Origin of the sequence: Nonomuraea coxensis DSM 45129, from assembly GCF_019397265.1 — a bacterium.
Classification (GTDB): domain Bacteria; phylum Actinomycetota; class Actinomycetes; order Streptosporangiales; family Streptosporangiaceae; genus Nonomuraea; species Nonomuraea coxensis.
The window spans coordinates 7,080,381-7,195,723 of sequence record NZ_CP068985.1 but is presented as its reverse complement, the minus strand read 5'-3'; the positions used below and the strand labels follow the sequence as shown (position 1 = coordinate 7,195,723).

94 protein-coding genes and 1 pseudogene (2 of these 95 cut by a window edge) are annotated in these 115,343 nt (G+C 72.7%); 70 read left to right on the top strand and 25 right to left on the bottom strand.

Annotated elements, in window-relative coordinates; genetic code table 11:
• The 9 genes in view from torT to Nocox_RS33610 are tightly spaced (at most 36 nt apart) and all read left to right on the top strand, a layout consistent with a single transcriptional unit that may run on beyond the window.
• A protein-coding gene (torT, locus tag Nocox_RS33650; protein ID WP_020541213.1) for a TMAO reductase system periplasmic protein TorT crosses the window boundary here: on the top strand, nt 1–1,081 show its 3' portion. Its footprint begins 53 nt before the window's first position; only the last 1,081 of its 1,134 coding nucleotides appear in the window; the start codon falls outside the window, past its left edge; its stop codon occupies nt 1,079–1,081.
• A 36-nt stretch (nt 1,082–1,117) separates the two neighbouring features.
• The gene (locus Nocox_RS33645) at nt 1,118–2,635 is read left to right on the top strand and encodes a sugar ABC transporter ATP-binding protein (RefSeq protein ID WP_033408162.1); all 1,518 of its coding nucleotides are present in this window, start codon (nt 1,118–1,120) and stop codon (nt 2,633–2,635) included.
• On the top strand, nt 2,632–3,669 hold the full coding sequence (locus Nocox_RS33640) for an ABC transporter permease (protein WP_020541211.1): 1,038 nt from the start codon (nt 2,632–2,634) through the stop codon (nt 3,667–3,669). The genes Nocox_RS33645 and Nocox_RS33640 overlap by 4 nt, the downstream gene beginning before the upstream one ends.
• Before the next feature lie 2 nt (nt 3,670–3,671).
• Nucleotides 3,672–4,421 carry a 5-oxoprolinase subunit PxpA gene (gene pxpA / locus Nocox_RS33635; RefSeq protein WP_033408160.1) on the top strand — a complete coding sequence of 250 codons (750 nt, stop codon included), beginning with the start codon at nt 3,672–3,674 and terminating at the stop codon, nt 4,419–4,421.
• Complete coding sequence (locus Nocox_RS33630; protein ID WP_020541209.1) at nt 4,414–4,659, top strand: acetyl-CoA carboxylase; 246 nt, start codon at nt 4,414–4,416, stop codon at nt 4,657–4,659. The genes pxpA and Nocox_RS33630 overlap by 8 nt, the downstream gene beginning before the upstream one ends.
• Before the next feature lie 5 nt (nt 4,660–4,664).
• Entirely contained in the window at nt 4,665–6,017 is a 1,353-nt protein-coding gene (locus Nocox_RS33625) for an acetyl-CoA carboxylase biotin carboxylase subunit (RefSeq protein WP_020541208.1), read from the top strand.
• Nucleotides 6,018–6,028: 11 nt separating this feature from the next.
• On the top strand, nt 6,029–6,919 hold the full coding sequence (locus Nocox_RS33620) for a 5-oxoprolinase subunit B family protein (protein WP_026213931.1): 891 nt from the start codon (nt 6,029–6,031) through the stop codon (nt 6,917–6,919).
• Entirely contained in the window at nt 6,909–7,883 is a 975-nt protein-coding gene (locus Nocox_RS33615; protein WP_020541206.1) for a 5-oxoprolinase subunit C family protein, read from the top strand. The genes Nocox_RS33620 and Nocox_RS33615 overlap by 11 nt, the downstream gene beginning before the upstream one ends.
• Nucleotides 7,883–8,344, top strand: coding sequence for a RidA family protein (locus Nocox_RS33610; protein WP_020541205.1), 462 nt, complete (start codon nt 7,883–7,885; stop codon nt 8,342–8,344). Before Nocox_RS33615 ends, Nocox_RS33610 begins: the two co-directional genes overlap by 1 nt.
• Nucleotides 8,345–8,354: 10 nt before the next feature.
• Here the strand turns inward: Nocox_RS33610 and Nocox_RS43425 are convergent, their stop codons facing one another.
• Nucleotides 8,355–8,540 carry a site-specific integrase gene (locus tag Nocox_RS43425; RefSeq protein ID WP_246649642.1) on the bottom strand — a complete coding sequence of 62 codons (186 nt, stop codon included), beginning with the start codon at nt 8,538–8,540 and terminating at the stop codon, nt 8,355–8,357.
• A 110-nt stretch (nt 8,541–8,650) separates the two neighbouring features.
• Entirely contained in the window at nt 8,651–9,868 is a 1,218-nt protein-coding gene (gene lysA / locus Nocox_RS33600) for a diaminopimelate decarboxylase (protein WP_020541203.1), read from the bottom strand.
• Nucleotides 9,869–9,990: 122 nt separating this feature from the next.
• Between lysA and Nocox_RS33595 the strand changes: the two genes are divergently transcribed.
• From Nocox_RS33595 to Nocox_RS33575, 5 genes are read left to right on the top strand one after another with little or no spacing between them, the layout of a single operon-like run.
• A complete protein-coding gene (locus tag Nocox_RS33595; protein ID WP_051112453.1) occupies nt 9,991–10,860 on the top strand; it encodes an ABC transporter substrate-binding protein in 870 nt (289 codons plus the stop codon).
• Complete coding sequence (locus Nocox_RS33590; RefSeq protein WP_020541201.1) at nt 10,857–11,693, top strand: amino acid ABC transporter permease; 837 nt, start codon at nt 10,857–10,859, stop codon at nt 11,691–11,693. Before Nocox_RS33595 ends, Nocox_RS33590 begins: the two co-directional genes overlap by 4 nt.
• Nucleotides 11,694–11,695: 2 nt before the next feature.
• A complete protein-coding gene (locus Nocox_RS33585) occupies nt 11,696–12,448 on the top strand; it encodes an amino acid ABC transporter ATP-binding protein (protein WP_026213927.1) in 753 nt (250 codons plus the stop codon).
• Nucleotides 12,445–14,022, top strand: coding sequence for an N-acyl-D-amino-acid deacylase family protein (locus tag Nocox_RS33580; RefSeq protein WP_020541199.1), 1,578 nt, complete (start codon nt 12,445–12,447; stop codon nt 14,020–14,022). The genes Nocox_RS33585 and Nocox_RS33580 overlap by 4 nt, the downstream gene beginning before the upstream one ends.
• Nucleotides 14,019–14,777: a serine hydrolase gene (locus Nocox_RS33575; protein WP_020541198.1), complete on the top strand. Its 759-nt coding sequence runs from the start codon at nt 14,019–14,021 to the stop codon at nt 14,775–14,777. The genes Nocox_RS33580 and Nocox_RS33575 overlap by 4 nt, the downstream gene beginning before the upstream one ends.
• A 57-nt stretch (nt 14,778–14,834) precedes the next feature.
• On the opposite strand, the gene Nocox_RS33570 is transcribed toward Nocox_RS33575, so the two are convergent.
• From Nocox_RS33570 to Nocox_RS33550, 5 genes are all read right to left on the bottom strand, one after another.
• Nucleotides 14,835–15,758: a LysR family transcriptional regulator gene (locus tag Nocox_RS33570; protein ID WP_020541197.1), complete on the bottom strand. Its 924-nt coding sequence runs from the start codon at nt 15,756–15,758 to the stop codon at nt 14,835–14,837.
• A gap of 124 nt (nt 15,759–15,882) precedes the next feature.
• The gene (locus tag Nocox_RS33565; RefSeq protein ID WP_169577001.1) at nt 15,883–19,902 is read right to left on the bottom strand and encodes an nSTAND1 domain-containing NTPase; all 4,020 of its coding nucleotides are present in this window, start codon (nt 19,900–19,902) and stop codon (nt 15,883–15,885) included.
• 507 nt (nt 19,903–20,409) lie between these two features.
• Entirely contained in the window at nt 20,410–21,837 is a 1,428-nt protein-coding gene (gene rox / locus Nocox_RS33560) for a rifampin monooxygenase (protein WP_020541195.1), read from the bottom strand.
• A 131-nt stretch (nt 21,838–21,968) separates the two neighbouring features.
• Nucleotides 21,969–23,570 carry a hypothetical protein gene (locus Nocox_RS33555; protein WP_020541194.1) on the bottom strand — a complete coding sequence of 534 codons (1,602 nt, stop codon included), beginning with the start codon at nt 23,568–23,570 and terminating at the stop codon, nt 21,969–21,971.
• A complete protein-coding gene (locus tag Nocox_RS33550; protein WP_020541193.1) occupies nt 23,567–24,322 on the bottom strand; it encodes an ABC transporter ATP-binding protein in 756 nt (251 codons plus the stop codon). Before Nocox_RS33550 ends, Nocox_RS33555 begins: the two co-directional genes overlap by 4 nt.
• Nucleotides 24,323–24,470: 148 nt before the next feature.
• On the opposite strand from Nocox_RS33550, the gene Nocox_RS33545 reads away from it, so the two are divergent.
• Nucleotides 24,471–25,055 carry a TetR/AcrR family transcriptional regulator gene (locus tag Nocox_RS33545; protein WP_051112452.1) on the top strand — a complete coding sequence of 195 codons (585 nt, stop codon included), beginning with the start codon at nt 24,471–24,473 and terminating at the stop codon, nt 25,053–25,055.
• Nucleotides 25,056–25,145: 90 nt separating this feature from the next.
• Here Nocox_RS33545 and Nocox_RS33540 read toward each other — a convergent pair whose 3' ends face one another.
• The 3 genes from Nocox_RS33540 to Nocox_RS33530 all read right to left on the bottom strand — a co-directional run bounded on the left by Nocox_RS33540 (nt 25,146) and on the right by Nocox_RS33530 (nt 30,379).
• Nucleotides 25,146–27,971, bottom strand: coding sequence for a glycosyl hydrolase family 95 catalytic domain-containing protein (locus Nocox_RS33540; RefSeq protein WP_020541191.1), 2,826 nt, complete (start codon nt 27,969–27,971; stop codon nt 25,146–25,148).
• Between the two features lie 56 nt (nt 27,972–28,027).
• Nucleotides 28,028–29,125: a lectin gene (locus Nocox_RS33535; protein ID WP_246649641.1), complete on the bottom strand. Its 1,098-nt coding sequence runs from the start codon at nt 29,123–29,125 to the stop codon at nt 28,028–28,030.
• Nucleotides 29,126–29,689: 564 nt separating this feature from the next.
• Nucleotides 29,690–30,379, bottom strand: a complete 690-nt coding sequence (locus tag Nocox_RS33530) for a FadR/GntR family transcriptional regulator (protein ID WP_211212540.1) — start codon at nt 30,377–30,379, stop codon at nt 29,690–29,692.
• On the opposite strand from Nocox_RS33530, the gene Nocox_RS33525 reads away from it, so the two are divergent.
• The 5 genes from Nocox_RS33525 to Nocox_RS33505 all read left to right on the top strand — a co-directional run bounded on the left by Nocox_RS33525 (nt 30,354) and on the right by Nocox_RS33505 (nt 38,023).
• On the top strand, nt 30,354–30,989 hold the full coding sequence (locus Nocox_RS33525) for a carbohydrate-binding protein (RefSeq protein ID WP_020541188.1): 636 nt from the start codon (nt 30,354–30,356) through the stop codon (nt 30,987–30,989). The two genes, Nocox_RS33530 and Nocox_RS33525, sit on opposite strands and share 26 nt — an antisense overlap.
• A gap of 105 nt (nt 30,990–31,094) precedes the next feature.
• Complete coding sequence (locus tag Nocox_RS33520) at nt 31,095–32,027, top strand: ABC transporter ATP-binding protein (RefSeq protein WP_020541187.1); 933 nt, start codon at nt 31,095–31,097, stop codon at nt 32,025–32,027.
• A 29-nt stretch (nt 32,028–32,056) separates the two neighbouring features.
• Nucleotides 32,057–32,728, top strand: coding sequence for an ABC transporter ATP-binding protein (locus tag Nocox_RS33515; protein ID WP_246649640.1), 672 nt, complete (start codon nt 32,057–32,059; stop codon nt 32,726–32,728).
• Between the two features lie 16 nt (nt 32,729–32,744).
• Nucleotides 32,745–35,915: an FtsX-like permease family protein gene (locus Nocox_RS33510; RefSeq protein ID WP_026213923.1), complete on the top strand. Its 3,171-nt coding sequence runs from the start codon at nt 32,745–32,747 to the stop codon at nt 35,913–35,915.
• Nucleotides 35,912–38,023: an FtsX-like permease family protein gene (locus Nocox_RS33505; protein ID WP_026213922.1), complete on the top strand. Its 2,112-nt coding sequence runs from the start codon at nt 35,912–35,914 to the stop codon at nt 38,021–38,023. Before Nocox_RS33510 ends, Nocox_RS33505 begins: the two co-directional genes overlap by 4 nt.
• A gap of 135 nt (nt 38,024–38,158) precedes the next feature.
• Here the strand turns inward: Nocox_RS33505 and Nocox_RS33500 are convergent, their stop codons facing one another.
• Both Nocox_RS33500 and Nocox_RS33495 read right to left on the bottom strand, forming a co-directional pair.
• Nucleotides 38,159–39,175: a hemolysin family protein gene (locus Nocox_RS33500; RefSeq protein WP_020541184.1), complete on the bottom strand. Its 1,017-nt coding sequence runs from the start codon at nt 39,173–39,175 to the stop codon at nt 38,159–38,161.
• A complete protein-coding gene (locus Nocox_RS33495; RefSeq protein ID WP_020541183.1) occupies nt 39,172–40,539 on the bottom strand; it encodes a hemolysin family protein in 1,368 nt (455 codons plus the stop codon). Before Nocox_RS33495 ends, Nocox_RS33500 begins: the two co-directional genes overlap by 4 nt.
• Before the next feature lie 286 nt (nt 40,540–40,825).
• Between Nocox_RS33495 and Nocox_RS33490 the strand changes: the two genes are divergently transcribed.
• Genes Nocox_RS33490 through Nocox_RS33480 form a run of 3 tightly spaced genes read left to right on the top strand, consistent with a single transcriptional unit; the run spans nt 40,826 to nt 42,952 of the window.
• Complete coding sequence (locus tag Nocox_RS33490; protein WP_033408190.1) at nt 40,826–42,040, top strand: ROK family transcriptional regulator; 1,215 nt, start codon at nt 40,826–40,828, stop codon at nt 42,038–42,040.
• A gap of 34 nt (nt 42,041–42,074) precedes the next feature.
• Nucleotides 42,075–42,473, top strand: a complete 399-nt coding sequence (locus Nocox_RS33485) for a hypothetical protein (RefSeq protein WP_020541181.1) — start codon at nt 42,075–42,077, stop codon at nt 42,471–42,473.
• Nucleotides 42,473–42,952, top strand: a complete 480-nt coding sequence (locus tag Nocox_RS33480) for a hypothetical protein (protein ID WP_020541180.1) — start codon at nt 42,473–42,475, stop codon at nt 42,950–42,952. The genes Nocox_RS33485 and Nocox_RS33480 overlap by 1 nt, the downstream gene beginning before the upstream one ends.
• 293 nt (nt 42,953–43,245) lie before the next feature.
• On the opposite strand, the gene Nocox_RS33475 is transcribed toward Nocox_RS33480, so the two are convergent.
• Entirely contained in the window at nt 43,246–43,923 is a 678-nt protein-coding gene (locus Nocox_RS33475) for a DUF998 domain-containing protein (protein ID WP_026213921.1), read from the bottom strand.
• A gap of 490 nt (nt 43,924–44,413) precedes the next feature.
• Between Nocox_RS33475 and Nocox_RS33470 the strand changes: the two genes are divergently transcribed.
• From Nocox_RS33470 to Nocox_RS33400, 15 genes are read left to right on the top strand one after another with little or no spacing between them, the layout of a single operon-like run.
• The gene (locus Nocox_RS33470; protein WP_020541177.1) at nt 44,414–45,160 is read left to right on the top strand and encodes a hypothetical protein; all 747 of its coding nucleotides are present in this window, start codon (nt 44,414–44,416) and stop codon (nt 45,158–45,160) included.
• Nucleotides 45,153–45,881 (top strand): thioesterase II family protein, encoded by a 729-nt coding sequence (locus Nocox_RS33465; RefSeq protein ID WP_051112451.1) that lies wholly within the window; start codon nt 45,153–45,155, stop codon nt 45,879–45,881. Before Nocox_RS33470 ends, Nocox_RS33465 begins: the two co-directional genes overlap by 8 nt.
• Entirely contained in the window at nt 45,881–47,647 is a 1,767-nt protein-coding gene (locus Nocox_RS33460) for a non-ribosomal peptide synthetase (RefSeq protein WP_020541175.1), read from the top strand. Before Nocox_RS33465 ends, Nocox_RS33460 begins: the two co-directional genes overlap by 1 nt.
• Nucleotides 47,644–50,586 carry a type I polyketide synthase gene (locus Nocox_RS33455; RefSeq protein WP_020541174.1) on the top strand — a complete coding sequence of 981 codons (2,943 nt, stop codon included), beginning with the start codon at nt 47,644–47,646 and terminating at the stop codon, nt 50,584–50,586. Before Nocox_RS33460 ends, Nocox_RS33455 begins: the two co-directional genes overlap by 4 nt.
• A complete protein-coding gene (locus tag Nocox_RS33450; RefSeq protein WP_020541173.1) occupies nt 50,583–51,833 on the top strand; it encodes an ATP-grasp domain-containing protein in 1,251 nt (416 codons plus the stop codon). The genes Nocox_RS33455 and Nocox_RS33450 overlap by 4 nt, the downstream gene beginning before the upstream one ends.
• Nucleotides 51,830–52,777: a Gfo/Idh/MocA family protein gene (locus Nocox_RS33445; protein WP_157382831.1), complete on the top strand. Its 948-nt coding sequence runs from the start codon at nt 51,830–51,832 to the stop codon at nt 52,775–52,777. Before Nocox_RS33450 ends, Nocox_RS33445 begins: the two co-directional genes overlap by 4 nt.
• Nucleotides 52,774–53,439, top strand: coding sequence for a hypothetical protein (locus tag Nocox_RS33440; protein WP_157382830.1), 666 nt, complete (start codon nt 52,774–52,776; stop codon nt 53,437–53,439). Before Nocox_RS33445 ends, Nocox_RS33440 begins: the two co-directional genes overlap by 4 nt.
• The gene (locus tag Nocox_RS33435; protein WP_020541170.1) at nt 53,436–54,299 is read left to right on the top strand and encodes a sugar phosphate isomerase/epimerase family protein; all 864 of its coding nucleotides are present in this window, start codon (nt 53,436–53,438) and stop codon (nt 54,297–54,299) included. The genes Nocox_RS33440 and Nocox_RS33435 overlap by 4 nt, the downstream gene beginning before the upstream one ends.
• Nucleotides 54,296–55,066 (top strand): sulfotransferase, encoded by a 771-nt coding sequence (locus Nocox_RS33430; protein ID WP_020541169.1) that lies wholly within the window; start codon nt 54,296–54,298, stop codon nt 55,064–55,066. Before Nocox_RS33435 ends, Nocox_RS33430 begins: the two co-directional genes overlap by 4 nt.
• A gap of 5 nt (nt 55,067–55,071) precedes the next feature.
• On the top strand, nt 55,072–55,500 hold the full coding sequence (locus Nocox_RS33425; protein WP_026213920.1) for a VOC family protein: 429 nt from the start codon (nt 55,072–55,074) through the stop codon (nt 55,498–55,500).
• Nucleotides 55,497–56,759 (top strand): MFS transporter, encoded by a 1,263-nt coding sequence (locus Nocox_RS33420; RefSeq protein ID WP_020541167.1) that lies wholly within the window; start codon nt 55,497–55,499, stop codon nt 56,757–56,759. The genes Nocox_RS33425 and Nocox_RS33420 overlap by 4 nt, the downstream gene beginning before the upstream one ends.
• A complete protein-coding gene (locus tag Nocox_RS33415; protein WP_020541166.1) occupies nt 56,756–58,285 on the top strand; it encodes a condensation domain-containing protein in 1,530 nt (509 codons plus the stop codon). Before Nocox_RS33420 ends, Nocox_RS33415 begins: the two co-directional genes overlap by 4 nt.
• Entirely contained in the window at nt 58,282–59,760 is a 1,479-nt protein-coding gene (locus Nocox_RS33410) for an Ldh family oxidoreductase (RefSeq protein ID WP_020541165.1), read from the top strand. Before Nocox_RS33415 ends, Nocox_RS33410 begins: the two co-directional genes overlap by 4 nt.
• Nucleotides 59,757–60,506, top strand: coding sequence for a polysaccharide deacetylase family protein (locus Nocox_RS33405; protein ID WP_020541164.1), 750 nt, complete (start codon nt 59,757–59,759; stop codon nt 60,504–60,506). Before Nocox_RS33410 ends, Nocox_RS33405 begins: the two co-directional genes overlap by 4 nt.
• Nucleotides 60,503–61,300 carry a glycosyltransferase family 2 protein gene (locus tag Nocox_RS33400; protein ID WP_157382829.1) on the top strand — a complete coding sequence of 266 codons (798 nt, stop codon included), beginning with the start codon at nt 60,503–60,505 and terminating at the stop codon, nt 61,298–61,300. The genes Nocox_RS33405 and Nocox_RS33400 overlap by 4 nt, the downstream gene beginning before the upstream one ends.
• On the opposite strand, the gene Nocox_RS33395 is transcribed toward Nocox_RS33400, so the two are convergent.
• Together Nocox_RS33395 and Nocox_RS33390 are read right to left on the bottom strand one after the other, a co-directional pair.
• Nucleotides 61,284–63,155: an AfsR/SARP family transcriptional regulator gene (locus Nocox_RS33395; protein WP_020541162.1), complete on the bottom strand. Its 1,872-nt coding sequence runs from the start codon at nt 63,153–63,155 to the stop codon at nt 61,284–61,286. The two genes, Nocox_RS33400 and Nocox_RS33395, sit on opposite strands and share 17 nt — an antisense overlap.
• 123 nt (nt 63,156–63,278) lie before the next feature.
• Entirely contained in the window at nt 63,279–65,315 is a 2,037-nt protein-coding gene (locus Nocox_RS33390) for an RICIN domain-containing protein (protein ID WP_219495534.1), read from the bottom strand.
• Nucleotides 65,316–65,740: 425 nt separating this feature from the next.
• On the opposite strand from Nocox_RS33390, the gene xynC reads away from it, so the two are divergent.
• From xynC to Nocox_RS33360, 5 genes are all read left to right on the top strand, one after another.
• On the top strand, nt 65,741–67,414 hold the full coding sequence (gene xynC, locus Nocox_RS33385; RefSeq protein WP_281426311.1) for a glucuronoarabinoxylan endo-1,4-beta-xylanase XynC: 1,674 nt from the start codon (nt 65,741–65,743) through the stop codon (nt 67,412–67,414).
• A 192-nt stretch (nt 67,415–67,606) separates the two neighbouring features.
• Nucleotides 67,607–68,944: an extracellular catalytic domain type 1 short-chain-length polyhydroxyalkanoate depolymerase gene (locus Nocox_RS33375; RefSeq protein ID WP_020546214.1), complete on the top strand. Its 1,338-nt coding sequence runs from the start codon at nt 67,607–67,609 to the stop codon at nt 68,942–68,944.
• A gap of 36 nt (nt 68,945–68,980) precedes the next feature.
• Nucleotides 68,981–70,816, top strand: coding sequence for a family 43 glycosylhydrolase (locus Nocox_RS33370; RefSeq protein WP_020546213.1), 1,836 nt, complete (start codon nt 68,981–68,983; stop codon nt 70,814–70,816).
• A 14-nt stretch (nt 70,817–70,830) separates the two neighbouring features.
• Nucleotides 70,831–72,402: a lectin gene (locus Nocox_RS33365; protein WP_020546212.1), complete on the top strand. Its 1,572-nt coding sequence runs from the start codon at nt 70,831–70,833 to the stop codon at nt 72,400–72,402.
• Between the two features lie 60 nt (nt 72,403–72,462).
• The gene (locus tag Nocox_RS33360) at nt 72,463–72,912 is read left to right on the top strand and encodes a S26 family signal peptidase (RefSeq protein WP_026214956.1); all 450 of its coding nucleotides are present in this window, start codon (nt 72,463–72,465) and stop codon (nt 72,910–72,912) included.
• Here the strand turns inward: Nocox_RS33360 and Nocox_RS33355 are convergent.
• The 8 genes and pseudogenes from Nocox_RS33355 to Nocox_RS33320 all read right to left on the bottom strand — a co-directional run.
• On the bottom strand, nt 72,855–74,738 hold the full coding sequence (locus Nocox_RS33355) for an ABC transporter ATP-binding protein (RefSeq protein ID WP_020546210.1): 1,884 nt from the start codon (nt 74,736–74,738) through the stop codon (nt 72,855–72,857). The two genes, Nocox_RS33360 and Nocox_RS33355, sit on opposite strands and share 58 nt — an antisense overlap.
• Before the next feature lie 189 nt (nt 74,739–74,927).
• Nucleotides 74,928–75,095, bottom strand: a complete 168-nt coding sequence (locus Nocox_RS33350; protein WP_020546209.1) for a hypothetical protein — start codon at nt 75,093–75,095, stop codon at nt 74,928–74,930.
• Nucleotides 75,096–75,699: 604 nt separating this feature from the next.
• Complete coding sequence (locus tag Nocox_RS33345; RefSeq protein ID WP_020546208.1) at nt 75,700–76,236, bottom strand: hypothetical protein; 537 nt, start codon at nt 76,234–76,236, stop codon at nt 75,700–75,702.
• Nucleotides 76,233–77,657: an oxygenase MpaB family protein gene (locus tag Nocox_RS33340; protein ID WP_020546207.1), complete on the bottom strand. Its 1,425-nt coding sequence runs from the start codon at nt 77,655–77,657 to the stop codon at nt 76,233–76,235. Before Nocox_RS33340 ends, Nocox_RS33345 begins: the two co-directional genes overlap by 4 nt.
• Complete coding sequence (gene uppS / locus Nocox_RS33335; protein WP_033410724.1) at nt 77,654–78,376, bottom strand: polyprenyl diphosphate synthase; 723 nt, start codon at nt 78,374–78,376, stop codon at nt 77,654–77,656. The genes Nocox_RS33340 and uppS overlap by 4 nt, the downstream gene beginning before the upstream one ends.
• Nucleotides 78,377–78,460: 84 nt before the next feature.
• Entirely contained in the window at nt 78,461–79,375 is a 915-nt protein-coding gene (locus Nocox_RS33330) for a MurR/RpiR family transcriptional regulator (RefSeq protein WP_020546205.1), read from the bottom strand.
• A gap of 69 nt (nt 79,376–79,444) precedes the next feature.
• Entirely contained in the window at nt 79,445–80,599 is a 1,155-nt protein-coding gene (locus tag Nocox_RS33325) for a M20/M25/M40 family metallo-hydrolase (RefSeq protein WP_246649918.1), read from the bottom strand.
• Between the two features lie 361 nt (nt 80,600–80,960).
• Nucleotides 80,961–81,077 (bottom strand): annotated as a pseudogene (locus Nocox_RS33320) (hypothetical protein); the annotation flags it as partial.
• Between the two features lie 172 nt (nt 81,078–81,249).
• Here Nocox_RS33320 and Nocox_RS33315 point away from each other — a divergent pair.
• The 5 genes from Nocox_RS33315 to Nocox_RS33295 all read left to right on the top strand — a co-directional run bounded on the left by Nocox_RS33315 (nt 81,250) and on the right by Nocox_RS33295 (nt 86,795).
• Nucleotides 81,250–82,545, top strand: a complete 1,296-nt coding sequence (locus Nocox_RS33315; RefSeq protein ID WP_020546202.1) for a type I glutamate--ammonia ligase — start codon at nt 81,250–81,252, stop codon at nt 82,543–82,545.
• Nucleotides 82,535–83,695, top strand: a complete 1,161-nt coding sequence (locus Nocox_RS33310; RefSeq protein WP_020546201.1) for an amidohydrolase family protein — start codon at nt 82,535–82,537, stop codon at nt 83,693–83,695. Before Nocox_RS33315 ends, Nocox_RS33310 begins: the two co-directional genes overlap by 11 nt.
• Nucleotides 83,692–84,894, top strand: a complete 1,203-nt coding sequence (locus Nocox_RS33305) for a M20 metallopeptidase family protein (RefSeq protein ID WP_020546200.1) — start codon at nt 83,692–83,694, stop codon at nt 84,892–84,894. The genes Nocox_RS33310 and Nocox_RS33305 overlap by 4 nt, the downstream gene beginning before the upstream one ends.
• A 25-nt stretch (nt 84,895–84,919) precedes the next feature.
• The gene (locus Nocox_RS33300; protein ID WP_020546199.1) at nt 84,920–85,360 is read left to right on the top strand and encodes a VOC family protein; all 441 of its coding nucleotides are present in this window, start codon (nt 84,920–84,922) and stop codon (nt 85,358–85,360) included.
• Between the two features lie 79 nt (nt 85,361–85,439).
• Nucleotides 85,440–86,795 (top strand): N,N-dimethylformamidase beta subunit family domain-containing protein, encoded by a 1,356-nt coding sequence (locus Nocox_RS33295; protein ID WP_084685861.1) that lies wholly within the window; start codon nt 85,440–85,442, stop codon nt 86,793–86,795.
• Between the two features lie 14 nt (nt 86,796–86,809).
• Here Nocox_RS33295 and Nocox_RS33290 read toward each other — a convergent pair whose 3' ends face one another.
• Nucleotides 86,810–87,775, bottom strand: coding sequence for a PLL family lectin (locus Nocox_RS33290; RefSeq protein WP_157383369.1), 966 nt, complete (start codon nt 87,773–87,775; stop codon nt 86,810–86,812).
• Nucleotides 87,776–88,104: 329 nt separating this feature from the next.
• Here Nocox_RS33290 and Nocox_RS33285 point away from each other — a divergent pair, with 329 nt between their 5' ends.
• From Nocox_RS33285 to Nocox_RS33180, 22 genes are all read left to right on the top strand, one after another.
• The gene (locus Nocox_RS33285; protein ID WP_020546196.1) at nt 88,105–88,953 is read left to right on the top strand and encodes an IclR family transcriptional regulator; all 849 of its coding nucleotides are present in this window, start codon (nt 88,105–88,107) and stop codon (nt 88,951–88,953) included.
• Between the two features lie 326 nt (nt 88,954–89,279).
• Nucleotides 89,280–90,044 carry an ABC transporter permease gene (locus Nocox_RS33280; protein WP_020546195.1) on the top strand — a complete coding sequence of 255 codons (765 nt, stop codon included), beginning with the start codon at nt 89,280–89,282 and terminating at the stop codon, nt 90,042–90,044.
• 36 nt (nt 90,045–90,080) lie between these two features.
• Nucleotides 90,081–91,133, top strand: a complete 1,053-nt coding sequence (locus Nocox_RS33275) for an ABC transporter substrate-binding protein (RefSeq protein WP_020546194.1) — start codon at nt 90,081–90,083, stop codon at nt 91,131–91,133.
• A gap of 43 nt (nt 91,134–91,176) precedes the next feature.
• A complete protein-coding gene (locus tag Nocox_RS33270) occupies nt 91,177–92,640 on the top strand; it encodes an FAD-dependent oxidoreductase (RefSeq protein WP_020546193.1) in 1,464 nt (487 codons plus the stop codon).
• Nucleotides 92,624–93,394: a hypothetical protein gene (locus tag Nocox_RS33265; protein WP_020546192.1), complete on the top strand. Its 771-nt coding sequence runs from the start codon at nt 92,624–92,626 to the stop codon at nt 93,392–93,394. Before Nocox_RS33270 ends, Nocox_RS33265 begins: the two co-directional genes overlap by 17 nt.
• Before the next feature lie 43 nt (nt 93,395–93,437).
• Complete coding sequence (locus Nocox_RS33260) at nt 93,438–94,274, top strand: ABC transporter ATP-binding protein (protein WP_211212795.1); 837 nt, start codon at nt 93,438–93,440, stop codon at nt 94,272–94,274.
• Nucleotides 94,271–95,638: an MmgE/PrpD family protein gene (locus tag Nocox_RS33255; RefSeq protein WP_020546190.1), complete on the top strand. Its 1,368-nt coding sequence runs from the start codon at nt 94,271–94,273 to the stop codon at nt 95,636–95,638. Before Nocox_RS33260 ends, Nocox_RS33255 begins: the two co-directional genes overlap by 4 nt.
• A gap of 52 nt (nt 95,639–95,690) precedes the next feature.
• A complete protein-coding gene (locus Nocox_RS33250) occupies nt 95,691–96,266 on the top strand; it encodes an ureidoglycolate lyase (protein WP_020546189.1) in 576 nt (191 codons plus the stop codon).
• Nucleotides 96,263–98,650, top strand: coding sequence for a xanthine dehydrogenase family protein molybdopterin-binding subunit (locus Nocox_RS33245; protein WP_020546188.1), 2,388 nt, complete (start codon nt 96,263–96,265; stop codon nt 98,648–98,650). The genes Nocox_RS33250 and Nocox_RS33245 overlap by 4 nt, the downstream gene beginning before the upstream one ends.
• Complete coding sequence (locus tag Nocox_RS33240; RefSeq protein ID WP_020546187.1) at nt 98,647–99,498, top strand: FAD binding domain-containing protein; 852 nt, start codon at nt 98,647–98,649, stop codon at nt 99,496–99,498. Before Nocox_RS33245 ends, Nocox_RS33240 begins: the two co-directional genes overlap by 4 nt.
• Nucleotides 99,495–99,989 carry a (2Fe-2S)-binding protein gene (locus Nocox_RS33235; protein WP_020546186.1) on the top strand — a complete coding sequence of 165 codons (495 nt, stop codon included), beginning with the start codon at nt 99,495–99,497 and terminating at the stop codon, nt 99,987–99,989. The genes Nocox_RS33240 and Nocox_RS33235 overlap by 4 nt, the downstream gene beginning before the upstream one ends.
• Nucleotides 99,986–100,423 (top strand): nuclear transport factor 2 family protein, encoded by a 438-nt coding sequence (locus tag Nocox_RS33230; protein WP_020546185.1) that lies wholly within the window; start codon nt 99,986–99,988, stop codon nt 100,421–100,423. Before Nocox_RS33235 ends, Nocox_RS33230 begins: the two co-directional genes overlap by 4 nt.
• Nucleotides 100,424–100,472: 49 nt before the next feature.
• Nucleotides 100,473–100,826 carry a hypothetical protein gene (locus Nocox_RS33225; protein ID WP_020546184.1) on the top strand — a complete coding sequence of 118 codons (354 nt, stop codon included), beginning with the start codon at nt 100,473–100,475 and terminating at the stop codon, nt 100,824–100,826.
• Nucleotides 100,827–100,859: 33 nt separating this feature from the next.
• Entirely contained in the window at nt 100,860–102,080 is a 1,221-nt protein-coding gene (locus Nocox_RS33220) for an MFS transporter (protein WP_020546183.1), read from the top strand.
• Nucleotides 102,077–103,699, top strand: coding sequence for an FAD-dependent oxidoreductase (locus Nocox_RS33215; protein ID WP_020546182.1), 1,623 nt, complete (start codon nt 102,077–102,079; stop codon nt 103,697–103,699). The genes Nocox_RS33220 and Nocox_RS33215 overlap by 4 nt, the downstream gene beginning before the upstream one ends.
• Nucleotides 103,700–103,803: 104 nt before the next feature.
• Nucleotides 103,804–105,000, top strand: coding sequence for a CaiB/BaiF CoA transferase family protein (locus Nocox_RS33210; RefSeq protein WP_026214952.1), 1,197 nt, complete (start codon nt 103,804–103,806; stop codon nt 104,998–105,000).
• A 50-nt stretch (nt 105,001–105,050) separates the two neighbouring features.
• Nucleotides 105,051–105,899, top strand: a complete 849-nt coding sequence (locus tag Nocox_RS33205; RefSeq protein WP_020546180.1) for a cyclase family protein — start codon at nt 105,051–105,053, stop codon at nt 105,897–105,899.
• Nucleotides 105,892–107,328, top strand: a complete 1,437-nt coding sequence (locus Nocox_RS33200) for an MmgE/PrpD family protein (RefSeq protein WP_020546179.1) — start codon at nt 105,892–105,894, stop codon at nt 107,326–107,328. Before Nocox_RS33205 ends, Nocox_RS33200 begins: the two co-directional genes overlap by 8 nt.
• A gap of 29 nt (nt 107,329–107,357) precedes the next feature.
• Nucleotides 107,358–108,824 (top strand): dihydroorotase, encoded by a 1,467-nt coding sequence (locus tag Nocox_RS33195; protein WP_020546178.1) that lies wholly within the window; start codon nt 107,358–107,360, stop codon nt 108,822–108,824.
• Between the two features lie 52 nt (nt 108,825–108,876).
• On the top strand, nt 108,877–109,257 hold the full coding sequence (locus Nocox_RS33190) for a hypothetical protein (RefSeq protein ID WP_020546177.1): 381 nt from the start codon (nt 108,877–108,879) through the stop codon (nt 109,255–109,257).
• Nucleotides 109,254–109,682, top strand: a complete 429-nt coding sequence (locus Nocox_RS33185) for a MerR family transcriptional regulator (protein WP_020546176.1) — start codon at nt 109,254–109,256, stop codon at nt 109,680–109,682. Before Nocox_RS33190 ends, Nocox_RS33185 begins: the two co-directional genes overlap by 4 nt.
• A 69-nt stretch (nt 109,683–109,751) precedes the next feature.
• Nucleotides 109,752–111,050, top strand: a complete 1,299-nt coding sequence (locus Nocox_RS33180; protein ID WP_051112716.1) for a serine/threonine-protein kinase — start codon at nt 109,752–109,754, stop codon at nt 111,048–111,050.
• Between the two features lie 82 nt (nt 111,051–111,132).
• Here Nocox_RS33180 and Nocox_RS33175 read toward each other — a convergent pair whose 3' ends face one another.
• Nucleotides 111,133–115,343: the 3' portion of an ATP-binding protein gene (locus Nocox_RS33175; RefSeq protein WP_020546175.1), read on the bottom strand. Its footprint extends 1,270 nt past the window's final position; only the last 4,211 of its 5,481 coding nucleotides appear in the window; its start codon lies beyond the right edge, outside the window — the gene reads right to left on this strand; it ends in the stop codon at nt 111,133–111,135.

Here is a 115,343-nt window from a genome sequence, read left to right as displayed (position 1 = left end):
GGCGTTGTCGGCCTGTGGCTCGTCCACCCCCGCCGACTCGGGCTCGGCGACCGGCCAGGCCGCCGAGAACACGGCGGCCGCGAAGAGCTGGGCCCCGGCCAAGGTCGACGTCTGGGCCGACCTGTCCATGGACAGCGCGCGCAGCAAGGCCGAGTACACCCCCGTCGGCAAGGCCGAGAAGCCCTGGAACATCTGTGTGTCCGTGCCGCACATGAAGGACGCGTACTGGCTCGGCCTGAACTACGGCGTGGCCGAGCAGGCGCGCGAGGCCGGCGTCAACATGACGATGGTCGAGGCCGGCGGTTACGAGAACATCGACAAGCAGATCCAGCAGGTCGAGGACTGCGCGCAGAGCGCGGACGCCGTGGTCATCGGCGCCATCTCCCTCGACGGGCTGAACAGCACGGTCGAACGGCTGGCCGCCACGGGCAAGCCGGTCATCGACGTCATCAACGGCATGTCCAGCCCCAAGGTCACCGCCAAGTCGCTCGTCTCCTTCCACGATCTCGCCCAGATCGCTGCGGAATGGGTGGTCAAGGACTCCGCCGGTCAGCCGGTCAAGGTCGCCTGGTTCCCCGGTCCGAAGGGCGCCGGCTGGTCCGAGGACGGCGAGCGTGGCTTCAAGGGCGCCGTCGCCGGCAGCGCGGTGGAGATCGTCGACACCAAGTGGGGCGACACCGGTAAGGACGCGCAGAGCAAGCTGATCGAGGACGTGCTCGCCGCGCACCCCGACGTCAACTACATCGTCGGCACCGCGGTCACCGCCGAGGCGGCCGGGCCGATCCTGCGGGACCGCGGCCTGAGCGACAAGATCCGCGTCGCCGGTTACTACTTCACCCCCGGCACGTACACCGGCATCGAGCGCGGAACCGTGCAGGCCGCGCCCAGCGACAGCACCGCCATCCAGGGCCGGATCGCCATCGACCAGGCCATCCGCGCACTGGAGAAGAAGGACTTCCAGCAGCATGTCGGGCCCGAGCTCGTCATGGTCACCAAGGACACGCTGAAGGACTTCGACGTGTCCACCACGCTGGCCCCCGACGGCTGGTCCCCGACGTTCCAGGTCAAGGCCGGCAGCTGACGACGGGAACGTTCCATCACCAGAAAGTTGTCTCCGATGACCGAACCTGTGCTCCGGGTCCGCGGGCTCACCAAGAAGTACCCGGGCGTCACCGCGCTCGATCAGGTGGACTTCGAACTCCGCCGCGGTGAGGTGCACGTGCTTTTCGGCGAGAACGGCGCCGGGAAGTCCACCCTCATCTCCATCATCTCCGGGGCGCAGCACCCGGATGGCGGGACCATCGAGGTCGGCGGCCGGGCCGTCGAACTGTCCGGCGTCGCGGCCGCACGTGAGCTGGGCATCAGCGCGGTGTTCCAGGAGTTCTCGCTGATGCCCACGATGACCGTGGCGGAGAACCTGGTGATGGGCAGCGAGCCGGGCAGGTTCGGCTTCGTCGACCGGCGCCGGATCAGGAGACTGGCGCAGGAGCGCCTGGACGAGTTCAACTTCCGGATCGCCCCTGACCGGCTTGTGGAGACGCTGAGCCGGGCCGAACAGCAGATGGTGGAGATCGCCAAGGCGTTCCGGCCCGAACTGAGCGTGCTGATCCTGGACGAGCCGACCGCCTCACTCACCGACGAGGAGGCCGAGCGGCTGTTCGCCCTGGTCGAGGAGTCGCGCGGGCGGGGCATCGGGATCATCTACATCACCCACCGGATGGCCGAGATCCGGCGGCTCGCGGACCGGGTGACCGTGCTGCGGGACGGCCGCCTGATCACCACCGTCCCCGGCGACACCCCGGACGAGCAGCTGATCACCCTGATGACCGGCCGGGTGGTCGAGGACCTCTACCCTGAACTGCCCGTCCCCGGCACCGACGTGGTGCTCACCGCGCGCGGCCTCACCACCTACGACGGCTCGGTACGGAACGCCGGTTTCGAGCTCCGCGCCGGGGAGATCGTCGGTTTCGCCGGGCTGATGGGCTCGGGCAAGTCCACGGCGGCTCGGGCCTGTTTCGGCCTGGAGCGGGTGGACTCGGGCACGGTCACCGTCGCCGGGCAGGACCTGACCGGCGCCAAGCCCGCCGTGGTCATGAAGTCCGGCGTGGTCTACCTGCCCAGCGACCGCAAGCAGGAGGGGCTGTTCCTGGAACGGCCGCTGCGGGAGACCGTCACCCTGCCCTGGCTGCACCGGGCGCCCATGTCCGCCGGCCCGCTGCTGCGGCCGGCGCGGGAGCGCGCTGTGGCGGGTGACATGCTGCGCAGGATGCGGCTGACCCCGGACGACCCGGAGCGTCTCGCGGCCAGCTACTCCGGCGGCAACCAGCAGAAGGGCCTGCTCGGACGGGCCCTGCTCGGGGAGTGCACCACGTACCTGCTGGACGAGCCGACCGTCGGGGTGGACGTCGGTGCCCGGGTGACGATCTACGAACAGATCGTGGCGCTCGCCCGCGCGGGCGGCGCCGTACTGGTCGTCTCGTCCGAACTGCCGGAGATCCTCCACCTGTGCCACCGCGTGTACGTGTTCTCGCACGGGCAGATCACGGCGGAGCTGACCGGAGCCGACATCAACGAGGAAACGATCTTGCGCCACATGATGCATTGGGGCGAACCAGCAGTGAAGGACAACGTATGACCGTCAGCAGTCCGGCCGCCACGCCCGTGCGGCCACGCAACCTGATGATCTCGCTCGCCGCCCGGGCGTTCGTCAAGATCGGCGTGCTGCCCGTCCTGGTCCTGGTCGCGCTGGTGGTGTTCGCCAGCATGTCGGACAGTTTCCTGACCGTGGAGAACATCCACTCGGCGCTGCGGCAGAACTCCTACATCGTCATCGCCACGCTGGGGCAGTTCATCGTGCTGCTGACCGGCGGGTTCGACCTGTCGATCGGCGCGGTGACCGCGCTGGTCTCGGTGAGCAGCGCGATGGCCATGGTCGCGCAGGGGGAGACGTCCTCCCCGCTGACCGCGGTCCTGGTCGGCATCGGCGTCGGCCTGCTCGTCGGCATGGGCTGCGGGCTGGTCAACGCTCTGGGCATCGCGACCCTGAACATCAACCCGTTCATCATGACGCTGGCCACGGCCTCGGCGTTCTCCGGGCTGGCGCTGATGCTCACCTCGGGCGTGCCCGTCGCCGGGCTGCCGGTGGAGTTCAGCGACTGGCTGGGCTTCAACAAGATCCTCGGGATCGGCGTCCCGATCTGGATCGCCGCCCTGGCCGCGGTCGGCCTCTGGGTACTGCTGACGCTGACCCGCCCGGGCCGCCACATCTACTCGGTCGGTTCCAGCCCCAAAGCCGCCAAACTCTCCGGGATCAGCGAGTTCCGCACCCTGCTCCTGGCCTACGTGGCGGCCGGCGGGCTCGCGGCCATCGGCGCGGTGCTGCTCACCGCGCGCATCGAGACCGGGGAGGCGAACCTCGGCGCGTCCCTGCCGCTCCAGACGATCGCCGCGGCCGTCATCGGAGGCGTCAGCCTGCGCGGCGGTTCCGGCCGGGTCACCGACGCGGTGCTGGGCGCCGTGTTCATCGGGATCGTCGCCAACGGCATGAACCTCGCGCAGATCAACTCCTACTACCAAATGATCGTCACCGGGACCGTCCTGGCGCTGGCCGTCGTCGCCGATCGCCTGCGGAACCGGCTCGCGGTCGCCGTGTATGCCGGAAAGGTGTGAACATGAAGATCGCTCTCAACTCTGACATGGGAGAATCCCTCGGGATCCACTCCTTCGGGAACGACCAGGCGCTGCTCGGCCTCATCGACACGGCGAACGTGGCCTGCGGCTTCCACGCCGGCGACCCCAGCGGGATCCGGGAGACCGTCACGAACGCGGCCGCCGCCGGGATCACCGTCGGCGCCCACCCGGGGTTGCCCGACCTGATCGGCTTCGGCCGGCGCGAGATGAAGCTCTACCCCGACGAGGTACGTGACATCGTGCGGTACCAGGTCGGCGCGTTGTCGGGTTTCCTCGGCGCGGCCGGCCTGCCGCTCGACCACATCAAGCCGCACGGCTCGCTGTACGGCATGGTCGCGCGGGACGAGGCGTTGATGGACGCGGTCTGCGACGTGGCAGCCCAGTACGAGGTCCCGATCTTCGGAATGGCGGGCACGGCCCACGAGCGGGTGTCCGCCGCGCGTGGCATCCCGTTCCTCGCCGAGTTCTACGTGGATCTCGAGTACGCGGCCGACGGCGGGCTGATCATCGCCCGCCGGCCGCACGCCACCCCGGTCGAGCGCGCCGTGGAGCGGATGACCATTGCCCTTACCGAGGGTGTGGCCATCGCCGTTACGGGGGAGCGGATCCCCATGAAGTTCGACACGGTCTGTGTGCACTCGGACACGCCGAACGCCGTCGAGGTGGCCACCGCCATCAGAACCGTCATCGACTCGCAGGACTCCGCGTCCGGAAAGGCCAATCATGTCTGAGCACGTCGTGCAGTCTCCGCTTCCCGGCATCTTCTACACCAAGCCGGCACCGGAACAGCCGCCCTTCGTCGAGGTCGGCTCCGTGGTCGCCGCGGACACCGTCGTCGGCCTGGTGGAGGTCATGAAGCAGTTCGCCGAGGTCAAGGCCGGCGTGAACGGCACGGTGAAGGAGATCCACGCGGAGAACGAAGGCATCATCGGCCCCGGGGACCCCATCCTCACCGTCGAGGAGGTCTGATCGCGGTGCGTAAGCTGCTTGTCGCCAACCGCGGCGAGATCGCGGTTCGCGTCATCCGGGCCGCTCGGGAACTCGGGATCGGCACCGTAGCCGTGTACAGCGAGGCCGACCAGGACGCTCTGCACGTCAAGCTGGCAGACGAGCGGGTGCTGATCGGCCCGCCGGCCGCGTCCCGCAGCTACCTGAACATGGACGTCATCGTCACCGCGGCGGTGGACCTCGGCGCGGACGCGGTGCACCCCGGCTACGGTTTCCTGTCCGAGCGCGCCGAGTTCGCCGAGAAGGTCGCCGCGGCCAGGCTCACCTTCGTCGGCCCGTCCGCGGAGACGATCCGGCTGATGGGCGACAAGGCCAGGGCGAGGTCCGCCGCCGAGGCGGCGGGCGTGCCGACCGTACCCGGCTCCAACGGTCCCGTCGACAGCGTGGCCGAAGCGCTGGCCGAGGCGGAGCAGGCCGGATACCCGGTGGCGGTCAAGGCCGCCGCCGGCGGCGGCGGGCGCGGCATCCGCGTCGTGGCCGACGCCGCCGAGCTCACCGAGGCGCTGCCCGTCGCCATGGCGGAGGCCCAGGCGGCCTTCGGCAGCGGACTGGTCTACATCGAAAGGTTCGTCCCGAACGCCAGGCACATCGAGGTGCAGGTGTTCGGGGACGGCCAGAACTTCGTCCACCTGGGCGAACGCGAATGCTCGATGCAGCGGCGGCGGCAGAAGGTGATCGAGGAGGCCGGCGCTCCCGGACTGCCCGAGGACGTGCGCACCGCGATGACCGAGGCGGCCGTCGCGCTGGCCAAGGTCTCGGGCTACTCGGGCGCCGGCACCGTCGAATTCCTCTACGACCCCGCGCGCGGGGAGTTCTACTTCATCGAGATGAACACCAGGATCCAGGTGGAGCACCCGGTCACCGAGATGGTCACCGGCCGCGACCTGGTCCGTGAGCAGCTCACCGTGGCCTCCGGGGCTCCCCTGTCGTTCGCCCAGCCGGACGTCGAGTTCCGCGGCCACGCCATCGAGGTCCGGCTCAACGCCGAGAACCCCGACTTCGGGTTCATGCCCAGCCCCGGCGTCATCTCGTCCATGCGGCTGCCGGGTGGTCCGTTCGTGCGCATCGACTCGGGCTTCGGGCCGGGCAGCGAGATCAGCCCGTTCTACGACTCCCTGCTCGCCAAGATCGTCATCTGGGCGGAGGACAGACCGGCGGCGGTCGCCCGGATGGCCCGGACCCTGGACGAGGTCGAGATCGAAGGCGTCGCCACCACCGCGGGATTCCTGCGCAGGGTGACCGACGTCGCGGAGTTCCGCGAGGGCCGGTACCACACGACCTTCCTTGAAGACTGGATCGCCGGCGGCGCCGGCAAGTGAAGGAGCACATCTTGCGTGGATCAGGCGAGAGTCGATACTCCTGGGGCGGCGACGAATATCTGGTCGTCCAGTTCGCCGAGGCCATGAGCCTTGAGGTCAACTTCACCGCGATGGCGGTGTCGAAGGTCCTGAACGACGACCGGCTGCCCGGGATCGTGGACATCTGTCCCGCGAACGCGTCCTTGCTGATCAGGTTCGACCCCGACGTGGCGGCGCCCGCCGAGGTCGAGGCGACGGTACGGGCGGCCGAGGAGAAGGTCGCCGGAGCACCGGCCCGAAGCATCGAGACCCGGATCTTCGAGGTCCCGGTCTGGTACGACGACCCGTTCACCAACGAGACCGGGTCCAGGTTCCGGGACCGGCACCAGCGGCCGGAGGGCAACGACCTCGAGTTCGCCGCCGTCGAGAACGACATGGACTCGGTCCAGGCGTTCATCGACGCCCACTCCGGTTCCCCATGGATCACGTCCATGGTCGGCTTCGTCGCCGGCCTGCCGTTCCTGTTCCAGATGGTCCCGCAGGAACGGCAGCTGGAGCTCCCCAAGTACCTGCGGCCGCGCACCGACACCCCGGCGCTGACCATCGGGCACGGCGGCTGCTTCGCGTGCATCTACTCGGTACGCGGCGCGGGCGGCTACCAGATGTTCGGCGTCACCCCCGTGCCCATCTTCGACCCGGAGCAGCGGCTCGCCGACTTCAAGGACTTCATGGTGTTCTTCCGCCCCGGCGACATCGTGAAGTTCCGCAGCATCGACAACGCCGAGTACGACGCCATCCGCGCGGAGGTCGAGGCCGGCACCTACCGGTACCGGCAGCGGCCGGTCACCTTCGACCTGGACCGCCTGCTGACCGACCCCGACGGTTACAACGCCGAACTTCTGGGAGCCCTCTATGGCAGTTGAGATCATCGAGCCCGGACTGGCCTCCAGCATCCAGGACCAGGGACGGCCTGGCTACTACAGCGTCGGCATCCCGCCATCGGGCGCGGCCGACCTGCACGCCGCCGTCACGGCCAACCTGCTCGTCGGCAACTCTCCCGACGTCGCCGTAATCGAGGCTCCGTACATGGGGCCCGCGCTGCGGTTCGACGGACCCACGGTGGTGGCCGTCACCGGCGCCACCATGCCGGTGCTGCTCAACGGCGCGCCCGCACCGCAGTGGGAGTCCTTCCCCGTCGCCGCGGGAGACCAGCTGAGCTTCGGATTCCTGCAGGCGGGCGCGCGGATCTACATCGCGGTCGCCGGCGGGTTCGACGTGCCCGTGGTGCTGGGCAGCAGGTCCACGTACGCGCTGGGCGGCTTCGGCGGCTTCCAGGGCAGGAACCTGAGAAAGGGGGACGTGATCCCGGTCGGCCGGGCGAACGGCCGGCCTGGCAGCGCCGTCCCCGAGGAGCTGCGCCCCGCCTACAGCCGCGAGATCGAACTCCGGGTCGTGCTCGGCCTGTACGACTACCGGCTGACCGAGGCGGGCCGGCACTGCCTGCTGGAGTCGGAGTGGACGCTCACCCCGGTCGCGGACCGCACCGGTTTCCGGTATTCGGGTCCCGTCCTGGAGTGGGAGGAGCGGATCCAGCCGTTCGGCGCGGGATCCGACCCCTCCAACATCGTGGACGCCGGATACCCGATCGGTTCGATCCAGGTGCCCGGCGGAGTCGAGCCGATCATCCTGCACCGCGACGCGGTCTCCGGCGGCGGCTACGCGATGGTCGCGACGGTGATCAGCGCCGACCTGAACAGGGTCGCGCAGTGCTCGCCGGGAACGCGCACCCGGTTCGTGCCGGTGACCCTCGACGAGGCGCTGCAGGCGCGCGCCGACGACCGGGCCCAGGCCGCCAGGCTGCGCGAGGCGTTGGAGGGGGCTCGCTGATGTCGCCGTCCGAGCGGCTCGCCGCCCTGGGCCTGACGCTGCCCGACGTGCCCGCGGCCGCGGGGGCGTACGTCCCCGCGGTCCGGCACGGCGATCTGGTGATCACCACCGGCCAGCTCCCCTTCGTCGACGGCGCACTGCCGCTGACCGGGCTGGTCGGCGTGGACGTCACCGTGACGCAGGCCACAGCCCTGACCCGCCAGGCGGCCCTGAACGCCGTCGCCGCGGCCGCGGCGCTCCTGGGCGGTGTCGACCGCATCGCCCGGGTGCTCAGCGTCACCGGGCACATCGCCTGCGGCCCCGGCTTCACCGGGCACCCGGCCGTGCTCGACGGCGCCAGCACCCTCCTGGTGGACATCTTCGGAGACGCCGGCCGTCACGTCCGCACCAACGTCGGCGCGGCCCGGCTTCCGCTGGACAGCCCCGTGGAGGTCGGCATCGTGGTGACCGCCGTCGCGTGATCCGCCCCCTTCACCCGCGCAGAGAACCTCCAGAGTCTGCCAGCCCGGCGCCGGCGGTCAGCACGACGCCGGCATGCCCGAGCATCGCCTGCACCTTCAGGCCGGTATGCGCGGCCGGCGTCAGCGTGGCGGCGCCGTGCCGCAGGTCGTGCAGCGTGCGAGACAGGTCGCCCTCCGATGCAAGGCCCCAGCTCACGGCACGAAACCGAGTTACAGGCGTCCGCCGGATCGCCGGTGGGAGACGGCTGCGCGCGAGGACGACAGCGGCGGCGGGGGAGCCCTCAAGCTGCCCCCCAGTCACATCTGTCACACATACAACCGCAGCAGGTCTTCCTCGGTCTCCCTGCGGACGATCACCCGGTCGGCCCCCTCGAACACGGCGATCACGGGCGGTCTCGGCACGTGGTTGTAGTTGCTGGCCATCGAGCGCTGGTAGGCCCCTGACACGGGCACGGCGAGCAGATCTCCCGGGCGCAGGTCGCCGGGCAGCGGGATGTCGCGCACGAGGTAGTCGCCGCTCTCGCAGTGCTTGCCGACCACGTCCACCCGTTCGAGCGGCGCGTCCGAGGCGCGGGAGGCGAGCACGGCGGTGTACGGCGAGCCGTACATGGCGGGCCGCGGGTTGTCACTCATGCCGCCGTCGACGCTGACGTAGGTCCCTTTGACGGTGCCGACCCGGTAAAGGGCGACTGTGGTGGGCCCGGCGATGGAGCGGCCGGGTTCGACGGCGAGGTCGAGCCCGCCGACCTCCTTGCGCAGGGCCGCGACCACGTCGGACGGGGTGGGCGGCTCCGGGTCGCCCGGCCGGTAGGCGACGCCCAGCCCGCCGCCGAGGTCGAGGCGGGTGACGCCGACGCTGCCGGCGAAGTCGGCCATGCGCCGGGCCGCCAGGGCGAAGCCCTCGGTGTCGAAGAGCTGGGATCCGATGTGGGAGTGCAGGCCGTACAGCTCGAGTCCCGGCGTGTCCCTGACGGCGCGTACGGCGCGCAGCGCGTCGCCGTTGGACAGGGAGAAGCCGAACTTGGAGTCTTCACCGCCGGTGGCGATGGCCTTGTGGGTGGCGGCGTCCACGCCGGGGGTGACGCGGATCATGACCCGCTGGCGGGCGCCGAGCGAGGTGAGCCGATCGAGCTCGGCGAAGGAGTCGATGACGATGCAGCCGATCCCCCACTCCACGGCGCGGCGCAGCTCGTCGAGGGACTTGTTGTTCCCGTGGAAGACCACCCGCTCGGGCGGCATGCCGCCGGCCATGGCGACCGCGAGCTCGCCGCCGGTGCACACGTCCAGGGACAGCCCCAGGTCGGCGAGCCAGCGAACCACCTCGGGGCACAGGAACGCCTTGCCGCCATAGTGGACGTCGCCGTCGGGCAGCGCGTCGAGCCAGGCGCGGCAGCGGGCCTCGAAGTCGGCCCTGTCCAGCAGGTAGGCAGGGGTTCCGTGGCGTTGTGCGAGCTCCGTGGCGGGCAGGCCGCCCAGGTGCAGCTCGCCGCTGGTCCAGGTGGCGGTACGGGGCCAGATGGTCATGGCCGCACACCCTAAAGACTGATTCATCCAGATCTTCATGAGCATCGACGAATTTGAGGGTCAGCGCCAGAAGGCTGCACGTTCGTTGGGCTCGCCGCGCACCGGCCGTCACCATGTCCGCCATGCGAAAACACCTGGTCATCGCGATGATCGCAGTCTGTGCCGTGTCCGCGGGCTGCGGCAGGTCCACCTCCGGCACGGCGGCGCGCACGGATCCCTCGGCCGCGGGCAAGAGCGCCAAAGAGCTCGTACCCGAACAGGTCCGGAAGTCGGGCGAGCTGCGGATGGCGACCTCTGAGGGTTATCCGCCGATGGAGATGTACAAGCCGGGCACGCAGGAGCTGACCGGCGTGGACATCGACCTGGCGGCGGCGATCGCCGGACGGCTCGGACTGAAGGTGACGACGACGAACGCCGCCTTCGACGGGCTCATCCCCGGCCTGCAGTCGGGCCGCTGGGACATCGCCATGTCCTCGCTGAGCGACACCGAGCAGCGCCGCAAGGCGGTCGACTTCGTCGACTACTTCAACGCCGGCGGCTCGATCATGGTCAAGAAGGGCAACCCCGAGGGCATCAAGTCGCTCGAGGACCTGTGCGGCAAGAAGGTCGTGCTGGCCAAGGGCAGCTCGAACCTGGACATCGGCCTGCGGCAGAACGACAAGTGTGCGCAGAAGATGCAGATCATGCAGAGCGAGGACGCCCCCACCGGCCTGCTGACGATCGACTCCGGCCGCAGCGTGGCCACGATCGTCGACTCACCCGTCGGCCACATGTACGCCAAGGAGACCGGCAAGTACGACGTGCTGCCCGAGCAGTACGACGCCGGCCCGTGGGGCATCGCGATCGACAAACGCAACCCCGCGCTGCGCGACGCGGTGGCCAAGGCGCTGCAGGAACTGGTCGACAGCGGCGAGTACAAGCAGATCCTGGAGAAGTACGGCACGGGCGCCAACGCGCTACCGAAGATCACCATCAACACCGGCGCGTCATGACCGAACTCCCCATCAACGCCGTCAAGCCGCGGCGGCCTGGCCGGATGGTGGCCGGGGCCGCCGCGGGCCTGGTGCTGATCTGGTTCGCCTACACGATCATCGTGAACGAGAACCTGCACTGGGACGTGGTCGTCGAGCACCTGTTCGACGGACGGGTGCTGGGCGGGCTCGGTGTGACGATCGCGCTGACGCTCCTGTCGATGGTCCTCGGCGTGGCGCTGGGCGTGCTCGCGGCGGTGATGCAGCTGTCGGACAACTCAGTGCTGCGCGGCGCGGCGGGGCTGTACACGTGGTTCTTCCGCGGCACGCCCCTGCTGGTGCAGCTGATCTTCTGGTTCAACATCGGGCTGGTGTTCCCGATGATCGGGGTCGGGATCCCGTTCGGCGGGCCGATGTTCGTGGAATGGCAGGCCAACGCACTGGTGACGCCGTTCGTGGCGGCGGCGTTGGGTCTGACGATCAACGAGGGCGCCTACATGGCCGAGATCGTACGGGCGGGCATCCGCTCAGTGGACCCCGGCCAGCAGGAGGCGGCCGAGGCGCTGGGCATGTCGCACAGGCAGATTCTGCGCCGGGTGGTGCTGCCGCAGGCGATGCGGGTGATCATCCCGCCGACGGGCAACCAGTTCGTCTCGATGCTGAAGACGACCTCCATGGTGTCGGTGATCGCGGGCGCGGAGCTGCTGACCGTGGCCCAGCGCATCTACCTGGGCAACTTCGAGGTGATCGCGCTGCTGATCGTGGCGTCGATGTGGTATCTGGTGCTGACCAGCGTGGCCAGTGTCGGCCAGCACTTCCTGGAGAAGCGGTTCGCGCGAGGTGAGCGGTCGTGAGCATGGTGCGCATCCAGTCCGTCCGCAAGCGGTACGGCACGCTGGAAGTACTCAAGGGCGTCAGCCTGGACGTGCCTGAGGGCGGCGTCGTCTGCGTCGTCGGCCCCTCGGGATCCGGCAAGTCCACCCTGCTGCGCTGCGTGAACCGGCTGGAGACGATCGACTCCGGCCGCATCTGGGTGGACGGCCGGCTGATCGGCTTCCGCGAGCACGGCGACAGGCTGCACCTTCTGCGGCCCGACGAGCTCTGCGGGCAGCGGCAGAAGATCGGCATGGTGTTCCAGCGCTTCCACCTCTTCCCGCACATGACGGCGCTGCAGAACGTCATGGAGGGCCCCCGCACGGTGCTGCGCGCCTCGCGCGCCGCCGCTGCCGAGCAGGCGGGCGAGCTGCTGGAGCGGGTGGGGCTGGCCGATCGCGCCCACCACTACCCCGCCCAGCTGTCGGGCGGGCAGCAGCAGCGGGTCGCGATCGCCAGGAGCCTGGCGATGAACCCGAAGGTGATGCTGTTCGACGAGCCGACCAGCGCGCTGGACCCTGAACTGGTGCAGGAGGTGCTGGCGGTGATGCGGGATCTGGCCGCCAGCGGCATGACAATGATCGTGGTGACGCACGAGATGGGTTTCGCCCGGGAGGCAGGTGATCACCTGGTGTTCATCGACGACGGAGTGATCGTGGAGGAGGGGCCTCCGCGCGAGGTGCTTTCCCGTCCGCGCCACGAGCGCACCCGCGCGTTCCTGGGGCAGGTGCTTTGAACCTCGACCTGGTGATCCGCGGCGGCCGGGTCGCCGACGGCACGGGCACCCCCCTGCGCCGGGCCGACGTGGGCGTGCGCGAGGGCCGCGTCGTCCTGCTGCCCCCCGGAGGGGAGGCCGCGGCGCGGGAGGTCCTCGACGCCGGCGGTCTGGTGGTCGCCCCCGGCTTCATCGACGTGCACACGCATTCCGACGCCGCCACCCTGCTGGGTCCCGAGGCATGGGAACTGGCCGCCGCGCCTGTCCGGATGGGGGTGACGGTCGAGATCAGCGGCAACTGCGGGTCGGGGCTCTTCCCGGCGCTGCCCGAGCGGATCCCGGAGATGCGGGGCTCAAGCCGCGTCGGTTTCGGGGGCAACGTACCCATATTTGAGGACTTCGAGGGCTTTGCGGCGGCCCATGGGGAGGCTCCCCGGTCGAACCACCTGGCCTCTCTCGTGGGGCACGGCACCCTCCGGGCCGGGGTCGTGGGCTACGCGGACCGGGCGGCCACGCCGTACGAGCTCGACGTCATGTGCGACCTGCTGGACCGGGCGCTCGCCCAGGGCGCGGCCGGCCTGTCGACCGGCCTGATCTACACGCCCGGCACATACGGCGGCACCGACGAGGTGGTGGCACTGGCCAGGGTCGCGGCGCGGTACGGCAGGCCGTACGTGACGCACCTGCGCGACGAGATGGCGCGCGTGGAGGAGGCGCTGGAGGAGGCGGTGAAGATCGCCCGCAGGAGCGGCGCGGCGCTGCACGTCTCCCACCACAAGACGGCGGGCAAGTACGCATGGGGCCGCACCGAGCGCACGCTGGCCTACCTGTCCGAGCTGCGCGCCGGCGGGATGGACGTCACCTGCGACGTCTACCCCTACACCGAGGCGTCGACGTCGCTGTCGGCGATGCTGCCGCCGTGGGCCAACGACGGCGGAACAGGGGCCCTGCTGGAGCGGCTGCGGGACCCGGCGCAGCGGGAGCGGATGCGGCGGGCCATCGCCGAGGGTGTGCCCGGCTGGGAGAACACGGTCGGCAACGGCGGCTGGGACCGCATCTCGGTGGCGTGCGCGGTGCGCAACCCGGAGGTCGAGGGGCGCACGATCGCCTCGCTCGGCGGCGATCCGGTGGACGCGGCGGCGGAGCTGCTGCTGGCCGAGGAGGGTGAGGTGACGATCATCAGCCACTCGATGCGGGAGGACGACGTGCGGCGGGTGCTCGCGTGCGACTTCTCGATGATCGGCTCGGACGGAGTGCCCAAGCCGGGACATCCGCACCCGCGGCTGGCGGGGACGTTCCCGCGAGTGCTCGGACGGTACGTCAGGGAGCAGGGGCTGCTCTCGCTGGAGTCGGCCGTGGCGAAGATGACCGGCATGGCCGCGGCGCGTTTCGGGCTGCGGGACCGGGGCGCGGTCCGTGACGGGGCGCACGCGGATCTCGTGCTGTTCGATCCAGCCACGGTGGCCGACGGGGCGACCTACCAGGATCCGCTGCTGCCGCCGGACGGGTTGCGCGCCGTGGTGGTGGCCGGGCAGGTCGCGGTCCGCGACGGCGACCTGACGGCGGCCCGCCCCGGAGGGGTGGTCACGCCGTGAGCGCCCCCAAGACCCTGGAGGAGATCGCCGCGGCCTGCCCGGGGACGCTGGCGGTGGCCGTCCGCGGCCCCGGCGCGCCGGGGCCGGCCGTCAACGCCGACGTGGAGCTGCCGCTGGCCAGCGTGGGGAAGCTGCTGCTGCTGGCGGAGGTGGCGATGTCCCTCGAAGGCGGCATCCTGGACGCCGGGGAGCCGGTGGAGCTGGTCGACGACGACTACTGCGGCGGGTCCGGCCTGCTGCTGGGGCTGTCGCAGCGGCGGTGGACGGTCGGCGACCTGGCGCTGCTGACCGCGGCGGTCAGCGACAACACCGCGACGAACGCGCTGCTGCGCCGCGTCGGCCTGGACCGGGTCAACGCGGCCGCCGCGGCGCTCGGGCTGACCAGGACGCGGCTGCTCGACCGCATCCGCGAGCCGCGCACGCCCGCGGACCCGCCGACGTTCGCGCTGGGGACGGCCGGGGAACTGGCCGGGCTGGCTTCGCTGGCCGGGGGAGGCGCGGGGTGGCAGGTGCAGCTGCGCGAGTGGATGCTGGCCAACACCGACCACGGCCTGGTCCCCGCGCTGGTGCGGCACGACCTGGAGGCGGCGTGGCTGGCCAACAAGACCGGCACCGATGAGGGGATCCGCACGGACGTGGGGCTGATGGGCGGGGTTGGGTACGCGGTCCTCGCCCACGGTCCCGCAGGCTCCGAACAGGCCCTGGTCCACGCGGTACGGCAGGCGGGCCTCTTCATCGCCCATCTGCAACCCTGACACCTGACCGGGCCCCCGCAGTGCGGGCGGGCGTTGCGGGCGGGCCGGGATGGTGGGTCAGCGTAGGGCCGGGTCCAGGGAGTTGCGGAGCTGGGCGGCGGCCGTGCGGAGGTAGGCGAGAAAGGAACGCGCCGCCGGGTTGGGGTTGGTCGGTCGACGCGCCACCCCGATCCGGCGGTACAGCTGCGGCGTGGCCAGACGGCACACCTGCACTCCCGTCACCCCCATCAACCCGAGGCTGGGCACCAGCGCCACCCCGAGCCCCGCTCGTACCAGCCCGATCGTCACCTCGTAATGATCGCTGCGGCAGCGGATCTGCGGCGTGAACCCTTCCAGCATGCTGGCACGTTCCAGGATCGACACCGGGTGCTCGGCGCCGAAAGTCGTGATCCACGGCTCCTCGGCCAGGTCGGCCAGCCGTACCCGGGAACGCAGCCCCGCCTGGTGACCGGTGGGGACCACGAGCAGCTGCGGCTCGTCGAACAGGTGCAGCACCTCCACCCTTTCCGGACGCTGCCACGGGTCGAGCGCGTGATCGAACACCACCAGCACGTCCAGCGCGCCGCGCTCAAGGTCCGGCAGCAGCTCGTACGGCTGTCCCTCCGCCAGGTCGAGCTTCACGTTCGGGTAGCGGGCGGCGAAGCGCGACAGCGCCAGCGGCAGCAGCCGGTACCCGGCCGACGCGAAGAAGCCGATCCGCAGTTCCCCCGCGTCCACCCGCGCCTGGGCGAGCAGGTCCTTCTCGGCGGCCTCCAGGATGTCGGCCACCTCCTGGGCGCGCAGCGCCAGCCGCCTGCCCGCCTCAGTCAGGCGCAGGCTCTGGGCGTTGCGTTCGACGAGGCCGACGCCCGACTCCTCCTCCAGCTTGGCCAGCTGGTGGGAGACGGCCGAGGGCGAGAGCTTCATGGTTCTGGCCGCGCCGGCGATGCTGCCGGTGCGGAAGATCTCCAGGAGGACGCGGAGCCTGCTACTGCTGAGCACCCGCCCAGCCTAGGACTGGCCTGACGGGCCCGCTCAGGCGAGGCTGCGTCCTTCCACCGTGCCCGGTGGCAGCGGGGTATGCGCGGTCAGTTCGGTCAGCGGTTCACGAGAGCACCTCAGCAGGTCATCGGTGTTCGCATGGCGTGGGGTCGGCGCCCCGCGGCAGCCGGGCGAGTTCTGACGAGGTGAATGAGCGCCCGCCCAGGATGGCGCACAGGTGCGCGGCCCAGTCCTGCGGCGCGGTGGACATGATCCGCGCCTCGTCGGTGCGGTAGAGCAGCTTTCCGCCCCCGCTGAACAGAGTGAGGTAGCCCAGGGAGTCGCCCAGCCTGCTGATGGAGAACGATGCGTTGTAGCGCAGTTCGGGATTCGAGCGGAGGAGCTGGAGCAGATCGAAGGCATGGCCGTCGGCCGGGCCTTGTGGTTCCGCCGGAACCGGCTGTCCTGAGGGGGGAAGCGACCAGGCCGTGAAGGGCCTTTCGACGGTGGCGGCGTAGGTGATCAGTTGGGTCAGGTCGGGGCCGGCCGCGACAGGGACGAGTTCGCCACTGCCGGGGATCAGGTGGCTCCTGGTGGCACGGCCGAGCGTGAGGTCCCAGTGCTCGACCTTCCTGGCCGTCCCTTCGATGACCAGCGCCGCGTTGCCGTCAACGTTCGGCAGCACGTCAAGCCCCTGGCCCGCCTCCTGCGGGCTCAGGGCGGAAAGGCGCTCGCGCAGGTCCAGCCCGGGGGCCGCCCGCCGCAGCGGCGTGGTCTCCCAGACGGTGAGCATGCCCCGGGCGAAGACGACGAGACGGCCGCCGGCGACCGCGTGCAGACTGAGCGGCGCCTGCCCGTCCGCCCCCGCGGGCAGGCGCGCCGAGCCGATCGGGCGCAGGTCAGGTACGGACATCAGCACCAGGTCGCGCGAGTCGGCACTGATCACGGCTATCTCCCGACGTCCGGTCAGCGCGACCACCCGCGTGGCCACCTGAGTGCCCGAGCCGCTGTTCGGCGCCGCGGGCCGCTCGTTGACCAGCAGCTTCGACGCGGCGTCCCACACGCGCAGCCGCCCATCGCTGTCGTAGGTGACGACGTGGCCGCCGTCGCCGGTGACCGCGGACTCGAGCACCTCGTGCGGGTCGGTGTCGAGGGTGCGCGCGACGGGGAATCTGACCAGGCCGGGGCCGCCGACCGTCCAGATGCTCCAGCGGCCGTCGCGGCCGGTGACCGCCGGGGCGTAGGCGTACCCGGCCGGCGCGCCGATGATCCGCCCAGCCCGCAGATCGATCAGGACGTTCTCCACGGACAGCAGCCTGCCGCCGTGGCTCAGAGTGCCCGGCCTGCTGACGTTACCCTCGCAACCGCGGAAAGTGAGGGGGAAGTCGGCGATGCTCGCGCCGGTGCGCAGGTTCACGCCGCGTACCCGGATGCCGTCCCGGGTGGGGACGCAGCCGGCCGCGATCGTGCCGTCGTGGGCGAAGACGGCGGATGTCGGCACTGTTCGGGCCGATCGCGACTGTCCGGGCTCGAACACCAGCAGCCGGTGGTCGCCCAGGGAGACCGAGAGCAGGCCGTCCTCGGCGAGTTGGAGCGTCTGCGCCTGACCGGCCAGTGGGACGCTACGCGCCTGACGAAGCCGCAGGTCCCAGACCTGAACCGGGCGCGGGCCCGCAGGCTGGACGGCCAGATACCGCCCTGCCGGGTCGAGGGCGAGCCGCGCCTTCCCCCTGGGAATCGGCAGCTTGTCGAGCAGCCGGTGTTCACGGGGGTTCCACAGCTCGACGGAGCCGTCCTCGACGGCGATGGCCAGCACGCGGCCGTCGGCGGACAGTGCCGTTCCCGCCACAGGCGACGACAGCGCTATCTGCTTCGGCAGCGCCGCACTTCGGTCCGGTTGCCAGATCTTGACCGCGTGGCTCTCCTCCTGGATGATCACCCCGCCGTCTTCGGCGGCGAGCAGGCGTTGTGAGGTGACGCCGGAGCCGGCCAGCAGACGGTCGGCGCCGGCGAAGTCGCTGTAGCGGTTGAACAGCGCCCGTTCCACCTTCGGCGCGCGGGGGTCGCTGCGGTAGGCGGCCACCGCCTCCAGGATCGCCAGATCAGGGTTTTCCTGATCCTCATCGGCGCGGCCGGCCAGGGTCTGTGCCGCCGAGGTGCGCAGCTTCTCCTGTTCCGTCAGGTGGCCGCGGTAGATCTGGACGCCGGAGACCAGGCTGACGAGGAGGAGGACCACGACGGCGGTCCCCATGGCGTGCCGTCCACGCCGGACCTGGGCCGACCTGTGGCTGCTCGCCTCGACGAAGGCTCGTTCGGCTGGACGCAGATCGTCATGGCGTACGTCCAGCCAGTGCCGCGCGGTGGCCAGGTCGGTGCCGCGCAGCAGCCGGTCGGTCTCGCGCTCGGCCGACCAGCGTTCGAAGGCGCGCCGCAGATCGTGGTGCCAGGTGCGGAAGTCGCGATCGGCGCGGACCCACTCGGCCAGCCTGCCCCAGCGGCTGATCAGCGACTCGTGGGCCAGCCGCAGCGTACGCACGCCCTGCCGGTCTTCCGCGGCGACCAGCAGCCGGGTGGTGGCCAGTTCCTGGCCGAGCCGCCACTGCTCCTCACTGAGCGCCTCCTGCGGCAGCACGGCGCAGGAGGGGTCGTGATCGGGCGCCTGCCGGACGAGTTGGAGAAGCAGGGATCGCACGCGAGGGTGGTCCGCGGGCGACAGTTGCTCGTTCCAGACCTGCTCGGCGTAGGCGGCCAGCGCTCCCGCCGCGCCCTCGATCTCGCGGTAGGCGTCATGGCTCAGCACGCCGCCGCTCTGCCGGTCCCACAGCATGGTCAGGGCGAACTCCACCAGGGGGAGCCGTCCAGGCTCGTCACCGACGTCGTCGAGGATGCGCTCGACCAGGTCCGCCTGGAACACCACCCCCCTCTCGTGCGCCGGGCTCTCGATCGCCTCACGCAACCGGTCCCGGTCGAGCGGCATGACCGGGTAGAGGACCTCTTGCCGGAGATCGGCCGTTCGCAGCTGGTCGAGCACCCTGTCGGAGTAGTCGATCCGTACGGTCACCACCGTATGGACTCCCGCCGCCGTTGCCCGCAGCAGGGGCAGCAGCGCCGACACGAACTCCTCAGCCGGATGGGCCGAGGTGAAGACCTCCTCGAACTGGTCGATGACCAGCACGAGTTCGTCCTGACCGGTCCTGGCCCGCACCCGCTGGACGACCTCGACGATCCCGCCCTCGGCCAGCACCTGGGCCAGGCCGGGCAGCTCAGCCATGCGGGAGGTCTCTCCCCGCTCGGGTTCGAGCGCCGGCAGCAGGGCGGCGGCCAGTGCGAAGAGCGGCGTACGCCCGTGCGCGGGACGAACGGTGATCACGCACACCCCGGCCTTCTCCCGCAGCCGAGGCAGCAGCCCGGCCATGACCAGCGAGGACTTGCCGCTGCCTGAGGGCCCGTACACGACCGTGACGCCGGGCCGCGAGCTCCGGTCCAGCAGATCCCGTATCTCCTTGCGCCTGCCGAAGAAGACGTCGGCGTCGCCCTCCCTGAACGCCTCCAACCCCCGGTACGGCGCGGGGGCGGTCGCCTGGGCCGCCTGGTCGGGAAGGCCGCTCAGCAGCACGTCCGCGGGGATCACGTAGGCGGTGCGGGCCGCGTGACCGCTGTTCCCCGCGGCCAGGATGCCGATCGGCGCGTTCAGCTCCTCGTCCCACACGGTGGCCCCGCTGAATCCGGGACGGAAGCCGTGCCCGCCTCGTCCGGGGTTCTCCACCTGCAGCCAGCCGTCACCCCGTCGGCCGAGCAACCGTCCCGACGCCCATACTCCGCTGTCCGCCCGCCCACGGGGGAATCCCAGCACCCGGAAGGAGTGACCCCAGTAGTCGTCGGCGGTGACCGGCCGGGCCGGCTGCGTGCCCTGCGGCGGCGGCTCGGCCAGCCGGAGCAGCGCGACGTCGGCCGCGCCGTCCCACGCCACCACCTCCGCCATGATCGGCTGGTGCGCCCGGCCGAGCAGGGGGAAGTCCACCAGGACGGGTTCGCCGGGACGGCCGGCGTCGCGCAGCCCCAGCGCTCCGCTGACAACGTGCGCGCAGGTCACCACCTCCCGTACGCCTACCAGGCAGCCGCCCCCGGACACTCCTGCCGAGCCCTGGACGCGGGCGGCGGACAACCCCAGGCGTGCCCCTCGTGCCTCTTTCCGGGTTCCCTCTGAAGGGGGACGATCGGCCTCCGCGTTCCCGGCCGCCCGCGGGAACGGGGACGGCCCGGACGCTGGGGACGGTGAGGCGCCGACGCCGGCCGTCTGAGACGGGGACGGCGTGTCCCGGCGGCCGTCCCGTCTCATCGCGATGACGGCGAGCACCATCGTCACGCCGCCGATGACCATGCTGATCACGCTGGATTGTTTGTCCCAACGGTCCAGGAGCCAGTCGGGCACGGGCAGAGCCCCCGCCATGAACCCGGCCACGCCCAGAGCCAGCAACGCCGCTGATCCGCCCAGGACCGTCCGCCTGACCCAGCGAGGCCACGAAGACCTGACGTCACGACCTGGACCCGAAGATGTCGGCACCCTTCAAGAGTGCCCTTCACCGGGCCTTCCGAGCTTGGGAGATCATCGTCCCGTTACCCAATCGAAGGTCACCGGCGAGAGCAGTTGTGGCGCGACGGACGCCTCGGGTCACCTGGAGGGAGCGCCGAACCAGCGCGGCAGCACGCCGGCCAGCTCCGCCTGGTCCTCGCCGGCCCACGCCACGTGGCCGTCGGGGCGGAGCAGTACGGCGGCGACGTCCAGCTCGGCGCCGGGATCGACGACGTGGTCCACGCGATCCGCCCAGCCCTCGGCCGAGAGCCGGCCGGTCCGGTCGAGCAGGAGGCCACGGCCGGAGCGCGTCAGCTCGTAGAGTCGGCCGCGCCTCAGGCGGACGTCCCTCAGCCGCCGCCCCACCAGCTCGGAGCCGCCGCCGAGGTCGTAGCGGACGCCGATGGCGGTGACCTGTTCGATGAGGTACGTGGTCACCTCGTCGAACTCCATCAGCCGCGTCAGCAGCCGCCCCACCGCCCGGGGTCCCGGCTCGGCGGACATCAGGTGCATGCGCACCCGCGTGTCGTCCAGCACGGCGGCGGCCACCGGGCGGCGTTCGGCTTCGTAGGTGTCCAGCAGCCCGTCAGGCGCCCAGCCCGCGACCTCGGCGGCCAGCTTCCACCCGAGGTTGAACGCGTCCTGAATGCCGAGGTTGAGCCCTTGCCCGCCGGCCGGCGGATGGATGTGGGCCGCGTCGCCTGCCAGGAGCACCCGGCCGTCGCGGTAGCGTTCGGCCAGGCGTGTGGCGTCGCCGAAGCGGGACAACCAGCGCGGCGCTCGCACGCCGAAGTCCGTGCCCGCGACCGCCCTGAGCCCCTGCCGGAACTCCTCCAGCGTCGGCGGCACGGCCCGGTCCTCGGCCACGCCCGCGGCGGGCACGACCACCCGGTACATCCCGTCGCCCAGCGGCAGCAGGCCGAAGCGCGGCTGGGTCTCGCGGATCCGCGCGACGGCGGCGGCGATCGCCTCGGGATCCTCGTCCGCCTCCATCTCACCGAGCAGTGTGTCCACTCTGCTCGGCTCGCCGGGAAAGCCGACGCCGAGCAGCTTGCGCACCGTGCTGCGCCCGCCGTCGCAGCCCACGAGGTAGCGGGAGCGCAACCGCGTGCCGTCGCTCAGTTCGGCGGTCACGCCGTGCTCGTCCTGGCTGAGGCCGGTCAGCTCGGCGCTCCGCCAGATCTCCGCGCCCAGCCCGGCGGCGTGCTCGGTCAGCAGGCGCTCGGTGACGGTCTGCGGGATGGCGAGGAGGTAGCCGTGCGCGGTGTCCAGCCCGGCGGGCGCGGGCCGGTCGGCCCCGGCGAGGGAGGCGCGCAGCGGGTGCCGCCGGCCGTGCGCGAGGAAGCGCTCCAGCAGGCCGCGCTGGTCCATCACCTCGATGCTGCGCACGTGCAGGCCCTGAGCCTTGGCGTACGGGGCCGGCTCGGCGTCCTTCTCCAGCACGAGCACCTGCGCGCCGTGCAACCGCAGCTCGGCCGCCAGCATCAGGCCGGTGGGCCCGCCACCGGCGATGATCACGTCGAACATGAACCGCCCCCCTGCGTTGTACGACTTCCGGTCCGGCAGTCTGGGGCATGACCCGGGTCTTGCCGCAAGTCCCGGGGTGCGCTATAGCTTGGAAGTGGCAGGGGAGGCGCCTCCTTCGAGGGCGCTCTGCCTCATGGGGTGGATGAGCGGACAGTGGCGGCGTCGCGGGAGGCCATCGCCTCCAGCAGACTCGTACCACGCCGGTGAAGCAGACGTACGGTGAGCGCCGGGGTGGCATACAGGACGGTGCCGGCCAGCAGGATGCCGGACAGGACGGTCACCCAGCCCGAGCCGCCGCAGACCGCGCCGATGACACCGGGCAGGACGGCGGCCAGCACCACCACAGGGAAGATCGTCATCTGTCCACCGGTCGGATCGCCGGCCCGCTGGCCAGGGTAGATGCGATCGCGAGCGTCGGTGCCCACGGCCGGCATCAGGAGCGCGAGCAATGGTGCCGCCGCGCAGGACGTCGCGGTCGCGGCGACGGCACCGCCAACGGCGGCACCACCCAGGGGTGAACCGGTCGCCGCCCACAGCACGGCCGTCAGCACAAGGGACGGGACGCCGAACAGCATCGCCCGGGCCGCCATCCGTCCGCGCACATCGGCCCTGAGAGCGCCCGGTGTGGTGAGAAGCTGCCAGAGGGCCGTGCCGTCCAGGGCATAGGTGTTGACCGCGGCCATCGCGCCGAACACCGCCGCCGCGGGACCCGCCAAGGGCAGCGCCCAGCTCCAGTCGGTGAGCGCGATGATGAGCGCCATCAGCAGTGGTGTCAGCCAGGCGGTACGCAACTCGACGCCGCGCGCCGGGTCACGCAGCCAGGTGGCCAGCTCTCGTGACACGACCGCCGACACCTGCGGGCCGGTGAACGGCAACGACAGCGGCCGTCCTGGTACGGCGGGTCGTCGAGGTGCTGCTCTGTGAGGGGGGCGGCGCAGGACGCGAGCCGTCAGCGCGATCCAGCCGAGCTGCAGCAGGGCGCCCACCATCAGCAGGGCGGCCAAGGGCGGCATGGTCGCGCCGAAGCCGGCGCCGTCGCGGGCGGCGAGTGCCGCACCGTAGCTCCAGCCGGTGGGCAGGGCGGCGAGCACGTCGATCACCGGCGCGGGCAGGTGGCCAAGGTCAGGGGGAGCAAGCGTGGTATCCCCCTTGCCGAGACGCGGCAGCAGCCAGGCCGCGATCGGCACCCACCCGGCGAACGAAAGCGCGAGCATGACCGCGGTCTGCGTGGCGGCCGTGGTCATCCCGGCCCGGGTCTGCAACAGCCGGGCTGCCAGCGCCGCCACCGTCTTGCCCGCCCAGACCAGCAGATACAGCTGCGCCACCACCGCCCCGGCGGCGATCGCCGCCGCCGCGGGCCCGCCCGGCGCGGCCAGGACCACCAGGGACGCCAGGCACGCCAGCGTGATCAGCGGGCCGACGCCGAGCAGTTCGGTCCACGACAACGCCCACGCCAGCCGCCAGGGCCGTAGCGGATAGCCGCGCAACCACTCGCGTGAGATGACCGATGGGTCGTGGCGAGGCTGGGTCAACGGCCCGAACACCCACATGCCACCCCACACGGTGAGCGCCATCGCGATCCAGCCCTCGTGAATCGTGCCGCGGGAGGCCATGATCGAGCCGGCGATCACCAGGGCGGCCAGGATCAGGCCGGTGACCAGGCTGAAAGCGCGCTCGTGGTGCGGGCCATTGCGGAACAGACGCAGCTTGAGCGCGAACAGGGTGCCCGTCATCGCAGCCACTCCAGCGGACGCACCGGGTCGGCGCCGACCAGTTCGATGAACCGCTCGTTCAGTGTCGCGCCCGCGGTCAGCTCCTCCACCCGACCTTCGACGAGCACCCGTCCGCCGGCCACTACCGCCACGCGGCGGCAGTTGCGTTCGACGAAGTCCATGATGTGGCTGGACAGGAGCACGGTGCCCCCGGCGTCGACGTACTGTTTGAGCACCTGCTCGATGGAGTGGGCCGAGACCGGGTCGATGGCTTCGAAGGGCTCGTCCAGCACCAGGACGCGGGGCCGGTGCAGCAGCGCCAGCGCCAGGTTGATCTTCTTACGCATGCCGGTGGAGTACTCCACGATCAGCGTGCGCGGGACCGCGTCCAGCCGGAGGATCTCCAGCAGGTCGCTCGCGCGCGCCTGCCAGCCGTCGTCCAGGCCGCGCAGCCCGGCGCTGTAGCGCAGGGCCTCGGTGGCGGTCAGCCGCTCGGGCAGGGACAACCCGTCCATCATGATGCCGAGCTGGGCGAGGGCGGCCTCCCGGTCGGTCCGCAGATCATGGCCGGCGATCCTGATCGTCCCGGAGGTCGGCTCGCGCAGCCCGCATACGGCCGTCAGGGTGGTGGTCTTACCTGCTCCGTTCGGGCCGACGATGCCGTAGAACATGCCCGGGGGAACAGTCAGGCTCAGCCGGTCGACGGCGAGCACGGATCCGAACCGATGGGTGAGGCCCACGACCTCGACGGCGGGGACGGGGAGATTGAGCACGGCCTTCTTCCCTGAGCATTCAGCAAGAGGTTCTTCGTCACATGCGTCGTAACGGCACGTACCGTGCCGTGAGTGGACGTGGTCATTGTGGAGCGGGCTTGAACAACCTGTCAACACGGCACGTGCCGTGCCGCTCCGTTAGAATGACATGGTGACTATCAGCCGACACGATCGAGCCGCCGCCCGTACCAAGGCGATCATGCAGGCCACGCTCGCCCTGGCCCAGGAGGCCGGCTACGCCAAGCTCAGCATCGAGGCGGTCGCGGCCCGCGCCGGCACGGGCAAGCACACGATCTACCGCCGGTGGACCTCAAAGGGCCTGCTGTTCCTCGACTCGCTGCTGTCGCTGAACGAGCCCGCCCTCGACTATCCCGACACCGGAGATGTCCGGGCCGACCTGCGCCGACAGATCCACGCGGCGGTGGACCTGCTGGCCAATCCCCCCTGGGGCCCGCTCTACCAGGCACTGGTGGGCGAGGCTCAGCACGACCCTGCGGTCGCCGCCGGCCTCAACGAACGCTTCATCCGGCCCCAGGCCGACAAGACCATCGCCCGTCTGAAGGCGGCCCAGGATCGGGGGGAGGTCTCCTCCGACTTCGACCTCGACCTCGCCATGGCGATCCTGTCCGGACCTCTGTACTTCCAGCTCCTGATCACCCAGGAGCCCATGACGCATGACTACGTCGATCGCGTCCTCCAAGCCCTCTTCGCCGGCATGAGCCCGCGGCACTGAACTGGAGAGACGCTCCAGCCGCATCGCCAAGCGCCGCCTGTGCCCAGCAGCCGCGTGGGGGAGCGCGCCGGGTTGCGAGCGTCGTCCTGTTCACACGCCTGTGATGGTCCATTGGTTGTTGGTGCTGTTGTTCGGGGTCCACAGGGCCACGGTGGAGCCGGACGTGCCGTTGCCCATGCCGTCGAGGGCCGTGCCGGTGCCGCGGTTGATGATCTGGTGGCGGTCGCCGCCCGTGCTGTTGAGGCGCCACTGCTGGTTGTTGCCGCCGTTCCACGGGGCCTGCCTGGCGTTGGCTCCGTTGGCGGTGTTGCCCCAGCTGTCGGCGACCATGCCGTTGGTACGGTTGACGATGCGGTACCACCCGCCGCCCAGGGCCACGAGCTGCCACTGCAGGTTGGTGCTGCCGTCCCAGTTCCACTGCTTGAGGTTCGCCCCGGAGGCGACGTTGCCGCCGCTGTCCAGCGCCAGGCCGGTGGTCGCGTTCGTGATCCGCACGTAGGTCGCCGGCGGGGGGCCGGCGGATCCGGTCATGCGGTACGCACGACCGGCCTGGCCGCTCAGCCTGATGACGTCGTTCTCGGGTCTGGTGACGCTGACGGCATCGCCGGTCGTGGCGTCGACCACCTGGAAGGTCCCGGTGAAGATCCGGGCGCGCACGTCGACCGTGCCGTCGCGGTCGAACCTGACGAGGATCTCGGTGGTCCCGCCGGCGCTCCAGGTCGCGTCCACGGTGTAGCCGCCGCGTCCTCGAAGACCCTGCACCTTCCCGTTCGGCCAGGCCGCCGGGAGCGCCGGCAGCACGTGAAGCTCGCCGTTGTGGCTCTGCAGCAGCATCTCGGCGATGCCGGACGTCGCGCCGAAGTTGCCGTCGATCTGGAACGGCGGGTGCAGGTCGAACATGTTGGGCGCGAGCCGGGCCGTCGTCACGAGGGCGCGGATCAGGTCGTGCGCCCGCGTGCCCTCCTCCATCCGCGCCCAGTAGTTGATCTTCCACGCCAGCGACCAGCCCGTGCCGTCGTCGCCGCGCAGTTCGAGGGTCCGCCGCGCGGCGGTGTACAGCGCGGGAGTGCCGCGCTTGGTGATCTGGTTGCTGGGGTGCAGGCCGTAGAGGTGGGAGATGTGCCGGTGGTTCTGCTCGGTCTCGACCCAGTCGTACAGCCACTCCTGGATGTTGCCGCGCGAGCCTGTCCGCATCGGCGGGAGCCGGTCCCGGGCGGCCAGGACCTGCGTCCGGAAGCCGGCGTCGGTGCCCAGGAGTTCGCTCGCCCTGGCGCAGCCGTTGAACAGGTCCCGCAGGATCTGGTTGTCCATCGTGGGTCCGGCGCAGATGCTGACGCCCGCGTGGTGGGTCAGTTCGGGGGAGTTGGATGGGTTCGTGACCAGGTATTTGAGGGTCGGTTCCTCCACGAGAGTCTCCAGGAAGAACTGCGCGGCCCCCTTCATGGCCGGGTAGTACTGCCGGAGGAAGCCGAGGTCGCCGGTGAAGAGGTAGTGGTCCCAGATCATGGTGGCCAGCCACGCGCCACCGGTCTGCCACATGCCCCAGGTCGCGCCGTCGACGACCGAGCTGCCCCGCCAGCCGTCGGTGTTGTGGTGGGTCACCCAGCCACCGGCGTTGTACTGCGCCCGCGCCGTGCGCGCGCCGCTGACCGTGAGATCGCCGACCATCCTGAACACCGGCTCGTAGCACTCCGACAGGTTGGTCGTGTCGGCCGGCCAGTAGTTCATGGGCAGGTTGGCGTTGAGGGTGTACTTCGAGTCCCAGGACGGGGTCAGCGAGTCGTTCCAGATGCCCTGCAGGTTGGCGGGCTGGGTGCCCGGCCGCGAGGAGGAGATCAGCAGGTAGCGGCCGTACTGGAACAGCAACGCCGCGAACTGCGGGTCGTCGCTGCCGGCGTGCTGCGCGATCCGTACGTCGGTCGGCTGGTCGGCCGCCGCGGTACGGCCGAGGTCGAGCGTCGTGCGCCCGAACAGCCGCTGGTAGTCGGCGACGTGCCGGCCGCGCAGGTCGTCGTAGGTCCGGGTGACGGCGGCGTCGAGATGACGCCGGGCGATGCCCTGATGGTCGCCGCCGGCGTCCTGGTAGTTCACGTAGCTGGAGCCGATGGAGATCAGCACCGTCACGCTGTCGGCGGACCTCACCTGCAGCGTGCCGCCTGAGCTGCTGACGGTGCCGCCTTCGGCGACGGCCCGGGCCAGCGCCAGGAACCTGACCTTGCCGGCCAGGCCCCTCTGGTCGCCGGAGATGCCGTCGAGCGCCACCGTCGTGCCGTCCGGGCTGGACCGCGTCGTCCGCTGCGGGCTGCCGAACGTCGCGGAGAACGTGATCGAGCCGGGCCTGTCGGCGGTCAGGCGGAGGGCGATGACCTGATCCGGCGCGCTCGCCAGCACCTCGCGCCGGTACCGTACGCCGTTCTGCAGGTACGTCACCGTCGTGGTGGCCGTGCTCAGGTCCAGGACACGGTTGTACTCCGAGACCCCGGCGGCGCTGCCGAAGGTCAGTCGCAGATCGCCCACGGGCTGGTAGGCCAGCTGAGCCGAAGGGTTGCCCAGCATGTTCTGGTCGACGAGGGTCTGGGCCTGGCTCCACTGGTTCTGGAAGACCAGCTGCCGGATCTGCCCCAGCGCCGCCGCGCCCTTCGTGTTGCTCTGGTCGTACGGCCCGCCGGCCCAGATAGTGTCCTCGTTGAGCTGCAGCCGCTCGGTGTCGACGTTGCCGAACACCATGGCGCCAAGGCGGCCGTTCCCGATCGGAAGCGCGCGCAGCCATTCCGTGCCGGCGCTTTCGTCGTACCACAGGGCCAGATCGTTCGCGGCCCGCACCTCCGCGGGCGCCACCGACGCGGCTCGGGCCACGGCCGTCCACTGCAGGGGCAACAGCGCGGCTCCGGCGCCGGCCGCGCCGAATCTCAGCATTTGTCTTCGCGATAAGTCGGCCATTTCGGTTCTCCAAGCCCATGGGGGTGGACGAGTCAGGCGCGGGCCCACTTCTGGTTGGTGGCGCCGGTGCAGGTCCAGATCTGCACCTTGGTGCCGTTGGCGGTGCCGTACCCGGACACGTCCAGGCACTTGTTCGCGCCGACCGCGGTGATGGTGCCGTCGGTGTTGAGGCGCCATTTCTGGTTGTTCTGGCCGTTGCAGTCCCAGATGATCACGCTGGTGCCGTCGGCGGTCCCGGCCCCGTTCACGTCCAGGCACTTGCCGCCGTAGACCCGCAGCTCACCGGAGCCGGTGGAGGTCCACTGCTGGTTGGACTGCCCGTTGCAGTCCCAGATCTGCGTCTGCGCGCCGTTGGCCTGCGAGGCTCCGTTGACGTCCAGGCACCGGCCCGACGCCACGCCCTTGAGCGCGCCTGCCGCCGGCGGATCGACCGTGGGTGTCGGGTCCGGGTCGGTGCCTCCGAACTGCGTGAAGAAGTTCCACACCACCGGCCTGGTCCAGGAGTTCTCGCCGGGCTCGAAGTCACCGGGCTTCCCGTCCACGGGACCGGGGGTGTGGCCGGCGTCGAACGCCGCCCAGGCGACCGGATAGCCCGCCCGGCATCCCGAGTAGAAGGTGACGACATGCGTCAGGCTGCCCTGCGCCGGCTCCGGCGGGTTCTGGGGGGTGCAGCCGTTGTTCCTGACGAACCTGTCACGCAGCGACCGGCCCGCGGAGATGTTGAGCACCGAGTCCCTGAGGCCGTGCAGCCCGATGTACGCGATGGGCTCGTTGCCGCCGCTGCACCCGCTGAGCTGGCCGCCGGAGTAGACCGCCACGGCGCGGAAGACCGTCGCCCTGGCGCACGCGAGCGCGTAGCTCATGCCGCCGCCGTAGCTGAAGCCCATGGCGAAGCGCTGGGAGGTGTCCACGCAGAGGTCCGCCTCGATCCGCCGGATCATGTCGTCGACGAAGGTGACGTCCTCGCCGCCCGAGTTGGCCCAGCCGTTGTTGAAGCCCTGCGGCGCGACGAAGATGGCGGTGTTGTTCGACAATGCCCTGAGCCCGTAGTAGGACCAGGGATATCCGCTGGTTCCGCCGCCGTCGACGTCGTTGGCGGTGCCGCCATTCCAGTGGAATCCGAAAATCAACCTGTACGGGGTGTTGTTGTTGTAGTTATCCGGAATTCTCAGGATAAAGCTACGGTTTTTCCCGCTGGTCGTTATCGACTGCGAGCCGCTTCTCAGCGTCGGGGTCCTGCCGCAGCCCGCGGTGCCCGCGAGGGCGCTCTGTTGCGCGGGGCGCGGGGGCGCGCTGTCGCCCAGGGCCGCGTGCACCGTGGCCAGGGCGAGCAGGAGGGCGGACGCGACAGCGGTGAGGAGGTACCTGAGCCTCGACATCACGCGAATTCCTTTTCCGGGCGGGCGGGCATGGGTGGCCGGCCGGTCGAGTTCTTGAAGTGTTAGCGCTAACTCAACGCCGCCGTCAGGGGATCTCCGTTCTTTCCGGTGGCTGGAGGCGATGGTGCAGCGGAGCAAATATGACCGTGACAAGACCTGTCAAGGCCCGGCCTGGTCGGCGTCGGGAGCCTGCGCGTGAGGCGACCCCGTCGCTCCGGCGTCTGACCAGGAGAAGCGGCCGCGGCCACCGCTGACGGGTGGCGATGAAACGTTCACAGTCCTCGATCGGCCCGGTTCCGAGGACGCGAACGGGCGCTAACGCCGCAGCCGTACGGGGTCGGCCGGGCCGCTGCGGCGCACGATCCACGCCTCGGTGATGTGGTTGAACATCGCCTCGGCGGCGCCCGCGGGATCGTGGGCGGCGATGCGTTCGTAGATGCGGCGGTGGCCGAGGTTCGACGCCACGCAGAGCGCCCGCTCGGTCCGGCCCAGGTATCGGGCGGTGCTGACGACCTGGCTTTCCAGCGCCCGTACGACGCCACGGGCGATGCGGTTTCCCGACGCCTGCATGATCGTGTCGTGGAAGGCGCGGTCGCTGTCGGAGTACGTCATCGGGTCGTCCACGAGCTCGTCCATCCGGTCCACCAGCGCCCGCAGCTGCTCCACGGTGTCCGGCCCGGCCACGCGGGCGGCGACGTTGGCCATGTCGGACTCCAGCACGCGCCGGGTGACGACGAGGTCGTCGAGAATCGCCAGGCTCTCCTCCGCGGCGATGGTCGCGGCGAGCACGAGCTCGTCGAGCATGTCCCACATCGCGGGCGGGGTCACCATGGTGCCGGCGCCCTGGCGGACCTGCACCAGCCCCTTTTCCTGCAGGATCTTCACTGCTTCCCGCACGACCGTGCGGCTCACGGAGAAGGCTTCGCAGAGCGCGGGCTCGGGGGGCAGCGAGGTCCCCGGCGGGTGCACCCCGCGGACGATGCGCTCCACCAGCTCGGCTGTCACCGCTCTGGCGAGACTGGCGGGCAGGGGCGGCCTGAAGGGCAGCGCCGGCGTCACCCTGCAGCCCAAGCCCAAGCAGGCCGAGCACTTCACCGGCTCGTCCGGGATCCGGATCGTCGACGAGCCGGGAGCCGAGGGCGGCAGGCGCATCGGCGACATCTCCAACAACGACTGGATCTCCTTCGGCCCGATCAACCCGTCCGGGATCGACACGGTGTCCCTCCGCGTCTCGGCGCCGTCCAGCACCGGGGCGTCCGTCGAACTGCGCGCCGACTCGCCGACGGGGGCCCTCATCGCCTCCAGTCCCGTGGCGGCGACCGGAGGCTGGAACACCTATATGTCCCAGCCCCCGGTGCCGGTGACCGACCCCGGAGGCAGCCGCACGGTCTACGTCGTGTTCGAGGCGCCGTCCGCGAACTCGTTCGACGTGGACTCGTTCACCGTCAACGGCAAGGGCGTCGGGCAGGGTGACGGCTCGTCCCCGGGCAGCACCAGCGCACTGCGGGGTGTGGGATCGAACCGGTGCCTCAACGGCGCCTCGCAGACGAACGGCACGCAGGTGCAGATCTGGGACTGCAACGGGCAGAACAATGAGAAGTGGACTCGCGTCTGACGGCCCTCGACGGTGAGTTTCCCCCAGGGAAAGAATCTTGGGCTCGATGTGCGGGAACGATAGAGTCGGCCCTGGAGCGGAACCGCGCCGGGGCCGAGGAGGGGGATGTCCATCACGCCCTTACCCCTGCCGCAGCCTCCCGCGAAGGCACCGGAGTTCGGACGAGACGCGCTGATCGTGTGCGAGAGCCTGGTGCGGATCTACCAGTCCGGGTCGGTCGAGGTGCAGGCGCTGCAGGGGCTGGACCTGGTCGTGGACAGCGGCGAGATGGTGGCCGTCGTCGGGGCGTCCGGGTCGGGGAAGTCGACGTTGCTGTCCATCCTGGCCGGGGTCGACGCTCCCACCGCCGGGCGGGTGCGGGTCGATCGGTGGAATCTGCTGGACATGTCGCGGGCCGATCGGGTCCGGTATCGCCGGCACACCGTGGGACTCGTACGCCAGCAGACGGCCGCCAACCTCATCCCGTACCTGACCGCGCGGCAGATGGTCGACCTGCCGATGACCGCGGCCCGCACCCCCCGCCGGGTACGCCGCAGGCGTGCCGCCGAGTTGCTGGACCTGCTCGGGGTCGCCGAGTGCGCCGAGCGGCGGCCCGCGCAGCTGTCCGGGGGGCAGCAGATGCGGGTGGCCATCGCGGTGGCCCTCGCCAACGAGCCCAGGGTGCTGCTGGCCGACGAGCCGACCGGGGAACTGGACAACGCCACGTCGGCCGCGGTGTTCGGGCTGTTGCGGGAGATCAACCGGCGGCTGGGCGTCACCGTCGTCATCGTGACCCACGATCCCTCGGTCAGTGGCCAGGTGGAGCGGACGGTGGCGATTCGCGACGGGCGTACGAGCAGCGAGGTGCTGCGGCGTACCGCCACCGGAGACGACGGCGCCCCGCAGGTGATCGCCGAGGAGTACGCGGTGATGGATCGGACGGGACGGATCCAGGTGCCGCGCGACTACCGGGAGGCGCTGGCGTTGACGCGACGGGTCCGGCTGGTGCTGGAAGCCGATCATGTCGCGATCCGTCCCGACGGCGGCGGGCCCGGATGAACGGCCGGCCCCTGGTCAGCGTGCGTGGCGTGCATCGCCGGTACGGCAGAGGGGCGACCGCGGTGCACGCGTTGCGGGACGTGACGTTCGAGCTCGCGGCCGGCACCATGACCGCCCTCGTGGGGCGGTCCGGCTCCGGCAAGACCACGCTGCTCAACATCATCGGCGGCCTGGACCGCCCGGACTCCGGCACGGTCGTCGTCGACGGGACGGACGTCACCGCCCTCGACGAGGACGGCCTGTCCCTGCTACGGCGGGAGAAGGTCTCGTACGTCTTCCAGACCTTCGGCCTGATCCCGGTGCTGTCGGCCGCGGAGAACGTGGGCGCCCCGCTGCGGCTGGCCCGCGTACCGCCGGTGGAGCGTGAACGGCGGGTCGCGCTGCTGCTGGAGCTGGTCGGACTGGCCGCCCATGCCGAGCAGCTGCCCGCCGAGCTGTCCGGCGGGCAGCAGCAGCGGGTGGCGATCGCCCGGGCGCTGGCCGCCTCGCCCCGGCTGCTGATCGCGGACGAGCCGACCGGGCAGCTGGACGCCGAGACCGGTCTTTCGGTGATGGCGTTGCTGCGCGGGGTGGTGGAGTCCGAGGGGGTGACGGCGTTCGTCTCCACGCATGATCCGACGATGCTCGCGCTGGCGGACCGGGTGATCAGCATCGACGACGGGCAGCTCGACGAGCGCTCCACGAGCCGGGGCGATCCGTGATCCGTGGGAGCCGTCCGTGCTGAGGCTGGTCGCCCGGAGAGTCCGTGCGCAGTGGCCGTTGCTGGCCGCCCTCCTGGCCGTCGCCGTCGTCGGCCCCACGCTGCTGGGCGCCTGCGCCCTCCTGCTCACCCGTACCGCCGAGCAGGCGCTGGAGACCGCCGCCTCGCGCGCCACCCACGACCAGGTCGGCGTCACCGCCTACACCGTCACCGTTCGCGGCGAGCACGCGAGATCCGTCGCCGACGACACCCGCGCCGTGCTGACCTCGGCCCTCGCCCCGTTCACGGCGACGACGGCCGCGCGCGCGTCGTCCGTGATGCGGTCGCTCCCCGGCGCCGGTGTCCCGGCCGTGGCGTACCTGTCGGGGGTGGAGGACCTGCCGGCCCGCACCCAACTGGCCGCCGGACGCCTGCCACGGGCGGGTGCCACGCCGGCGGAGGCGGTCGTGCTGGAAAGCACCGCGCGGCGGCTCGGCCTGAGCGCCGGCAGCCGGGTCCGTCTCGGCAGAGAGCTGGCCGACGATCCCGACCAGGGAGCCGAGGTGAGCGTGGTCGGGGTCGTACGCCCGCTGCCGGGCGCCGGCTGGGAGCGTGACCCCCTCGCCGCCGCCGGCTACGATCCGGCCTACCGCGACGGCCGCTCCGCCCAGCCGGTCCACGCGTACGGGCCGTTCATCGTCGACCTCAGCGACCTGCTCGCCGGCGGCTCCACCCTCGACCGGCTGGAGATCAGCGCCCACCCCGACCTGTCCGCCCCCGCCGTCCGCGACCTCGACACCGTCACCCAGGCGGTGCTCGGCGCCGACCGCCGCCTGGGGCGGACGCTCGGCGACCGGGTAAGGATCCAGCGCGTCGCCTCCCGGCTGCCCTCGACCTTGCTGGCCGCCCACGACCAGCAACGGGTCACCACGGCCGCCGTGCTCGCCGTCGCCGCCATCGGACTCGTCCTGACCGCGACCGCTCTCGCCCTCGCCGGCCGGCTCAGCGCCGGTGTGCGCGGCGACGAGACCGCCCTGCTGTCCGCGCTGGGCGTCGGCCGCGGCCAACTCGCCGGCGCCGCGCTCGCCGAGGCAGGCGCGCTCGCCGTGCTCGCCACCGCGGTCGCGATCCCGGCCTCGTCCGCCCTGCACGCCGCGCTGACCCGGCTGCCGCCCATGTCCGGGGCCGGGCTCGCCGCGCCTTTCGGCGTGAACGCCGTACAGGTGCTGTCCGTCGCCGGCGGCGCGCTGGCGCTGGCGGTGGTGCTCGTCGTGCCCTCGCTGCGGACCTCCTCCGGAGGGGTGCGCGGGCGGCGGGAACTGCTCGCCCGATCCGGCGCGGACCTGCTGCTCGTGGCGTTCGCCGCCGTCGGCTGGTGGCAGTTGCGCGACCAGCCGGCCGGTTCAGGCTCTCCCGTCGACACCGTACGGGTGCTCGCTCCCGCGCTGCTGCTCATCGCCGGATCCGCGCTGGCGCTGCGCCTGGTGTGGCCGGCGTTGCGCGTCGCGGAACGGCTGGCCGGCCGGGCTCGCGGGCTGATGGTCCCGCTGGCCGCGTTCGAGGCCGCGCGCAGGCCCCAGGCGGTCGCGGCGGGGCTGCTGATCGGGCTGGGCTGCGCGGCGGCCACGTACGGGATCGGGTTCGACGCCACCTGGCAGCGCTCCCAGCAGGACCAGGCCGACCTGTCCCTCGGCACCGATCTCGCGCTCACCCTCACCGTCCCGCCCGCCGCCGGGCAGGGCAGGATGGTCGGCGCGGCCGGCGGGGGAGAGGTGAGCCCGGCCACCGATCGTGGCGTCGCGATCGGGCAGTGGCTCGGTGGCGCCGGTGACCCGCCGAGGCTGATCGCCGTGGACACCACGCGCGCCGAGGCGCTGCTGCGCGGGCGGCTGGACGACGGCCGCACCTGGAACGCCGTGGGCGCCCTTCTCGCGCCCCCGACGCGCGCCGCCGGGGTTCCCGTCCCGGCCGGAGCCGCGCTCTCCCTGACCGGGAACGCGACCGGTCCGACGCCGCTCACCGTGACGCCCCGCCTGCTGCTCCAGGACGCGACAGGGCTGCGTACTCCGTGCACCGGCGCGCCCGTTCCGCTCGACGGCACAGCGCATCCGCTGCCGGACTGCGCGACGGCCGAAGGGCTCCGGCTGGTCGCGGTGTCCCTTCCGTTCGTGCTCGCGACGGGGAACGTGGGCACCGGGTACTCCGATGCCCTGGCGGAAGCCCCCGAGGGGGACAGCCGCGTCGCCGTGACGCTCACCGTGGCGGGAACCGTCTCCGAGGCATCGCCCTGGACCGCCACCTCAGCCGGGCCGGCCCCTGGGCAGCTCGGCGATCCGGCCGTCGCCCTGACCAGCACCTCCGCGGGCACCAAGCTGAGGATGACCACGACCGTCGCGCTGAAGGGCCCGCCGGACGCCGCCAGGAACCTCGTCGCCACTGCTTTCCCGGCCCCGGGACCGGTGCCCGTGGCCGTCTCCGCCCGCCTGGCCGACGAGGTGAGCGCCCGGCGCGGCTCCCGGCTCGACCTCACCGTCGGCCTCACCCCCGTCCAGGTCAGTGTGGCCGAGGTGCTGCCGGCCGTGCCGTCCGCTCCGGGGGCCGCGGCCGTCCTCGCCGACTTCGACGCGCTGTCCCGTGCCCTCGCCGTCAACGGCGACTTCGACGTGCCCGTGGACGCGTGGTGGGTCGGCCGTCCCACCAGGGGGGATGCGGCCGATCTCCGGCTCGGCGACGTCACCACGCGCGCGGCCGAGGCCGCCCGGCTCACCGGCGGCCCGCTGCGGGCCGCGCTGCCGGCCGTGCTCCGGCTGCTCGTACCGGCCGCGGTGCTGCTGATGATCGCCGGGATCGTCCTGCACGTGACGTTCGACCTGCGGGCCCGCGCGGTCGAGACGGCACGCCTGCGGGGTCTCGGGATGACCCGGCGCGAGATCCGCGCGGTGCTGCTCGGCCAGCACGTCGGCATCCTGCTGCCGCTGCTCGCGGCGGGCGCGGTCGTCGGCGCGCTGGCCACCCGCGTCGTCGCGCCGCTGCTCGTCCGCTCCGACACCGGCGCCGCCCCCGTTCCCGAGGTGCTGCCCGTCTGGCCGTGGGCCGCCGAGGCCGCCCTGCTCACCGCGCTGCCGGCCGGGTGCGCGCTGGCGGTGACCGCGGTGGTCGTCGTCCAGGCCCGGCGCGCCGACGCCGCGCATCTGCGGGTGGCGTCGTGAGGATCCCGGCACCGCACTGGCCCAGCGTCCTCGGCCGCGCCCGCGCCGACGCCGGGCCGTTGCTCCTGGCCGCTGTCGTGGTGGCGGTCGTCACGCTGCTCGGCGGCGCCGTACCGCCGCTCCTGTCAGCGACGGCCGACGCGGCCGTACGGGACGCGGTCCGCAGGACCGGCGGCGACCTCCAGGTCCACTCCCGGATGGAGGATGACGACGGGCCGGGCGGCAGCCGGGTCCGGCACCCCCGCCTCGCCGAGGACGTCGACGACTTCCGGGCCAGGGCGACGGACGAACTCGGCCCCGGCCTGCGCGCCGTCCTGCGTGCACCCGTCGCCACCGTCACCAGCCCCACCCTCAAGATCACCGATGGCAGCGTGCTGCGTACGTTCCAGCTCGCCTACGTGGCCCGCGACGGCGGGCCCGGCGTGACCTGGATCGCGGGCGGTGCGCCGCGGCCCACCGCCTCCGCGACGGCGGCGGTTCCCTACGGCGCGCCGCCGTGGCCGGTGCAGGTGGGTCTGTCGGAGGCGGACGCCGCCGCTCTCCAGCTCCGTCCCGGCGCCCGCATCCCGCTGGCCGACGACCAGGGGAATGTCAAGAAGGTCCAGGTCAGCGGCATCTTCCGGCCTCAGGACAGCGCCGATCCCGCCTGGCGGCTCCTCCCCTCGCTCCTGGGTCCCGTCGGCGGCGCGGACGGCACCGGAGCCACCCGGTTCGCCGGGCTGCTGTCACGCGACTCGCTGCCCGACGCCCGGCTCGCCTTCGGACTGGACGAGTTGCGGCGTACCGTCTGGTTCACGCCCGACCCGGCCCGGCTCACCTGGGACGTGGTCCCGTCGGTCGCCGCGAAGGTGGTCGCGCTCAAGGCGGCCTCCGGCTCCTCCGGCGCCCGGGACGGCTCGCTGAAGTGGGAGACCCGGCTCGACGGAGTGTTGCGGGACGTGAGCTCCCAGGTCGGCGCCGCGTTCGCGCAGGCGTCCGTCCTGCTCGTCACCCTGCTCGCCGTCGCGGTCCTGGTCCTGCTGCTCGCCGCCGACCTGCTGGTGCACCGCCGCGCCCCCACCCTGGCAGCGGCCCGGCAGAGAGGGATGTCGCTACCGGTGATCGGCGGCGAGCTGCTGCTCGAATCCGCCGTGATGGCGCTGCCGGCCGCGGCGGCCGGGCTCGGCCTGGCCCTGGCCGTCGCGCCGGGGGTCTCCTGGGACTGGACGCCTCCCGTGGTCGTCACCGCCGTCGTCGCCGGGCCGGCGTTCGGCACGCTCACCGCCGCCCGCGCCACCCGGGATCGCCGCGTCCCGGCCAACCGGAGCGCGCGGCGGTGGGTGCGTAACACCGTACGACTGCGGCGGGCCGCTCTTGAGACAGGGGTGCTGGCGGCCGCGTCCGGCGCCCTCGTCGCTCTGTACCAGCGTGGAATCGGTGGCGGGGTGCTGGCCGCGAGCGCGCCTGCCCTCTGCGCGCTCGCGGGCGCGCTCGTGCTGGCGAGGGCGTTGCCTATCGCGACGCGCTTCGTGCTCAGGCGGCTTCTGCGGTCGCGCCGGCCGCTGGCGGTGTTCGGGGCGGCGAGGGCGGCGGCGGCCTCGGCCCGGGTACTGCCGCTGCTGGTGCTGGTGACCTCCGTGGCCCTGGCCTCGTACGCGATCGTCTTCGGCGCCACCGTCGGCCAGGGGACCGCGGAGGGGCCGCTGGCCTCTGGACTGCTGCGGCTGGCGTGGGCCTCGGCGGTGACCCTGCCGGTTCTGGGCCTGCTGGGACTCGCTCTCGGCACGGCGGCCGGCGCGCCGGAGCGATGGCGCACCCTGACCCGGCTGCGCACCCTCGGGCTGCGGCCACGGGAGGCGCGCTGGGTCGCCGCGGGAGAGCTGCTGCCGCCGGTGGTGGTCGCCGCTGTGGGCGGTCCGCTGCTCGGGGTGCTGCTCGCCCGCCTGACGTTCGGCTCGCTCGCCCTGCGCCTGCTCACCGGCGCCGATCCGGTCCCGGCGTCGCCGTGGTGGGGGCTCGGCCTGGTGGCGGTCGTGTTCCTGGCGGCGGTCGCCGTCGTGGTGCCCGTCGAATCGGCGTCACGCCGCCGGCGACGGCTGAGCGAGGTGCTCCGCGCGGGCGACAGCTGAGCCGGCCGCCCCCCGTCACGTGGTGGCCGGTCGTTCGGCGCCGTGCTCACTCCGCTCAGCGGCGCCGGCCGGGCCGGAAGTGGCGATGAGGCGGACCTGGGTGGAACGGGGCAAACTTCCCGCCGGGCCGGGCGGTCAGGCGGGGACGAGCAGCGTGGTCAGCAGGTCGTCCAGGCTGACGATGCCCGACACGTGGCCCGTCTCGGTCCTGACCAGCGCGACCTGCCCGCGGGCGCTCCGCAGCCGGCTCACCGCCTCGGCGATCGAGGCGTTCTCGGCCAGGTCGGGCAGCGGGTGGGCGAGCTGGGCGGCGGTCGTCCGGGTGTCGCCGCGGCGGCGCGCCAGGTAGGCGTCGCGGACGTGCACCACCCCCGACGCAGCGGTGAGCGGCCCGGCGATGAGGCGGGAGCGCCGGGCGCGCAGGCAGGCGTCGATGATCTGCCGCGCGGTGGCGTCGGCGGGCACGGTGACGACCTGATCGGCCGGGGTGACCAGGGCGGCGATGGGCGCCTCGGGGGCGCGCAGAGCCTGGGTGAGGACGGCGTGGTCCTCGGCCTCGATGAGGCCGAGCCGGCGCGACTCCTCCACCAGGCGCCGGAGCTGGGCGGGAGTCCTGGGCGCTTCCCCCTCTTCGCGCGGATGGACCTTGAACAGCCGCAGCAGGCCGTTGGTGATGCCGTTGAGCGCGCTGATGAGCGGCCGTACGAGCAGGGTGAAGCCGCGGAACGGCAGCGCCAGGACGGTGGCCGACCGCTCCGGGTGCGCGATCGCCCACGACTTGGGCGCCATCTCGCCGAGCACCATGTGCAGGAACGTCACCAGCGCCAGCGCGATCACGAACGCCACCGAGTGCGCGGCCGCGTCCGGCAGCCCGGCCGCGTGGAAGAGCGGGACGAGGGTGCCCGCGATCAGCGGCTCGGACACCACGCCGAGGCCGAGCGAGCACAGCGTGATGCCGAGCTGCGCCCCGGCCAGCATGAGGGACAGCTCCTTGATGCCGGACAGGGCGGCGGAGGCGGCCCGGCTGCCCGAGGCGGCGGCCTTCTCCAGGCGGTGGCGCTTGGCGGCGACCAGGGCGAACTCGGCGGCGACGAAGAAGCCGTTGCCGACGAGCAGCAGCAGGGTCAGCACCAGGCCGGTGGTCAGGCTCACGGCTGCTCCTCGTTCTCGGGGTTCCCGTCGCTCTCGTCGTCTCGGCAGGGGGTCAGGCGGACGCGTTCGGGGACGTGCCGGCGCAGGGTCAGGACCTCGACGCGGGCGTGCGTGGGGGCCTGGTCGTCCAGGGTGGCGGGCAGGCTGACGGTGATCGTCTCGCCGGGGGCGGCGAAGCGGCCGAGCCGGTGCAGGACGAGCCCGGCGAGGGTGTCGTACTCGTCCTCGTCGGGCAGGGCCAGGCCGGTGGCCAGGGCGATCTCGTCGATGCGCAGGGCGGCGTCCACTTCCCACGTGTCGCCCTGGCGCACGACGGACGGGGGCTCCACGTCGTTCTCGTCGGCGATCTCGCCGACCAGCTCCTCGGCGACGTCCTCCCAGGTGAGCAGCCCGGCCAGGCCGCCGTGCTCGTTCACCACGCAGGCCACCTCCTCGCCGCGTTCGTGCATCTGCCTGGCCAGGTCAGGCAGCGCGAGGGAGAACGGGACGACGAGCACGTCCCGGCAGATGCTGCCGATCCGTACGCGGGCGGCGTCCTCGGGCGCGACGGCGGCGGCGTCGCGCAGGCTGACCAGGCCGACCACGTGGTCGAACGTGGCGCCGAGCACCGGGTAGTGGGTGTGGCCGTGCGCGGCGATCAGCTCGTCCAGATCCGCGACGGTGGCGACCGCGGAGACGGCGACGACGTCCACGCGCGGCACCATGGCCTCCTCGGCGGTGTGCTCGGAGAAGGCGAGGGCCCGCTCCAGCACGTCGGCCTGGCTGCCGGGCAGGTGTCCGTGGGCCTCGGACTCGCCGATGATGTGGCCGAGCTCTTCGAGGGTGGCGCCGTGGTGCAGCTCCTCGACCGGCTCGATGCCGACGGCGCGCAGCAGCCGGTTGGCGGCCGAGTCGAAGAGCCTGATCACCGGGCCGGCGATCGTCAGGTAGACCAGGGTGGACCCGGCCAGCGCGCGGGCCAGCGGCTCCGGCCTGGCCAGGGCGAGGTTCTTGGGGGCCAGCTCGCCCAGCACCATCTGGATGACGGTGGCCAGCGCGAACCCGATCGCCAGGGCGACGGCGTCCACCAGGCCGGCGGACAGGCCCAGCGCGGTCAGGGCGGGGGCGATGAGCTCGGCCAGCGCGGGGCGGGCGATGAAGCCGACGACCAGGGCGGTGACGGTGATGCCGAGCTGGGCGCCGGACAGCATGAACGACAGCCGCTCCATCACCTTGACCGCCTTGGCGGCCTTCCTGTCGCCCGACTCGGCCTGGGCGACCAGGGTGAGCCGGTCGGCGCTGACGTAGGCGAACTCCTGGGCGACGAAGTAGCCGGTGGCGGCGGTGAGCAGGAAGACGGCCAGCAGACCGAGGGCCACGCTCACCTGGCACGCCCTTGTACGGCTCGCGGGCGGGTCAGGTTCGCCGACACGTATGTTCCCTTCTGTCCGGCCGGACGGACCGGCCTGAGGAGCGCATGCGGGCAGGCCCGCCCGCATGCGCCTCCATTCGACGCTAGCGGATTCGTGCACTCAGTCGCTAACCGGGGCGTATCGCCCGGCATCGGACTTCGGCTTCGAACGTACCCGGCCCGGCGGACGTTCCCCCTACCCTGATCAACGATCATGCTGCGCCTGCCGCCTGAACAGCGGCCGTCCTAAGGTGGTGGCGATGACGGGATCGGCGGCGGGCGCGCGGACGCAGGAGCAGATGCGGCAGCGGAACCTCAGTGAGGTGCTGCGCCGCGTCCACAAGGACGGCGCCGTGTCGCGGGCCGCGCTCAGCCGCCGGATGGGCCTCAACCGCAGCACCATCATGGACCTGACCGCCGAGCTCGCCGCGGCCGGGCTCGTCCGCGAGGGCGTCCCCACCGGTCAGGGCCGCGCCGGACGGCCGTCCATCGTCGTCATGCCCGAGCAGGAGACGGTGTACGGGCTCGCGTTCGACGTCGCGGTGGACCGGCTGCTCGCGGCCCGGGTCGGACTCGGCGGCCGGATCCTCGACCGGCGCGAGGCCGTACGCACCCGCGCGGGCGTCGACCTGGAGGACGTCGTCGGCGTCCTCGCCGCCTTCGGCCGCGAACTGGTCGCCGGGGCCGCTCCGGACGCGGTGTGCGTGGGCGTCGGCGCGTCGTACTGCGGGCTGATCAGGCGCGCCGACGGCACGGTCCGGTACGGCCCGCACCTCGGCTGGGTGGACCAGGCGTTCGGTCCGGAACTCGCCGCCGGGCTCGGCCTCGGGCTCCCCGTCGAGGTGGGCAACGAGGCGCACCTGGGTGCGATCGCCGAGCACGTACGCGGCGCGGGAAGCGACGTGGACAACCTCATCTATCTGCACGGGGACGTCGGCGTCGGCGGCGGGATCATTGTCGGCGGCGAACTCCTGGACGGCGACGCGGGCTACGGCTGCGAACTCGGGCACATGCTGATCAACCCGTTCGACGGGCGGCCCTGCCTGTGCGGGTCGCGCGGCTGCCTGGAGGCCGAGGTGGGGGAGGAGGCGCTGCTCGACTACGCGGGATGGTCCGGCGACCTCGTCGGACGCGCCGGCATCCGGGCGGTCGTCGCCCTGGCCGGGACCGGTGACGCCCGGGCGCGGGACGCCCTCGACCGCGTCGGTGACTGGCTCGGCGTCGGCGTCGTCAACCTCATCAACCTGTTCAACCCGGCGCTCGTGGTCTTCGGCGGGATGCTCCGTGACGTCTACCCGGCCGCCGCGCCGCGTGTCCGCGCCCGGATCGACGCGCACGTCCTGCCGGTGTCGCGCGAACGGGTCCGCCTGGCCGTGACGGCCCTGGGCGACGACACCACGCTCGCCGGGGCCGCCGAACTCGCCTTCGCCGGCCTCCTCGACAACCCGCTGACCACCTTGGCCACCCGGCGATGACGCGACCGGCCGGCCGGGACGGAAGGAACGTGACGTGATTCCGAAAGACGATTTCGAGCGGCTGCTGGGTGCCATGGCGATTGTCGAGCGCGATCTCGATGACGAGCTGCGCCGGGCGCACAGCTATCAGATGGTGCGGCAGCGGGATGGCGATTCTTATTACATAGGTCTGGAAGACGGGAGGTACTGGAGCGGAGGCACGGAGTTGTCCGGAGCCTCCATGGAGGAGGCGATCAGTTCGACGGCCGAGGCTTTGCAGGATTGTCTGACGGAAATCCTCTGGATCGTATGGCCCGTGTGTCCCACGCACGGATTCGGCCTGCATCTGGGTGCGGGGAAAGGCCGAGTGGCGTGGGTGTGCCAGGGGAGTGGCCGGCACGTGGTCGCTCCCGTGGGGGAGCTGCTGCGGCAATCCGATCATGGATCCTCCTGATGTCGGCGGAGAATCCGGCCTATCGTGGTCGGGTTGCGGCCGTCGTCCTCGGCCTGGTCATTCTCTGTTCGGGGTGCTCGCTCTCCCCGGTCGAGGTCGTCTTGCGGGTGGAACCCGCCGCTCTCGACGACATTCGCGGTATCGGAGAGGTACGAGCGGAGTCGACCAGTGAAAGTGAAAAGGATGGCAGCAGGCAGATCTCGCATGCTTTGATCATTGATGTCGGAGCTGCGAGTGGTCGGGAAGCGCTGGACAAAGCGGCCGGTCTGCTGTTGTCCCGCAGGTGGAAGATCAGCGCGGAAAACCGTCCAACGATCGTGAGCATGGAATCCTCTCGTTGGGAGGATACGCGCCTGATCTTACGTCCGTTTCATCCAGCGTACTTCGAAGATCAGCCGGAAGTCATCGAGCAGCTTGAAGAGTCTTCCGCCGAGGTGGAGTCGCTCGTTCATGCCGACGTGGAGAAAGGGGTGCTCTGAGGAGTTTCGCAGACGGAGCATGTACGTAAGGGGACAGATGGGCCCAGGGACGGCGACGAGAGCCGGCGCGGCGCCGTTCCGCGGTTGACCTCGACGTCAAGGGCGCGTCCCCGTTCGCGGTGGCGCGTCCGGCCGGAGGTGAACGAGGTCTTCTCCACCAGGACGTGGACCGGGGTGCGGCGCAGTGATCGTGCGCGGCAGCGGCTACCGCTGGCGCAGGGCGAACGACAAGCTCCGCGTCCTCGACACCGTCCTCCCCGAGGAACGCGGGATCAGCGTCGTCAAGGGCGGCTTCACCTTCTGACCGCCGCGCCGGGCCGAGCCGGCCGGTACGCGGCCAGGAGCGACGCCCAGGCCAGGGCGAGCGCGACGGCGAGGGCGAAGGCGACGTTGACCACCCGGGAACCCTGGATCGCGAAGATCGAGATCCAGGCGGCCAGGAAGAGCGCCCCGGTCGCCATGCTGAAGGCGGCCCAGCCGCGTTGCCCGGCCGCCGCGAACCGCCGGCCGAACGCGAAACTCGCGGCGATCAGCGCGAGAAAGGCGATCCCGGAGACGAGGAAGTGCACCATCGCGTGCGTGCTCATGTCCGTGGGCGGCCCGAGGGGCGTCCCGGGCGGGAAGCCGTCGGCGGGATCGGCGGAGAAGAAGGCGGCGGCGACCATCCCGGCGCCGCAGACGCCGACCAGCTGCGGCCCCCAGGTGCCGGCCCAGCCCGCCGGACCACGTTCCCGGTGCAGGCCGATCGCTCCCGCCACGAACAGCAGGCCGCTGACCACGAAGTTGGCGATCTGGATCCATCCCTGGTCACCGTTGCTCAGCATGCTGGCCGGGTGGCGGCTGATGTCGAACCCGTCCCTGGTCAGCAGCTGCAGCAGGACCACCACGATGTAGAGCGGGCCGGCGACGGCGCCGCACATCAGCAGCGTTCGCGTCGCCCTGCCGGTCGTCGTGGCGAGGTTCTCGGTCATCGGTCCGCTCCTGATGATCGTCGGTGAGTCGCCGTCCGGCGGGCTCGGTGTGCCGTGCTCGCCCGTGTGCTGATCGCGGGGCATCCCTCGCGGTCGGGAAGCCTCGTCGAGCGGGTGAGGGCGTTCGCGCCGGGCGCGCGCGAGTTCGATCTCCAGCATGTCCAGGTGGTGGCGCCAGAACTGGCGGAAGGGTGCGTGCACGAAGCGACAATTTCATGCACCACTTATATAAGTCAAGACTGATGTACGCCTGGTGGGCCGGCCGCGCTCCCGGGTGCTGAAGCGGAGCTGAAACGCGTTCCAGTTCGCGTTCCAGCGGAGCTTCAGACCGTGCTGCCACAGTGGTCGCGGCCGGGGGCGGCCCAGCGACCAGGACGGTCGTCAGTGACAGCACATTCGTACGGGGACCATCGCGGAGCCATGAGCTCGGGCCTCCCTACGAGGGTCCGCCACCCCGGGGCGCAACAGAACACCTCGGAGGGGGAAACGGGTGCTGGAGAAGGTGACCGGGGGCGAGGTGCCGCCCGTCGTCCTGGTGGACTTCGCCATGTTCTCCACGGCTGACACGTTGACGGGACTGATCGGCGTCCCCGAGTCTGGCCGGGCGGTCTACCGCGTGGAGGCCGTACAGGACCTGGAGGCGCACGGGCACCTGTCCGTCAAGCGCCTCGCCGACCTGCTCGCGCGGGAGATCGAGGCGGAGCTGGCCGGCCCGCCCGCCGCGGTGCTCGGCTGGTGCAGCGCGGCCACGCTCACGATGGAGATCGCGCAGCGGGTCGGTGACGCCGAGGTCGTGCTCGTGGAGCCGACCTGGCCGACGACGGAGGAGATCGGGCAGGAGCTGGCGCACCTGCGCACGACGCTCGGCGCCGGTCCCGGCGGCGCGCCCGCCGAGATCACCAGGGACTCGGTGCTCGCGGTGCTCCGCGCCGACCTGGTGACCAAGCTGACGGCGGACGGGATCCCCGAGTCCGAGCTGGAAACGTGCGTGGACCTGCTGAGCGGCCGGTACCGCGCCTGGTTCGACTTCCTGTTCGCCACGGCGGAGGCGGCGACGCCGGCACCGGCCAGGCCGGTCAGGATCGTCACGAGCCGCGACAGCGACCGCGGGCCCGCGCCGGGCTGGACGCCCGCCGAGTGGGAGCCCGTGCGCGTGGACGTGCCCGGCGGCGAGTTCCTCAGGAGCCCGGCCGCCCGCGAGCGCATCCTCGGCCTGGCCGGACGCCGTCATGGGTGAGCCGCGGGCGCGGGTGTACTGCTTCGCACACGCGGGCGGCTCGGCCGGCGAGTTCCGCGCATGGGACGGCCTCGCCGAGGACGTACGGGTCGTGGGCGTCGAACGGCCGGGCCGCGGCGCCAGGTTCGGCGAGCCCGCGGCCGAGGACCTGCTCGCCCTGGCCGCCGACCTGGCCGGCACGCTGGCGCTGGACCTGCCGTTCGGCCTGTTCGGGCACAGCTTCGGCGCGCTGCTCGCCTTCGAGGTCGCCCACGCGCTGCGGCGGTCGGGACGCGCGACGCCGGACCGGCTGTGGCTGTCGTCCTTCCCCAGCCCGGACGTCCCCCGCCCCGAGCCCGAGGTACGGCACCTGCCGGACGCCGACCTCCTGCGGACCCTGCACGTGCGGCACGGCGGCATCCCCGGCGAGGTGCTGGACAACCCGGAGCTGCTCGCCGTCGTGGCGACGTACGTGCGGGCCGACTACGCGGCCATGGAGACCTACCGCTTCCGCCACGACCGGGACCCGCTGCCCTGCGCCGTGGACGTGCTGGCCGGCGCGGACGAGCACGACCTGCACGACCGGCTGCCCGGCTGGAGCCGGCACACGACCGGCCGGTTCTCCTCGCGCCTGCTGCCGGGCGGCCACTTCTACCTGCGGCAGCCGGCCAACAGGCAGGCGATCGTCAGCTCGATGGGCGAGGCGATGATCAGCGGCATTTCGACTACGGGGGTGCATTGATGGATGTCATACGCGGGCCGGAGATCGACGCGGAGACCGACGTGGGTGAGCTCGTCGTCAGGGCCGCGGCCGGCTTCGCCGACCGGGTGGCCGTGCGGGAGCGCCGGCGAGGGGTGTCCCTCACCTACGAGCAGCTCCTCGGGCACGTCGAGACGCAGGCCGGCGCGCTGCTGGCGCAGGGCGTCAAGGCGGGGGACCACGTGGTGGTCGCGGTGCCGCGCTCGGCCGAGGAAGTGGTCGCGGTGCTCGCGGTGCTCAGCGTCGGCGCGGTGTACGTGCCGGTGGACGGCGGGCTGCCGCTGCCTCGGCTGCGCGCGATGCTGTCGCGGGTCCGGCCGGTGGCGGTGATCGGCGATCCCGCCGTCGTCGAGGCGGCTCCCGGCCCGTGCGTCCCGCTCGGGCCGGTGGTGATCACCGCTGAGCCCTCCGCCGGGTCCCGCCCCTGGGCGCGCCGCGCGCCGGGCGACGCCGTCTACGTCACGTTCACCTCGGGCTCGACCGGGGTTCCGAAGGCGGTGCGCATCCCGCACCGGGGCGTCGTCCGGCTGGTACGGGGCGCGTCCTACCTGCGCCGCGGCCCCGGCGAGCGGATGCTGCGCCTTGCCCCGCTGGCCTTCGACGCCTCGACGCTGGAGATCTTCTGCGCCCTCGCCACCGGCGCGACCCTGGAAATCTACCCCGACGGCCCGGTCTCCCCGGCCGAGCTGGCCACGTTCCTGCGCGAGGCGGGCGTGAGCGTCGCCTTCCTGACCGCCGGGCTCTTCCGGGTCATGGCGGGCGAGGCGATCGACGGCTTCGCCACCGTGCGCCAGGTGCTCACCGGCGGCGACGTCGTGCCGCCCGACGCGGTGCGCGCCCTGCTCGCCCGTCATCCCGGGCTGGAGGTCGTCGCCGCGTACGGGCCGACGGAGAACACGACGTTCTCCACCGTGCATCCGATGACCGGCCCGGCCGACGTGGACGGCCCGGTGCCGATCGGCCGGCCCGTCGCGGGGACCACCGCTCTCGTCCTGGACGAGGAGGGCCGGCCGGCCGCCGACGGCGAGCTGTACCTCGGCGGCAGCGGGCTGGCGCTGGACTACCTGGACGCGCCGGAGGAGACCGCGCGGTCGTTCGTCGTGCCCCCGGGACGGCACGAGCGGTTCTACCGCACGGGCGACCTCGTACGCCGCGACGAGGACGGGCTGCTGCACTTCACCGGCCGCCGCGACCGCCAGGTGAAGGTGCGCGGCTACCGCATCGAGCCGGCCGAGATCGAGAGCAGGCTGCTCGCGAACCCGCGGGTCAAGGACGTCGCCGTGGTCGTGACCGGCGTGGACGCCGGCTCCAGGAGGCTGCTGGCGGCCGTCGTCGCCGAGCCCGGCGACGACGGGCTGGTGGAGCGCCTGCGCGGCGCGCTGCGCGAGGAGCTGCCCGGCTACATGGTGCCCGCGCTGTGGGTGGTGATCGAGCGGCTGCCGTACACGCGGAACGGCAAGGTGGACGTCGCCGCGCTGGAGGCCAGGGCCGGCTCGGGAAGGGCACGGGCGGTTCCCGCCGACGCGTTCGAGGACGTCATCGCGGGCGTGTGGAAGGAGGTGCTGGGGACCGGCGACTTCGGCGTCGAGGACCCCTTCTTCGAGATCGGCGGCGACTCGCTGCTGGCCGGGCGGGTGCACCTGCGGCTGCGCGACGAGCTGCCGGGGCACCCCCTGCGCATCGTGGACATCTTCCAGTACCCCACCGTCCAGGCCCTGGCCGAGCACCTGCGGGGAGCCGCCCGATGAGCGTCGCGATCATCGGCATGGGACTGCGCCTGCCGGGCGCCGCCACTCCCGAGGCGTTCTGGGCGAACGTCGCGGCGGGGCGGGAGTCCCTCACCCGGTTCGGCCGCGAGGAGCTGGCCGCCGCGGGCGTGCCCCAGGAGGAGCTGGACGATCCGGCGTACGTCCCCGTCCGCGGGGTCATCGACGGCGTGGAGGACTTCGACGCGGAGCTGTTCGGCCTGCCGCCGCGCGAGGCCCAGCTCACCGACCCGCAGCAGCGGCTCTTCCTGGAGTGCGCGCTGGAGGCGCTGGAGCACGCGGGCTACACGCAGGACGCCGCGCCGGGGCCGATCGGCGTGTACGCGGGCACCGGCAAGAACCACTACCTGCTGCGGCACGTGCTGGGCCACGCCGGCCTGGTCAGCAGCATGGGCGACATGGCGATGCTGGTCGGCCACGAGAAGGACCACGTGGCGACGCGGACGGCGTACCGGCTGGGGCTGCGCGGCCCCGCCATCGCCCTGCAGACGTCGTGCTCGACGTCGCTGGTCGCGGTGCACATGGCCGCGCAGAGCCTGCTGCGGCACGAGGCGGACCTCATGCTCGCCGGCGGCGCCTCGATCAGCCTGCCCCAGCGCTCCGGCTACCGCTACAGCCCGCACGACATCCTCGCGCCCGACGGCCACTGCCGCGCGTTCGCGAAGGACGCGCGCGGGGCCGTGCCGGGCAACGGGGTGGGGGTCGTGGTGCTCAGGCGGCTGGAGGACGCCGTACGGGACCGCGACACGATCTACGCCGTGATCAAGGGGTCGGCGATCAACAACGACGGCGCCCGCAAGGTCGGCTACACCGCGCCGAGCGTGAGCGGCCAGGCCGACGTCATACGGGCCGCGCACGCCGCGGCCGGCGTCCGGCCGGAGACCATCCAGTACGTCGAGACCCACGGCACCGGCACGGAGCTGGGCGACAAGATCGAGGTCGAGGCGCTCACCCAGGCGTTCGGCGACGTGCCGGGGCCCGCGTCGTGCGTCCTCGGCACGCTCAAGCCCAACATCGGGCACGTGGACATCGCCGCGGGCGTCGCCGGGCTGATCAAGGCCACGCTCGCCCTGTGGCACGGGCAGCTCCCGCCCAGCGTCAACTGCGACGAGGAGGACCCGGACCTGCGGCTGCACGAGGGGCCGTTCCTCATCAACCGCGTGCTGCGGCCCTGGCCCGCCACCCAGGGGCCGCGCCGGGGCGCGGTGAGCGCCTTCGGCGTGGGCGGCACGAACGCGCACGTGATCCTCGAACAGGCGCCCGAGGCCGGCGCGGGCCGGGAGCGGGCGGAGACCCCGATGGTCGTCCCGCTGTCGGCGCACACCGCGCCGGCGCTGACCGAGCTGACCGCCCGGCTGAGCGGGCACCTCATGGAGCACCCCGACCTGGACGTCCGCGACGTGGCGCACACCCTGCGCCACGGCCGCCACCAGCGCAGGTACCGCACGGCCGCCGTCGCGGGCACCGCCGCCGACCTGGCGCGCCCCACGTCGTTCCGGCCGCCGGTCCTCGCCCGCGGCCGGGTGAGCGTCGGCTTCCTGTTCACCGGGCAGGGCAACCAGCACCCGGGCATGGCCGCCGGCCTCTACGACCGGTTCCCGGTCTTCCGCGCGGCCATGGACGAGTGCGCCGCGCAGTTCGCCGAGGTCGCCGACCTCCGCGGGCTCCTGTGCCGGGCCCCCGCCGACCCGGCCGCCGCCCAGGCCGAGCTCGACACGATGGCCCTCGCCCAGCCCGCCGTCTTCGCGATCGAGTACGCCACCGCCGAGCTGCTGCTCTCCCTCGGCCTGCGGCCCAAGGCGCTGCTCGGGCACAGCCTGGGCGAGTACGCGGCGGCGTGCGTGGCCGGCGTGATGAGCCTGCGGGACGCCTCGGCCCTGGTCGCGGCCCGAGGCCGGCTGCTGGAGCGGGTGCGCGGCGGTGCCATGCTCGCGGTCTTCGCCGCCGCGGACACCGTCGCCCCGCTGCTGCCCGAGTCGCTGTCGCTGGCGGCGGTCAACGCGCCGCGCTCGGTCGTCGTGGCGGGCCCGGCCGCCGCCATGCCGGAGCTCGTCGAGCTGCTGGACGCGCGCGGCATCACGCATCGCGCCGTGCCCGTGCCGATCGCCGCGCACTCGTCGATGCTGGACGGCCTGCTCGGCGAGTTCCGCTCCCACGCCGAGCGGCTCACCTACCGCCGGCCCGTGATCCCGATCGTCTCGGGGCTCACGGGCGGCCCGGTCGAGGACGGCCTCGACGCCGCCTACTGGACCAGCCACCTGCGCGGAACCGTCCGCTTCGCCGACGCGGCCGAGCACGCGCTCGGCTGGCGGGACCCGCTGCTGATCGAGGTCGGGCCGGGAAGCACGCTCACCACGCTCGTGCAGGAGACGGCGGCGGGCCGCCCGGCCGTCGCCCTGGCCGCTCTGCCCGGCCGCAAGGACGAGACCGGCCCGCTCACGACGTTCCTGGAGACGGTCGCCGCGGCCTGGTGCGCGGGCGCCCCGGTGAACTGGGCGGCGCTGGACGACGACCGGCGGGCGCGCCGCGTCCCCCTGCCCGGCTACCCGTTCCAGCGCTCCCGGCACTGGCTCGACCCCGTGCCGCCGCGGCCGTCCGCACCCGCGCCGGCCGGGGAAGCGGTCGCCGGGGAAGCCGTCGCCGGGGAAGCGGCGGCCAGGGAGCACGGCGGCCAGGAGAGCGCCGAGGACGGGAACGACGCGCGGGTCGCCGCGGTCTGGCGGGACCTGCTGGGCGTCGAGCGGGTCGGCCCCGACGACAACTTCTTCGCCCTCGGCGGGCAGTCGCTGCTCATGGTGCGCATGATCGCCCGGCTCAAGGAGCTGACCGGCGTCGCCGTCCCGCTGCGCGAGGCGGTGGCCGCCCCCACGGTGCGGGGCATCGCGGCGCTCCTCGCGCACCACGGAAGGGGATCGGCATGACCGCCAGGCTCGCGATCGTGTTCGGCCCGGGGGCGGTGACCCTGGGCGACCTGCTGACGGGGCTGGGCTTCGGCCCCGAGCTGATCTTCATCCTGCCTCCCAGGGCCCTCTCGTACGCGAGCCTGCTCCAGGGCGAGGGCATCGTGGTGCCGCTCGACGAGGCCGCCTCGGCCGGCCGGTTGGACGGCGTCGTGGCCTTCGGCGAACGCGAGCTGCCCGCCGCCGCCCGCCTCGCCGCCGCGGCCGGACTGCCCTTCCACACCCCCGAGACCGTCGAACGCCTCACCGACAAGAGCCTGCAGCGGAGCGTCCTGCGCGGCCACGGGATCGAGACCCCCGCCTGCCACCTGCTGCGCGACGCGGAGGAGTGGCCCGTGGACCTGGCCCTGCCCGCCGTGCTCAAACCGGTGAAGGGCGAGGGCAGCCGCAACACGTACCTGGTCCGTACGGCGGAGGAGGGCAGGACGCTGGCCCGGCGGCTGCTCGACCCCGCCGGTCCCGCCGCCGAGGAGGCGCTCGTCGTCGAAGAACGTCTCCTCGGCACGCCGTGCGAGCCGTACGGGGACTACGTCTCGGTCGAGAGCGCCTGCGTGGGCGACGACGTCCGCACCATCGGCGTCACGGGCAAGCTGCCGCTGCTGCCGCCGTTCAGGGAGAACGGGCAGTTCTTCCCCGACACCCTGGACGAGGCCCTGCGCGCCGAGGTGACCGAGCTGACCGGGCGGGCGCTGAAGGCCCTCGGAGTGCGGCACGGCATCACGCACACCGAGATCAAGCTCACCCCGCAGGGCCCCAGGATCATCGAGGTCAACGGGCGCATCGGCGGGTTCGTCAACGAGCTCTACCAGCGGGCAGGCGGCCTCGACCTCATCGAGGCGGCCGGACGGCTCGCGCTCGGCCAGGAGGCCGACGTGTCCATGAGGCCGCGCGGCGGCGTGTACTTCCAGCACTACAGCCGCCCGTTGCCGCAGGCCACCCGGCTGGCCGCGGTCGAGGGCGCCGGGGAGCTCACCCGCACCCCCGGGATCACCGCCTCCCGCCGGCTCGTGCGGCCGGGCACCGCCCTGCCGCCCGACGGCACGGCCGTCTACCTGGACCTGACCGTGGGCCACGCGCCGACGCACGGGGAGATGCTCGACGTCCTGGAGCGCGGCCTGTCGCGGATCCGCTTCACGTTCGACACGCCGGCGGGAGCCGTCACGCGGACCGGCCACGAGCTGCGGGCCGGGGAGAGGAAGGCGACGTGAGCGGGGCGATGGGCGTCGCGGTCGTCGGCTACGGCAACGCCGGCCGTCAGCACGCGCAGGCGCTGGCCGACACGCCGGAGGCGTACGTGGCCGCCGTGGTGGACGCCGATCCGCGCGCCGCCGCGGCGGCCAGGGACGCCGGGCTGCCGGTGCGCGGCCTGGAGGAGGCGCTGGCCGACGAGCGCGTCCGCGCGCTGGCGCTGTGCCTGCCGCCGGGCGCGCGGGCGGAGACCGCGGAGCGCGCGGTGGCCGCGGGCCGGCACCTGCTGCTGGAGAAGCCGCCGGCCCGCAGCGCGGCCGAGCTCGACCGGCTGCTCGCGCGCACGGCGGCGGGCGACGTGCTCGCCGGGGTGATGTTCCAGCACCGGTTCGCGCTGCCCGAGCCGCTGCGGCGGCTGCCGCCGCAGCGGTTCGCGGGGGCGGTGGCGACGCTCACCGTCTCCCGTGCCCGGCCCGACGCGCACTACCGGCAGGCGGGCTGGCGTTCCGACCCGCGCGACGCGCTCGGCGGCGTCACCGCGCACCTGGGCGTGCACTACCTCGACCTGGCCTGCCAGCTCCTCGGCGCCCCGGTGTCGGTGACGCCGCTGGCCAGGGCCGACGCCGCCCCGGGCATCGACGCGCAGCTGTGCGGGCACGTCCTGTTCGCCTCCGGCGCCCGGCTGTCGGTGGCGGTCACCAGCCGCTCGCCCGCCCGGGTCGAACGGCTCACGGTGCTCGGCGCGGACGCCTGGGTGGAGGTGCGGTCCGGCGCGGTCACCGGCGAGCTGGCGGGCACGCCCGTCAGCGGCGAGGCCAGGCCCGCCGAGCGGCTGCGCGCCGAGGTCTACGCCGAGCTGGCCCGCGCCGCGGCGGGCCGCGCGCCACTGGAGCTGGCCGCGCTGGGACGCGCCCGCCCCGTCATGGCGATCCTCGACGGCCTCCTGCGCGGGGAGGCCCGATGACCCCCCTAGGGCTCAGCTCGGGCTCCTTGCCGCACGCCACCGCCGCCGACCTCGCCGCCGCCGTTCTCGGGCACGGCGGCAGCGGCCTGGACCTGCGCATCGGCAAGGGTCACGCCTGGGAGCGCGACGGCGTCGAGCGGGGCCTCCGCGCGATCGCCGCCGCCGGCGCCGAGGTGTTCTTCACGGGCGTCGGAGCCCGGCTCGGCGACCCCGCGGCGGAGCTCGCCGAAGCGCCGCCGGCGTGGCCGGTCAAGGTCTTCTGCGTCGAACGGCCCGACCCCGGGCTGGTCGCCGAGCAGGCCGCCGGGCGCGAGCTGTGGGTGGAGACGCACGCCGGCGGCCCGGACGTCACCACGCTGATCGACCTCGCCGAACGCACGGGCGTGGGCCTCGTGCTGGACGTCCTCGGTCTGGCCGAGATCGGCGGCGCCGACCGGCACCGGCTCGCCGCGCTCGCCCCGCACGTCCGCGCGGCCCAGGTCAAGGGCTTCCACCGCACCCCGCAGGGGACGCGGCACCGCCCGCTGGAACCACGCGACCTCGAACCCGTCCTGGCCGTCATGGAACGGACCTCGCTGAGGTGCGTCACGGTCGAGTCCCGGGCCGGGAACCCGGGCGCCGACCTCGTCCTGCTCGCCACGCTGCTGAAGGAGAACACATGAGACTCGCCGTGATCGGCGACGAGCTCGCCCAGGACTGCCGTACGGTCGCGAGGACCGCCGCCGAGCTGCGGTTCGACGCCGTCGAGATCAGGTCCATGGACGGCACCCCGCCCCACCTGCTGAGCGACGCCCAGCTCGGCGCGGCCCGCGCGGTCCTGGACGAGCACGGCCTGGCCAACGCCGGTTTCGCGCCGCCCGCGCTCAAGACCGCGCTGCCCGTCACCGACGCCGACCTCCAGGCCGCCGCCGACCTGCTCGCGGACGGCTGCCGGCAGGCCGCCCTGCTCGGCGCGCCCCACGTACGGATCTTCAGCTTCTACCGCGACGGCGACCCCGACCCCGTACGGGCCGCGCGCCTGACCGCCCAGGTGCTGGACGGCCTGGACCTGCCGGTCCCGCTCGTCGTCGAGAACGGCACCAGGACCAACACCCCGACCCTGCGCCACCTGGCGACGTTCCTCGACGAGCTGGGCCGCGACGACCTCGGCATCCTGTGGGACCCGGGCAACAGCGTCTTCAGCGGCTGGGACCCCGAGCCCTTCCCCGCCGACTACGAGGCAGGACGCGAGCGCATCCGGCACGTGCACGTCAAGGACCCCGACGGCACCCGCGGCTACGTCCGGCTCGGCGACGGCGACCTCGACTGGCCCGCCATCCTGCGGCGGCTGGCCGAGGACGGCTACGGCGGGTTCGTCAGCCTGGAGACCCACTGGAGGATCGGGCGCGCGCTCACGGCCACCGAGCGCGACGAGCCCTGGGGCGAGGCGTTCTCGCGGGGCGGCCACCCGGCCGGCGTGGAGTGCATGCGGCGGCTGCGCGACTGGGTGGACGAGCTGGCCCCCGCGGGCGCGGAGCCGTGACCGGGCCGGCGCCGCTCCTCCTGCTCGGCGCCCAGCGCTCGGGCACCACCGCCCTGGCCTCCCTGCTGGAGGCCGCGTTCGACGCCGTGGGCGGCCTGTTCACCATCAACGGCAAGCTGCCCTACGTGCTGCACCGCTGGTGCACCGAGGCCGACGTGCGCGGCCGGCACCTGCGGGTGGACGAGATGCTGCACGCCCTGCGGCGCAGGCCGCCGTACGGACGCGGCGGCGAGCGGTGGCTGGCCACCGTGGAGGACGTGCTGCGGGCCGCGGCGGCCGAGGTGGCCGCGGGAGCCGCGGGCGACGCGCTCACGCTGCGGCGTGACCTGGTACGCCGGGCCTACGCGGACGCGACCCGCTACGGCGAGAAGTACAACGAGTACCTGCTGGAGCTCGACCGGCTCGCCGAGACCGTGCCGGACGCGCACTGGGTGCTGCTGGTGCGCCATCCGGCGGACGTGGCGGCCTCGACACTGCGCTGGTCCGGCGACCGGCCCTGGCGTCCCGGCGGCTGGGAGGCGGCGCTGGACAAGTGGGCGGCCTGGCACGAACCATGGCTGCGACATGATCACCCCCACCGCACGGTCGTCGAGTACGGGCGGCTGTGCGCCGGCGAGGACCTCCGGCGGCTGTCACAGGCGACCGGCCTCGACCTCGCCCCCTACGCGGGGCTGCTCGACGGGCGCCCGCCCGCCGAGCCGCCCCACGCCCTGCCGGCGCACGTCGAGCGCCTCTGGCAGGAGCTCCTCGACCAACGAAAGGCATGAACGACATGAACGATCGCCGTCCGGTCCAGCCGTACGAGACCACCGACGCCACCTCCGCCTTCGGCCTCGGGCTGCACCACGTGCAGCTCGCGCTGCCCCCGGGCGAGGAGGAGGTGTGCCGCCGTTTCTACGTGGACGTGCTCGGCATGACCGAGATCCAGAAGCCGCCCGTCCTGGCCGCCCGCGGCGGCCTGTGGGTGCGCTCCGACGCCCTGGAGATCCACCTGGGCGTCGAGGAGGACTTCCGTCCCGCCCGCAAGGCCCACCCCGGCATCCTCGTGGCCGACCTCGACGCGCTCGCCCAGCGTCTCACCGACCGCGGCGTCGAGGTCACCTGGGACGGCAACTTCCCCGGCCACCGCCGGCTGTACGCCTTCGACTGCCACGGCAACCGGCTGGAGTTCCTCACTCCTGAACAGGCGTCCGCGTCGTGAGATGGGCCAGGAACTGGATCGGCCTGCCCGACGTCCCCGCCGCCAGGCGGTGGGCGTGGGTGGCGGTCATCGACGCGGTTGGCACCGGCATGCGCATCCCGGTCACCGTGATCTACCTGACCGCCGTCGTGGGGCTGGACGCCGCGTCCGTGGGCATCGGCCTCGGCCTCGCGGCCCTGGCCGGCACGCTCTGCGCCCCCGCCTGCGGCGCCCTCATCGACCGCTACGGCCCCAAACCCATGGTCGTGGCCTGCTTCCTGACCGCGGCGGCAGGGTATCTCGGCTACCTCGCGATCCAGGACTGGGTCTCGTTCATCGTGGTGGCGATCGTCGCCGAGATCGCCGAGCACAGCGGGCGTCCCGCCAAGCAGGCGCTGGTGGCCTCCATGGTCACGGCGGAGCAGCGGGTGAAGCTCATGGCCTTCCAGCGCTCGATCCGCAACGTCGGATTCGGCCTGGGCGGCCTGACCAGCGCCGCCCTGCTGACCCTCGACGCGCACTCCGGCTACTACGCCGTGCTGGCCGGTGACGCCCTGTCCTTCCTGGTGGCGGCGGCGCTGGTGTCCCGCATCGCGGTGACGCGGCCGTCGCCGCGCCCGGCCGCGCAGGCCGGGCCCGGCAGGCGCGACGGGTTCCGCGACGTGCTCGCCGACCGGCGCTACGTGGCACTGGCCGTGCTGAACACGCTGGTCATGACGCACGTCACCGCGCTGAACGTGGGCGTGCCCCTCTGGGTGAACCAGCACACCACGGCCCCGCCCGGCCTGGTCGGCGTGCTGTTCGCGCTGAACACCGCGCTCGTCGTGCTGCTGCAGGTGCGTCTCACCAAGGGCGTGGCCAGGGCCGCGGACACCCCGCCGGTCTACGTGCGCGCCACGGCGGCCTTCGCGGTCGCCGCCGCCGGCTACTGGGCGGCGTCCATGGCCGGCGGCACGCTGGCGTTCGTCGTCGTGCTGCTGGTGGTCGCCATGCTGGCGCACACCGCCGCCGAGCTGTACGGCGCGGTCGGGGAGTGGACGGTCTCGGTCGACCTCGCTCCCGAGCACCTGCGCGGGCGGTACCTGTCCCTGTTCCACGTCAGCTTCTCCGCGCACCAGGCGGTCGGCCCGGTGCTCGTCATCCTCCTCATCACCAAGGCGCCGGACCTGGCGTGGTTCGTCCTGGCCGCGGTCCTGGGCGCGGGATGCCTGGCCAGCGCCTGGCTGGCGCGCGGCGCCGGGGAGCCGGCCGCTACGAAGGAAGTGAGCACGACACCATGACCAACCTCGACCCCACCTCGCCCTCCTCTCCCGCCGCCGTCGCGGAGCTGCTGGGCGCGGCCTGGCAGGCGGCGCTCGGCGCGGCCCCGGCCGGGCCGGAGGCGGACTTCTTCGCCGCCGGCGGTGACTCCCTGCTGGCCGTGCGGATGCTGAGCCGGCTGCGGCAGGCGGGCCTCACCGCGGCCCCCGCGGACATCCTGCGCGGGCGCACCTTCGGCGGGATCCTGTCGCGGATCGAGGCGACGCCGGCGGCGGCCGGTCCTGACGCGGGTCCCGGCGCCGGTCCTGTGCCACTGCTGCCCGCGCAGCGGCGGTGGATCGCCAACGACTTCACCGACCCCGGCCACTTCTCCCTCGGCTGGATCCTCGACGTGCCCGAGCGCACCCCGGACGGCCGCCGCGTGGACGGCGACCTGCTGGAGAGCGCCGTCGTGGCGCTGGTCCGCAGGCACGAGGCCCTGCGCACGCGCTACCTGCTCGGCGACCGGCCGAGCGCCGAGGTGCTGCCCGACGTCCCCCCGGGCCTGTTCACGCAGGTGGACGTGCCCGGCGAGAAGGTTCCCGCGGCCCTCGCGGACGGCTGGCGCACGCACGCGCCGGCCGAGGGCCGGGTGCTGACCGCCCGATGGCTGCCCGCGCAGCGCCTCCTCCAGATCGCCCTGCACCACCTGACGCTGGACGGCCTGTCGGTCGAACTCGTGGCCGACGACCTGGAGGCGCTCCTCACCGGCGGGCAGCCGGCCGCCGACCCCGGCACGCCGCGCGGGCACGCCCGCGCGCTGGCCGACTGGCTCGCCTCGCCCGAGGCCGCCGCCGACCTGAAGGCGTGGGCCGGGCAGAACTGGTCCGAGGTCCGCCGCGTCCCCACCGAGCACGACGGACCCGGCCTGCTGCCCAGCATGGACCTCGTCAGCGGCCGGCTCGGCGCCGGTGACACCGCCGCCCTCCAGCGGAAGGCGCCCGCCGGTCTCAGCCTGGAGTCGCTGGTGCTCGCCGCCGCGGCCAACACGATCATGGACAGGTTCGGGCTGCCCGCGGTCAGCGTGGACACCTACCATCACGGCCGGGACCGGCTCCCCGGCGGCCCCGGCCTCGAATCAGGCATCGGCTACTTCCAGGCGAACTACCCCGTGGTGATCAGCGCGGGCCCCGGCGACTGGCCGGAGCGCGCGGCGGCGGAGCTCGGCCGGGTGCCCGAGGCGCGCTTCGGCTTCGACGCGCTGCGCTTCGCCGGCCACGCCGCCCTGGCGGACCTGCCCGGCAGCGGCATCAGGCTGAACTTCCGCAGCCGCATGAACGCGATCAACGCCAGGGAGGCCGACTGGCTGGCGCCCTCGGCGACCTCGGCGGGCGGGCGCCGTTCGCCGCGGCAGCGCGAGCCGTACGTGCTGATGCTGGAGGCCGACCAGGTCGGCGACAGTTTCGCCTTCGCCGTCAAGTACAGCCGCGACCACTTCACGAGGCGGACCGTCGAGGACCTCGTCCACGGCACGCTGGACCTGCTCGCGCGGGGAGCGGGCGCGTGAGCGCCGCCGCGTCCGCGCTGGAACTGCGGGACGTCGTGCTGTCCGTCGGCCCGCCAGGGGCCGAGCGCGTCCTGCTGCGCGGCGCCGACCTGCGGGTGGGCGAGGGCGAGAAGGTGCTGCTGTCCGGGCTGGACCTGGAGGCCCGTACGAGCCTGACAGCCCTGCTGGACGGCCGGATGCCGCCACGGTACGGAACCGTCAGCGCGGGGCCGGTGCGCAGCGGCCGGCTGGGCCGGGTGAGCCCCAGCCGGACCACCACCGTGCTGGACGCGGGAGACCGCCCGGGTCCCGCCGGCGAGGCCGACCTGCCGTGCGCCGACGATCCCGGCTGCGTGCTCGTCCTGGCGGGATCCGCCTGGTCGGGGCTGAGCGTGCCGGGCCGCTACCGCTCACTGCGGCTGGACGGCGGGCAGTTCGTCGAGGTCGAGCCCGCCGGGGCGCCCGGCGAGCCGGTCCGCGTCCCGCTGGCCGAGCTCCAGGCCCGTACCGTGGAGGCGCTGCTGGCCGCGGGCATCGGGCACGAGGCCGCCGAGGCCGCGGGCGAGGTGCTGGTCGACGCCGAACGCCGCGGGCACCGCTCGCACGGCATCGCGCTGCTGCCCACCTACCTGAGGCGGATCAAGGAGGGCGGGATCAGGGCCGAGGCCAGACCCCGGCTCACCGAGGTCACGCCCGCCGTCGCCGCGATCGACGCCGACGGCGGGATCGGCCAGGTCGCGGCCGGGATGGCGGCCGAGTGGTGCGCCTCCAGGGCCGCCACGCACGGGCTGGCGGCGGTCGCCGTGCACGGCAACAACCACGTGGGGATGCTCGCGGCCTACCGGCGCCCCTTCCAGGAGCGGCAGGTGGCGGGCCTGCTGCTCAACACCTCGGGCCCGTCGATCGCCGCTCCCGGCGCCGCCCGGCCGACCCTGGGGAGCAACGCGATCTGCCTGGTCACCCCCACGGCGGAGGGCGAGCCGTTCTGCGTGGACCTGGCCACCGGCGTCGTCGCCGCAGGCAAGATCAGGGACGCGGCGAACCGGGGCGTTCCCGTGCCGCCCGGCTGGCTCCAGGACGCCTCGGGCGCGGCCACGACCGACCCCCGCGAGCTCGACAGGGACGGCTCCATCCCGCTGTTCGGCGACTACAAGGGCCTGTGCGTGACGCTGCTGGCCGAGATCCTGGCCGGCGCGCTGGCCGGGCACCGGGTGAGCCCGGACGTCGGCAAGCAGCGCAAGCACCTGGACCGGGTGATGAACTGCTCCCAGCTCTTCGTCGGGTTCTCGCCCCGGCACCTCGGGCCGCCGGGCGAGCCCTCGCTCGGCGGGTTCGTGCGGCGGCTGCGGGAGGCCGTGCTCGCCGGGCACCCGGCGGAACCGCCCCGCCCCTGGTTCCCCGACCAGCGGGAGGAGGACCACGCCGCCCTCGCGGACGCGCGCGGCGCCGAGGTGCCGCGGTCGGTGCTGGACGAGCTGGGATGGGGGTTCTCATGACCGCCGTGCACGCCGGCCCGGCGCTGGGCTCGGCTCCGGGATGGCCGCTGGTGCTGTACTTCCACCACGTCAACGCGCACGTCGACCACTACACTGCCCTGAACCCCGACGACTTCAGGCGCGGGCTGGAGATCGTGCTCGACGGCGTCGGGCCGGCGCTCGACCCGGCCGCCGTAGGACCCGGGTTCGAGCCGCCCGGCCATCCGAGCGTGCTGGTCACCTTCGACGACGGCTACCGGGACAACCTCGACCTGGCCGCGCCGCTGCTGGCCGAGTTCGGGGTCAAGGCGCTGCTCTTCTGCGTCACCGGGAAACTGGACGCGGCCGGGCGGCTGAGCGCGGCCGAACGGGCCGCGCTGCCGCCGCGCGAGGCGTACCTGACGTGGGAGGAGGCGCGGGAGTTCGCGGGGCACGGTCACGTGCTCTCGGCGCACACCGTCCACCACCCCCACCTGCCGGACCTGCCGCCGGAGGAGGCCGCCGAGGAGGTCGCGGGCTCGCTGCGCGCGATCGGCGAGCGCACCGGGCGCGCGCCGCGCACGTTCGCCTACCCCTACGGGCTGATCCCGTCCGGGCCTTCCCCGGTCCCTGACGGGGTGCTGGCCTTCGGCACCGTCAAGTCGGCGCCGGGCCCGTGGACGCGCCGGCCGCGGCACATCCGCCGCACGTATCTGCCGGTCGGCGAGGTGGCGTCGTGGACCCGTCTCGCTCTCGGATGGAGGCAGCAGTGGTACGGATCTCGGTGATCATCCCGACCCGGGACAGGGGCGCGGACCTGCGCCGATGTCTGGAAGCGCTGGCCGAGTGCGCGCAGCGCCTCGACGGCTCGGGCGTGCGGGCGAAGCTGCACCAGGTCGTCGTCGTGGACGACGCCTCGGCCGGCGGCCACGCCACGGCGGCGGCGGGGTCCTCGCCGCTGCCCGTCGAGGTGCTGCGCAACCGCGCCAGGGCCGGGGCGGGCGCGAGCCGCCGCCTCGGCGTCGAGCTGGCCACCGGCGACGTGCTGGCCTTCCTCGACGACGATGCCGCGCCGCGCGGGGACTGGCTCATCCAGGCCGCCGACCTGGACGAGGAGCGCCCGGCGATCACCGGCCGGGTGCTCTGTTTCGACGACAGCCTGATCTCCCAGGCCCGCCAGGCCCGCTACGACGCCCGCTACGTGCGCCTGGAGCGCGACGCGCCGGTCGGGTTCTTCGCCGGCGGCAACAGCTCGGTGCTGGCCGAGACCTTCCACCAGGTGGGCGGCTTCTCCCGGGAGGGCACCGGCGGGGACAACAGCCTCGCCGGCGCGCTGGCGGAGCGCGGCAGCCCGGTGCGGTTCCGGCCGGAGCTGGTCATCGCGCACCGCAACGGCAAGGGCTGGCGGCGCGCGGTGGCGGACGCGTGGTCCGCCGGGCGCCAGCACACCGAGCGCATGACGGTGGCCGAGGGCGCGCGGGCCCTGCGGGAGGGGGCGGTCGGCGGCACGGCGGCGGTCCGGGAGGTCAACCGGCTCCTCGGAGCGGTGCACGTCCTGGGGCGGCTCACCGGGCCGAGGTAGGCCCCTGGCGCTGCCACAGCTCCGCGGCGTACGCCTTCAGCAGCTCGTGGAGCGCGTACCTGTCGTCCGCCAGGCGGTTCAGCAGGTGCGCGCCCACCAGCTCGTCGAGGAGCGGGCGTACGAGATGCACGGGCAGCCCGGCCAGCTCGGCGGCGGCGAGGGCGGTCATGCCGACCCCCTGCAGCGACCCGAGCCCGCGGAACAGCGTCGCGGCCGCCGAGCTCAGCGACCGGTACGACCAGGAGAAGACCGCCCGCAGGTCCGTGGTGGGGTCGCCGCCGGTGAGCGTGTCGAGGAGCGAGGACTGCAGGTGGGCGGCCAGCCGGGTCAGCGGCCTGGCCGGATACGTCAGGGACTGCGCGGCGGCGATGGCCAGCGCGAGCGGCAGCCCGCCGCACTGCTCCACGATCCGGCCGGCGGCCTCGGGCTCGGCGGCCGTCGTCTCCTTGCCGACCCGGTCGGCCAGCAGCGCGTACGACTCGGCGGGCGGCAGCGGGCCGAGCGTGAGCTGGTACGCCCCTTCGGTGATGACCAGCGGCGTCAGCTGCGTCCTGCTGGTCACCACGGCCGCGCATCCCGGCGAGCTGGGCAGGAGCGGCCGGACGTGCGCGGCGTCCCTGGCGTTGTCGAGCACCACCAGCACCCGCTTGCCCGCGAGCAGGCTGCGGTAGAGCCCGACCTGCGCCGTCAGCCCGACGGGCACCGTATGAGGCGGCCCGGTCAGCGCGTAGAGGAACCCGCGCAGCGCGTCGGCGGGGTCCATCGCCGGATGGCTCGGGTCGAAACCGAGCAGGTTCACGTAGAGCTGACCGTCCGGGAACCGTTCCGCCGCCCGGTGCGCCCAGTGCACGGCCAGCGCGGTCTTGCCCACGCCCGCCATGCCCACGACGGCCAGGATGGCGGGCGAGCCGCTCTTGCGCCCGAGCGCCAGATCGAGCCGGCCCATCTCGTCCAGCCGGCCCGCGATCGCGCCCGCCCCGGGAGGAAGCTGCGCGGGAACGATCACGCGGGCCGTCTCCGTGACCCGGCCGGACGGGGACGCGGGCGGGTCAAGGGCCACGTCGTGCCGCAGGATCGCCTCCTCCAGCGCCTGCAGCGGCCGGCCGGGAGCGATGCCCAGCTCCTCGCCGAGCCTGCACCGCAGCCGGTGGTACAGCGCCAGCGCGTCGGCCTGCCGGCCCGTCCGGTACAGCGCCAGCATGAGCTGCCGGTGCAGGTCCTCGTCGAAGGGGTGCCGGCGGGTGAGGTCCTCCAGCTCGGGGATCAGCGCGGCGTGCTCGCCCAGGTCCAGCCGGGCGGCGATGAGCAGGGTGACCGCGATCATGCGGATCCGTGCCAGCCGGGCGGCCTGCTCCTCCAGCCACGGATGGACGCTCAGGTCGTCCAGCGGCCGGCCCCGCCACAGAGCCAGCGCCTCCCTGAGCCGCGCCGCCCGTCCCGCCGGATCCGCGGCCTGGCGCGCCTGCTCGACCAGCCGCTCGGCGGCCAGCACGTCGGTCGTGAACGCCCCCGCGTCCAGGGCGTAGCCGGTCGCGCGGGTGACGATCGACGTCCGCACGCCGAGCAGCCGGCGCAGGTAGGAGATGTGGCTCTGCAACGTGTTCACCGCCGTGGCCGGTGCGCTGCCGCCCCAGACGACGTCGATCAGCCGTTCGGTGCTGACGGTCTCACCTGCCCGCAGCGCCAGCGTGGCCAGCGCCGTCCTCCTGCGTATGCCCGAGACGCCGGTGGTGCGGCCGCGAAGGACGACGTCCAGCGGGCCCAGTAACCGGATCGTCACCGGCTGCTCGGGGGGCACCGCCTGATCGGGGAGTTCGGCCGCGGGGCGCGCGTGCCGACTCGTGAGCTGGTTCATCCACGTCAGGATGGGGGAGGGCGGTTGTGATCGCCTTGATTCTCACTTGTCATCCCGTTGGGCGCCTCATCTGCCAGCTCCGCGGCGTACTCTCTGCACTGCCGCCACAGCCTACGCCCGCGGTCAGGGCGTGGTGAGGTCGAAGCGGCGTACGGTCACCGCGCCGCCGAGGGACTGGGTGGCGTAGTTGAAGATCCCGAACCGGTAGCCCATGAAGAACTGCCAGGCGTTGTTCAACGTGAAGGCCGGCCCGAGGCTCGTGAACGTGCTGCCGTCGGTGCTGTACGAGAAGCGGGCCTGCCTGCCGGACCCCGGCCGGATGTCGGCGGTGGCCCGCAGCCAGATCCGGCCGCCCGAGACGGCCGCGCTCGCCGCCTCCGTGCCGGTGCCGGTCGTCTGCCACGAGCTGTTCATGGTCAGCCCGTTGGTCATGACGACCCGGTTGACGCCGTTGTCGCGTTTGACGCCGATCCAGGCCGACTGGTCGCGCAGCATGGCCAGCCCGGCGCGGTCGCCGTTGCTCATCTGCGAGTAGTCGAGCTCGATCGTCGCGGTGGACGATGGGCCCTGGATGCGGTGGGTCAGCGTGTTCCTTGCGTTGTAGAGGTCGCCCGTGACGGTCGCGGTCTGCAGGCGCAGGCCGTTGCCGGTGGAGAAGCGGCTGGTGTCGGGGTTGTGGTTCCACTCCCAGCGGTGCCCGAGGCTGCCCGAGGTGAAGGTGTCCGGGCCGATCATGGACGAGACGGTGCGGCTGGTCTGGATGTTCGGCTTCGGGTAGGTGGCTCCCCAGCCGCCGTTGACGGTCTGCACGGCCGGCCAGTCGCCCGACCAGGTGATCGGGGCGAGCGCCGGGACGCGGCCGCCGGGGTAGGCGTCCACGAACGCCATGTAGTACCAGTCGCCGTTCTGGGTCTGGACGAGGCCGCCCTGGTGGGGGACGCCGCCGCCCGAGATGGGGCCGGGCATGTCCAGCAGGACCTGGCGCATCTCGTACGGGCCCCAGGGGGAGGTGGAGCGGAGCACGTACTGGCCGTTGGCGGGGCGGGTCAGCCAGATGTAGTAGTAGCCGTTCCGCTTGTAGAAGCGGGCGCCCTCCAGGGTGCCGACGCTGCTCGGGGTCTGGAACACCTGCTGGGCGCGGACCTGGCCGAGCCCGTCGGCCGTGAGCTGGGCGACGCTGATGGTGCCGTTGCCGTAGGCGACGTACATGGTGTCGTCGGTGTCGACCAGCAGGCCGGCGTCGTAGTAGCAGTTGTTGATCTGCGAGCGCTTGGTCCACGTGCCGTCCACGGCGGAGGCCGTGTAGACGTAGGTCCGGTTGAACTCGACGCAGCCGATCCAGTAGTAGGTGCTGGTGCTGGGCCGGTAGTTCAGGGTGGAGGCCCAGATGCCCTTCACGTACGCCCGGCCGCCGTTGAGGTCGTAGGCGCCGGAGCCGAAGTCGAGCCTCGGGACCGAATGGCCCGCGTACTCCCAGTCGACGAGGTTGTAGGAGCGCAGGATGGGCGCGCCCGGCGAGTAGTGCATCGTCGAGGCCGAGTAGTAGTAGGCGTCGCCGACCCGGATGATGTCGCCGTCGGCGAAGTCCTGCCAGACGACCGGGTTGGCGTAGCCGTTGTTGCCGCTGCCGCCGTCCACGCGGACGAACTGCCACTGCTGGTTGGCGCCGCCCCAGTCGTCGTACTGGACGATGTTGGCGCCGTCGGCGGTGGAGGCGCCCTGCACTTCGAGTGCCTTGTTGCTGTGGCGGGAGATCAGGCGTACGTAGCCGTCGGAGCTGTCGGCGAGCCGCCATTGCTGGTTGGTGCCGTTGGTGTCGGCCCATTGGACGATGGCTCCGCCGTTGGCGGTGGACCAGTTGTAGACGTCGAGGACCTTGCCGGAGTGGCGGGACTTGACGCGGTAGTAGCCGCCTCCGGAGTCGACGAACTGCCATTGTTGCTGGTTCTGGTTGTTGCGGGTCCATTGGGTGATGCGGCCGCCGTCGGCGGTGGACAGGTTGTAGACGTCCAGGGCTTTGCCGCTGTTGCGGTTGACCAGGACGTACCAGGCGTTGGTGTCGACGGTGGCGGCGTTGGCGGGCTGGGTCTGCAGGGCGACGAACAGGCTCGCCAGTAAGGCGGCGAGCGCCGTGAGGACGGACAGGGGTCTGAGCTTCATCAGGCACTCCGGGGGTGTTAGCGCTAACAAGAATGCGTGCGAAGAGCGGGCGAGACGTCGTCGGGAGCGTTGTCGCGGAGTACATCCGACGGGCGGCTGGGCGTCAACGAGAGGCGTCTCTCCGAGGGCCGGGGCCCTGCCGTCGCTTGGCGTCCCCTCCTGGCGTTTCGCCGCCGGGCAGGGGCCCGTCGCGCATGAAAGTTTCATAAAAACTCCCGGGTGGAGGCTCTTAAGTTGCGGCGCCTTCGGTTGTTAAGTTTCTGCCGCGCATGGTTGACGGGTCGCAGTCAGGGTTTTACCTTCCTGCGGGAGATCCGCTCCCGAATTCCCCGAAGAGGCCCGCAGGAGGAGCCATGACGCAAGATCCGACCGCACCCGCGAGCGGAGACCGGAGATCGCTGAGCCGGAGAGCCGTCCTGACCTCGATGGGAGCGCTGCCGGTCCTCGCGGCGACGACGCGGGCCGCGAGGGCCGCCGGGCCGGTGGTCATCGACCCGTCGGCGACGCGGCAGACGATCCGGGGCTTCGGCGGCATGGCTCACGCGGCCTGGATCGGCGACCTGACGGCCGCCCAGCGCGACACGGCGTTCGGCGCCGGCGAGGGGCGGCTGGGGTTCTCCGTGCTGAGGATCCCCGTCCCCGAGAACCAGGCGGACTGGAGCCGTGACCTGGCGACGGCGCGGCGCGCGGCCGAGCTCGGCGCTACCGTGATCGCCTCGCCGTGGAACCCGCCCGCCGGCATGGTCGAGACCTTCGTCCGCGGCAGCCAGACCAACGCCAGACGCCTCAAGTACGGCTCGTACGGCGCCTATGCCCAGCACCTGAACGACTTCACCACGTACATGCGGAACAACGGGGTCAACTTATACGGCATATCCGTGCAGAACGAGCCCGACTACGCGCACGAATGGACCTGGTGGACCGCCACCGAGATGGTGCGCTTCCTGCGGGAGAACGCCGGCTCGATCAGCACCAGGGTCATCGCGCCCGAGTCCTTCCAGTACCTGAAGAACATGTCGGACCCGATACTCAACGACCCCACGGCGCTCGCCAACGTGGACATCATCGGAGCCCACCTCTACGGCACGTCGTACGCGAACTTCCCCTACCCCCTCTTCAAGCAGAAGGGCGCGGGCAAGGAACTCTGGATGACCGAGGTCTACTACCCCAACAGCAGCGACTCGGCCGACCTCTGGCCCCAGGCGCTCGACGTGGGGGAGCACATCCACCACGCCATGGTGGACGCCGAGTTCCAGGCCTACGTCTGGTGGTACATCCGGCGCGGCTACGGGCCCATGCGGGAGGACGGGCAGCTCAGCAAGCGCGGCGCCAACATGGCGCAGTTCGCCAGGTTCGTCCGGCCGGGATACGTGCGGATCGAGGCGACGGCGAACCCGGCGTCGAACGTCTACGTGTCGGCGTACCGGGGCGGTGACGGCACGGTGGTCGTCGTCGCCGTCAACAAGGCGACCTCCGCGGTGAGCCAGCAGTTCTCCCTGGCGGGCGGCACCGCGTCCAGTGTGTCGTCCTGGCTGACCGACGCGAGCAGGAACGTCGCGCCCCAGGGCGCGGCCGGTGTGTCGAACGGCTCCTTCACCGCCACGCTCCCCGCCCGCAGCGTGACGACCTTCGTGACCGGCGTGACCCAGACCCCGGGTGGCGCGGTCGACACGAGCGCCTGGTACGTCCTGGTCAACCGCAACAGCGGCAAGGCCCTGGACGTCTACAACCTGTCCACCGCGGACGGCGGCCGCATCACCCAATGGACCCGCAACAACCAGAACCAGCAACAATGGCAGTTCGTCGACTCCGGAGGCGGCTACTACCGCGTCAAGTCCCGCCACTCCGGCAAGGTCCTCGACGTCTACAACTGGTCCACCGCCAACGGCGGAGCCATCGTCCAATGGGCCGACACCAACGGCACCAACCAGCAATGGCGGCTCGCCGACAGCTCCGACGGCTACGTACGCCTGATCTCCCGCCACAGCAACAAGGCACTCGAAGTGCAGGGCGCCTCCACCGCCGACGGCGCCAACATCGTCCAGTACGACGACTGGGGCGGCGCCAACCAGCAGTGGCAGTTCGTCCGCGTGGGCTGACGGACGCCGAAAGTTTCACAGCAAGGCCCGTGCCGCAGGACCCGGGAAATCCGAGGTGAGCGCATCCAACCGCGGCCGTTCCACCCGGCCGCGAGCTAAGGCGCTCTTGACAGTACCTTTCTGCCCCGTATTTGCTCCGTCCTGCCACCACCTCCAGCAGATTGTTAGCGCTAACAGAGGAAAGGCGAACCGATGAAGCGTACGAGAAGACGCGCGGGCGTCGGAGCCGTCCTGGCGGCTCTGATCACGGCGGCGGTGACCGCGCTGTCCGCGTTCCTCACGGCCGCGCCGCAGGCGTCGGCGGCCGTCCTGACCGAGGTGACGAGCTTCGGGACCAACCCCGGCGGCCTGCGGATGTACCTCTACGTCCCCGACCGGGTGGCGCCCCGGCCGGGCGTCCTGGTGGCCATGCACGGCTGCAACGGCTGGGCGCCGGGCTTCCACCAGGGGACCGAGTTCGCCTCGCTGGCCGACCGGTACGGCTTCGTCGTCATCTACCCGCAGGCCAACAAGAGCGCCAACGGCATGTCGAACTGCTTCGACGTGTGGTCGAACGAGGCCCTGCGCCACGGCGGCGGCAGCGACCCGGTGTCGATCGTCTCCATGGTCAACCACGTGCTGCAGCGCTACAACGGCGACCCGCAGCGGGTGTTCGCCACCGGCTTCTCCTCCGGCGCGATGGAGACGCTCAACCTGCTGGCCACGTACCCGGACGTGTTCAGCGCCGGCGCGCCGTTCGCGGGGGTTCCCTACGGCTGCCTCGGGCCCGCCGGGTGCGGCGACAAGACGCCGCAGCAGTGGGGCGACCTGGTCAGGAACGCCTACCCCGGCTACACCGGGCCCCGGCCGCGCGTGATGGCCTGGCACGGCACCGCCGACTCCGTGCTGCCCTACACGATGCTGCAGGAGGAGGTCGACCAGTGGACGAACGTGCACGGGCTGAGCCAGACCCCGGCCTCCACCGACAGCCCGCAGTCCGGCTGGACCCGGCGGGTCTTCGGCTCCGGCCAGGTCGAGGCGTACACCATCACGGGAGCCGGCCACGACCTGCCGCGAACGGGGATGGCCGCGTACGCCATCCGCTTCTTCGGCCTGGACACCGGCGGCTCGCCCACGACGACGCCCACGACGACGCCCACGTCCGGTGACACGACCGGGCCGATCAGGGGAGTCGGCTCCGGGCGCTGCCTGGACGTGCCCGGCGCCGCCACCGCCGACGGCACGCAGGTGCAGTTGTGGGACTGCAACGGGCGGAGCAACCAGCAGTGGGCCGCCACCTCGTCCGGCGAGCTCAGGGTCTACGGCAACAAGTGCCTCGACGCGGCCGGCAGCGGCAACGGCGCCGCGATCCAGATCTACTCCTGCCACGGCGGCGCCAACCAGTCGTGGCGCCTCAACGCCGACGGCACCATCACCGGCGCGCAGTCCGGGCTGTGCCTGGACGCCGTGGGCCAGGGCACCGCCAACGGCACCCGGATCCAGCTCTACACCTGCCACGGCGGCGCCAACCAGCGCTGGACCCGCACCTGACGACCCGTCGTCACCACCCCCCACCAGAAGGTGATCATGAAACTTCGGTTCGGCGTCCCACGCGGGCGCGGCGCGCTCGTCATCACGGCGTTGCTCTGCCTTGTGGCGATGATCCCCGGCACGGCCAGGGCGGACAACCCGATCGTCCAGACGATCTACACGGCGGACCCCGCCCCGCTGGTGCACAACGGCCGGGTCTACCTCTACACCGGACACGACGAGGACGGCTCGACGTACTTCACCATGAAGGAGTGGCGGGTCTGGTCGTCCGCGGACATGGTGAACTGGACCGACCACGGCTCGCCGATGAGCGTGGCCACCTTCAGCTGGGCGAGCGCGGACGCCTGGGCGGGCCAGGCCGTCTACCGCAACGGCAAGTTCTACTGGTACGTCCCGGTGAAGGACCGGGCGAGCGGCCAGATGGCGATCGGCGTCGGGGTCTCCACCAGCCCCACCGGGCCCTTCACCGACGCCATCGGCCGCCCCCTCGTCAGGAACGGCGAGATCGACCCCACGGTCTTCATCGACGACGACGGGCAGGCGTACCTGTACTGGGGCAACCCCAACCTCTGGTACGTCAGGCTCAACGCCGACATGATCTCCTACTCCGGCAGCCCGACCCAGATCCCGCTCACCACGGCGGGCTTCGGCACCCGCACCGGCAACGCGAGCCGGCCGACGCTGTACGAGGAGGGCCCCTGGGTCTACAAGCGCAACGGCCTCTACTACAACGTCTTCGCCGCGAAGTGCTGCTCGGAGTTCATCGGCTACTCGACGGCCCCCGGCCCCACCGGCCCCTGGACCTACCGGGGGACGGTCATGCCCACGCAGGGCAGCAGTTTCACCAACCATCCCGGCATCATCGACTTCAACGGCGGTTCGTACTTCTTCTACCACAACGGCGCGCTCCCGGGCGGTGGCGGTTTCACCCGTTCGGTGGCCGTCGAGAAGTTCGCCTACAACGCCGACGGCACCATCCCCACGATCACCATGACCACGGCCGGAGCCCCCCAGGTGGGCACGTTGAACCCCTACGTCCGCCAGGAGGCCGAGACGATCGCCTGGGAGTCCGGCGTGGAGACCGAGCCCGCCTCCGAGGGCGGCATGAACGTCGGATGGATCGAGAACGGCGACTACGTCAAGGTCAAGGGCGTCGCCTTCGGCTCCGGCGCGACGTCGTTCAGCGCGCGGGTGGCCTCGGCGACCAGCGGCGGCCGGATCGAGCTCCGCCTGGACGGGGTCAACGGCACCCTGGCAGGGACGTGCACCGTGCCGGGCACCGGCGGCTGGCAGACGTGGACGACGGTCACCTGCCCCGTGAGCGGCGCGACGGGCACCCATGACCTGTACTTCAGGTACACCGGCGGCGGCGGCAACCTGTTCAACGTGAACTGGTGGCAGTTCACCGGCGGCGCGACCACCGGCGGGAACCTGCTGACCAACGGCGACATGGAGAGCGGGACCACGGCCTGGGGCGCGTCCGGCGGAACCCTGTCGTCCGTCACCGACCAGGTGCACGCGGGCGCGCGGGCGCTGTCCGTGGCCGGGCGCACGGCGTCGTGGAACGGCATCACCCAGGACGTGACCGCCAGGCTCACCAACGGCAGGAGCCACACCACGAGCGTCTGGGTGCGGTCGCACAGCGGCACGCCCGGCGCGAAGGCGACCCTGGCGCTCACCGCCGGCGGCACGACGAACTACCTCCAGCTCACGCCGGTCACCGCGGTGAACTCCGGCGGCTGGACCCGGCTCACCGGCACGGCGACCGTCTCGTGGAGCGGCACGCTGACCGGCGCCACCTTCTACGTCGAGACGGCCGAGGGCACCGACGGCTTCTCGATCGACGACGCCTCGTTCCAGCAGACCTCTTGAAGGAGGGAAGCCAGATGCGCAAGGTCATGAGATGGCTCCTGGCGGTGTCACTGGCCGCCGCCTCGCTGGTCGCGATCGGTGGCGGCACCTCGCCCGCCGTCGCCCTGGACAACGGGCTCGCCCGCACCCCGCAGATGGGCTGGAACGACTGGAACTCCTTCTTCTGCAACGTGAACGAGACCCTCATCCGGCAGACCGCGGACGTCATGGTCTCCAGCGGCATGGCGGCGGCCGGCTACGAGTACGTCAACATCGACGACTGCTGGTCCACGAAGAGCCGCGACGCCAACGGCAACCTGGTGCCCGACCCGCAGAAGTTCCCGAGCGGCATGAAGGCCCTGGCGGACTACGTCCACGGCAAGGGGCTCAAGCTCGGCATCTACTCCTCGGCGGGCACGACCACGTGCGCGGGCTACCCGGCCAGCCTCGGCTACGAGCAGCGCGACGCCGCCCTCTGGGCGTCCTGGGGGATCGACTACCTGAAGTACGACAACTGCGGCGACCACCAGGGCAGGACCGGGCAGCAGCGCTACACCGCCATGCGGGACGCGCTGGCCGCCACCGGACGGCCGATCGTCTACAGCCTGTGCAACTGGGGCCAGGAGAACGTGTGGACCTGGGGGATGCCGGTGGGCAACTCCTGGCGCACGACGGGCGACATCGCCGCGAACTGGGGCTCCATCATGGGCATCCTGGACCAGCAGGTCGGGCTGGAGGCGTACTCGGGGCCCGGCGGCTGGAACGACCCCGACATGCTGGAGGTGGGCGTCGGCTCGCTCACGGCGACCGAGGGACGGGCGCACTTCAGCCTGTGGTCCCTGCTGAACGCGCCGCTCATCGCGGGCAACGACATCCGGTCGATGAGCGCCGAGACCCGCTCCATCCTGACGAACACCGAGGTCATCGCGGTCAACCAGGACTGGGGCGGCAGACAGGGCCACAAGATCAGCGACAACGGCAACCTGGAGGTCTGGCGCAAGCCGATGTCGAACGGCTCGGTCGCGGTCGTCCTGCTCAACCGGGGCACCTCCACCTCGACCGTCTCCACCACCGCCTCGGCCCTGGGTCTGGGCTCGGCGTCCTCCTACGCGGTGCGCGACCTGTGGGCGCACACGACGTCCTCCTCCTCCGGGACCATCAGCGCGTCGGTGCCCGGACACGGCGCGGCCATGTACACCGTGACCGGAGGGGGCATCGTCCCCTCGGTCGCGATCAGAGGCGTCGGCTCGGGCCGGTGCCTGGACGTCACCGGCGCCTCGCAGGCCAACGGCGCGCAGGCGCAGATCTGGGACTGCAACGGGCAGGCCAACCAGCAGTGGACGCCCACCGCGAGCGGTGAGCTCCGGGTGTACGGCACCAAGTGCCTGGACGCCTACGACCAGGGCACCGCCAACGGCACCCAGGTGATCATCTGGGACTGCAACGGGCAGGCCAACCAGCAGTGGCGCTTCAACGCCGACGGCACCATCACCGGAGCGCAGTCGGGCCGGTGCCTCGACGTGCCGAACAACGCCACCGCCAACGGCACGAAACTGGTGATCTGGTCCTGCAACGGCGGCGCCAACCAGAGGTGGACCCGCACCTGACGTACGGCCCCGCCGCCATCCCCGGACCCGGGGCCCGGGGATGGCGGCTAGGGTGACTCCGTGCGGTACTTATTGATCTTGCTCGGGGTGGTCGCCGGAGTGGTCGCCGTCGCCCGGCGCCGGTTGGTGGTCGTCCAGGTGAGCGGGCAGAGCATGCTGCCGACCTACCGTCCCGGGGACCGGGTGCTCGTCCGCCGCGTCGCCGGCGCGAAACTCGGCCGGGGGCAGGTGGCGGTCTTCGAGTCGGCCCAGGAAGGCCGCTGGCGCACCGGCCCGCTGCCCGCCCCGAAGGACGCGAGGTGGCTCATCAAGCGGGTGGCCGCGCTGCCCGGCGATCCGGTGCCGCCGGAGGTCGCGCGGGCGGTGGACGCCCCCGAGGGGGCGCTGGTCCCCGGCGGGCGGCTGGTCGTCATCGGCGACGGTTCGCTGAGCGCGGACTCACGGCACTGGGGCTACCTTCCCGCCGACCGGGTGCTGGGCGTGGTCGTCCGCAGGCTCTCCTCCTCGTAACCGCTGGCCTGCAGGGCGAACAGGCGGGCGTACTCGCCTTCCAGCGCCATGAGCTCGCGGTGCGTGCCGCGTTCGGAGATCCTGCCCTCGCTCAGCACGACGATGAGGTCCGCGTCCCGCAGGGCGCCCAGCCGGTGGGAGATCAGGACGCTGGTACGGCCCGCCCGATGCCGGCGCAGCCCCAGATGGACGGCGTGCTCGGCCTCCGCGTCCAGGCCGGAGCTCGGCTCGTCGAGGATGAGCAGGTCCCGCTGGTGGCGCATCAGCGCGCGGGCCAGTGCCAGCCGCTGCCACTGCCCGCCCGACAGCGTCACTCCGGCCTGCTGCCGCCCGTCACCGTCGCCCTCCCCGTCCCCGTCCCCGTCCCCGTCGCCGAAGAAGATCCGGCTGAGCAGCGTGTCGTAGCCGCGGGGCAGCGCGTCGAGCGTGTCGTGGATCCCGGCGCGCCTGGCCGCGGCCCGGACGGGCTCCGGATCGGCGCCCGCGGCCAGGTCGCCCAGCATGATGTTCTCGGCGGCGGTGAGGTCGTACGCCATGTAGTCCTGGAACACGACGCCGAGCCGGGCGCGCAGGTCGTCCGGGCGCACCTCGCGCAGGTCCACGCCGTCCCAGAGGATGGAGCCGCGGACCGGGTCGTACAGCCGGCACAACAGCTTGACCAGGGTGCTCTTGCCCGCCCCGTTGAGCCCGACCAGGGCGACGGCCCGGCCGTACGGGATGAAGAGGTTGACGCCGCGCAGCACCCAGGGGTGGTCGTCGTCGTAGCGGAACCACACGTCACGCAGCTCGATGCCCTCGCGCAGCGGGGGCAGCGCGGCGGGCCGCGCGGCCACGGGAAGACCCGGCCCGGCCTGGACGACGCCGACGTAGTGCCCGAACATCAGCAGGGCGTTGTGCGCGCCGGCCCACTGGCTGACGATCGAGGTCAGGGCCGTCTGCACCCCGGCGACCGCGGCGACGAACACGGAGACGTCCCCCACGCTCAGGTTCCCGGCGGCGGCGGCCCCGACGGCCCAGAACAGGCCGCCGGCCGCGACGGCGGCGCCCAGCAGGGACATCAGCCCCTGGCCGCGCAGCGTCCGCCGGTCCAGGTCCCGCTCGGCCTCGTTGACGGTCCGGAGTTCGGTGAGCATCCTGGCGCGCAGGAAGTCGCCGAGGCCGAACAGCCGCACCTCCTTGGCCGCGTCGGGGCTGGTGAGAAGGGCGCCGTAGAAGAGCTGACGGCGCGTGTTGGAGCTGATGCCCCACAACGTGCGGGCCCTGCGGCGGCTCAGCGCGAGCTGGACCCGGGCCGACGGCAGCGCGGCGGCGACGACGATGACGACCATGACCGGACTGAGCACGGTCAGCGTGACGAGGAAGCCGAGCAGCGTCAACACGCCCTGGAAGATCGCCAGAGACGAGCCGACGATCTGCTGCGGGGCGTTCTGCCCGGCCTCGTGGGCGAGCCGCAGCTCGTCGTGGAAGGCGGGGTTCTCGAACCGGCTCAGCCCGGGATCGTCGTTGACGGCCTGGAACAGCCGGTCGTAGATCAGCCGCTGCAGCCCCCGGTGCAACTGCCCGTTGAGGTACTCGGAGACGTGCGGCAGGACGACCAGGGCCAGGCCCGCCGCCCCGAGTGCGGCCACGATCGGGAGCAGGCCGTCCTCGCCGCTCGCCAGCCGGTCGAGAACGAGCTTGGTCAGCCACGCGGTCGCCACCGGCGCCGCCCCCATGAGCAGCACCGTGGCCAGCGAACCCAGCACGGCGGCCGGCTGCGCCCGCCAGGCCAGCCCGGCCGCCACCCCTCCGCGACGGATCAGGGAGCCCGCTCCGGAGTCCTTCACGTGAGGGCCGCCGGCGGCAGCTCATCCGGGGTGGGCGCCGCGGCGGTGATCACCGCTCGGCCGTCGACGAGGTACGACATCGGAATCCCTTCACAGACCGGTCCGCCCGCAGGCCGGCGGCAGCACGGCGCCGGCCAGGGCGCATGGGAGGCCGGCGCCGCGTACTGCGGGACGCTCACTCGGTGCCGGTCAGCGCCAGGGGGTGCAGGCCGTGTAACCGGCGGCGATGCAGCACGTCCTGCGGATGGTGTAGCCGACGAACTTCGTCTCGTCCCAGCAGGTGTCGGCGGCGGCGGAGGTCGTGGGCAGCAGCTTGTCGAGCAGCCGGTCACTGAGCTTGCCAAGAGAACGGATCATGCAATCTCCTCTGTCGAGCGCTGTGGAGGTGCTTGTCGGCGCCTGCAACGTACGTCGAACCAAGATCAGAACTTAACGATGAAGATCATCACAAGAGGTGGTCCCGTTTTGATGACTCTTGCCGTTGACAAGATCAACAAGTCTGTGTAAGGCACGGGAGCCGCAGGCCGCGACAGTGGAAGGACAATTCCGGTATTGACCCGCTTCCGCAAAACGAAAAGGGAAAATGGGCCGCGACGTAGACCGGCGCAGGCCGCCTCAACGCTCCTGACGGCAGGATTCCTGACCGCGGGAGGGGCCGGTGGACCACAAAAACTACGCCACCGACGAATCCTGCCGCCGGCAGAGCCGGGAAATGCTGGGGGCCTACTGGCTGCTGCGCGTCCGCATCGAACAACCAGAAACCGCAGGTCACGAAGTCATCGGTAAACGCTCAGCAGCCAGTACGGACTCCCACCCGCCGGCAAGCCGCATAGGTGGCGTAATTCTTGTACGGTGCCCGCCGCCAGGAATGCCGCCGTCATAAAGGCGGAGGCCGCTTACGCCAGTCTGCGTCGCACACGTTCGCTTTCCGTTTTCCGGCCTGGCAGGCGGCCGGCCGCGCTCATCGAGGGGCGAAGAGCCGCAGGAGCTCCGCCTGCTCGGGCCGCACGGGAAGCACCGGATTGCTCGCGCGCGGGTAGATCTCGGCCGCCGCCCACTGCGCGGCCCGGACACTGGAGGCCGTTCCGACCCTGACCCCGCGCGCCCGCAACTCCGCCACCACCTGCCGGGCGTCGAACACGTGGACCGACTCGATGCACCAGGGGCGCGTGCCACCCCGCGACGAGGCCGCCGGCGACGCGGGCCCCGCCAGCACGAGGTAATGGTCCAGCTCCGCCCGCTCGGTCAGGTCCAGGAGGCCCTCGCGCTTGAGATACCACTTCACGTTGACCGTCCGCCCCCGCAGCGGACCGGACGTGAACCGGCCGTCGAACGCGGCGGTCACCGCCGACGTCTCCAGCTCGATGCCGAAGACCCGCGCCGCGACCCACTCACCCAGGTGGCCCGCGGTCATCGGCCGCCGGATGATCGCCGCCATCTCCGCATCGACGGCGTTCCGCTCGCGCAGCAGCGCCGCGATCTGCTCCACCTCGGTCATCCGGATGCCAGCAGCGAGACGTAGGCGTTGGAGTGCTGCTGGCCGGACATGAAGGAGACGAACTGCCTGACGAAGGCGGCGCGGGAGTAGCTGTCGCCGTTGCCGGTCAGGTCGCGGTGGAAGGCCGTGCGGAACAGGTTGAGGTATTCCTCGGCGTCGATCTTCTCGTCGTCGTCCACGTCGGTGACGTCGAACAGCACGTCGGCGATCCTGACGAGCCCGGTGCTGGGCAGGCGGGCGGCCGCGGCGGCGTATTCGTAGCGGGTGACCCGGCCGTCGCCGTCGCCGTCGAGGGCGGTCTGCAGCTCGCGCCACCAGGCGGCGTACGCCTGGAACAGCCGCTCCTCCTCCTGCTCGCCCAGGTCGAGCCGGGTGGCGATCTCCCTGGCCATGGCCGCCACGTCGGGCCAGCGCAGGTAGCCGTCGCCGGTCTGGTCGAGGACGTCGGCGAAGAACCGGTCGGCGGACCGGGTCGCCGGCTCGTCCTCGCCACCGCCGGCGGCCGGGGTGAGGAGCCGCGCCAGCGCCGCGGCCTTGCCGGCCCGGCGGCGTACGGACTCCCACGGGCCCGCGCCCTTGGGGGAGGGGTCCAGCAGGCCCATGAAGAACTCCGCCCGCGTCCAGCTCTCCGGGAGGTAGCGGGTGGCGAGGGCGGCGCCGAGGTAGGTGGTCTGCATGAGGGTCCTGGCTCCCGGCAGGTCGGGCAGGGCCACGCGCCGGCTGAAGGCTTCGGGGAGCGAGGCGATGATGACCGCGGTCGCCATCGGGCCCGCCACGGCGCGGCCCGCGGTCCACACCGCGGGGTAGCCGCGCAGCACCGGAGGCGCCGGCACGGTGGCGAAGAGCCGGTAGAGGATGACGCCCACCGCCTCGTTGTTCTCCAGGTGGTGCTCGACGACGTCGTCGTAGTAGGGCCAGAACTCCCGCAGCGTCGCGGGCAGGTGGTCACTGGTGCCGTCGATCAGGGTCAGGAACGTGCGGTGCTCCTCGTAGAGCCGCCGCATCGCCTCGGCGTCGAGCGCTTCGCCGCTCAGCCGGCACATCGTCACCGTCGACTCGAACAGGGTCGCCACCACCCAGGCGCGCGCCGCCGGGTCGGTCGCGTCGTAGGGCCGGCCCTGGGCGTCGACGCCGGACATGCGGGAGTGGAGGCGGTTGAGCCGGGCCGCCTCGCGGTCGCGTACGCGCGGGTCGGGGTCGAGGAGCCGCCGCGAGCTCGTCGCGGTGTTGCGCAGGCGCCGCCACGGGTGCGTGAGGAAGGTGGAGTTCTCCATCAGCGCCGCGCCGATCTGCGGGTGGGCGGCCTCCAGCAGGGTGGCCCGGGTCACGGCGAGACCCCAGCGCGCCTCGTGGACCAGGCGGCGCAGGAGGGAGTCGGGCCCGAAGACGTCGACGGCGTCCTGCGGGATGGTGTGGCTCATCGGATGCCCTTTCCTGTCATGGTGGTGGGGCGTACGTCGCCGAAGCGGCGCTGACGACGCAGGTAGGCGTCGAGGCATTCCCAGAAGTGGGCGGCGCGGAAGTCGGGCCAGAGCACCTGGGGGAAGACCCACTCGGCGTAGGCCACCTGCCAGAGCATGAAGTTGGAGATGCGCTGCTCGCCGGAGGTGCGGATGACCAGGTCGACGTCGGGCGTGTCGGCGTAGGGCAGGTGCTCGGCGAAGCTGGCCTCGGTGACCTGGTCGGGCGGCGTCGCCGACCGGATCAGCGACCGCGCGGCCTCCACGATGTCGCGGCGGCCGCCGTGGTCGAAGGCGACGGTCAGCGTCATGCGCCGGTTGTCGCGGGTGAGCGTCATCAGGTCGGTGATGTCCTGGACCAGTGGCGCCGGGATGCGCGGATCGGTCATGCCGAGGAACCTGCAGCGGATGCCCCGCGTGTGCAGCACCGGCGCGTGCTTGCGGATGGCGCGGCGGACGAGCCGCATGAGGATGTCGACCTCGCCGGACGGCCGCCGCCAGTTTTCCGTGGAGAAGGCGTAGAGGCTCAGCCAGGTGACCCCGGAGGAGCGCGCCGCCTCGATGACGTCCATGACGGCGGCCTCGGCCGCCTCGTGACCCGCCGTGCGCGGCAGCGACCGCTGCGCGGCCCAGCGGCCGTTCCCGTCCATCACACAGGCCACGTGACGCGGCACGACCATGACCACCCCTATAGCTCTACGTGACTGTACCAACACTTTACGTGGTGGCCGTGGGTCGCGCATCCCCGAGGGGTGAGCCGTCGCTCAGTCGCCCGGCGGTCTGGGAGGGCGTTCCTTGGACGGGGTCTGGCGGTCGTCCTCCCGGAGGACGTCGTCGGCCATCTGGTCGTACTCGGCCACGCGGGTCCTCCCGACCTCGCCCAGCTCCTCGACCACCGCCGCGATCAGCGTCTCCAGCAGGGCCACGGCCGGGGTGAGCGAGTCGAACGGGGACGGCGAGCGCACCTGGGCGGGCAGCACCACGTCGGCCACCGCGGCGGCCGGGGACAGCCACGGGTCCGTCAGCAGCACGATCTTGACGTTGCGGGCGGCGGCGGCGTTGGCGAAGGCGATGCTCTCGCGCTGGTAGCGGCGGTAGTCGAACAGGACGAGCACGTCCCGGCGGCCCATGTCGAGCAGGTGGGCCGCGTGGTCGGCGGTCGAGCCCGCCAGGTGGACGGTGCCCGGCCGCAGCTGCTGGAGGTGGGCGATGAGGTATTGGGCGAGGATGGTGCTGAAGCGCCCGCCGAGCGCCGAGACGCGCCGGCCGGGATCGGCCAGCAGCGCGGCGGCCTTGAGCAGCTCGCCCTCCGGCAGTTGCTCGAAGGTCGCCGCGGTCGCCTCAAGAAGCACCCGGCCGGACCGCCCCAGGACGCTGTCGGAGTCCTCCTGCGGGGTGCCGTACTGCGCCAGCGGGGAGGTGTAGCGCTGCTGGGTCTCCCGCTTGATCGCCTGCTGCAGCTCCGGGTAGCCCTCGAAGCCGAGCCGGTAGGCCAGCCGCAGCACGGTCGCGGCGCTGGTCTGGGCGAGCTTGGCGACGATCGCGAGCGGTTCGAGGCCCGCGGTGGGGTAGCCGGCGAGGAGGGCGCGGGCCACCCGCTGCTCCGCCCTCGGAAGCTGGGGCAGCACCTCGCGGAGCTGCGCCGCGACGGTGCGGGACTCGGACGCGCCGGTTGTCACCCTGCCTCCTGAGGGAAGAGACGGCGCGCCGCCCGCCGAAGGGCGGCGCGCCGCAAAAGCGTACGCGGTTCACGCACCGTCCGTGAGCCCGCACCAGTCGATGGCGGTCAGCGCGTACGTCTTCGCCGACTGGACGAGCTGCGCGATCTCGACGTACTCGTTCTCGGCGTGCGCGGTGAAGCCGACGCCGGGCCCGTAGACCAGGCCGCCGAGGCCCTTGCGGTCCATCCACGTCAGGTCGCACACGCCCATGAAGCCGGCCCGCTGCGGCGCCACGCCGCCGGCCGCGGCGGCGTGCGCGCCCGCCACCACCGCGTTGAGCGGGGCGTCGTCGGGCAGCGAGTACGGCGGCCACAGCAGCTTCCACTCGAAGACCGGCGGGTGCTCGCGCAGCCACGGGTCGGCGGCGCAGGCCGCGAGGACGCGGCCCTCGATCTCGGCGATGACCTCCTCGTTGGACCGGTCGGGGTGGTGGTAGACGCAGTACTCGACGGTCAGCTCGTCGGCGAGGAAGAACGGCACGAGGATCCCGGACGGGTTCGCCCGCAGCACGCCCGGCAGCAGGTTGAAGTAGCCGGGCGGGAAGAGCGGGTGCCTGTTGTGCCGGGCCCACTCGTCCTCCAGGGCGCGCAGCGCCTGGTAGACGGTCCAGAACTTGTCGACGGTGTTCACGCCGAGCGCGTCGCCTTCGAGCGTGGGGTGCACGGTCATGCCGCGCAGCCCGGAGTGGGCGGTCTTGCCCTCCAGCGAGATGCTGAACCAGAGCAGGCCGGGGGTCACCGGGACCGACGCCGGCAGGGTGCCCGCCTGCCCGGACGGCTCGCAGACGATGGCCGCGTCGGCGGTGAACCCGGCCTCCAGCACGGCCGTGGTGCCCGCCTCGTGGTCGCCGACCTCCTCGCCGACGACGCCCTGGAGGACGAGGTCGCCCGCGAGGCGCACCCCGGCCCGGCGCAGCGCGACGGCGGCGTAGGCGGCGGCGATCAGGCCGCCCTTCATGTCGGTCGCGCCGCGCCCGACCACCTTGTCGTCGGTGACGACGGCCTGGAACGGGTTGCCGCGCCACCGGTCGAGCCGGCCCTCGGGCACCACGTCGACGTGCCCGTTGAGCAGCAGCGACCGCCCGCCGCCCGCGCCGGCGACGACGCCGCACACGTTGTCGCGGCGGGGCTCGGCGGTGACCTTGGTGACGTCCGCGCCCGCCTCGGCGTAGAGGTCGGCCAGCAGCGCGCTGACGTCGCTCTCCGCGCCGACGATCTTGTCGTGCGCCCTGCTGCATGCCCTTGCCGTCGGCGGCGGACCCGCCGGTCAGCGGGGCGAGCAGGCCGATCTGGATCTCCTCGCCGCCGCCTTCGGGGGCGGCGCTCTCGGACGCGGTGGTGGACGAGGAACAGGCGGTGGCGGCGGTCAGGGCGCCGGCGAGTGCGATGACGGCGACGGTCCGGCGGCGGGTCCGGGGTCGGCCGAAGGGGAGACGGGCCACGGTGAAGCCTCTCTGCGGATCGGGGGGACGGGGTCGATCTTTCACCGTGACGCCGAGGGGGGCCAGTTCGAGCGCCGGCACCTTGGTGAGCATCTCCACGGCCGCCTTCGACGAGCAGTAGTGGGAGGCGCCCACCCGGGCGGACCTGGCCGCCGCCGACGAGACGGTGACGAGGGCGACGGCGCCGGAAAGCCCGTCCAGGGAGGCGTTTCTGGTCATGGCTGCCCTTCCGGTCGGCGGCGGAGAGCGCCGTGACCTGCGCTTTCTCTCCGGGTGCGGTGAGTAACGTGCATGATAAATTTCATCTCGCCCTCTTGACCAGAGATTTGCATCAAATGTTTCATTTGGGCAGCCGGTCGCGGGAGTGCCGACCGGACGGGAGGAGAGTGCGATGACCACCGGGACCGTCTTCGTGGCGACCTGCGACCTCGCGGCGCAGGTCCGCGGCAGGGCCGCGCCCGTGTCGAGGCTGGAACAGACGCTCCGGGGCGGAGTGGGCTGGGTCCCCGCCAACCTGGCGCTGAACAGCTTCGGCGACCTCGCGGGCGGCAACATGTTCGGCTCGGTCGGCGACCTGCGGCTGATGCCCGACCCCGCCACCGCGATCGACCTCCCGGCCGACGAGCGGACGCCCGGCACCCGGCTCTACCTCGCCGACCAGACCGGCCTCGACGGATCGCCCTGGCCAGGCTGCCCGCGCGGCTTCCTCCGCGCCGCCCTCGACGACCTGCGCGAACGCGCCGGCCTGGAGATCCACGCCTCCTTCGAGCACGAGTTCATGCTCGAAGGGGGTGAGCGGGGCGACGATCCGCCGTTCTCCTTCCAGCGCGCCCGCCGCGCCGAACCGTTCGGTACCGACCTGGTCACGCTGCTGGAGGACGCCGGGCTGGAGCCGGAGACCTGGCTGCCCGAGTACGGCCCCGGCCAGTTCGAGATCACCCTGCGGCCCGCCCCCGGCCTCGCCGCCGCCGACCGCGCCGTGCTCCTCCGCGAACTCGTCCGCGACCTCGCCCGCAGGCGCGGTCACCGGGCCACGTTCGCGCCGATCCCCGACCCTGAGTCCGTCGGCAACGGCGTCCACGTGCACTTCTCGCTGCGGCAGGCGGGCGGCGGCCCCGTCATGTACGACGCCGGCGCCCCCGGCAGGCTGTCGGCCGTCGCCGCCGCGTTCGCCGCCGGCGTCCTGAAGCACGCCGCCGCGGTCGTGGCCGTCACCGCGCCCAGCCCCGCCTCCTGCATCCGGCTCACCCCGCACCGGTGGAGCTCCGGCGGGGTGTTCCTCGCCGAACGCAACCGCGAGGCGCTGCTGCGCATCGCCCCCACCGTGGCCGTCGGCGACGCCGACCCCGCCGCCCAGCTCCACCTGGAGTACCGGGCCGCGGACGCCACCGCCAACCCGTGGCTGGTGCTGGGCGTCCTCGTCCGCGCGGGACTGGCCGGCCTCGCGGCCGGCGAGCCCGCCCGGGTCTGGCCCGAGTCCAGCAGCGAGGCCGACCTGGCCGGGGAGCCCCCGCTGCCCGCGTCGCCGCAGGAGGCGCTCGCCGCGCTCGAAACCGACGAGGCGGCACGCGGCTGGTTCCCGCCCGAGCTGCTGCACACGTTCCTCACCGTGCGGCGGAGCGAGCTGGACCACGTCGCGGGCCTGCCCTCCCACGAGCTCTGCAGGAAGGTCGCCGATGTCCACTGAGACCCCGGGCGCCGCGCTGGAGACGGAACTCGGCGCCCTTCCCCTGGTCGACCACCACGTTCACGGAGCCTCCGCCGACGACCTCGGCCGGGACGTGTTCGAGACCCTGGTGACCGAGTCGGACCGCCCGATCCCCGCGTTCATGACCCAGTTCGACTCCCAGATCGGGTTCGCCGTCCGCCGCTGGTGCGCGCCCGTGCTCGGGCTGCCCACGCACGCCTCCCCCGAGGAGTACCTGGCCCGCCGCTCCGGGCTCGGCGCGGCCGAGGTCAACCGGCGGCTCCTCACCGCGAGCGGCGTCGGCCGCTACGTCGTCGAGACCGGCTACCGGGGGGACGACGTCCTCGCCCCCGCCGGGATGACGGCCGTGTCCGGCCGGCCCGCCCACGAGGTGGTCCGGGTCGAGCGGGTCATGGAGGACGTCGCGGCGTCCGGCGTCGCCGCCGCCGACCTGCCCGGCCGCTTCCGCGAGGAACTGCGCCGCCGTACGGAGCACGCCGTCGGACTCAAGAGCATCGTCGCCTACCGGCACGGCTTCGCCTTCGACCCCGCGCCGCCCGGCGACCGCGAGGCCGTCGCGGCGGCCGGCCGGTGGCTCGCCGACGCCGAGCGGACCGGGGAGTGGCGGGTGAGCGACCCCGTCCTGCTGCGCCTCGGCCTGTGGGCGGCGGCCGAGCGCGGCCTGCCGCTGCAACTGCACGCCGGGTACGGCGACCCCGACGTCGAGCTGCACATGTGCGACCCGCTGCTGCTCACCCGGTGGCTCAAGCTGGTCGAGCCGACCGGCGTGGACGTGCTGCTCCTGCACTGCTACCCGTACCAGCGCAACGCCGGCTACCTCGCGCAGGTGTTCCCGCACGTCTACTTCGACGTCGGGCTCGGCGTCAACTACACCGGCAGCCGCTCGGCCGAGCTGATCGCCGAGTCGCTGGAGCTCGCCCCGTTCGCCAAGATCCTGTTCTCGTCCGACGCCTGGGGCCCCGCCGAGCTGCACTTCCTCGGCGCCCACCTGTTCCGCCGCGGCCTCGGCCGTGCCCTGCGGCACTGGGTCGACGCCGGCGAATGGAGCGAGCGCGACGCCGTACGGGTGGCCCGCATGATCGGGACGGACAACGCGCTGCGCGTGTACCACCTGGAGGACGCCGCGTGAGCACGCCCCTGGCGGCCCGCCTGCTGCCCGCGCTGGAGAAGGAGCTGCCCGCGGCCGGAGAGCTGCGGCGCAGGCTGCACGCCGGCCCCGACCTGTCCGGCGAGGAAGGCCCCACCCGCGACCTCGTGCTCGCCGAACTGCCCGGCGACGAGACGCGCCTGGTGGCCGGGACCGGTGCGCTCGTCCGCGTCGGCGGCCCCGGCCGTGCCGTCGGCGTCCGCGCCGAGCTCGACGCGCTCGCCGTGACCGAGCGGACCGGCGTCGTCTGGGCGTCCGGCGTTCCAGGACGCATGCACGCGTGCGGGCACGACGTGCACCTCGCCGCGCTGGTCGCGCTCGCCCGCGCCGTCGCCGCCACCGACGGCGCCGTGCCGCTGGTGGCGGTGCTGCAACCCCGCGAGGAGACCTACCCGTCGGGGGCGCGCGACATCGCCGGGTCGCCCCTGCTGGCCGAGCAGGAGCTCATCGCCGTCATCGGCGCGCACGTCCAGCCCACTCTCCCCGCGGGCCTGGTCGCCGCCACCCCCGGCACGGTGAACGCCGCCGCCGACGAGTTCACCGTCGTCGTACGGGGCCGCGGCGGCCACGCCGCCTACCCGCACCTCACCAGCGACCCCGTGCTCGCCCTCGCCCACGTCATCGTCGGCCTCCAGCGGGTGGTCAGCCGTGACGTGGACCCGACCAGCTCGGCCGTGCTCGGCGTCTCCACCCTCGCCGCCGGGAGCGCGCCCAACGTCGTCCCCGACTCGGCCTCCGCCAGCGGCACCCTCAGATCCCTGAGCGACCCGGTACGGGAGCTCGTCCACACCCGGCTCCGCGAGGTGGCCGAGCTCGTCGCCCGCGCCCACGGCTGCGAGGCCACGGTCACCATCACCCACGGCGAGCCCGTCCTGCGCAACGACCCCGCCCTCGCCACCCTCGCGGGGGCGCACCTCACCGCGCTCGGGCTCGAACCCGCCCGGCCGATGTGCTCCTTCGGGGCCGACGACTTCTCGTACCTGTCGGCCGTGCTGCCGGGCCTCATGATGTTCGTCGGCGTGGACGACGGCAGCGGCGCCCGCCTGCACGGCTCCGACTTCCTGCCGGGCGACGACGCGGTCCGCGACGTGGCCCTCGCGATGCTGGCGGGATACCTGGCCGCGGCCGATGTCGAGAACGGCCCGCCGGCTCCGTCCCCTGGGCGGACACGGTCGCCGTGACCGTACGACCCAGAGGAGATCCGGCATGACGCTCCAGCGGATGGACAACGTGCTCATCGTCGTCGAGGACCTCGACGCCGCCATCGCGTTCTTCGTCGAGCTCGGCATGGAACTGGAGGGCAGGGGACCGATCGAAGGGCGGTGGGCGGAGCGGGTCATCGGGATCGACGACGTCCGGCAGGACGTCGCGATGCTGGGCGTCCCGGGCGGCCACGGCCGGATCGAGCTGGTGACCTTCCACCGGCCCGAGGCGATCCGCCCCGAGCCGAAGGAGGCCCCGGCGAACACCCTCGGCATCCGCCGCGTCATGTTCGCCGTCGACGACGTCGAGGACGTCGTCGCCCGCCTGCGCGCCCACGGCGCCGAGCTCGTCGGCGAGCTGGTCCGCTACGAGGACAGCTACCTGCTGTGCTACGTCCGCGGCCCCGAGGGGATCGTCGTCGGGCTGGCCCAGCAGCTCGGCTGAGTGCCGGGTTCGGCCGGAAGGGAGTAAGCAGCAGGTCAAGGGCCCGCTCGCGGCGGGGAGCGGGCGCGAGCATGTGACCGTGCGTCACGTTCTCGCCGCCCTGGTCCTGCTCGCCGCCGGCTGCGCCGCCCCCGTCGCTCCCAGGCCCGCCGTCTCCCAGAGGCCCGCGCCCGCCCCCGCCCCGGCACCCGCGCAGGCGCCGCCCGCCGGGCCCGTGCCCTGGCGCATCACCCACCGCGGCGGCGAGCACGAGATCGAGGGCTACGCCGACCGCGTCAGCGTGCTGCCGGGGGAGCGGTTCCGGCTGCTCGTCTCCACCACCGCGCCGCGTTTCACCGCGTCGGCGTTCCGGATGGGCGCCCGGCCGGCGCGGGTCTGGCGCTCCGCGCCGGTCGGCGGGGAACGGCAGCCGCCGCCGCGGACCGTCGCGCGCACGGTGACCGCCGCCCACTGGAAGCCCTCGCTCACCGTCGACACCACCGGCTGGGCCGAGGGCGCCTACCTGGTGCGGCTGGACGCCTCCACCGGCGGCCAGCGGTACGTCCCGATCACCGTGCGCTCGGCCTCGGCCGAGGGCCGGGTGGTGCTGGTCAACGCGGTCACCACCTGGCAGGCGTACAACCTGTGGGGCGGCCGCAGCCTCTACGACGGGCCCGGCGGCTTCGGCGACCGCTCGCGCGCGGTCACCTTCGACCGCCCCTACGACGGCTCGGGCGCCCGGCTCTTCCTGGACTTCGAGCTGAACGCCATCCGGCTGGCTGAGCGGAGCGGGGTGCCGCTGGCCTATCTGACGAGCCTCGACCTGCGGCCCGGCGCGCTGCGCGGCGCCCGCGCCGTGGTGTCGCTGGGGCATGACGAGTACTGGTCGCCGGCGATGCGGGAGGTCGTCACCCGGGCCCGCGACGAGGGCGTGAACCTGGCCTTCCTCGGGGCCAACGCCGTCTACTGGCGGATCGGGCTGTCCGGCAGGACGGTCAGGTGCGACAAGGAGACCCGGTGCCCGCTCTGGCGGCAGTCGAGGCCGGAGAGCTCGCTGGTCGGGCAGATGTACGACTGCTTCCCCGCCGAGGCGGCCTACCGGGTGACCAGGCCGGGCCACTGGATCTTCGAGGGGACCCGGGGCAGGACCTTCCCCGGCCTGGTGGGCGTGGAGACCGACAAGGTCTCCGCCGGCTCGCCGGACGTCCAGGTGCTGGCCCAGTCCCCGGTGGACTGCGGCGGCCGGGCCACCGTGAGCCACAGCACCTACTACGTCGCCCCGAGCGGCGCCGGGGTGTTCGCCTCCGGCACGATGCGCTGGGTGTGCGGGATGAAGGGCGCGGCGTGCGGCCACGGCGTGACGCGGGCGGCCTCCGCCTTCACCCGGCGCGCCACGCTCAACCTGCTGACCAGGTTCGCGGAGGGACCGGCCGGCAGGAGTCGCCCACCGGCCTGACCGCCTGCTGAGGGTCAGATGCTTCCTCCGAGATCCTGCCAGTCGTTGTAGGTCAGAGCGTTGGGCGCGGTCTGTACGCGACGCCGCAGGATGTTGTTGTTGTCGATGGCGAAGACCATGATCGCGCCGTTCTGGTTGCGTAGTGCGTACGGCCGCCTGACGTTGCCTTCGAGAGATTCCCAGAAGGGCTGGAACGGGCCGTTGACCGACAACTGCGCCCGGTGCATGAGGCGGCCGCCCGCGTCGACCGCGAAGAGTTCGATCCGGCCGTCCTTGTTGTGAGTCACGAACGGCTGGCCGAGGTGTCCGCCCTCCAGCTTGTGCCAGTCGGAATCGAAGGGGCCGCTGGGCGAGGTCTGCCACCGATGCCACATCGAGTGATCGTCGGCTTCGCCGATCGCGAAGACCTCGATTCGGCCGTCCAGGTTGTGGATCGCGAACGGCTGGCTGAGGGTCCCGTTGAGTGACAGCCAGTCACCGAAGGGACCGTTGGGCACGACCTGCGACCTGTGCCACAAAGCGCGGTCGCCGCCGGCCCCTATGGCGAAGAGAATGATCCGGCCGTCCACGTTGCGGATGGCGAACGGCTGAGTGACGGCCCCTCCCAGGGAGTTCCAGCCGGGGATGAAATTGCCGCTGGGAGCCTCCTCCCATTTGTGCAGTACCTCCCCGCCGGCGCCGATGGCGAAGAGCTCGATCCGGCCGTCCAGGTTGTGGATCGCGAACGGCTGGCTGACGGTCCCGCCCAGGGGCTCCCAGTCGCCGAAGTGGGCATTGGGCGCCGTCTGCTTGCGACGCCACACCGCCCGGTCGCCGCCGGCGCCGATGGCGAAGAGCTCGATCCGCCCATCGGGGTTGCGGACGACGAACGGCTGGGAGACGGTGCCGCCCAGGGAGTGCCAGGGGGCGAAGTCGCCGTCGGGTGCCATCTGCCAGCGATGCACCATCGAGCCGTCGGGCTGGACGGCGAAGATCTCCATCCGCCCGTCCGCGTTGCGGGTCGCGCACATCTGGGAGACCCGGACGGCGGTGACGGTTGTCGGAGAACCCATGACCTTGCCTTTCTCGGGGTGGCGTCTGGTTCCTCTTGATCTCTTTCACCGTAGCCGCGCGGACCCAAGGAAGTTACCGGCCGGTAGCAAAGGATTCCGATGCATTCCTCGGAGCGTCACGGGTCCGGGCCGCGGCACGGGGCCGGCCACAGGCGTCCCGGGAACCGCGACAGCGCATATGGATGTTCGCAGAATGGGACAATTTCCCCGTTCGCCAGACGTCGGAGGTGCGCGAATCACAGCTATGCTGTGGCCTTGTGCGGTCGGGTGAGAGCAAGAACTCGGGAGACATCGGGCGTCCGCCGGCGAACGGCGCCGGCACGTCCTCCGAGGAAGGTCAGACGAGCAGCGGCGTCGAGCGCGCCCTGCAAGTGATCTTCGCCGTGGCCGCCGCCAAGGAGCCCGACATCGGCGTCTCGGAGCTGGCCAGGTCGCTCGGGCTGAGCAAGGCCGTCGTGCACCGCGTGGTGCGCACCCTCGTCGCCGCCGACTTCTTCTCCTTCGACGAGCGCACCCGCCGCTACAGCCTCGGGCCCGGCGCGGTGAGCGTGGGCCTCGCGGCGATGGCGCAGATGGAGGTGCCGCGCATCGCGCAGCCGCACCTCGAACGCCTCGTGGCCCGCACCAGGGAGACCGCCACGCTGTCCGTCCGCTACGGCTTCCAGCGGATGTATCTGACCCAGGTGCTGTCTCCGCAGGAGATCCAGATGTCGGTGCAGCTCGGCCGGCTCTATCCGCTGCACGCCGGCGGCTCGTCCAAGGCCATCCTCGCCGCGATGCAGCCCGACGAGATCCGTTCCTGCCTGGCCGCCGGACCGCTCGACGCGCTGACCCCGATCACCATCCAGGACACCGACCGCCTGCTGGAGGAGCTGGAGCTCATCCGGCGGCGCGGCTACGCGGTGAGCCTCGGCGAGCGTCAGCAGGGCGCGGCCTCGGTGGCCGCTCCCGTCTACGAGGCCACCGGCAGCGTCTACGGCTCCATCTCGGTCTGCGGACCGGTCGGCCGTCTCAGCGCCGGCGAGACCGAGACCTACGGCCGGCTCGTCAAGGAGGCCGCGGCCGAGGTGTCGCGGCAGCTCGGCTACCGGCCCGCCCAGCCGTAACTTCTCTTTTTTCCTTCACACCGGCGTCGGCAGGCGTCCCTCGCCACCTGCGGACATCACGTTTCGTGTCCGATCCACCCTTCCCTGTCATCTTCTTATAGGGTGCGATAAACCGGCAAATCGGGTCATTCTGCCCTGACTTCGAAAAAGGGGCAGATGGGACCTTGACCCTCACTCTGGCGCGCCTCTAGCATCCTCCTACCGGTACGGCGTTCCTCTAAGCGATACAACCGTGAGTATGGAGATCTAGCATGCCGAGCCCTGCCCCTGTCCCTGAGGGCCCCAGACCTCGCGTGTCCCGCAAGAAGTGGGCCGCTTCACCGGTGATGCTCTGGATCACCACCCCCCTGCTCCTCCTGGTGTTCATCGGCGCCTGGAAGGCCTACACCCTCCTGTTCGACGTGAGCTCGCTCATGCTGCCGCCGCCCGAGCAGGTCGGCACCGCGATGATCGAGCTGATGCAGGGCACGATGATCTACGACGCCATCGGGGTCACCCTCTACGAGACGCTGGTGGGCTTCGCGCTCGCCGCCGCCGTCGGGATCGGCCTCGGGATCATCCTCGGCAAGGCCCGCAACCTGGAGCGGGTGCTCTCGCCGTTCCTCGTCGCCACCCAGGTGGTGCCGAAGGTGGCGATCGTGCCGCTCTTCCTGCTCTGGTTCGGGTTCGGGACCACGTCCAAGATCTTCATGGCGGCGATCATCGCGTTCTTCGTCATGATGCAGAACACCATCCTGGGGATCCGCTCGATCGACCCCGGCCACCGCGACCTCATGCGCGTCATCCAGGCCCCCTGGTGGAAGCGCGTGATCTCGCTCGACATCCCGTCCTCTCTCCCGTACGTGCTCACCGGCGTCGAGCTGGGGATCGTCTTCGCGATCACCGGCGCGGTCGTCGGCGAGTACCTGGGCGGTGACGAGGGACTCGGCGCCCTCGCCACGACCATGCTCGCCAGTCTGCGCACCGACATGCTCTTCGCGGCCGTGATCGTGATGACGGTGCTCGGCTTCCTTCTCTACGCCGTCACGGCGGCCATCCGGCGCTTCGCGATCCCCTGGCACGAGTCGTCCGGCCGCCCCACCTCCCTCTGAGAACCCCCCCGAGAACCTCCGAGAACAGGACACCCCATGGACCGCCGCAACTTCTTCAGGACGACCGGGCTGCTCGTCGGCACGCTGGCAGGGAGCCAGTTCCTCGTCGGCTGCGGGTCGGACGACGCCGGCACCACGACGGCCGCCTCCGCCGCCCCCGGCGCCGCGAACCTGCGCAACCTCGTCTACATGACGCCGTTCCAGCACATCATCGCCCACGCCGACGTGTACGTGGCGGCCCACCAGGGCTTCTTCGCCGCGGAGGGCCTGCTCATCACCCCGGTCGGCGGCACCGGCACCGCGAGCTCCATCTCCCAGGTCGCCGCCAAGCAGGCGATGTTCGGCAAGGCCGCCTCCGTCATCACCTGCCCGCTCATCGCCGACCAGAAGACCGAGGTGGTGACGATCGGGCAGAAGGACCAGGTCAGCCAGTACAGCGTCGCGTCCCTGCCGGACAAGCCCCTCACCCACCCCGAGCAGTGGCAGGGCAAGACCATCGGCGTCATCTCCAAGGGCGGCACCACCGAGCTGCAGCTCGACGCGATGTCGGTGGCCGCCGGGCTCGACCCGACGAAGGTGAAGAAGGTCGTCACCGGCGCCGACGTCGGCTCGCTGGAGTTCCTGCGGCGCGGCGACGTGGACGGGTTCATCACCTTCATCGGCACCGAGACCTCGTTCAAGCAGAAGAACATCGAGCTGCACTACCTCAACACCGACGAGTTCGCGGTGCTGCCCGGCGACTCCTACCTCGTCACCCGCGAGACCGCGGAGAAGGAGGGCGAGGCGATCACCGGCTTCCTGCGCGCCTGCCGCAAGGCGTGGGAGTTCATGGCCGACCCCGCCAACGGCGACAAGGTGCTGGAGGCCATGGGCCAGTTCAACGAGATCGAGGTCTCCGACAAGGAGCTCGCCAAGGCCAAGGTCGCGGGCGAGGTCAAGGTGAGCACGCCGAAGAACGGCAAGTTCCTGTCGATCGACGTGGCCGCGTGGGAGAGCGCCATCGACCTGATGCGCAAGTCGGGGATCATCAAGGACAAGTCCCGGCCCGTCACCGACTTCGTCAACACGTCCTTCGTCGACGCGATCTGAGGAATCCGTTCATGCTGCACATCACGGCACCGGGACACGGGCGATGAGCGCGAAGCCGGCCACGACGGACCTCGTGGTGATCGGCGCCGGCACCGCCGGCCTGCCCGCCGCCATCGAGGCCGCCCGCCACGGGCTGCGGGTCACCGTCGTCGAGAAGGCCGACAGGATCGGCGGCACGCTGTGGCGCTCCTGGGGGCAACTGTCCGCGGGCGGCACCTCGTTGCAACGTTCCAAGGGCATTCTCGACAGTCCCGACCTGCACTTCGACGACGTCATGCGGATCAGCAAGAACACCGCCGACCCCGTCCTCGTCAGGCTCGCGGTGAGCCACGCGCCCGCCACGGTCGAATGGCTGATGGCGTCCGGGTTCGACATGGACCCCGACGCGCCCGCGGTGCTGCACTTCCACGAGCCGTACCTGCTGGCGCGCACCTACTGGGGGCGCAACGCGGGCCGGTCCGTGCTGGACGTGCTCGCGCCCGCCTTCGAGAAGGAGACCGCGGCCGGTTCCGTGACGCTGGAGCTGAACACCGAGCTGGTCGAGCTGCGCGCCTCGGAGCGCGGCCGGGTGGACGGGGTGACCGTCCGCCGGCCGGATGGAACGCTCCACGAGATCGACGCGCGGGCCGTCATCCTCACCAGCGGCGGCTACGCGGGCAACCCCGAGCTGTTCCCCCGGTTCACGGCGGGCGCCCCGCTGGCGGGCCCCGGCTCGCCGGGGGCGGACGGCTCGGGCATCCTCGCGGCCGTGGCCGCGGGCGGCCGGGTACGCGGCCAGGAGCGCTTCCTCCCGACGTACGGCGGCGTGCTCAAGTCCGGCAGCTCGTGGGAGACCGTGCACCTGGACGACTACCCGGCGCTGACCCCGCAGTCCCGGCAGCCGTGGGAGATCCACGTCAACGCCCGGGGTGAGCGGTTCGTGGCCGAGGACGCGCCGAGCGTCGACGTCCGCGAGAACGCCCTGCTGGAGCAGCCGGAGCTGAAGTTCTGGGTCGTCTACGACGCGGCGATCCGCCGGGAGGCGCCCGCGCTGTTCCCGACCTGGAGCGAGGCGGAGCTGGACGAGGCGTTCGCCGGTCACCCGTCGTTCGCGGCCGCCGGTGACCTGCGGACGCTCGCGGAGGCCGCCGGCATCGACGCCGACGGCCTGGTCCGCACCGTGGCGGCCTACAACGAGGCCGTCGCGGCGGGCAGCGACGAGTTCGGCCGGACGCACCTGCCCGCGCCGATCGCCGAGCCGCCGTTCCACGCGGTGCTGAACCACGGCTCCACGCTGAAGAGCCCGGCGGGCCTCGCGGTGGACGGCGAGCTGCGGGTCCTCGGCCGGGACGGGCCCTTCGAGAACCTGTGGGCGGCCGGCGAGGTCCTCGGCGGCAGCACCTTGTCAGGCAAGTCCTTCGTGAGCGGCATGAGTGTGACCCCGGCCCTCAGTTTCGGCCGGATGCTGGGCCGCCGGGCGGCCGGCGCGGACACCGATCCAGGGAGCATGTATGTGGAACAGGCCTGACGTCGACTTCATCCAGAGCCAGGACGTGCCCTGGCAGGCGGTCGCCGAGGGCGGCTTCGGCGCCGCCCAGGGCGGACGCAGGCGGCTGCTCAGCCGCGACGCCGGCACCGGCGCGGAGACCGCGATCCACCGCCTCACCGGCCGGCACTCCGGAGTGCTGGACAGCGCGGTGGACATGTTCGTCATCGGCGGCGAGGGCCTGCTCGACGGCGAGCCGCTGCGCGTCGGCGACTACGTCTACGCCAAGGCCGGCGCGGCACTCGACCTGGTCGCCTCGGCGCGCGGGCTCACGATCTACTGCGGGTTCTGGGGGCCGCCCGGCTTCGTGCCGGGCACGGGCTCCGGCGAGCCGCTGCTGCGGATCGCCACCGAGCGCGAGCCGTGGGTGCCCGCCGGATGGAGCGGCGAGGTCCCGCTGGAGCCGGGCGCCATGTCGAAGGTGCTGCGCTCCGACGACACGGTCTTCGTCTACCTCGCGGGGATGATGCCGGGCTGGAAGTCGCCGATGGAGGAGGCGCACCCCCAGTACGAGGAGTCCTTCAAGATCTATGGAGACGTCCTGATGGGGCCGCTCGGCGTCATCAGGACCGGAGGCTACTTCTTCCGGTCCCCGCACGTCTTCCACGGCCCGCTCTACTCGCGCGGCGGAACGATGTCGTTCATCCGCTCGGACGCGGCCCCCACCACCGAGTACCGCGCCCCCGGACCAGGCGGAGCGTGGGACGAGCTGTCGGCGACCGCGTATGTCGACTGACGGCGCCCCTGCCAGCACCAGCACCACCGAACGTGGAGAAACGATGAACCGACCCGCCGCCGCCACGCCACCGCCGGAGCCCATGCCCGCCGGCGGCGCGGCGATCTCCATCAAGGGCGTCGGGAAGGAGTACACCACCGACGCCGGGCCGGTCCGCGCGCTGACGCCGACCGACCTGGAGATCAAGCCCCGGGAGTTCGTCGTCCTGCTGGGACCGTCGGGCTGCGGCAAGACCACCTTGCTGCGCATGCTGGGCGGCCTGATCACCCCGACCGAGGGCTCGATCACGATCGGGGACCGGCCGCTGTTCGCCGAGGGCGACAGCAGCCCCTCGCAGGAGGCGCTGGGCTCGCTCGGGTTCGTCTTCCAGCAGGCCACGCTCATGCCGTGGCGCAAGATCTGGAAGAACATCGCGCTGCCGCTCGAGGTGAAGCGGGTCAAGAAGCAGGAACGCCGCCGGCGGGCCGCCGAGCTCGCCGAGAGCGTCGGCCTGTCCGACTTCCTGGAGCACTACCCGCGCGCGCTGTCCGGCGGCATGCAGCAGCGCGTCGCCATCGCCAGGGCGCTGATCCACCGGCCGTCCATCCTGCTGATGGACGAGCCGTTCGGGGCGCTCGACGCGATGACGCGCGACCAGATGAACGCCATGCTCCAGCAGCTCTGGATGGACACCGGCAAGACGGTCGTCCTGGTCACGCACTCGATCTCCGAGGCGGTCTTCCTCGCCGACCGCGTCGTGCTGCTCTCGCAGCGGCCCGGCCGCATCCAGGACATCGTGGACATCGACTTCGAGCGTCCCCGTGGCCTGGACATCTCCAAGGACCCCCGCTTCGGCCAGATCGTGCAGCGCCTGCGGTCCCAGCTCGGCGAGGTGTCATGAGCGACCCGACCGGCGCGACCGCGGCCCTCGCCGGGTTCGCGGCCGGCCTGCGCCACGACGACCTCCCCGAGGAGGTCGTGGCCAAGGCGCAGGTCCTGCTGCTGGACTTCTTCGGGGTCGCGCTCGCGGGCAGCCGGGTGCCGGAGGTCGCGGCCATCACCGGCCTGGTCCGCGCGCGCGGTGGACGGCCGGAGGCGACGGTGCTCGGCACCGGCCTCGCCACCTCCGTGCCCGACGCCGCCTACCTCAACGGGTGCGCCTCCGACGTGCTTGAGCACCAGGACGGCTACCGGTTCGGCGGGTTCCACCCGTCGCACGCGCTGCCGGCGCTGCTCGCGGTGGCCGAGTCCACCGGCGCGAGCCTGCGCGACCTGGTCGTGGCGACGGTGGCCGCGTACGAGGTGGCCGACCGGATCGGCCGGGTGCTGCACCCGGGCGCCACGGCCAAGGGCTGGTTCCCGGTGGCGGCCGGCTACGGCGCGGCGGCCGGCTGCGCCAAGCTCCTCGGGCTGGACGCGGCCGGCATCGCCTCGGCGATGGGCGCGGCGGGCTACTTCGTGCCCGCCGTGATGATCGAGCAGATCTTCACCGGGCACACCGTCAAGCCCGCCTTCGCCGGGCAGATCTCCAGGGCCGGGGTGGAGGGCGCGCTGCACGCGCACGCCGGGCTGACCGGCTGGCCGCAGGTGCTGGAGCACCCGAAGGGCATGATCGCGCTGTTCGGCGGCGCGGCCGACGACCCGCGGCTGACCGACGGGCTCGGCACCGAGTGGACCATCCTGGAGGTGCACCAGAAGCGTTTCGCCGGCTGCCGGCACACGCACGGCGCCGCCCAGGCGTGCGTGGACCTCGCCACCGGGCACGACCTGGACCCGGCCGAGGTCGCCGACATCGACGTGGAGACGTACGACGTGGCGCGGATCCTGGTCGAGCGCTCGGTGACGCCGGCCGAGTCGGCGATCCCCTGCACGCTCAGCCTGCCGTACGTCGCCGCGGTCGCCGTCGTGGACCGCGACGTCTCCGGCGCCCAGTACGCGCCCGGCAAGCTGGCCGACCCGCTGGTGCACCAGGTGGCGTCGCGGGTGCGGATCCGGGTGTCCGACGAGATGAACGCCCTCTACCCCGAGTTCACCGCGACCCGGGTGGTCATCACCACCCGCGCGGGCGAGCGGTACGAGAGCTTCGTCGACCTGCCGGCCGGCGACCGGCGCGCCCCGCTGAGCAGGGAGGAACTGCTCGGCAAGTTCCGCGGGTACGCGCGTCCCGTGACCGGCGAACAGGCCGCGGACCGCGTGGCCGAGCTGGTGCTCGCGCCGCCGGGCGGCTCCGCCGTGCGGGAGCTGACCGCCCTGCTGACGGCCTGACCGGCCGACCCCGACCCCCGCGACATCCCGCCAGACCACAGGGAGAGGAACCTTGCTCAGTCCTGACAGTCCCCAGCACGTCATCACGCCCGAGGAGTTCACCGCCGAGGCGTTCGCCCCTTACGGCGAGGTGATGTCGCTGGACGCCACCCCCAAGCTGCCGATCGACTTCTACTCGGGCGCGAACGCCGTGCACGGGCCGGTCCGGCTCGACTCCGACACCCCGCCGGAGTTCCTGGTGTTCCGGGTCGGGCTGCGCGGCGACAACCTGCGCTACCTGGAACGGCACGTCGAGATGACCCAGACGATGATCCCGCTGGGCGGCCGGCCGTACGTCGCCGTGGTCGCGCCGCCGGAGGTGCCGCTGGACAACGGCTTCCCGGTGCTCGACGAGATCAGGGCGTTCGTCATCCCCGGCGACGTGTCCATCAACCTCTACCGGGGCACCTGGCACGAGCCGCCGTTCCCGTCGGTCGACGGGCAGCTCTTCCTCATCACCAGCCACGAGCGGCTGACCCGGGGACTGCAGTGCAAGGTGGACGAGAACGGCGAGCTCGACCAGTTCGACGTGGAGAAGCGCAGCCCGTTCCACCGCACCGGCCAGCGCGTGCGAGTCCGGCTGCCATGACCGTGACGACCAGCGGCGCGAGCGGCGCGCGGGCCATCGGCTCCCGGGTGCGCAAGGCCGACGGGCCGGCCCTGCTGACCGGGCGCGGCCGGTACCTCGACGACTACACCCTGCCGGGGACGCGGCACGCCGTGGTGGTGCGCAGCGAGGTGGCGCACGCCAGGATCGTGGACATCGACGTGCGCGCGGCGGCGGCGAGCCCCGGCGTGGTGCTCGTGCTCACCGGGGCGCAGGCCGCCGCGCACGCGGGGCCGATCCCGCACTTCATCGACCCGGCCGCGCGCGGCGGCCGGTACGCCGAGGCGCGCTGCCTGGCCGTCGGCAAGGTCGTCCACGCCGGCCAGCCGGTCGCCGCCGTGGTCGCGGACACGCGCCGCGCGGCCGAGGCCGCCGCGGCGCTGGTCCGGGTGGAGTACGAGCGGCTGCCGCACGTCCTGGACGCCGACGCGTCGCTGGAGCCGGACGCCCCCCGCCTGTACGAGGAGTGGCCGGACAACGTCATCCTGCACAACCACTACGGCACCGGCGACGTGGACGCCGCGCTGGCCGAGGCCGACCTGGTCGTCTCCGACACGATCAGGATCGCCCGCACCACGACGGCCCCCATCGAGCCGCGCGGCTACCTCGCCTCCTGGGACGACCTGGACGGCACGCTGACGGTGTACGGGTCGCTGCAGAACCCGCACCAGCTCCGCTGGATGCTGGCCAGGAGCCTCGGCCTGGACGAGACGGCGATCCGCGTGATCACCGCCCGGGTCGGCGGCAGCTTCGGGCTGAAGATGCAGGGTCACCCGGAGGAGACCCTGGTCTGCCTGCTCAGCAAGCTGACCGGCGCCCCGGTGAAGTGGATCGAGGACCGCCGCGAGTGCTTCATGGCGGGGGCCCGCGAGCAGGTGCACCGGTTCACGATCGGCGCCATGCGCGACGGCAGGATCGTGGCCGTGCGCGACCGCATCGTGGCCGACCTGGGCGCGGTGTCGGCGCAGGCCGGCTGGGCGATGCCGAACATGTCGGCCACGACGCTCGCGTCCGGCTACACCGTGCCCAACGTGCAGGCCGAGCTGCACGTCGTGGTGACCAACAAGCCGCCGCTGAACGCCGCCCGCGGCTTCGGCAAGGACTCGGCGCACTTCGTCATGGAGCGGATGGTCGACCTGGTGGCCCGCGGCCTCGGCGCCGACCCCGCCGAGGTGCGGCGCAAGAACTTCATCCCGCCGGACCGCTTCCCGTACCGGACGGCGACCGGGCTGAACATCGACAGCGGCGACTACCCCGGGCTGCTCGACAAGGCGCTGCGGGCGCTCGGCTACGACGCCCTGCGCGCCCGGCAGGCCGAGCTCCGCGCGGCCGGCCGGCACCTCGGTATCGGGCTGGCCTTCGAGCTGACCCCCGAGTCGGCCGACGGGCCCGGCTCCTTCGTCTCGGGGTTCGACGTCACGACGGTGCGGATGACCATGACCGGCGGCGTCACCGTCTACACCGGCGTGACCACGCCGGGCGGCGGCAACGACACCGGGATCGCGCAGATCGTCTCCGACGAGCTGGGCGTGCCGCTGAGCTGGATCACCCTGGTCCAGGGCGACACCGAGCGGTGCCCGAGCGGGTTCGGCAACTTCAGCGGGCGCAGCATGGTGGTCGGCGGCGGGTCGGCGGCGCTGGCCGCCCGCGACGTGCGCGCCAAGCTCGCCACCGTCGGCGCGCGCATGCTCGGCGTGCCGGTGGACGAGGTGGAGGTCGCGGACGGGCGGGTCCGGGCGGGCGACGGCCGCTCCGTGCCGGTGCCGGACGTGGCCGCCGCCGTGCTGACGCGGGCGTTCGCCATCGCGAACGACGTCGAACCGGTCCTGGAGGCCACCCGCGCGTACAAGCCGGGCAACATCGACCACGTCCCTGACGAGCGCGGCCGGATCCAGCCGTACCCGACGTACTCCAACTGCCTGCACGCCGCCGTGGTCGAGGTGGACCCGGAGACCGGGGTGACGAAGCTCGTGGACTTCGTGATGGCGCACGACTGCGGCACCATCATCAACCCGGCGCTGGTGGAGGGGCAGGCCCGCGGGGCGATCGTGATGGGCCTCGGCGCGGCGCTGTCGGAGCGGCTCACGTACGACGCCGACGGCCGGCTCACCAGCGACCGGTTCAAGACCTACCTGATGCCCCGGGCGGGCGACCTCCCCGAGATCCGCCTGGAACACCAGGTCACCCCGAGTCCCTTCACCATGTACGGCAACAAGGGCGCGGGCGAGGCGGGCGTGGGCGGCGCGCAGGCCGCCGTGGCCAACGCCGTGGAGGACGCGCTCGCGCCCTTCGGCGTCACGGTGCGCGAGGTGCCGCTGTCCCCGCCGGCCGTGCTCGCCCTGATCGACGAGGCGCGCACCCGATGATCACCAACAACTTCGCCTACCACGCCCCCACGGACCTGGACGGGGTCGTCGCGGCCCTGTCCGCGGCGTCCGGCGCGGCCGTGGTGCTGGGCGGGGGCACGATGCTCGTGCCCGACATGACGCACGGCAAGACCGTCGCCGACGTGGTCGTGGACCTGTCGCGGGCCGGGCTGTCCGGGATCACGCCCGACGGCGGCGCGGTGGTGGTCGGCGCCACGACCACGTACGCGCAGCTCCTGTCCGATCCCCGGGCCCGGACCCTGGCGCCGCTGCTGCGCCGGGTGGCGGGCGGCGTGACCGGCGGCCCGCAGATCCGCAACAAGGGCACGGTCGGCGGCTCGGCCTGCTACGCCAACCCGTCGTCTGAGGTGCCGGCCGCGCTGGTCGCCCTCGGCGCGCGGCTGCGGCTGGCGTCGGCGGGAGGCGTCCGCGAGGTCGCCGCCGCCGACTTCTTCACCGGCGCCTTCGCGACCGCCCGCCGCCCTGACGAGGTGCTGGCGGCGGTCACGCTCCCCGCGCCGACCGGCGTCCGCCCGGGCTACACGAAGCTGAAGCTCGCCGAGAGCAGCTGGCCCATCGCCACCGCCGCCTGCGTGCCCGGCCCGGACGGCGCGCTGCGCGTGGCGGTCGGCGCGGTGGCCGCGACGCCGCTGCTCGTCACGCTCGACCCGCCCGCGGCCGGGGTCGCCGACCCCGCCTGGCGGGCCCACGTACGCGAGGTCGTCGGCGCGGCGCTCGACGAGCCGTGGAGCGACGTCCTCGCCGACGGCGAGTACCGCAGGCGCGTCGCCCCCGTGGTGGCGGCCCGCGCCGTCGCCGACGCGCTGGAAGCCGAAGGAGAGTCGTGAACAGCATCCGCCTGACCGTCAACGGCCGGGAACGCGAGATCGAGGTCGAGGCGTGCAAGCTCCTGGTGCACGCGGTCCGGGAGGACCTGGGCCTCACCGGCACCCACGTGGGCTGCCTGACCGGCGACTGCGGCGCGTGCACCGTCCTGGTGGACGGCGCGTCGGTCAAGTCCTGCTCGGTGCTGGCCGTCCAGGCCGACGGCGCCGAGATCACCACCATCGAGGGGGTGGCGGGCGACGGCGGCCTCCACCCCGTCCAGCAGGCGTTCTGGGACGAGTTCGGCTTCCAGTGCGGCTACTGCCTGCCGGGCATGCTGCTGACGGCGCGCGAACTGCTCGACCGGACGCCCGACCCCGACGACGACGCCATCGTCCAGGCCATCAACGGGAACCTGTGCCGCTGCACCGGATACGGCAGCATCGTGCGCGCCATCCGCTGCGCGGCCACCCGGATGGCCGCCTCCGGCGAGCCGGCCGGGGAGGCGTCATGACCGCCGAGGCGGCGGCCGTCGCGGTGGTCGAGGACTTCCTCGCCGCCCTCGGCAGGGGCGACCGCGACGCCGCGGCCCGCCACCTCGCCGACGGCGCGGTCATGATCTTCCCGGGCGGCCGGCGCTACACCACGCTGGACGCGCTCGCGGCGGCCTCCGCCGTCCGCTACCGGCACGTCGACAAGCACCGCGAGGAGTACGAGGCGCTCACCGACGGGACCGGCGACGTGATCGTCTGGTCGATGGGGACGCTGTTCGGCGAGAACAACGCCGGCGTCCGCTACGACGGCGTCCGCTACGTGGACCGCTTCCGGCTGCGCGACGGCCTGATCGTCGAGCAGCGCGTCTGGAACGACCTGGCGCAGAGCGGCGTGCTCACCGCCCGCGCGGAGACCGAGATCGAACCCCAGTGGCGTCCCCGGACCCCTGACTGACCCCAGCCCCCCACCCCTGTACGCGAGACCCCCATCAAGGAGACCTCTCATGGCCCGCAAGCTCGTGCTGCTCACCTACAACCTCAAGCCCGGCACCGACCTGGCGGAGTACGAGGAATACACCCGCAACATCGACTACCGGGCCTTCCGCCAGAACCCCCGGATCCAGGACTACGCGAACTTCGTGATCAGCCGCAACGTCCGGGGCGAGGAGTGGTTCAAGCACTTCGACCTGATGTACGTCGACGACCACGACGCCTACCACGCCGACGGCAAGCTGCACTACGGCGACCCCGTCATTCTCAACCACGCCGCCGAGTGGCGCGAGCGCTGGGCGAAGGACGACGCGAGCGGCTGGCGCGGCCAGGTCAACATCTCCTACGCCGACGAGATCTGGGGCTAGAGACCCTTCACGAGCAGGCGGTAGGACCTCGCAGTGGTAACCGGAGCCGGCGGCGGAGCCGTCAATCCGTCCGACATCTCTTCCGCGGCCGAGGAGCCAGGCGAGGCGGGACCGGCGCGGCGCGCGGTCACGCTGGCCGTCCTGCTCGGCATGACGTACATGTATCCCGCCTACCTGGCGGGGACGCTCGGCGTCGCGATCCGGCTCGACCTGGGCCTGGACAGCGCGGCGCTGGGCCTGACCATCAGCGTGTTCTACGCGGTCAGCGCGCTCTCCATGTCGTTCGGCGGGCGCGTCGCGGACCGGATGGGCGCCCGCCGCGCCCTGCGCCTCGCGGCGGGGGTGACGGGCGCCTCCCTGGTCGGGGTCGCGGTGTCCGGCGGCTCCTGGGCGGGGCTGCTGGTGTCGCTGGCGGTGGGCGGCGTCGGCTCGGGCCTCGGCGGGCCGATCGGCGCGCTGCTGATCGTCCGCAACGTGCGCCTGAGCCGGCGGCCCATGGCCTTCGGCATCGAGCGCGCCTCGCTGCCGGCGTCCACGCTGCTGGCCAGCCTCGCGCTGCCGCTCCTCGCCACGGTCATGCACTGGCGGCTGGTGTTCCTCGTCGGGACCGTGGCCGTGGTCGTGCTCATGGCGCTGCGCGTCCCCGACGCGCCGCCCCCGGCGCGGGCGGGCGGCGCCGGGCGACCGCGGGCGGCGCTGACGCCGCTGGGGCCGCTGCTGATGATCACCGTGGCGTTCTTCCTGTGCGCGGCCGCGGCCAACGCGCTCAGCGGCTTCTTCGTGGACTACGGCGTCACGGTCGGGCTCAGCCAGAGCGCGGCGGGGACGGCGCTGGCCGTGGGCAGCGCCGTGATCATCGCCGTCCGGCTCGGGCTGGGACTGGGCCGCACACGCAGGCACGGCAGGCTGACCGTCGCGGCGCTGATGGCGGTGGGCGCCTGCGGCTTCCTGCTGCTCGCCTCGGGCGACCGCGTGCTGGGCCTGATCGGCATGCTCGTCGCGGGCGGCGCCGGCTGGGGCTGGACCGGGGTGATCGCCCTGGTCATCGCCGAGGCCTACCCGGAGGGCCCCGGCGCGGCGTCGGGGCTGGTGCAGGCCGGCGGCTCGGCCGGGGGCATCGTGGGGCCGCTCGCCGTCGGCGCCGCGGCGCAGTACTCCTCCTACTCCCTCGGCTGGGGGCTCGCGGCGATGTTCGTCGCGCTCGCCTCCGTCCTGGTCTTCGTCAATCGTGCGGCATGGAAGGAAACCCGATGAACGCGAGAGGCGCCTTCACGACCTCGGCGGAACCGCCCGCGGCCTGCGACGTGCTCGTCCTCGGCAGCGGAGCGGCCGGCCTGGTCGCCGCCTGCCGGGCCGCCGACGCGGGCCACCACGTCGTGCTCGTCGAGCGGGCGCGGTCGCTGGGCGGCTCGACGGCCGTCTCCGGCGGCGTCATCTGGGTGCCGGGCAACCACCTGATGGCGGCGGCCGGGTTCCCCGACACGCGGGAGGACGCCGTGGCGTACCTGACCGCGGTGACGCGCGGGGCGGTGCCGTACGAGCGGATCGACTGGTTCCTGCGCACCGCCCCCGAGGCCGTGCGGTACCTGTGCGACGAGACCGAGGTGGGGCTGGCCGCGCTGGGCAGACCCGACTACCGGGCGGACGCGCCGGGGGCGGTGGCGGGCGGGCGCGCGCTGGACAACCTGCCGTTCGACGCGAGGGCCAGGCCCGGCCTCGACGAGGTGCTGAGGACGCCGACGTACCTGCCGTCGATCACCATGGTCGAGCGGGAGCACGGGCGCGGGCTGGATCTCGACGCGCTCTCCAGGGAGCGCGCCGCCCAGGGGGTCAGGACCATGGGCGGTGCGCTCGCCGGAGCGCTCGCCGCCTCCGCGCACGACCGCGGGGTCGCCTTCGTCACCGGCGCCAGGGCGACCGGCCTGGACCGCGCCGGAGAGGCGTGGGAGGTCACCGTGCGGGCCGCCGGCGGCGTGCGGCGGATCCGGGCGCGGCGCGCGGTCGTGCTGGCGAGCGGCGGCTTCGAGTGGAACGCCGAGTTGCAGCGGGCCTTCCTGCCCGCCCCGGTGGTGCCGATCGGCGCGCCGGGCAACGTCGGCGACGGCCTGCTCATGGCGCTGCGCGCGGGCGCGGGGGTCCGGGACATGACCGCCTCGTGGGGCGTACCGGCGTTCCAGGACCCGGACGCCCGCTACGACGGGCAGCTCACCGGCAGGCTCGCGAACGTCGAGCTCACCCGTCCTGGGTCGCTGATGGTGAACGCCGCCGGCCGCCGGTTCGTCAACGAGGCGCAGTGCTACCACGACCTGACCAAGGTGTTCAGGGAGGTGGACCCGGCGACCGGCGCGCCCCGGCACGTGCCCGCCTGGCTCGTCCACGACAGCGCCTACGGCGAGCGCTACCCCGTCGCGGGAGCGCCGCCGGGGACGACGCCCGCGTGGGCGGTGACCCGGCCCACGCTGCGGGAGCTGGCCGACGCCTGCGGGATCGACGCGGGCGGCCTGGCCGCGACGGTGGAGCGGTTCAACGCCGACGCGGCCGAGGGCGCCGACCGGCTGTTCGCGCGGGGCTCGTCCGTGGCGGACCGCCACCTGGGCGACCCTTCGGTGGAGCCCAACCCGTGCCTGGCGCCGATCGGGCGGCCGCCGTTCACGGCGGTGCCCGTGCACGCGGCGACCCTCGGCACGTGCGGGGGAGTGGCGACCGACCACGACGGCCGGGTCCTGTCCACCTCGGGCGAGCCGGTGGCGGGCCTGTTCGCGGCGGGCAACGTCGCCGCGACGCCCTTCGGCGACTGCTACCCCGGCGGGGGGACGTCCCTGGCGGCCGCGGTGGTGCGCGCCTACGCCATCGGCGCGGCGCTCACCGGCTGAGCGCCGCGCCGTCCCCCAGGCGACGTAACGGCGTTGACCTGGGAAAAGCAATGAACTAACCTCTGAGCGGACCAGCGTTCGCTATAGCGGAACATGGAGCTAAGGTGGAAGACGGGCCTCTGACAGGACTGAGGGTGCTGGACGCGTCCACCATCCTCGCCGGCCCCCTGTGCTGCCAGATCCTCGGCGACCAGGGCGCCGAGGTCATCAAGATCGAGCACCCGGTCAACGGTGACGGCATGCGAGGGCACGGACCGTCCAAGGACGGGGTGCCCCTGTGGTGGAAGGAGATCTCCCGCAACAAGCGGGCGCTCGGACTGAGCCTGTCGGCTCCCGAGGGCGCGGACATCCTCCTGCGGCTGGCCGCGACGGCCGACGTGCTGGTGGAGAACTTCCGGCCCGGCACGCTCGAACGCTGGGGCCTCGGACCTGACGCGCTGCACGCGGTCAACCCCCGGCTGGTCATCGTCCGCGTCACCGGCTTCGGCCAGCAGGGGCCGTACGCGGCCCGCGCCGGCTTCGGCACGCTCGCCGAGGCGATGAGCGGGTTCGCCCACCTCACCGGCGAGGCCGGCGGCCCGCCGACGCTGCCGGCGTTCGGCCTGGCCGACAGCATCTGCGGCATCGCCGCGTCGTCGGCGACGATGATGGCGCTGTGGGCCCGCGAGCGGACCGGGCGGGGCGAGGTCGTCGACCTGAGCCTGATCGAGCCCATCATGGCCGCCGTCGGCCCCGGGCCCACCGTGTACGACCAGCTCGGCGTGGTCGGGGAGCGGCAGGGCAACCGGTCGTCCAACAACGCGCCGCGCAACACGTACCTGTGCAAGGACGGCGGCTGGGTCGCGGTCTCGACCAGCGCCCAGCGCATCGCCGAGCGCGTCCTGACGCTGGTGGGCCACCCCGAGGTCATCGACGAGCCCTGGTTCGCCTCCGGCCGCGAGCGGGCGCAGCACGCCGACCTGCTCGACTCCTACGTGGGGTCGTGGATCGCCGAGCGCACCCGCGCCGAGGTGATGGCCGAGTTCGAGCGGGTGGGCGCGGCCGTCGCGCCCGTCTACACCGCCCGCGACCTCGCCGAGGACCCCCACGTCCAGGCCACCGGGATGCTCACCCACGTCGAGGACGACGACCTCGGCCCCGTGCTCATGCACAACGTGATGTGGCGGATGACCGGCGCCCCCGGCCGGATCCGCTTCACCGGGCGGCGCCTCGGCGCCGACACCGACGCGATCCTCCAGGACGAGCTCGGCCTCGACGCCGGGACGGTCGAGGATCTGCGCACCAGGCGGGTGATCGCATGACAGGCGCCGGCATCACCGGCATTCGGACCAGCGACGAAAGACGAGAAGCGTTGAGCCCAGAAGACTCCACCAGCGCCACCACGACCGGCCTGCTGCTGCGCGCCGTCCACGACGGGATCCGGATCTACGATCTGGGCCGGCCCCTCACCATCGGGATGCCGCAGTCGCCCAACCACCCGGCCTTCTGGCACGCGCTGCCCCGCCGGCACGGCGACATGGTGCGGGCCGACGGCGGCTCGGCCGCCAACGACGTCATCACGATGGGCACCCACGTCGGCACCCACATCGACGCCTTCTCCCACGTGTCGCAGGACGGCCGGCTGCTCGACGGGTCCGACGCCGTCGAGGCGAGCCGGGGCGGCAGGTTCGCCGCGCTCGGGGCCCACACCATCGCCCCGATGCTCCGCCGGGGCGTGCTGCTCGACGTGCCGGCCGCGCTCGGCACGCCCGAGGGCTGCGCCCCCGGCTACGAGATCACCCCCGAGGACCTGGCGGCGACCGTCGAGCGGCAGGGCACGCCCATCCGCGCCGGCGACGTCGTCCTCGTCCGCAGCGGCTGGGGACGCCTGTTCGGCGACCGCGACGCCTACACCGGCCTCGCCTCGGGCGTGCCCGGCGTCGGCGAGGCCGGCGCGACCTGGCTGGCCGACCACCGGCCGCACGCCGTCGGCGCCGACACCATCGCCTTCGAACGGCTCGCGCCGGGCGGCGGCCACAGCCTGCTGCCCGCCCACCGCGTCCTGCTCGTCGAGCGGGGCGTCTACATCATCGAGACGATGGTGCTCGACGAACTGGCCGCCGACGGCGTGCACGAGTTCGCGTTCGTGCTCTCCCCGCTGCCGATCTTCGGCGCGACCGGCTCGCCCGTGCGCCCGCTGGCGGTGGTCGGCCATGGCTGAGACCCCCGCCCTCGCGATCGAGGTGTCCCGGTTCGCGGCCGGGACGCTGACCGCGCCGCTGCCCGACGCCGTGACCGACAGCGTGCGCCGCAGGATCCTCGACGTCCTGGGGCTCTGCGTCGCCGCCTACCGGCTGCCGACCAGCGCCGCCGCGGCCGCGTACGTGGCCGACCAGGGCGGCGCGCCGCAGGCCGCCGCCGTCGGCGTGCCCGGCCGCCTGCCCGCCCCGCAGGCCGCCTTCGCCAACGGGGTGCTCGCCCACTCGCTCGACTACGACGACACCCACCTGCCGTCGGTGCTGCACCCGAGCGCGGCGGTCGTGCCGGCGGCGCTCGCCGCCGCCGAGGCGTACGGAGCCTCCGGAGCCGACACGGTCGCCGCCGTGGCCGCCGGGCTGGAGGTCGCCGTACGGCTCGGCATGGCCGGCTACGACAGCGAGCTCGGCAACTCCGTCTTCTTCGAGCACGGCCAGCACGCCACCTCCATCTGCGGCGCGATGGGCGGCGCGGTCGCGGCCGCCCTGCTCATGGGGCTCGGCGCGGAGGGCGTCGGGCACGCCCTGGGCATCACCGCGTCCTTCGCCTCCGGCATCATCGAGGCCAACCGCACCGGCGGCACCGTCAAGCGGCTGCACTGCGGCTGGGCCGCGCAGTCGGCCGTCACCGCCGCCGAGCTCACCCGGCGCGGCTTCACCGGCCCGCCCACCGTCCTCGAGGGCCGCTTCGGCTTCTTCGAGGCGTTCCTGCGCGGCGCCAGCGACCTCGGCCAGGTGCTCGACGGGCTGGGCGAGGAGTGGGCGGTCCCCGGGATCTTCTTCAAGCCCTACCCGGCCAACCACTTCACCCACACGGCCATCGACGCCGGCATCGCGCTGCGCGAGCGGGGCCTCCCGCTCGACCGGATCGAGCACATCGAGCTGCGCGTGCCGTCGGCCGTGATCCGCACCATCGGCCAGCCGCTCGACCAGAAGCGGGCCCCGGAGACCGGCTACCAGGCGCAGTTCAGCGGTCCCTACGCGGTGGTCGCCGGGCTCGTCGGCGGCTCCGGCCTCGGCGTGGGCCTCGACGACTTCACCGACGAGCTGGCCCGCGACCCGGCCCGCCGGGCGCTGATGGCCCTGGTCGACGTCGTCCCCGACGAGCGCTGCGACGCCATCTTCCCGCACCAGTTCCCCGCCGTGGTCCGGGTGCGCACCGACGACGGCCGCGCGTGGACCGAGGAGGCGCTGGCCAACCGGGGCGGCCCCGCCCGGCCGCTGTCCGACGCCGAGCTCGCCCGCAAGTTCCGCGAGAACGTGGCCGGCCGGCTGCCGGAGGAGTCCGCCGCGACCGTGCGCGACCTCGTCATGCGGCTCGACCACCTCCCCGGCGTGGCCGAGGTCATGCGCCCGCTCACCCGGCTGACCGAGACCCCGTCTTCCGCCCTCTGAGCCCCCTGAGCCCCCAAAGGAGAACCCCCGTGGCATCGTACGACGTGATCGTCACCAACGTCAGGGTCGTCCGGCACGACCGGCCCGAGCCGGAGACCGCCGACCTCGGCATCCTCGACGGCCGGATCGCCGCCATCCGGCCGGGCCTCGACCCGGCCGAGGCGCGCACCGTCGTGGACGGCGGCGGCAAGCTGGCCTTCCCCGGCGCGGTGGACGCCCACCAGCACTGGGGCATCTACAACCCGCTGGCCGTCGACACCGAGACCGAGAGCCGGGCCTGCGCCCAGGGCGGCGTCACCTCCGCCCTCACCTACATGCGCACCGGCCAGTACTACCTCAACAAGGGCGGCCCGTACGCGGAGGTCTTCCCCGAGGTCCTGGCCAACTCCCAGGACCGCTCGTACGTCGACTACGCCTTCCACCTCGCGCCCATGCAGCGCGGGCACATCGACGAGATCCCCTCCCTGGTGAGCGAGCACGGGGTGACGTCGTTCAAGGTGTTCATGTTCTACGGCAGCCACGGCCTGCACGGGCGCTCCGCCGACCAGAACTCCTTCCTCATGATCCCCGAGGGCGAGCGGTACGACTACGCGCACTTCGAGTTCGTCATGCGCGGCATCCAGGCGGCCCGCGAGCAGTTCCCCGACCTGGCCGACGAGATCTCGCTGTCCCTGCACTGCGAGACGGCCGAGATCATGAGCGCGTACACGAAGATGGTGGAGGAGGAGGGCACGCTCACCGGCCTCGCGGCCTACAGCGCCTCCCGGCCCCCGCACTCCGAGGGCCTGGCGGTGAGCATCGCCTCCTACCTCGCGCACGAGACCGGGCTCCCCACGATCAACCTGCTGCACCTGTCGTCGGCCAAGGCCATGGACGCGGCGCTGCGGATGGCCGAGGCGTTCCCGCACATCGACTTCCGCCGCGAGGTGACCATCGGCCACCTGCTCGCCGACATCACCACCGCGAGCGGCATCGGCGGCAAGGTCAACCCGCCGCTGCGCCCGCGCGAGGACGTCGAGGCGCTGTGGGGCCACCTGCTCGACGGCAAGGTCGACTGGGTGGTCAGCGACCACGCCTGCTGCCGCGACGAGCAGAAGTTCGGCGACCCGCGCGACGACGTGTTCCTGGCCAAGTCGGGGTTCGGCGGCGCCGAGTACCTGCTGCCCGGCCTGATCAGCGAGGGCTCCCGGCGCGGGCTGTCCTACGGCGACGTGGCCCGGCTGCTCTCCTGGAACCCGGCGCAGCGGTTCGGGCTCCGCACCAAGGGCGCGATCGCCGAGGGCTTCGACGCCGACATCGTCCTCGTCGACCCCGACACGTCCTGGACCGTGCGCGCGGCCGACTCCGAGTCCACCCAGGAGTACACGCCGTTCGAGGGCTTCGAGCTGACCGCGAAGGTGACCGACACCTTCCTGCGCGGCCGGCGGGTGCTGGAGGACGGCAAGGTCGTGGGCGACCCCGCGGGCCGCTACCTCGCCAGGCCCGTCACCGCCTAGGCAGCGCGGGGGGCTTGCATCCGGTACCCGGGTACGGGCTTACCGTCGGAGCATGACGGAAAACCTCGCCCCCGGCCAGGTGTGGGCTCCCTCCGCGTGCACGCTGCCCACCGCCGAGCGGCCGCTGCGGGTGGCCGAGTTCGACGCCCTGTTCGCCGAGACCGTCCGGGCCGTACGGCGTCCCGGGCGGGAACGGCTGCGGCTGGAGCTCGACTTCACCCCGGCCGGCGCCGCCAGGGCCGCCGAACTGGCGGCCAGGGAGAACGGCTGCTGCTCCTTCTTCACCTTCGTCCTCACCGTCGCCGGCGGCGCCCTCACGCTGGAGGTGACGGTGCCGCCGGAGCACGCCGACGTGCTGGACGCGCTGGCCGCGCGCGCCGGCGCCGCCCCTCCGGGGGAGACCTCGCCCGGCCGGGCGGGGAGCCCGGCGTGAGGCGGGACCCCGACGGGGCGTACCTGCGCAGCGGGCAGGTCGCCGAGCGGGCCGGGGTCAACCCGCAGACCCTGCGCTACTACGAGCGCAGGGGCCTGATCGCCGAGCCGGCCCGCAGCCCCGGCGGGCACCGCGCCTACCCGCCGGACACCGTCACCCTGCTGACCGTGATCAAGGCCGCCCAGCGGCTCGGCTTCACCCTGGACGAGGTGGCCGAGCTGCTCGACACCGGCAGGCGCGGCCACCCCACCCCCGGCCTGCGGGCCCGCGCCCAGGCCAAGATCGCCGAAGTGGACGCGAAGATCGCCGGCCTGACCGCGATCCGGGCCGCGCTGACCCAGGTGGTCAGCGCCGGCTGCGACAGCCTCACGCACTGCACCGGCCCCGACTGTCCGCTGCCCCAGCGGCGGAGCGCTCCTGTGTGATCTATTCTGATCAACTGTCGTACAGGACGTGACGGGCGAGGTGACATGACATCCGGGCAGCCTGGTCTCATGGTCGGCGGACGCTACCGGCTGGTCGCGGTGCTCGGGTCCGGCGGGTTCGGCAGGGTCTGGCGGGCCCATGACGAGGTCCTCGACGTCGACGTGGCGATCAAGGAGCTGTGCCTGGTGCCCGGGATGCCGCAGGCGGAGCAGGACAAGCGGCTGGAGCGCACCGCGAGGGAGGCACGCAACGCCGTCCGGCTGCGGTCGCACGAGAACGTCGTCGCCATCCACGACATCGTCACGGACGGCCTGCCCTGGATCGTGATGGAGCTGGTCGACGGCCCGTCGCTGCACGAGCACCTCGAAACGCGCGGGCCGTTACCGGTGGACACGGCGGAGCAGGTCGCCGCCGCGCTGCTGAAGGCCCTCGGCGCGGCGCACCGCAACGGCATCGTGCACCGCGACATCAAGCCGGCCAACGTCATGCTCGACGGCGACGGCAGGGCCCTGCTGACCGACTTCGGGATCGCGCTCCACACCACCGACAGCACCCTGACCACCGCCGGGATGCTCATAGGCTCGCCCGAGTACATGGCCCCCGAACGGCTGCGCGGCATCGACGGGCTCCCCGCCGGCGACCTGTTCTCCCTCGGCGTGACCCTCTACCAGGCCGTCGAGGGACTCTCCCCGTTCCGCCGCGGCACCCAGCCGGCGGCGCTGACGGCGGTCCTGTTCGAGGAGCCCCCGCCGCCGCTGCGCGCGGGCCGGCTCGCCCCGCTCATCACCCGGCTGCTCGACAAGGACCCGGGCAGCAGGCCGACCGCCGAGCAGGCGCTGGCCATGCTCGGCGAGCGGCGGCCCGGCCCCGGCCCCGTACGGGCCGCCACCAGGGTCCTTCCCTCCGGGGAGACCCCTCCGAAGGTGTGGCAGCACAAGGCCGTCGCGGTGATGCTGGGGATCATCTTCGCGCTCGGCCTCATCGGCTGCACCGACGCCGGCGTCGCCTGGGACAAGCTGGACAACGAGATGGACCTCGACGACATGGGGATCCCCATCATGACCGCCGTCCTCGTGAACGTCGGCGTGGTCGGGCTGCTGTGCGCGCAGGTCGCCCGCTTCGTGCCGCGGGTCGCCGGCCGGACCGTCGCCGTCATCGCGGGCCTCGCCGGCTGCCTGGCCGGCGTCGTCGCCGCCGCTCTCGCCGTGGACGGCGTGGGCGTCATCGGTTCGTCGTTCGGCAGCCGGAGCGACGCCGCCCTCGCGGCGCCCTTCGTGGTCGCCGCCCTCACGCTCATCGCGGGAGGGTGGGCGTGGGAGGCGCGCAAGGCCCGCCGCCCCGCGCCTCAGCCGGCGGCGAGACCCTAGCCCCCGCCCAGCACCGCCCCGCCGTCCTCGGTGCCGGGCCGGCGAGGCGGATGTGCGCCTCGCCGGCCCGTGGGACGCCGGTTCAGGAGCGGGCGGCCGCCTGGCCGGCCAGTCCGCGCTCGATGGCCTCGATGATCCGGGGGCGCAGCTCCGCGACGCTGACGATCTCGTCCACCGACCCGACCTCCACGGCCCGCTGGATGCTGTGCACCCGGTCGAACTCCGCGGCGATCTCGCTCAGCTTCTCCGCGCGCACGGCGGCCTGCACCTCCACGAGCTGCGCGTTCAGCGCCGCCCGCTCGGCCCCGATGAGCCCCGAGAGGCGCCCCTGCAGCTCGGTGACCCGCGCGTCGGTCGCCGTGCGGTGGTTCACCTCGCTGGAGAACACCACGGCGGCCGCCGGCGCCCCGCCCAGCACCGAGGCGAACGAGCCCTCCAGCGCGAGCACGGTCATGTTCGGGTTGAGCGCCTTGGAGAACACCACGAACGCCCCGCCGTGATAGCGGGAGATCACGCAGAACACGATCGGGCCCTCGAAGTTGACGATCGCCCGGCCGATCTCCGCGCCGTACTCGAGCTGGAGCTTGCGCATCGACTCGGGCGAGCCGTCGAAGCCCGACAGGTTGGCCAGCACCACCAGCGGCCGGTTGCCCGACGCCGCGTTGATCGCGCGGGCGGTCTTCTTCGACGAGCGCGGGAAGAGCGTGCCCGCGGTGTAGGTGTCGGGGCCGTCGGTGGGCGGGAAGCCCCGCCGCGGCACCGCGCGGGACTCGATGCCGATCAGGCAGACCGGCCGGCCGCCGATGTGCGCGTCCTGGACCGCGGCCGTCTCCGCGTCGGCCATGCCCGCCCAGCGCTCCAGCACCGGATGGTCCTGGTCGGCCAGCGCGCGCATCACGGTGCGGATGTCGAACGGCTTCTTGCGGTCCGGGTTGTGCTCGGCGGAGAAGATCTCGCCCACCGTGCCGAAGTCGCTGCCCGCGACCACGTGCGGGTAGGACGAGATGTCCCGGTCGGCGGGGTCGCTGGTGACGGCCCGCCGCGGCCCCGTCTCGCCGGGCGCGACGTAGGTGTGGTCGTAGTGCGCCATCAGCACGTCGTGGGCGACCCGCAGGTTGGGCGCCCAGTACTGTGCCTGGCCGTTCGGGCCCATGACGCGGTCGTAGCCGCCGATGCCGAAGTTGTCCTCGGCCGACACGCCGCCGGAGAAGTCGAGCGACTGCTTGCCGGTGAGCACCATCGCCGAGTCCGGGGTCATCACCAGGACGCCCTTGGTGTGCATGAGCATCGTCGCCTCGGCGTTCCAGTAGGGCTGGGCGCCGACGTTGATCCCGGCGACCACGATGTTGATCTCGCCGCCCGCCTGCGTGAACTCGACGATCCGCTTGAGGGCCGCCGCGACCCAGTCCATGTTCTCGGTGCCCGAGGTCATCGAGATGCGCGCGCCCGCCGACAGCGCGTACCACTCCAGCGGGACCCGCATCCGTTCGGCGAGGTCGAGCGCGGCGATCACCCGCGAGCACTCCGGCTCCGACAGCGCGCCGAGCGCCTTGGTCGGGTCGCCGAGCAGGACCACGCGGGTGACGCCCTCCGGGTGCCGCTCGGTCGGCGTCGAGACGACGCCCGCCACGATGGCCGCGGTGTTGTTGCCCTTCGGCCGGTCCACCGGCACGAGCGCGCCGTGCTCGTCGAGGTCGTGCTCGGTGAAGCGGCCGAGCATGGCGCTCAGCTCGTACGGGTAGACGCTGCCTCGCCGGGCGGCCCGCAGCACCTTCTGGCGGTAGTCGTCGAGCGGCCGCACCGGCTCCGCCGAGGGCTTCTCCACGTAGAGGCTCGCGCCGTGGCCCGCGTCGAGCGTGATGCGCACGGCGACCTCGCTCAGCTCGCCCGCCGCGTTGCGCTGGCGGGCCACGAACAGGACCTCCTCCAGCCCCGCGCCCACCGTGGTCGGCAGGATGCGCTGGACCAGCGCGTTGAGCTCGTCGTGCGAGATCTCGGTGGCCGGCCAGACGTACATCATGATGCGGTTGGTGTCGAGGCGCTTGTTCTGCGGGCGCTGCGCCTGGAAGTTGCGGATCGCGTCGAGGCCCGCCGTGAGCGCGTCCTCCACCGCCGGCAACGCGACCAGCCTGCCGTCGGCCTCGCGCAGCGGCGTCAGGTCGCGGACCTGGCCCATCGCGAGCAGCCGCTCGTCGGTGGGGTTGCTCTTCGCGACGGCCTTGAACAGGTAGATCTCCTCGTCCACCGACGGCAGCCGGGTGAGGTCGAACTCGCGCCACCGTTCGAGCTGCAGGCGGTGCGCGATCTGCGGATGGATGCCGCGGATCAGCCGGTCCTCGGCGAGACCCGCACCGTCGGGCCGGAAGGTGAAGTGGTGGTGCATCACGGCGCCGCCGGTGCCGGCCACGATGACGGTGATCCGCTGGACGCCCGCGGGCCGCGCGTGCCGGGCGACGAGCCCGCCCAGCCGTACGGCCATGGCGTCGTCGTCGGGCTGGTCCTCCCAGGTGACGTAGAGGTCGATGGCGGCCTCGGGCTCGGCGGCCTCGGCGGTGAGCGTGGCGGCGGCCCCGAGGGCGTCGGGCAGCGCGGCGATGTCGGCGGCGGTGGCGACCACGCGGGTCGCCCCGTCGGAGCCGGCGCGCGTGGCCGTGACGAACCGGCAGCCGTCGATCGTCCGGGCGACGACCTCCGACAGGCCGCGGTTGCCGTAGTAGCGCCGGGTCAGCACCTCCAGCAGCGGCGCGTGGTCGCGCCCCGGCCGGCCGATCCGCTGGCCGAGCAGCCGGACCAGCGGCTCGGCGCTGGCCACCATCGCCTGGATCCGCTCGGCGCGGTCGGGCGCGTGCGGGTCGCGGTCGAGGTGGCGCAGGTGGCCGCGGACCGCCGCGTACACCTCGGCGCGGTTGCGCCGCAGCAGCGGCTGGGCGAACCAGCGGAACACCACGCCGCGGGCCAGGTCGGTCAGCGTGGGGAATCGGACCTGCGTGGCCTCGACCAGGTGCTCAAGGGTGAGCCCGGCGGGCTCGCTCAGCGACTCCTGCGGCGGCGGGCCGGCCAGCCACCGGCGCAGCAGCTCCGACACGATCGCGACGCCCGTGCTCATCCGCTGCTGCGCCAGGAAGATCCGGAACACCGCGGACTCCAGCTCCGGTGTCCGGTCGAGGCTCGTGACGCCGTAGTGGGCGAGGACCTTGGCGAGCTTGGCCTGGAAGCCCTCGGTGAGGCCGGCGCGTTCGACGTCGAGGCTCTGCAGGTAGCTGTGGAAGAACTCGCGCGGGCTGTGCACCGCGCTGTCGGGCTCGGAGCCGAGGTCGCCGCTCGGCTTGTTGCGGCTCAGCTCGCACAGGTCGGCGAAGACGGTGAGCAGGTCCAGCTCGCCTTCGAGCACGCGGTCGCCCAGCTCGTCGCGGGCGGCCAGGTAGCCGGACAGCACCCGCCGGTGACCCTGCGGGTCGGCGTCGAAGCCCAGCAGCAGCCCGCGCAGGTGCCGCAGGCCGCGCGCGGCCCGCTCGGCGGCGGGCACGTCGGCAGGCTCGGCGGGCAGGTCGATCTCGGCGACGCCCGCCTCCTCCTGCGGGCTGTCGTCGGTGAGCGGCTCCAGGCGCATCAGGGCCGCCCCGGTCTCGACCTGGCTGCCTACCGGCACCGGGCATTCGCGGACCCGCGCGCGGAACGGCGCGCGCAGCACCGTCTCCATCTTCATGCTCTCCAGCACCAGGATCGGCGCGCCCGCCTCGACCTCGTCGCCGACGGCCAGCGGCGCCGCCACGACCAGCGCGGGAGCGGGCGAGCGGACCACGCCGCCCTCGTCGCGGCTGATCCGGTGGGTGACGCCGTCGACCTCGACCAGGTGGGTCGGGCCGTGGGCGGCCGACACCAGGCGGAAACGGCGGCCGTTGACCACGATCTGGCCGCTGTGGGCGTCGAACCTGTCGACCTCGACGTCCGCGTGGTGCACGGCGCCGCCGCCGGAGACGCCGACCCGGAACCGCTCCTGCCCGACCCTCGCCACGCTCACCCGGTAGCCGACGCCGCGGAGCTTGAGGTCCAGCGGACGGCCCGGGTCGTGCCGCACCTGCGGCCGGCCGCCGTAGGCGGTGGACAGGAGCCGGCGGAGGCTGAGCTCCTCCTCGTCGCGGTAGGCCCTGATGGCGGCGGCGACGAGGGCGACGGCGGAGTGCCGGTGGCTGATCAGGCGGCCCTCGGCGCGTACGCGGTCGATCCAGCCGGTGTCGGCCTGGGCGGTGATGACCTCGGGCTGGTCGAGCAGGTCGAGGATGAAGCTCTTGT

What these genes read in the sequence shown, in the direction of transcription:
- Nocox_RS33640 (WP_020541211.1), top strand. Translation starts at nt 2,632, where the DNA reads ATGACCGTCAGCAGTCCGGCCGCCACGCCCGTGCGGCCACGCAACCTG.
- Nocox_RS33230 (WP_020546185.1), top strand. Translation starts at nt 99,986, where the DNA reads ATGACCGCCGAGGCGGCGGCCGTCGCGGTGGTCGAGGACTTCCTCGCC.
- Nocox_RS33200 (WP_020546179.1), top strand. Translation starts at nt 105,892, where the DNA reads ATGGCTGAGACCCCCGCCCTCGCGATCGAGGTGTCCCGGTTCGCGGCC.
- Nocox_RS33390 (WP_219495534.1), bottom strand. Translation starts at nt 65,315, where the DNA reads ATGAAGCTCAGACCCCTGTCCGTCCTCACGGCGCTCGCCGCCTTACTG.
- Nocox_RS33545 (WP_051112452.1), top strand. Translation starts at nt 24,471, where the DNA reads ATGGTGACTATCAGCCGACACGATCGAGCCGCCGCCCGTACCAAGGCG.
- Nocox_RS33520 (WP_020541187.1), top strand. Translation starts at nt 31,095, where the DNA reads ATGTCCATCACGCCCTTACCCCTGCCGCAGCCTCCCGCGAAGGCACCG.
- Nocox_RS33225 (WP_020546184.1), top strand. Translation starts at nt 100,473, where the DNA reads ATGGCCCGCAAGCTCGTGCTGCTCACCTACAACCTCAAGCCCGGCACC.
- Nocox_RS33450 (WP_020541173.1), top strand. Translation starts at nt 50,583, where the DNA reads ATGACCGCCAGGCTCGCGATCGTGTTCGGCCCGGGGGCGGTGACCCTG.
- Nocox_RS33345 (WP_020546208.1), bottom strand. Translation starts at nt 76,236, where the DNA reads ATGACCGAGGTGGAGCAGATCGCGGCGCTGCTGCGCGAGCGGAACGCC.
- Nocox_RS33490 (WP_033408190.1), top strand. Translation starts at nt 40,826, where the DNA reads ATGACGGGATCGGCGGCGGGCGCGCGGACGCAGGAGCAGATGCGGCAG.
- Nocox_RS33255 (WP_020546190.1), top strand. Translation starts at nt 94,271, where the DNA reads ATGAGCGACCCGACCGGCGCGACCGCGGCCCTCGCCGGGTTCGCGGCC.
- Nocox_RS33415 (WP_020541166.1), top strand. Translation starts at nt 56,756, where the DNA reads ATGACCAACCTCGACCCCACCTCGCCCTCCTCTCCCGCCGCCGTCGCG.
- Nocox_RS33405 (WP_020541164.1), top strand. Translation starts at nt 59,757, where the DNA reads ATGACCGCCGTGCACGCCGGCCCGGCGCTGGGCTCGGCTCCGGGATGG.
- Nocox_RS33460 (WP_020541175.1), top strand. Translation starts at nt 45,881, where the DNA reads ATGGATGTCATACGCGGGCCGGAGATCGACGCGGAGACCGACGTGGGT.
- Nocox_RS33610 (WP_020541205.1), top strand. Translation starts at nt 7,883, where the DNA reads ATGTCGCCGTCCGAGCGGCTCGCCGCCCTGGGCCTGACGCTGCCCGAC.
- Nocox_RS33365 (WP_020546212.1), top strand. Translation starts at nt 70,831, where the DNA reads ATGCGCAAGGTCATGAGATGGCTCCTGGCGGTGTCACTGGCCGCCGCC.
- Nocox_RS33645 (WP_033408162.1), top strand. Translation starts at nt 1,118, where the DNA reads ATGACCGAACCTGTGCTCCGGGTCCGCGGGCTCACCAAGAAGTACCCG.
- Nocox_RS33630 (WP_020541209.1), top strand. Translation starts at nt 4,414, where the DNA reads ATGTCTGAGCACGTCGTGCAGTCTCCGCTTCCCGGCATCTTCTACACC.
- Nocox_RS33215 (WP_020546182.1), top strand. Translation starts at nt 102,077, where the DNA reads ATGAACGCGAGAGGCGCCTTCACGACCTCGGCGGAACCGCCCGCGGCC.
- uppS (WP_033410724.1), bottom strand. Translation starts at nt 78,376, where the DNA reads ATGGTCGTGCCGCGTCACGTGGCCTGTGTGATGGACGGGAACGGCCGC.
- lysA (WP_020541203.1), bottom strand. Translation starts at nt 9,868, where the DNA reads ATGACCATCTGGCCCCGTACCGCCACCTGGACCAGCGGCGAGCTGCAC.
- xynC (WP_281426311.1), top strand. Translation starts at nt 65,741, where the DNA reads ATGGGAGCGCTGCCGGTCCTCGCGGCGACGACGCGGGCCGCGAGGGCC.
- Nocox_RS33350 (WP_020546209.1), bottom strand. Translation starts at nt 75,095, where the DNA reads ATGATCCGTTCTCTTGGCAAGCTCAGTGACCGGCTGCTCGACAAGCTG.
- Nocox_RS33370 (WP_020546213.1), top strand. Translation starts at nt 68,981, where the DNA reads ATGAAACTTCGGTTCGGCGTCCCACGCGGGCGCGGCGCGCTCGTCATC.
- Nocox_RS33465 (WP_051112451.1), top strand. Translation starts at nt 45,153, where the DNA reads ATGGGTGAGCCGCGGGCGCGGGTGTACTGCTTCGCACACGCGGGCGGC.
- Nocox_RS33265 (WP_020546192.1), top strand. Translation starts at nt 92,624, where the DNA reads ATGTGGAACAGGCCTGACGTCGACTTCATCCAGAGCCAGGACGTGCCC.
- Nocox_RS33595 (WP_051112453.1), top strand. Translation starts at nt 9,991, where the DNA reads ATGCGAAAACACCTGGTCATCGCGATGATCGCAGTCTGTGCCGTGTCC.
- pxpA (WP_033408160.1), top strand. Translation starts at nt 3,672, where the DNA reads ATGAAGATCGCTCTCAACTCTGACATGGGAGAATCCCTCGGGATCCAC.
- Nocox_RS33260 (WP_211212795.1), top strand. Translation starts at nt 93,438, where the DNA reads ATGAACCGACCCGCCGCCGCCACGCCACCGCCGGAGCCCATGCCCGCC.
- Nocox_RS33435 (WP_020541170.1), top strand. Translation starts at nt 53,436, where the DNA reads ATGAGACTCGCCGTGATCGGCGACGAGCTCGCCCAGGACTGCCGTACG.
- Nocox_RS33590 (WP_020541201.1), top strand. Translation starts at nt 10,857, where the DNA reads ATGACCGAACTCCCCATCAACGCCGTCAAGCCGCGGCGGCCTGGCCGG.
- Nocox_RS33440 (WP_157382830.1), top strand. Translation starts at nt 52,774, where the DNA reads ATGACCCCCCTAGGGCTCAGCTCGGGCTCCTTGCCGCACGCCACCGCC.
- Nocox_RS33585 (WP_026213927.1), top strand. Translation starts at nt 11,696, where the DNA reads ATGGTGCGCATCCAGTCCGTCCGCAAGCGGTACGGCACGCTGGAAGTA.
- Nocox_RS33395 (WP_020541162.1), bottom strand. Translation starts at nt 63,155, where the DNA reads ATGAACCAGCTCACGAGTCGGCACGCGCGCCCCGCGGCCGAACTCCCC.
- Nocox_RS33245 (WP_020546188.1), top strand. Translation starts at nt 96,263, where the DNA reads ATGACCGTGACGACCAGCGGCGCGAGCGGCGCGCGGGCCATCGGCTCC.
- Nocox_RS33455 (WP_020541174.1), top strand. Translation starts at nt 47,644, where the DNA reads ATGAGCGTCGCGATCATCGGCATGGGACTGCGCCTGCCGGGCGCCGCC.
- Nocox_RS33190 (WP_020546177.1), top strand. Translation starts at nt 108,877, where the DNA reads ATGACGGAAAACCTCGCCCCCGGCCAGGTGTGGGCTCCCTCCGCGTGC.
- Nocox_RS33540 (WP_020541191.1), bottom strand. Translation starts at nt 27,971, where the DNA reads ATGCTGAGATTCGGCGCGGCCGGCGCCGGAGCCGCGCTGTTGCCCCTG.
- Nocox_RS33425 (WP_026213920.1), top strand. Translation starts at nt 55,072, where the DNA reads ATGAACGATCGCCGTCCGGTCCAGCCGTACGAGACCACCGACGCCACC.
- Nocox_RS33615 (WP_020541206.1), top strand. Translation starts at nt 6,909, where the DNA reads ATGGCAGTTGAGATCATCGAGCCCGGACTGGCCTCCAGCATCCAGGAC.
- Nocox_RS33300 (WP_020546199.1), top strand. Translation starts at nt 84,920, where the DNA reads ATGACGCTCCAGCGGATGGACAACGTGCTCATCGTCGTCGAGGACCTC.
- Nocox_RS33280 (WP_020546195.1), top strand. Translation starts at nt 89,280, where the DNA reads ATGCTCTGGATCACCACCCCCCTGCTCCTCCTGGTGTTCATCGGCGCC.
- Nocox_RS33525 (WP_020541188.1), top strand. Translation starts at nt 30,354, where the DNA reads ATGCGCTCCACCAGCTCGGCTGTCACCGCTCTGGCGAGACTGGCGGGC.
- Nocox_RS33290 (WP_157383369.1), bottom strand. Translation starts at nt 87,775, where the DNA reads ATGGAGATCTTCGCCGTCCAGCCCGACGGCTCGATGGTGCATCGCTGG.
- rox (WP_020541195.1), bottom strand. Translation starts at nt 21,837, where the DNA reads ATGTTCGACGTGATCATCGCCGGTGGCGGGCCCACCGGCCTGATGCTG.
- Nocox_RS33375 (WP_020546214.1), top strand. Translation starts at nt 67,607, where the DNA reads ATGAAGCGTACGAGAAGACGCGCGGGCGTCGGAGCCGTCCTGGCGGCT.
- Nocox_RS33240 (WP_020546187.1), top strand. Translation starts at nt 98,647, where the DNA reads ATGATCACCAACAACTTCGCCTACCACGCCCCCACGGACCTGGACGGG.
- Nocox_RS33310 (WP_020546201.1), top strand. Translation starts at nt 82,535, where the DNA reads ATGTCCACTGAGACCCCGGGCGCCGCGCTGGAGACGGAACTCGGCGCC.
- Nocox_RS33340 (WP_020546207.1), bottom strand. Translation starts at nt 77,657, where the DNA reads ATGAGCCACACCATCCCGCAGGACGCCGTCGACGTCTTCGGGCCCGAC.
- Nocox_RS33275 (WP_020546194.1), top strand. Translation starts at nt 90,081, where the DNA reads ATGGACCGCCGCAACTTCTTCAGGACGACCGGGCTGCTCGTCGGCACG.
- Nocox_RS33480 (WP_020541180.1), top strand. Translation starts at nt 42,473, where the DNA reads ATGTCGGCGGAGAATCCGGCCTATCGTGGTCGGGTTGCGGCCGTCGTC.
- Nocox_RS33555 (WP_020541194.1), bottom strand. Translation starts at nt 23,570, where the DNA reads ATGACGGGCACCCTGTTCGCGCTCAAGCTGCGTCTGTTCCGCAATGGC.
- Nocox_RS33475 (WP_026213921.1), bottom strand. Translation starts at nt 43,923, where the DNA reads ATGACCGAGAACCTCGCCACGACGACCGGCAGGGCGACGCGAACGCTG.
- Nocox_RS33315 (WP_020546202.1), top strand. Translation starts at nt 81,250, where the DNA reads ATGACCACCGGGACCGTCTTCGTGGCGACCTGCGACCTCGCGGCGCAG.
- Nocox_RS33270 (WP_020546193.1), top strand. Translation starts at nt 91,177, where the DNA reads ATGAGCGCGAAGCCGGCCACGACGGACCTCGTGGTGATCGGCGCCGGC.
- Nocox_RS33180 (WP_051112716.1), top strand. Translation starts at nt 109,752, where the DNA reads ATGGTCGGCGGACGCTACCGGCTGGTCGCGGTGCTCGGGTCCGGCGGG.